107 protein-coding genes, 1 other RNA gene and 1 pseudogene (1 of these 109 only partly in view) are annotated in these 113169 nt (G+C 67.1%); 72 read left to right on the top strand and 37 right to left on the bottom strand.

All coding sequences use genetic code 11. From position 1 onward, the window contains the following. Positions 1-139: 139 nt before the first annotated feature. Together DFS13_RS10080 and DFS13_RS10075 are read right to left on the bottom strand one after the other, a co-directional pair. Positions 140-589 carry a membrane protein gene (locus DFS13_RS10080; protein WP_006485938.1) on the bottom strand — a complete coding sequence of 150 codons (450 nt, stop codon included), beginning with the start codon at positions 587-589 and terminating at the stop codon, positions 140-142. Positions 590-848: 259 nt separating this feature from the next. Next, positions 849-1139, bottom strand: a complete 291-nt coding sequence (locus tag DFS13_RS10075) for a PsiF family protein (protein ID WP_011549641.1) — start codon at positions 1137-1139, stop codon at positions 849-851. A 271-nt stretch (positions 1140-1410) separates the two neighbouring features. On the opposite strand from DFS13_RS10075, the gene DFS13_RS10070 reads away from it, so the two are divergent. After that, entirely contained in the window at positions 1411-2433 is a 1023-nt protein-coding gene (locus tag DFS13_RS10070) for an asparaginase (protein WP_006496375.1), read from the top strand. Between the two features lie 90 nt (positions 2434-2523). Here DFS13_RS10070 and lysM read toward each other — a convergent pair whose 3' ends face one another. The 4 genes from lysM to gcl all read right to left on the bottom strand — a co-directional run bounded on the left by lysM (position 2524) and on the right by gcl (position 7017). Beyond that, a complete protein-coding gene (gene lysM / locus DFS13_RS10065) occupies positions 2524-2994 on the bottom strand; it encodes a peptidoglycan-binding protein LysM (RefSeq protein WP_006478617.1) in 471 nt (156 codons plus the stop codon). Between the two features lie 459 nt (positions 2995-3453). Further along, positions 3454-4347: a 2-hydroxy-3-oxopropionate reductase gene (locus DFS13_RS10060; protein WP_006485940.1), complete on the bottom strand. Its 894-nt coding sequence runs from the start codon at positions 4345-4347 to the stop codon at positions 3454-3456. A gap of 41 nt (positions 4348-4388) precedes the next feature. Continuing rightward, a complete protein-coding gene (gene hyi / locus DFS13_RS10055) occupies positions 4389-5198 on the bottom strand; it encodes a hydroxypyruvate isomerase (protein WP_006485952.1) in 810 nt (269 codons plus the stop codon). Between the two features lie 43 nt (positions 5199-5241). Continuing rightward, a complete protein-coding gene (gene gcl, locus DFS13_RS10050; protein WP_006485953.1) occupies positions 5242-7017 on the bottom strand; it encodes a glyoxylate carboligase in 1776 nt (591 codons plus the stop codon). A gap of 171 nt (positions 7018-7188) precedes the next feature. Between gcl and DFS13_RS10045 the strand changes: the two genes are divergently transcribed. The 10 genes from DFS13_RS10045 to DFS13_RS10000 all read left to right on the top strand — a co-directional run bounded on the left by DFS13_RS10045 (position 7189) and on the right by DFS13_RS10000 (position 14809). After that, on the top strand, positions 7189-8100 hold the full coding sequence (locus DFS13_RS10045) for a LysR family transcriptional regulator (RefSeq protein WP_006496376.1): 912 nt from the start codon (positions 7189-7191) through the stop codon (positions 8098-8100). Between the two features lie 167 nt (positions 8101-8267). Then, entirely contained in the window at positions 8268-8909 is a 642-nt protein-coding gene (locus tag DFS13_RS10040; RefSeq protein WP_048985914.1) for an RNA polymerase sigma factor, read from the top strand. After that, on the top strand, positions 8899-9795 hold the full coding sequence (locus DFS13_RS10035; RefSeq protein WP_048985915.1) for an anti-sigma factor: 897 nt from the start codon (positions 8899-8901) through the stop codon (positions 9793-9795). The genes DFS13_RS10040 and DFS13_RS10035 overlap by 11 nt, the downstream gene beginning before the upstream one ends. A 230-nt stretch (positions 9796-10025) precedes the next feature. After that, entirely contained in the window at positions 10026-10400 is a 375-nt protein-coding gene (gene rpsF / locus DFS13_RS10030; RefSeq protein WP_006486255.1) for a 30S ribosomal protein S6, read from the top strand. 40 nt (positions 10401-10440) lie between these two features. Beyond that, positions 10441-10740, top strand: a complete 300-nt coding sequence (priB, locus tag DFS13_RS10025) for a primosomal replication protein N (protein ID WP_006486250.1) — start codon at positions 10441-10443, stop codon at positions 10738-10740. 4 nt (positions 10741-10744) lie between these two features. Continuing rightward, entirely contained in the window at positions 10745-11020 is a 276-nt protein-coding gene (rpsR, locus tag DFS13_RS10020) for a 30S ribosomal protein S18 (protein ID WP_006486248.1), read from the top strand. Positions 11021-11047: 27 nt separating this feature from the next. Next, on the top strand, positions 11048-11500 hold the full coding sequence (rplI, locus tag DFS13_RS10015) for a 50S ribosomal protein L9 (protein ID WP_006486256.1): 453 nt from the start codon (positions 11048-11050) through the stop codon (positions 11498-11500). 140 nt (positions 11501-11640) lie between these two features. Continuing rightward, positions 11641-13023, top strand: a complete 1383-nt coding sequence (locus DFS13_RS10010; protein WP_111441690.1) for a replicative DNA helicase — start codon at positions 11641-11643, stop codon at positions 13021-13023. A gap of 138 nt (positions 13024-13161) precedes the next feature. Next, on the top strand, positions 13162-13788 hold the full coding sequence (locus DFS13_RS10005) for a DUF47 domain-containing protein (RefSeq protein WP_006486252.1): 627 nt from the start codon (positions 13162-13164) through the stop codon (positions 13786-13788). 10 nt (positions 13789-13798) lie between these two features. Beyond that, the gene (locus tag DFS13_RS10000; protein WP_006486254.1) at positions 13799-14809 is read left to right on the top strand and encodes an inorganic phosphate transporter; all 1011 of its coding nucleotides are present in this window, start codon (positions 13799-13801) and stop codon (positions 14807-14809) included. Between the two features lie 149 nt (positions 14810-14958). On the opposite strand, the gene DFS13_RS09995 is transcribed toward DFS13_RS10000, so the two are convergent. Then, on the bottom strand, positions 14959-16038 hold the full coding sequence (locus tag DFS13_RS09995) for a C40 family peptidase (protein ID WP_111441689.1): 1080 nt from the start codon (positions 16036-16038) through the stop codon (positions 14959-14961). Between the two features lie 236 nt (positions 16039-16274). After that, the gene (locus DFS13_RS09990; protein ID WP_111441688.1) at positions 16275-18077 is read right to left on the bottom strand and encodes a PhoH family protein; all 1803 of its coding nucleotides are present in this window, start codon (positions 18075-18077) and stop codon (positions 16275-16277) included. Here DFS13_RS09990 and DFS13_RS40800 point away from each other — a divergent pair. After that, a pseudogene (locus DFS13_RS40800) lies at positions 17973-18214 on the top strand (hypothetical protein); the annotation flags it as partial. The gene DFS13_RS09990 and the pseudogene DFS13_RS40800 overlap by 105 nt on opposite strands. A 198-nt stretch (positions 18215-18412) precedes the next feature. Here DFS13_RS40800 and DFS13_RS09980 read toward each other — a convergent pair. From DFS13_RS09980 to DFS13_RS09940, 9 genes are all read right to left on the bottom strand, one after another. Then, positions 18413-18874: a peroxiredoxin gene (locus tag DFS13_RS09980; RefSeq protein ID WP_006482867.1), complete on the bottom strand. Its 462-nt coding sequence runs from the start codon at positions 18872-18874 to the stop codon at positions 18413-18415. A 110-nt stretch (positions 18875-18984) separates the two neighbouring features. Continuing rightward, a complete protein-coding gene (locus DFS13_RS09975; RefSeq protein WP_006482870.1) occupies positions 18985-19881 on the bottom strand; it encodes a polysaccharide deacetylase family protein in 897 nt (298 codons plus the stop codon). 13 nt (positions 19882-19894) lie between these two features. After that, positions 19895-20950 (bottom strand): bifunctional UDP-4-keto-pentose/UDP-xylose synthase, encoded by a 1056-nt coding sequence (locus tag DFS13_RS09970; RefSeq protein WP_006482864.1) that lies wholly within the window; start codon positions 20948-20950, stop codon positions 19895-19897. After that, complete coding sequence (locus tag DFS13_RS09965; protein WP_048985918.1) at positions 20947-21894, bottom strand: formyltransferase; 948 nt, start codon at positions 21892-21894, stop codon at positions 20947-20949. The genes DFS13_RS09970 and DFS13_RS09965 overlap by 4 nt, the downstream gene beginning before the upstream one ends. Then, positions 21891-22928, bottom strand: coding sequence for a glycosyltransferase (locus DFS13_RS09960; protein WP_034201635.1), 1038 nt, complete (start codon positions 22926-22928; stop codon positions 21891-21893). Before DFS13_RS09960 ends, DFS13_RS09965 begins: the two co-directional genes overlap by 4 nt. Before the next feature lie 6 nt (positions 22929-22934). Beyond that, on the bottom strand, positions 22935-24086 hold the full coding sequence (locus tag DFS13_RS09955) for a DegT/DnrJ/EryC1/StrS aminotransferase family protein (RefSeq protein WP_006482866.1): 1152 nt from the start codon (positions 24084-24086) through the stop codon (positions 22935-22937). 130 nt (positions 24087-24216) lie between these two features. After that, complete coding sequence (locus DFS13_RS09950; protein WP_011352303.1) at positions 24217-24588, bottom strand: EamA family transporter; 372 nt, start codon at positions 24586-24588, stop codon at positions 24217-24219. Positions 24589-24601: 13 nt separating this feature from the next. Next, the gene (locus DFS13_RS09945; RefSeq protein ID WP_111441687.1) at positions 24602-26278 is read right to left on the bottom strand and encodes a glycosyltransferase family 39 protein; all 1677 of its coding nucleotides are present in this window, start codon (positions 26276-26278) and stop codon (positions 24602-24604) included. 123 nt (positions 26279-26401) lie between these two features. After that, positions 26402-26776, bottom strand: coding sequence for an Mth938-like domain-containing protein (locus DFS13_RS09940; RefSeq protein ID WP_006482859.1), 375 nt, complete (start codon positions 26774-26776; stop codon positions 26402-26404). Between the two features lie 316 nt (positions 26777-27092). On the opposite strand from DFS13_RS09940, the gene DFS13_RS09935 reads away from it, so the two are divergent. From DFS13_RS09935 to DFS13_RS09910, 6 genes are all read left to right on the top strand, one after another. Further along, positions 27093-28331, top strand: coding sequence for a pyridoxal phosphate-dependent aminotransferase (locus DFS13_RS09935; RefSeq protein WP_111441686.1), 1239 nt, complete (start codon positions 27093-27095; stop codon positions 28329-28331). 53 nt (positions 28332-28384) lie between these two features. Continuing rightward, entirely contained in the window at positions 28385-29713 is a 1329-nt protein-coding gene (locus DFS13_RS09930; protein ID WP_006482858.1) for a homoserine dehydrogenase, read from the top strand. Between the two features lie 12 nt (positions 29714-29725). After that, positions 29726-31177, top strand: a complete 1452-nt coding sequence (gene thrC / locus DFS13_RS09925) for a threonine synthase (protein ID WP_006496388.1) — start codon at positions 29726-29728, stop codon at positions 31175-31177. 247 nt (positions 31178-31424) lie between these two features. Further along, positions 31425-32672: a gephyrin-like molybdotransferase Glp gene (gene glp / locus DFS13_RS09920; protein WP_077190651.1), complete on the top strand. Its 1248-nt coding sequence runs from the start codon at positions 31425-31427 to the stop codon at positions 32670-32672. A 19-nt stretch (positions 32673-32691) separates the two neighbouring features. Next, positions 32692-32949 (top strand): molybdopterin converting factor subunit 1, encoded by a 258-nt coding sequence (moaD, locus tag DFS13_RS09915; RefSeq protein ID WP_006482857.1) that lies wholly within the window; start codon positions 32692-32694, stop codon positions 32947-32949. A 10-nt stretch (positions 32950-32959) separates the two neighbouring features. Beyond that, a complete protein-coding gene (locus DFS13_RS09910) occupies positions 32960-33436 on the top strand; it encodes a molybdenum cofactor biosynthesis protein MoaE (protein WP_006482862.1) in 477 nt (158 codons plus the stop codon). 62 nt (positions 33437-33498) lie between these two features. On the opposite strand, the gene DFS13_RS09905 is transcribed toward DFS13_RS09910, so the two are convergent. After that, positions 33499-34059 carry a group III truncated hemoglobin gene (locus tag DFS13_RS09905; RefSeq protein WP_006496390.1) on the bottom strand — a complete coding sequence of 187 codons (561 nt, stop codon included), beginning with the start codon at positions 34057-34059 and terminating at the stop codon, positions 33499-33501. A gap of 253 nt (positions 34060-34312) precedes the next feature. On the opposite strand from DFS13_RS09905, the gene DFS13_RS09900 reads away from it, so the two are divergent. Together DFS13_RS09900 and clpB are read left to right on the top strand one after the other, a co-directional pair. Continuing rightward, entirely contained in the window at positions 34313-34831 is a 519-nt protein-coding gene (locus tag DFS13_RS09900) for an Rrf2 family transcriptional regulator (protein WP_006484059.1), read from the top strand. A gap of 145 nt (positions 34832-34976) precedes the next feature. Further along, positions 34977-37574: an ATP-dependent chaperone ClpB gene (clpB, locus tag DFS13_RS09895; protein ID WP_006496391.1), complete on the top strand. Its 2598-nt coding sequence runs from the start codon at positions 34977-34979 to the stop codon at positions 37572-37574. A 129-nt stretch (positions 37575-37703) separates the two neighbouring features. Here clpB and DFS13_RS09890 read toward each other — a convergent pair whose 3' ends face one another. Next, entirely contained in the window at positions 37704-38135 is a 432-nt protein-coding gene (locus DFS13_RS09890) for a YidB family protein (RefSeq protein WP_006484058.1), read from the bottom strand. Between the two features lie 88 nt (positions 38136-38223). After that, the gene (locus tag DFS13_RS09885) at positions 38224-38835 is read right to left on the bottom strand and encodes a helix-hairpin-helix domain-containing protein (RefSeq protein ID WP_006496393.1); all 612 of its coding nucleotides are present in this window, start codon (positions 38833-38835) and stop codon (positions 38224-38226) included. Between the two features lie 287 nt (positions 38836-39122). Here DFS13_RS09885 and DFS13_RS09880 point away from each other — a divergent pair, with 287 nt between their 5' ends. Next, complete coding sequence (locus tag DFS13_RS09880; protein ID WP_006484054.1) at positions 39123-39584, top strand: MerR family transcriptional regulator; 462 nt, start codon at positions 39123-39125, stop codon at positions 39582-39584. Then, on the top strand, positions 39568-40002 hold the full coding sequence (locus tag DFS13_RS09875) for a carboxymuconolactone decarboxylase family protein (RefSeq protein ID WP_060211297.1): 435 nt from the start codon (positions 39568-39570) through the stop codon (positions 40000-40002). The genes DFS13_RS09880 and DFS13_RS09875 overlap by 17 nt, the downstream gene beginning before the upstream one ends. Before the next feature lie 19 nt (positions 40003-40021). On the opposite strand, the gene DFS13_RS09870 is transcribed toward DFS13_RS09875, so the two are convergent. Beyond that, positions 40022-41941, bottom strand: coding sequence for a sigma-54-dependent Fis family transcriptional regulator (locus DFS13_RS09870; protein WP_034201642.1), 1920 nt, complete (start codon positions 41939-41941; stop codon positions 40022-40024). A gap of 536 nt (positions 41942-42477) precedes the next feature. Here DFS13_RS09870 and DFS13_RS09865 point away from each other — a divergent pair. From DFS13_RS09865 to lipA, 6 genes are all read left to right on the top strand, one after another. After that, positions 42478-43536 carry an ATP-NAD kinase family protein gene (locus DFS13_RS09865; RefSeq protein WP_006485073.1) on the top strand — a complete coding sequence of 353 codons (1059 nt, stop codon included), beginning with the start codon at positions 42478-42480 and terminating at the stop codon, positions 43534-43536. 59 nt (positions 43537-43595) lie between these two features. Next, positions 43596-44372 (top strand): SDR family NAD(P)-dependent oxidoreductase, encoded by a 777-nt coding sequence (locus tag DFS13_RS09860; RefSeq protein ID WP_006485075.1) that lies wholly within the window; start codon positions 43596-43598, stop codon positions 44370-44372. A gap of 77 nt (positions 44373-44449) precedes the next feature. Beyond that, entirely contained in the window at positions 44450-45433 is a 984-nt protein-coding gene (locus DFS13_RS09855) for a thiamine pyrophosphate-dependent dehydrogenase E1 component subunit alpha (RefSeq protein WP_006485077.1), read from the top strand. A 54-nt stretch (positions 45434-45487) separates the two neighbouring features. Further along, entirely contained in the window at positions 45488-46492 is a 1005-nt protein-coding gene (locus DFS13_RS09850) for an alpha-ketoacid dehydrogenase subunit beta (protein ID WP_006485069.1), read from the top strand. A 4-nt stretch (positions 46493-46496) separates the two neighbouring features. Then, positions 46497-47612 (top strand): acetoin dehydrogenase dihydrolipoyllysine-residue acetyltransferase subunit, encoded by a 1116-nt coding sequence (locus DFS13_RS09845; RefSeq protein ID WP_006485078.1) that lies wholly within the window; start codon positions 46497-46499, stop codon positions 47610-47612. 2 nt (positions 47613-47614) lie between these two features. Continuing rightward, complete coding sequence (gene lipA / locus DFS13_RS09840) at positions 47615-48580, top strand: lipoyl synthase (RefSeq protein WP_006485081.1); 966 nt, start codon at positions 47615-47617, stop codon at positions 48578-48580. Between the two features lie 4 nt (positions 48581-48584). Here lipA and DFS13_RS09835 read toward each other — a convergent pair whose 3' ends face one another. The 8 genes from DFS13_RS09835 to trxA all read right to left on the bottom strand — a co-directional run bounded on the left by DFS13_RS09835 (position 48585) and on the right by trxA (position 57177). Next, a complete protein-coding gene (locus DFS13_RS09835) occupies positions 48585-49940 on the bottom strand; it encodes an MATE family efflux transporter (protein ID WP_111441685.1) in 1356 nt (451 codons plus the stop codon). 2 nt (positions 49941-49942) lie between these two features. Then, a complete protein-coding gene (locus DFS13_RS09830) occupies positions 49943-51775 on the bottom strand; it encodes a glycosyltransferase family 39 protein (protein ID WP_006485070.1) in 1833 nt (610 codons plus the stop codon). A gap of 145 nt (positions 51776-51920) precedes the next feature. Then, positions 51921-52181, bottom strand: a complete 261-nt coding sequence (locus DFS13_RS09825) for a type B 50S ribosomal protein L31 (RefSeq protein WP_006485080.1) — start codon at positions 52179-52181, stop codon at positions 51921-51923. 156 nt (positions 52182-52337) lie between these two features. Then, positions 52338-53171 carry a zinc-dependent peptidase gene (locus tag DFS13_RS09820; RefSeq protein ID WP_111441684.1) on the bottom strand — a complete coding sequence of 278 codons (834 nt, stop codon included), beginning with the start codon at positions 53169-53171 and terminating at the stop codon, positions 52338-52340. Positions 53172-53209: 38 nt separating this feature from the next. Continuing rightward, complete coding sequence (locus DFS13_RS09815) at positions 53210-54766, bottom strand: MFS transporter (protein ID WP_048985926.1); 1557 nt, start codon at positions 54764-54766, stop codon at positions 53210-53212. Further along, positions 54763-55263, bottom strand: coding sequence for a MerR family transcriptional regulator (locus tag DFS13_RS09810; protein WP_006485074.1), 501 nt, complete (start codon positions 55261-55263; stop codon positions 54763-54765). The genes DFS13_RS09815 and DFS13_RS09810 overlap by 4 nt, the downstream gene beginning before the upstream one ends. A 129-nt stretch (positions 55264-55392) precedes the next feature. Continuing rightward, positions 55393-56655: a transcription termination factor Rho gene (gene rho / locus DFS13_RS09805; RefSeq protein ID WP_006478662.1), complete on the bottom strand. Its 1263-nt coding sequence runs from the start codon at positions 56653-56655 to the stop codon at positions 55393-55395. A gap of 195 nt (positions 56656-56850) precedes the next feature. After that, positions 56851-57177: a thioredoxin TrxA gene (gene trxA, locus DFS13_RS09800; RefSeq protein ID WP_006402348.1), complete on the bottom strand. Its 327-nt coding sequence runs from the start codon at positions 57175-57177 to the stop codon at positions 56851-56853. 392 nt (positions 57178-57569) lie between these two features. On the opposite strand from trxA, the gene ffs reads away from it, so the two are divergent. The 10 genes from ffs to DFS13_RS09750 all read left to right on the top strand — a co-directional run bounded on the left by ffs (position 57570) and on the right by DFS13_RS09750 (position 67136). Further along, positions 57570-57668: signal recognition particle sRNA small type (gene ffs, locus DFS13_RS09795), an RNA gene on the top strand. Positions 57669-57795: 127 nt separating this feature from the next. After that, positions 57796-60144, top strand: coding sequence for a DNA polymerase III subunit gamma/tau (locus DFS13_RS09790; RefSeq protein ID WP_111441683.1), 2349 nt, complete (start codon positions 57796-57798; stop codon positions 60142-60144). A gap of 95 nt (positions 60145-60239) precedes the next feature. Beyond that, positions 60240-60566 carry a YbaB/EbfC family nucleoid-associated protein gene (locus DFS13_RS09785; protein ID WP_006482124.1) on the top strand — a complete coding sequence of 109 codons (327 nt, stop codon included), beginning with the start codon at positions 60240-60242 and terminating at the stop codon, positions 60564-60566. A gap of 31 nt (positions 60567-60597) precedes the next feature. Next, a complete protein-coding gene (gene recR / locus DFS13_RS09780; protein WP_006478665.1) occupies positions 60598-61194 on the top strand; it encodes a recombination mediator RecR in 597 nt (198 codons plus the stop codon). A gap of 48 nt (positions 61195-61242) precedes the next feature. Beyond that, positions 61243-62448, top strand: a complete 1206-nt coding sequence (locus DFS13_RS09775) for a CaiB/BaiF CoA-transferase family protein (protein ID WP_006482127.1) — start codon at positions 61243-61245, stop codon at positions 62446-62448. 221 nt (positions 62449-62669) lie between these two features. Next, positions 62670-63431 (top strand): 5'/3'-nucleotidase SurE, encoded by a 762-nt coding sequence (surE, locus tag DFS13_RS09770; RefSeq protein ID WP_006482126.1) that lies wholly within the window; start codon positions 62670-62672, stop codon positions 63429-63431. After that, entirely contained in the window at positions 63428-64360 is a 933-nt protein-coding gene (locus DFS13_RS09765; protein ID WP_006482129.1) for a protein-L-isoaspartate(D-aspartate) O-methyltransferase, read from the top strand. Before surE ends, DFS13_RS09765 begins: the two co-directional genes overlap by 4 nt. Before the next feature lie 5 nt (positions 64361-64365). Then, a complete protein-coding gene (locus DFS13_RS09760) occupies positions 64366-65256 on the top strand; it encodes a peptidoglycan DD-metalloendopeptidase family protein (protein WP_034195698.1) in 891 nt (296 codons plus the stop codon). An 11-nt stretch (positions 65257-65267) separates the two neighbouring features. Further along, the gene (rpoS, locus tag DFS13_RS09755; protein WP_006484452.1) at positions 65268-66356 is read left to right on the top strand and encodes an RNA polymerase sigma factor RpoS; all 1089 of its coding nucleotides are present in this window, start codon (positions 65268-65270) and stop codon (positions 66354-66356) included. A 3-nt stretch (positions 66357-66359) separates the two neighbouring features. Next, on the top strand, positions 66360-67136 hold the full coding sequence (locus DFS13_RS09750; RefSeq protein ID WP_111441682.1) for a 3'-5' exonuclease: 777 nt from the start codon (positions 66360-66362) through the stop codon (positions 67134-67136). A 14-nt stretch (positions 67137-67150) separates the two neighbouring features. On the opposite strand, the gene DFS13_RS09745 is transcribed toward DFS13_RS09750, so the two are convergent. Continuing rightward, positions 67151-68005, bottom strand: coding sequence for an endonuclease/exonuclease/phosphatase family protein (locus DFS13_RS09745; RefSeq protein WP_111441681.1), 855 nt, complete (start codon positions 68003-68005; stop codon positions 67151-67153). 227 nt (positions 68006-68232) lie between these two features. Between DFS13_RS09745 and rlmD the strand changes: the two genes are divergently transcribed. Beyond that, positions 68233-69633, top strand: a complete 1401-nt coding sequence (rlmD, locus tag DFS13_RS09740) for a 23S rRNA (uracil(1939)-C(5))-methyltransferase RlmD (RefSeq protein WP_369718879.1) — start codon at positions 68233-68235, stop codon at positions 69631-69633. 63 nt (positions 69634-69696) lie between these two features. Here the strand turns inward: rlmD and DFS13_RS09735 are convergent, their stop codons facing one another. Then, the gene (locus DFS13_RS09735; RefSeq protein WP_006484459.1) at positions 69697-70395 is read right to left on the bottom strand and encodes a Bax inhibitor-1/YccA family protein; all 699 of its coding nucleotides are present in this window, start codon (positions 70393-70395) and stop codon (positions 69697-69699) included. Positions 70396-70644: 249 nt separating this feature from the next. Between DFS13_RS09735 and ndk the strand changes: the two genes are divergently transcribed. From ndk to DFS13_RS09645, 17 genes are all read left to right on the top strand, one after another. Next, on the top strand, positions 70645-71070 hold the full coding sequence (gene ndk, locus DFS13_RS09730; protein WP_006478674.1) for a nucleoside-diphosphate kinase: 426 nt from the start codon (positions 70645-70647) through the stop codon (positions 71068-71070). Positions 71071-71125: 55 nt separating this feature from the next. Next, positions 71126-72265: a 23S rRNA (adenine(2503)-C(2))-methyltransferase RlmN gene (gene rlmN / locus DFS13_RS09725; protein WP_006484457.1), complete on the top strand. Its 1140-nt coding sequence runs from the start codon at positions 71126-71128 to the stop codon at positions 72263-72265. 163 nt (positions 72266-72428) lie between these two features. Further along, the gene (locus DFS13_RS09720) at positions 72429-73445 is read left to right on the top strand and encodes a helix-turn-helix domain-containing protein (protein WP_034201647.1); all 1017 of its coding nucleotides are present in this window, start codon (positions 72429-72431) and stop codon (positions 73443-73445) included. A gap of 112 nt (positions 73446-73557) precedes the next feature. Then, positions 73558-74862: a flavodoxin-dependent (E)-4-hydroxy-3-methylbut-2-enyl-diphosphate synthase gene (gene ispG / locus DFS13_RS09715; RefSeq protein ID WP_006483314.1), complete on the top strand. Its 1305-nt coding sequence runs from the start codon at positions 73558-73560 to the stop codon at positions 74860-74862. Positions 74863-74882: 20 nt separating this feature from the next. Beyond that, positions 74883-76223, top strand: coding sequence for a histidine--tRNA ligase (hisS, locus tag DFS13_RS09710; protein ID WP_006483311.1), 1341 nt, complete (start codon positions 74883-74885; stop codon positions 76221-76223). A gap of 55 nt (positions 76224-76278) precedes the next feature. Next, positions 76279-76908, top strand: a complete 630-nt coding sequence (locus DFS13_RS09705; RefSeq protein ID WP_006478678.1) for a tetratricopeptide repeat protein — start codon at positions 76279-76281, stop codon at positions 76906-76908. A gap of 41 nt (positions 76909-76949) precedes the next feature. Next, positions 76950-78095, top strand: coding sequence for an outer membrane protein assembly factor BamB (gene bamB, locus DFS13_RS09700; protein WP_006483316.1), 1146 nt, complete (start codon positions 76950-76952; stop codon positions 78093-78095). Between the two features lie 246 nt (positions 78096-78341). Continuing rightward, on the top strand, positions 78342-79679 hold the full coding sequence (gene der / locus DFS13_RS09695; RefSeq protein ID WP_006493685.1) for a ribosome biogenesis GTPase Der: 1338 nt from the start codon (positions 78342-78344) through the stop codon (positions 79677-79679). A gap of 141 nt (positions 79680-79820) precedes the next feature. After that, on the top strand, positions 79821-80060 hold the full coding sequence (gene hfq, locus DFS13_RS09690; RefSeq protein ID WP_006399927.1) for an RNA chaperone Hfq: 240 nt from the start codon (positions 79821-79823) through the stop codon (positions 80058-80060). 72 nt (positions 80061-80132) lie between these two features. Further along, positions 80133-81305: a GTPase HflX gene (gene hflX, locus DFS13_RS09685; protein WP_006483315.1), complete on the top strand. Its 1173-nt coding sequence runs from the start codon at positions 80133-80135 to the stop codon at positions 81303-81305. 47 nt (positions 81306-81352) lie between these two features. Next, positions 81353-82699 carry an FtsH protease activity modulator HflK gene (gene hflK / locus DFS13_RS09680; protein ID WP_006493684.1) on the top strand — a complete coding sequence of 449 codons (1347 nt, stop codon included), beginning with the start codon at positions 81353-81355 and terminating at the stop codon, positions 82697-82699. Between the two features lie 15 nt (positions 82700-82714). Next, positions 82715-83614: a protease modulator HflC gene (gene hflC, locus DFS13_RS09675; protein WP_111441680.1), complete on the top strand. Its 900-nt coding sequence runs from the start codon at positions 82715-82717 to the stop codon at positions 83612-83614. Positions 83615-83650: 36 nt separating this feature from the next. Beyond that, positions 83651-83842 carry a DUF2065 domain-containing protein gene (locus tag DFS13_RS09670; protein WP_006478685.1) on the top strand — a complete coding sequence of 64 codons (192 nt, stop codon included), beginning with the start codon at positions 83651-83653 and terminating at the stop codon, positions 83840-83842. Between the two features lie 113 nt (positions 83843-83955). Then, positions 83956-85104, top strand: coding sequence for an ATP phosphoribosyltransferase regulatory subunit (locus tag DFS13_RS09665; protein ID WP_006496416.1), 1149 nt, complete (start codon positions 83956-83958; stop codon positions 85102-85104). 113 nt (positions 85105-85217) lie between these two features. Then, complete coding sequence (locus DFS13_RS09660; RefSeq protein ID WP_006496417.1) at positions 85218-86564, top strand: adenylosuccinate synthase; 1347 nt, start codon at positions 85218-85220, stop codon at positions 86562-86564. Positions 86565-86571: 7 nt separating this feature from the next. Continuing rightward, entirely contained in the window at positions 86572-87168 is a 597-nt protein-coding gene (locus tag DFS13_RS09655) for a phosphoribosyltransferase (protein WP_006485899.1), read from the top strand. A gap of 274 nt (positions 87169-87442) precedes the next feature. Continuing rightward, positions 87443-89359 (top strand): potassium transporter Kup, encoded by a 1917-nt coding sequence (locus tag DFS13_RS09645; RefSeq protein WP_006485906.1) that lies wholly within the window; start codon positions 87443-87445, stop codon positions 89357-89359. A 110-nt stretch (positions 89360-89469) separates the two neighbouring features. Here DFS13_RS09645 and DFS13_RS09640 read toward each other — a convergent pair whose 3' ends face one another. Beyond that, positions 89470-91794 (bottom strand): Tex family protein, encoded by a 2325-nt coding sequence (locus DFS13_RS09640; protein WP_006496418.1) that lies wholly within the window; start codon positions 91792-91794, stop codon positions 89470-89472. 164 nt (positions 91795-91958) lie between these two features. Here DFS13_RS09640 and DFS13_RS09635 point away from each other — a divergent pair, with 164 nt between their 5' ends. The 3 genes from DFS13_RS09635 (at position 91959) to DFS13_RS09625 (ending at position 95308) form a co-directional block, all read left to right on the top strand. Continuing rightward, positions 91959-92711 (top strand): hypothetical protein, encoded by a 753-nt coding sequence (locus DFS13_RS09635; RefSeq protein ID WP_006485898.1) that lies wholly within the window; start codon positions 91959-91961, stop codon positions 92709-92711. A 76-nt stretch (positions 92712-92787) separates the two neighbouring features. Continuing rightward, complete coding sequence (locus DFS13_RS09630; RefSeq protein WP_006478692.1) at positions 92788-93003, top strand: YdcH family protein; 216 nt, start codon at positions 92788-92790, stop codon at positions 93001-93003. Between the two features lie 55 nt (positions 93004-93058). After that, on the top strand, positions 93059-95308 hold the full coding sequence (locus tag DFS13_RS09625; RefSeq protein WP_060211291.1) for an ATP-dependent DNA helicase: 2250 nt from the start codon (positions 93059-93061) through the stop codon (positions 95306-95308). 121 nt (positions 95309-95429) lie between these two features. Here DFS13_RS09625 and DFS13_RS09620 read toward each other — a convergent pair whose 3' ends face one another. Next, the gene (locus tag DFS13_RS09620; protein ID WP_006484415.1) at positions 95430-96254 is read right to left on the bottom strand and encodes an outer membrane protein assembly factor BamD; all 825 of its coding nucleotides are present in this window, start codon (positions 96252-96254) and stop codon (positions 95430-95432) included. 41 nt (positions 96255-96295) lie between these two features. On the opposite strand from DFS13_RS09620, the gene DFS13_RS09615 reads away from it, so the two are divergent. The 8 genes from DFS13_RS09615 to DFS13_RS09580 all read left to right on the top strand — a co-directional run bounded on the left by DFS13_RS09615 (position 96296) and on the right by DFS13_RS09580 (position 104598). Then, complete coding sequence (locus tag DFS13_RS09615; protein WP_034178468.1) at positions 96296-97507, top strand: RluA family pseudouridine synthase; 1212 nt, start codon at positions 96296-96298, stop codon at positions 97505-97507. Between the two features lie 6 nt (positions 97508-97513). Beyond that, on the top strand, positions 97514-98353 hold the full coding sequence (pgeF, locus tag DFS13_RS09610; protein ID WP_111441717.1) for a peptidoglycan editing factor PgeF: 840 nt from the start codon (positions 97514-97516) through the stop codon (positions 98351-98353). Between the two features lie 360 nt (positions 98354-98713). Continuing rightward, entirely contained in the window at positions 98714-100579 is a 1866-nt protein-coding gene (gene phaC / locus DFS13_RS09605) for a class I poly(R)-hydroxyalkanoic acid synthase (protein ID WP_111441679.1), read from the top strand. A 99-nt stretch (positions 100580-100678) separates the two neighbouring features. Then, entirely contained in the window at positions 100679-101860 is a 1182-nt protein-coding gene (locus tag DFS13_RS09600) for an acetyl-CoA C-acetyltransferase (protein WP_062910590.1), read from the top strand. 121 nt (positions 101861-101981) lie between these two features. Continuing rightward, entirely contained in the window at positions 101982-102722 is a 741-nt protein-coding gene (locus DFS13_RS09595) for a 3-ketoacyl-ACP reductase (protein ID WP_006491801.1), read from the top strand. A 119-nt stretch (positions 102723-102841) separates the two neighbouring features. Beyond that, positions 102842-103408, top strand: coding sequence for a polyhydroxyalkanoate synthesis repressor PhaR (gene phaR, locus DFS13_RS09590; protein WP_006485265.1), 567 nt, complete (start codon positions 102842-102844; stop codon positions 103406-103408). A 406-nt stretch (positions 103409-103814) separates the two neighbouring features. Then, entirely contained in the window at positions 103815-103949 is a 135-nt protein-coding gene (locus DFS13_RS09585) for a hypothetical protein (RefSeq protein WP_006485266.1), read from the top strand. Positions 103950-103989: 40 nt separating this feature from the next. Next, entirely contained in the window at positions 103990-104598 is a 609-nt protein-coding gene (locus DFS13_RS09580; protein WP_227743220.1) for a dihydrofolate reductase family protein, read from the top strand. Positions 104599-104682: 84 nt separating this feature from the next. Here DFS13_RS09580 and DFS13_RS09575 read toward each other — a convergent pair whose 3' ends face one another. Both DFS13_RS09575 and DFS13_RS09570 read right to left on the bottom strand, forming a co-directional pair. Then, positions 104683-104937, bottom strand: a complete 255-nt coding sequence (locus tag DFS13_RS09575) for a hypothetical protein (RefSeq protein WP_012328614.1) — start codon at positions 104935-104937, stop codon at positions 104683-104685. Positions 104938-105081: 144 nt separating this feature from the next. Next, positions 105082-105342: a transporter suffix domain-containing protein gene (locus DFS13_RS09570; RefSeq protein ID WP_006485271.1), complete on the bottom strand. Its 261-nt coding sequence runs from the start codon at positions 105340-105342 to the stop codon at positions 105082-105084. 564 nt (positions 105343-105906) lie between these two features. On the opposite strand from DFS13_RS09570, the gene rimO reads away from it, so the two are divergent. The 4 genes from rimO to DFS13_RS09550 all read left to right on the top strand — a co-directional run bounded on the left by rimO (position 105907) and on the right by DFS13_RS09550 (position 110151). Then, positions 105907-107268, top strand: coding sequence for a 30S ribosomal protein S12 methylthiotransferase RimO (gene rimO / locus DFS13_RS09565; RefSeq protein WP_006497181.1), 1362 nt, complete (start codon positions 105907-105909; stop codon positions 107266-107268). 3 nt (positions 107269-107271) lie between these two features. Then, complete coding sequence (locus DFS13_RS09560; RefSeq protein WP_006485268.1) at positions 107272-108198, top strand: sugar kinase; 927 nt, start codon at positions 107272-107274, stop codon at positions 108196-108198. Between the two features lie 118 nt (positions 108199-108316). Then, positions 108317-108856, top strand: coding sequence for a hypothetical protein (locus DFS13_RS09555; protein WP_111441678.1), 540 nt, complete (start codon positions 108317-108319; stop codon positions 108854-108856). Between the two features lie 113 nt (positions 108857-108969). Further along, the gene (locus DFS13_RS09550) at positions 108970-110151 is read left to right on the top strand and encodes a cystathionine beta-lyase (RefSeq protein ID WP_006497182.1); all 1182 of its coding nucleotides are present in this window, start codon (positions 108970-108972) and stop codon (positions 110149-110151) included. Between the two features lie 87 nt (positions 110152-110238). Here the strand turns inward: DFS13_RS09550 and serB are convergent, their stop codons facing one another. After that, positions 110239-111084, bottom strand: a complete 846-nt coding sequence (serB, locus tag DFS13_RS09545) for a phosphoserine phosphatase SerB (protein ID WP_012492650.1) — start codon at positions 111082-111084, stop codon at positions 110239-110241. Between the two features lie 166 nt (positions 111085-111250). Continuing rightward, positions 111251-112189, bottom strand: coding sequence for a LysR family transcriptional regulator (locus tag DFS13_RS09540; RefSeq protein ID WP_006485262.1), 939 nt, complete (start codon positions 112187-112189; stop codon positions 111251-111253). Positions 112190-112313: 124 nt separating this feature from the next. On the opposite strand from DFS13_RS09540, the gene DFS13_RS09535 reads away from it, so the two are divergent. Next, positions 112314-113169, top strand: the 5' portion of a protein-coding gene (locus tag DFS13_RS09535) for a zinc-binding alcohol dehydrogenase family protein (RefSeq protein WP_034201719.1). Its footprint extends 161 nt past the window's final position; only the first 856 of its 1017 coding nucleotides appear in the window; its start codon is at positions 112314-112316; its stop codon lies off the right edge, out of view.

Raw genomic sequence — 113169 nt, 5'->3', positions numbered from 1 at the left:
GTCAAATCGCGCGAGGGTGTCGCGGCGCGCCAACGGACGGAGCGGCGCCCGAGCGCCAGGCGCGCTTCGCGCGGGGGCGGCATGCGGGGAACGCAGTGGTCGAGCGGGGGGGCGGCGGCGCCCGCGGCGCGTATCGGGGTCAGTGCGTGACAGGCGGAACGGGCGGCTTGATCGGCGGGCGGCGCAGCGCGCGGCGGATCAGCGCGATCACGACGCCGCAGGCGAACAGGAACGCGGCCGGGACGACCCAGTAGCCGACGAACGCATGCCACAGGTAGCCGGCGAGCGTATTGCGGCGCACCACGTATTCGTCGCGGGCCGCCTGCTGGCGCGGCGCGTTGGCGGCGAGCACGTCGGCCGGGCAGCCGGCCGCGCGCGCGTCGTCAGGATCCCCGTGGCACTTCGCGGCGGCGCCGGCGGCCTGCTGCGCATCGGTGAGCTGCCAGGTGGTCAGCGCGAGCTGCAGGTCCGCCTTGTTATAGGCCATTTCCTCGCGGATCTCGCGCACGGCGATGATCGCGACGGGCACCGCCCAGAACACGATCACGATCAGCCAGCGGCGGAACCAGCGGTGTTGTCTCCATGCCATCCAAAGCCTCCGTTTGACGCGCGTGCGCGTCCGTCTCGAGGGCGGCCCGATGGCGCTTCTTGGTCTTGGGTGGGCCGCGTTGCAGCCATCATAGAAGAAAACGCGGCGAATTGCCGCACCATGTGGCGGCGTCGTGACGGCGGGCCGGAAAAACGGGGCGGGAAAGGCCGAATGGCGCACGTCGATGCGCGTGCAACGAAAACGAAAATGCCGCGCCCGCCGAAGCGGGACGCGGCATTCGGGACGGGAGCGCCGGGACTCAGGCGGCCGGCTGGTTGCTCAGGCAGCTCTTCATGAACGCCTTGCGATCGTCACCCTTCTTGCCGGTGGCCTGCGTGTTGCATGCCTTCATCTTCTCCTGCTGCGTCATTGCCTTTGCGGGCTTCGCCGACAGGCAGTCCTTCATGAACGCCTTGCGTTCGTCGCCCGTCTTGCCGGCTGCCTGCGTGTTACAGGCCTTCATCTTGTCCTGCTGGCTGTTCGCCGCGAATGCGGGGGAAGCCAGCATGCCGCCGAGAAGCACTGCGGCTACGAGCGATTGGATTTTCATTTCGACACTCCCATGGGGTGAATTGCGCGTGATCGACGCCGTCACGAAGCACGACGCGATGAGGACAGGGCCACATCGCACCACGCGTTCCGATTATGGCAAATCAATGTGAAAACACCAAAACGGCACTTCCTATAACGTTGCGGACGCCACGGCCGTTGACGGCGCGTGCGGCGCGGGGATCGGGACAAACCATGACGCGCGCCGGCAACGGCCGGCTGCCGCGCCGGAACCCGCCGGCTCGCGGCCGCGAGCCATTACAATCGCGGCCATGAATACACCGAACACCGCATCCCCTTCGTCCGCGCCGGCGCTGCCGCGCATCGCCGTCCTCGCCACCGGCGGCACGATCGCCGGCGCCGCGCCCGACGCGGCCAGCACGGCCGGCTACCAGGCCGGCGCGCTCGGCGTCAGTTTCCTGGTCGACGCCGTGCCGGCGCTCGCGTCCGTCGCGCGCATCGACGCGGAGCAGGTCGCCAGCATCGACAGCAAGGATCTCGCGCTGCCGCTGTGGAACACGCTCGCCGCGCGGATCGACGCGCTGATGGCCGACCCGGCGATCGACGGCATCGTGATCACCCACGGCACCGATACGCTCGAGGAGACCGCGTATGCGCTGCATCTGGTCGTGAAAGGCGACAAGCCGGTCGTGCTGACGGCCGCGATGCGGCCGGCAACCGCGCTGTCGTCCGACGGCCCGCTGAACCTGCTGAACGCGGTGACGGTGGCCGCCCATCCGGCCGCGCACGGGCAGGGCGTGCTGGTCGCGTTCAACAACCGGATCCACGGCGCGCGCGACGTCGTCAAGACGAGCACTTATGCGGTCGACGCGTTCCAGTCGCCGGAGCTCGGTGCGCTCGGCTGGGTGCAGGACGGCCGCGTCGAATTCGCGCGCCGCGTCACGCGTACCCGCGACACGCAACTGGCGATCGCGGCGAGCTGGCCGCTGGTCGAAGTCGTCGCGAGCTATGCGGGCGTGACGCGCACGGCCGTCGACGCGCTCGTCGCGGCCGGCGTGCGCGGCCTCGTCGTCGCGGGTACCGGCAATGGCTCGATCCATGCGACGCTGCAGGCGGCGCTCGCCGATGCGGTGAACGCGGGCGTGGCGGTGGTCCGCGCGTCGCGCGTGGGTTCGGGGCACGTGATGCGCAACGGCGCCGCGAGCGACGATGCGCTCGGTTTCGTGAGCGCGGGCTCGCTGCACCCGTTCAAGGCGCGCGTGCTGCTGATGCTCGCGCTCGCGAACGGCATCCACGATCGCAACGCCCTGCAGCGCGCGTTCGATACGCTGTGACCGACGGTCGCCGCGCGGACGTCGCGCAGCGTGCATAAAAAAATGGCAGGCCAATGGCCTGCCATTTTTGCGTCAGTGCTGCGCGAACGCTCAGGACTGCGGCGGAATCACGAGCTTTTGGCCCGGGTAGATCCGGTCCGGGCTCGACAGCATCGGCTTGTTCGCCTCGAAGATCACCGGGTACTTGTTCGCGTCGCCATACACTTCCTTGGCGATCGCCGACAGCGTGTCGCCCGGCTTCACGTCGTGGTACTGCACTTCCGGATCGTCCGGCTGCAGATCGTCGTCGTTGACGCCCGCGACACCCTGCACGTTGCCGGCCGCGACCTTGACCTTCGCCTTCGTGTCGAGATCGGCGACGCTGCCCGACAGCGTGACGGTGCGCGATGCGCCGTCGAACGCGACGGTCAGGTTCGACGTGTCGAGGCCTTGCGAGCTGATGTAGTTCTTGATGGCATCGGCCGCGGTCTGGTTCGCGGCATTCGGATCTTCCGCTGCCTGTGCATCGGCGTGACCCAGCAGTTTTTCACCCGCCTCCTTGATAAACGAAAGAAGACCCATCGTTGCACTCCTTAGGTGGTTGAAAAGAAAACGCGCCGTGAAGTGGCGAAAAAAACACCGCGCTGGGGGCGGGCCCGGAAGGGCGCGCAAGCGCGGCGGTTTTCTCGAAAGGCGTGGCGAAAGTGTAGGCGTTCAACGCGACGATTGCATGAAAAATCGCACGCTCGAACGTAAAGAAATGTAATACGCGAAATCCGACAGGCGGACACCCGACGACGACGTCTGACCGACCAAGGCTTCCCCGGCGCCGCCGGGTGCCGCTGCGGACCCCACCACGCCGCTCTCAGCCCAGAGCGGCGTTTTTCGCCCCGTCCCGCATGCCGTTGGCGATGCAGGGCGGGGCGCCCCACCGTGATGCGCGCGTGCGGCGCGCATCGATGCGACCGGCCGCGGCCGAGTCACGTGTATCCGTCGCACGCCTGCGCCATCGCAGCACAAACGCGCGTTGCGGCATCCGCGTTACGCGGCCGGCGTCTGGCCGATCTCGAAGTTCGACATGATTTCGAGCGCGCGCACGAGTGCCGAGTGATCCCATGCCTTGCCGCCGTGCGACGCGCACACGCTGAACAGCTGCTGCGCGCTCGCGGTGTGCGGCAGCGCGAGGCCGAGCTTGCGCGCGCCGTCGAGCGCGAGGTTCAGGTCCTTCTGGTGCAGCTCGATGCGGAAGCCCGGATCGAACGTGCGCTTGGTCATGCGCGCACCGTGCACTTCGAGGATGCGCGACGCGGCGAAGCCGCCCATCAGCGCCTGGCGCACGCGCTCCGGATCGGCGCCCGAACGGGCGGCGAACAGCAGCGCCTCGCCGACCGCCTCGATGTTCAGCGCGACGATGATCTGGTTCGCGACCTTGCAGGTCTGGCCCGCGCCGTTGTCGCCGACGAGCGTGATGTTCTTGCCCATCTTCTCGAACAGCGGCTTCGCACGCTCGAATGCCTTCTCCGGTCCGCCGACCATGATCGTCAGCGTCGCTTCGCGTGCGCCGACTTCGCCGCCGGACACCGGCGCGTCGAGGTAGTCGCAGCCGAGCGCGTTGATCTGCTTCGCGAATGCCTGCGTGTCGAGCGGCGAGATCGAGCTCATGTCGATCACGAGCTTGCCGGCCGTCAGGCCCTTCGCGACGCCGTCGTCGGCGAACAGCACGTTACGTACGTCCGGCGTGTCCGGCACCATCGAGATGATGATGTCGGCGTGCTGCGCGACTTCGGTCGAGTTCGCGACGACCTTCGCGCTGCCGCGCAGGTCGTCCGGGATCGGGAACGCGCCGTTCACGACGAGTTGATGATCGCCCTTGAGCAGGTTGCGCGCCATGTGCGCGCCCATGATGCCGAGGCCGATGAAACCGATGGTTGCCATGTGAAAGTCTCCTATAGGGCTGAAAACGGAAAGGGCGCGACTCAGGCGGCGCGACGCGCCGAGGCCGGTGCGCAGCCGGCTACGCTTTGCAGCCAGCCGAGGCCTTCCGTCGTGGTGGTACGGGGCTTGTATTCGCAGCCGACGTAGCCGGCATAGCCGAGCCGGTCGAGCAGCGCGAACAGGAACGCATAGTTGATCTCGCCGGTGCCCGGCTCGTTGCGGCCCGGGTTGTCCGCGAGCTGGACGTGGCCGATCGATGCGAGGTTGCGTTCGATCGTCGCGGCCAGTTCGCCTTCCATGCGTTGCATGTGATAGATGTCGTACTGCAGGAACAGGTTGTCCGAGCCGACCGCGCGGATCACGTCGAGCCCTTCCGACGAGCGGTTCAGCGCGAAGCCCGGGATGTCGAAGCTGTTGCACGGCTCGACGAGCAGGCGGATGCCTTCGCGCTTGAGCGCGTCGGCCGCGAAGCGCAGGTTGTCGACGATCGTGACGAACGTCTTGTCGCGCGCCGTGCTCGCCGACGGGATGCCGACGAGGCAGTTCAGCTGCGGCACCTTCAGCGCCTTCGCATACTCGATCGCACGGCCGACGCCTTCCTGGAATTCGCCGACGCGATCGGGCAGGCACGCGATGCCGCGCTCGCCCTGATCCCAGTTTCCGGCGGGCAGGTTGTGGAGCACGAGGCGCAGACGGTTGGTCTCGAGCCGTTCGGCGAGTTCCTCTTTCGCATACGGGTACGGGAACAGGAACTCGACGGCGTCGAAGCCCGCGTCCGCGGCCGCCTTGAAGCGGTCGAGGAACGGCACTTCGTTGAACAGCATGGTCAGGTTTGCAGCAAACTTCGGCATGAGCTAAGCCTCTTCGGTCGGTCAGTCAAAAAAGTCTTGCGGTTCAGTCGAGCATCGAGATCGCGGTCGGGGCATGCTCGGCCTTTTCGGCGAGATCCTCGAATTCGTTGATCGCATCGATTTCGGTGCCCATCGAGATGTTCGTCACGCGCTCGAGGATCACTTCGACGACCACCGGCACGCTGAACTCTTCCGCGAGCGTCTGCGCCTGGCGCAGCGCCGGCTCGATCTCTTCCGGCTTGAACACGCGCAGCGCCTTGCAGCCGAGGCCTTCCGCGACGGCCACGTGGTCGACGCCATAACCGTTCAGTTCCGGCGCGTTCACGTTGTCGAACGCGAGCTGCACGCAGTAGTCCATGTCGAACGCGCGCTGCGCCTGGCGGATCAGCCCGAGGTACGAGTTGTTCACGACGACGTGCACGTACGGCAGCTTGAATTGCGCGCCGGCCGCCAGTTCCTCGATCATGAACTGGAAGTCGTAGTCGCCGGACAGCGCGACGATCGGGCGGCTCGGATCGGCCGCACGCACGCCGAGCGCGGCGGGGATCGTCCAGCCGAGCGGGCCGGCCTGGCCGCAGTTGATCCAGTTGCGTGCCTTGAACACGTGCAGGAACTGCGCGGCGGCGATCTGCGACAGGCCGATCGTGCTGACGTAGCAGGTATCGCGGCCGAACACCTTGTTCATCTCTTCGTACACGCGCTGCGGCTTGACCGGCACGTTGTCGAAGTGCGTCTTGCGCTGCAGCGTGCGCTTGCGTTCCTGGCAGTCGGCGACCCACGCGCTGCGGTCCTTCAGCTTGCCGGCGGCCTTCCATTCCTGCGCGACCGCGACGAACAGCTCGAGTGCCGCCTTCGCGTCGGACACGATGCCGAGATCCGGGCCGAACACGCGGCCGATCTGCGTCGGTTCGATGTCGACGTGCACGAACTTGCGGCCCTTCGTGTAGACCTCGACGCTGCCCGTGTGGCGGTTCGCCCAGCGGTTGCCGATGCCGAGCACGAAATCCGATGCGAGCATGGTCGCGTTGCCGTAGCGGTGCGACGTCTGCAGGCCGACCATGCCGGCCATCAGCGGGTGGTCGTCGGCAATCGCGCCCCACGACATCAGCGTCGGGATCACCGGCACGCCGACCGTTTCGGCGAACTGCACGAGCAGGTCTTCGGCCGCCGCGTTGAGCACGCCGCCGCCCGACACGATCAGCGGCTTGTCCGCGTCGTTGAGCATCGTGAGCGCCTTCTCGATCTGCGCACGGGTGGCCGCGGGCTTGTAGACCGGCAGCGGTTCGTACGTGTCGATGTCGAATTCGATTTCGGCGAGCTGCACGTCGATCGGCAGGTCGACCAGCACCGGGCCCGGACGGCCCGACCGCATCAGGTGGAATGCCTGCTGGAACACGCGCGGCACGAGCGCCGGTTCGCGCACGGTGACGGCCCACTTCGTGACCGGCTTCGCGATCGATTCGATGTCGACGGCCTGGAAGTCTTCCTTGTAGAGACGCGCGCGCGGTGCCTGGCCGGTGATCGCGAGGATCGGAATCGAATCGGCGGACGCGGAGTAGAGGCCGGTGATCATGTCGGTGCCGGCGGGGCCCGACGTGCCGATGCACACGCCGATGTTGCCCGGTGCCGCACGCGTGAAGCCTTCGGCCATGTGCGACGCGCCTTCGACGTGGCGCGCCAGCACGTGGCTGATGCCGCCCGACTTGCGCATGGCCGAGTAGAACGGGTTGATCGCTGCGCCCGGCACGCCGAACGCGGTCTGGATGCCTTCCTTCTCGAGCACGAGTACGGCTGCGTCGACGGCTCTCATCTTGGCCATGAATGTCTCCTTGGATAGTGGAATCTTGCGAATCGGTCTGTTGAGGACACTTTAGGGATGCAGGAAAGGTTTGATAAGATCAGCCGAAGTCGCTTATTTCGAAACTAAAAGTATGGAATGACGGCCGGACGGGGCTTCCCGCCGGTGTCGGAACGGAGACGGAGACGGGAGATGGATCGCTTCAAGCAGATCGAGACGTTCGTGCGGGTCGCGGACGCGGGCAGCCTCGCGGCGGCGGCGCTCGAGGAGGGCGTGTCGCCGGTGGTGCTCGGGCGGCGCATCGACGCGCTGGAGAAACGCCTCGGCGTGAAGCTGATGTACCGCTCGACGCGGCGGCTGGTCGTCAGCGAGGAGGGCGCCGCGTTCCTCGAGCGCTGCCGCGGGCTGCTGTCCGAATGGGATCAGGCCGAGAACGAGCTGGCCGCCGGCCGGCGCGCGGTCAGCGGGCACCTGATCGTGTCGGCGCCGGCCGCGTTCGGGCGCAAGCACGTCGCGCCGCACGCGCCCGGCTTCCTGGCCGACAAGCCGGAGATGCAGCTGTCGTTCAACCTGACCGACCGCGTCGTCGATCTCGTGCGCGAAGGCTACGACCTGTCGATCCGGATCGGCGGCGCGGTCGATCCGAACTTCGTCGCGGTGAAGCTCGCGTCGAACCGGCGCGTCGTGTGCGGCACGCCCGACTATTTCCGCAAGCACGGGCGGCCGAAGTCGCTTGACGACCTGCTGAAGCACAACTGCCTGGCGTTCAACCTGCAGGGCGGGCAGAACCGCGGCTGGTACTTCCAGCGTCACGGCAAGATCGCGACGATGCGCGTGACCGGCAATCTCGACTGCAACGACGGCGAGCTGCTGCACCGCTGGGTGGCCGAGGGGCTCGGGCTCGGCTGGCGTTCGACGTGGGAAATCGCCGCGCAGCTCGAAACGGGCGAGCTCGAGACCGTACTCGACGAATACGCGCTGCCCGACTACGACATCCTCGCGGTCTACCCGCAGCAGCGCTACGTGCCGGCGCGCGTGCGCTATTTCATCGACTATCTGCGCGCCGCGTACGCGCGCCCCGGTTACTGGAGTACCACGCCATAACGGGCGGCCGGCTGGGCCGTCCGGCGATTTTTTACGCTTCATGCGCACGGCGCGGGAATAAACTCGACGCAGCAGCGGTAAGGTCATCGAGCGCGCACGTTGCCGGTCTGTCCGGGTGCCGTGCGCGGAACGGGCGCGGCGTCGGCCGCCGGGACCAGGGAGGCCATGTGGGGCAAGCCGGACAGGCGGTCGATGACCGGGCGGCGGACGATGCGCGCGCGCGCGGCGAGCGGTTTCGCGCGCTCGTGCTGCCGCATCTCGACGCCGCGTACAACCTCGCGCGCTGGCTGAGCGGCAGCGCCGGCGATGCGGACGACGTCGTGCAGGACGCGTGCATGCGCGCGCTGCGCTTCGTCGATTCGTGTCGCGGCGACAACGCGCGGCCGTGGCTGCTGACGATCGTGCGCCACACCTGGTACACCGAGTGGCGGCGGCGCACGAAGGCGCACGAGGTCGCGCTGCCCGACACGCTCGACGACGCCGACGTCCCGGACGACTGGCAGCCGGCGACGGAGGACCCGCTCGCGCACCTGCTGCGCGGCGAGAACGTGCGGCTCGTGAATGCGGCGCTCGCGAAGCTGCCGCCCGAATACCGCGAGGTGCTCGTGCTGCGCGAGATGGAGGACCTGAGCTACCGCGAGATCGCGGCGATCGTGGACGTGCCGGTCGGCACGGTGATGTCGCGGCTCGCGCGCGGCCGGCGCAAGCTCGCCGCGCTGCTGGGCGGCGCGCCCGCGCCGGCGACCGAAGGCCGGCCGGGCCGTGCGCCGGCGGGCGGAACCGCATCGGAGGCTATCGATGGACTGTAACGAAGCGCGAGCGTTGCTGGACGCGGACGTCGACCGCGAGCTGTCGGCGCCCGATGCGTTGCGGGTCCAGCAGCATGTCGACGGGTGCGATGCGTGCCGCCGCGAACGCGCGCGGATCGTCACGCTGGTGCAGGCCGTGCGGCAGGCCGATTATCACCGCGCGCCGGACGCGCTGCGCGCAAGCCTCCTCGCGAGCCTGCCGGCAGCGGCCGACGCGCGTGCCGATGCGCCGTCGCGGGCCGAGCCGCGGCCGGAGTCCCCGCCACCGCCGCCCCGGCGGCCGCGCGGGCGCGACTGGTTCGCGTGGCTGACCGGGCGGGGCGGGGCGGCACGCCCGGTATCGACCGGCACCGGCCCGCGCGTGGCCGCGCTGCCGGGCCTCGGCTGGGGCGTCGCGTTGCTGATGGCGCTCGCGGCGGCGGGCGGAATGGCATGGTCGGGCCGCCACGCCGACACCGCCCGTACGGTCGACGAACTGGTCGCGAGCCACGTGCGGGCCGACCTGTCGGCGCGCGACATCGACGTGATCTCGACCGACCGGCACACGGTCAAGCCGTGGTTCAACGGCCGGCTCGACTATGCGCCGCCGGTCGAGGATCTCGCGGCGAGCGGCTTCGCGCTGGTCGGCGGCCGGCTCGACTACGTCGGGCGGCGCCGCGTCGCGGTGCTCGTCTACCGCCACCGGCAGCACGTGGTCGACGTTTACGTGCAGCCGGCCGGGGAGCGGCCGGCGGCCCCGTACGCGACCGTGTCGCAGGGCTATGCGCTCGACCGCTGGAACGCGGCCGGGATGACGTGGTGGGCCGTGACCGACGCCGAGCCGTCGGCGCTGGCGGCGTTCCGGACGGCGCTCGACGCGCGACTTGCCGGCACGCATAACGAGTGACCGTTGCGCCGCGCGGCCGGCGCGCTTGCGCTCCGACCCCGACTGCAGAAGGGCCGAGCGGCGGCCGCTTGCCCGACATACGCGCTCAAGTCTTTGAAAATACGGCCGAATCCGTCCGCGCATCGTCGATTGGCCTTGCATGCGTCCCGTAACCGGGTTAGAATCTTCGGCTTCTCACTTGCCACACCGGTTCAGACGCCCGGGTGGCTTTAATCCACAAGGAGTGTGTAATGCGTCATTACGAAATCGTATTCATCGTGCACCCCGATCAAAGCGAGCAAGTGCCCGCGATGATCGAGCGTTACAAGTCCACGATCACGTCGCACGGCGGCCAGATCCACCGTGTCGAAGACTGGGGCCGTCGCCAACTGGCCTACATGATCGAGAAACTCGCGAAGGCTCACTACGTCTGCATGAACATCGAGTGCGACCAGACGACGCTCGACGAACTCGAACACGCGTTCAAGTTCAACGACGCCGTGCTGCGCCACCTCATCGTCAAGATGAAGAAGGCCGAAACCGGCCCGTCGCCGATGATGAAGGAAGTTCAGCGCGAAGAAGCCAAGAAGGCGGCTGCAGCTCAGCCGGCCGAAGCGCAGGCTTAAGTTCGTCACTCATTAAGCCATCAAGGAGCGCGCCACTCACGTGAACAGGTTGCAATTGACGGCGAGCGTCGTCGAACGCGCACCGGTGCGATATACGCCGGCCGGTGTTCCGATCGCAAGCGCCACGTTGCATCACCGCACGGAAGTCGTCGAAGCAGGCATTCCCCGTCAGGTCGAAATGACGATCGAGGCGGTGGCGGCCGGTGAGGCGAGCGGCAAGCTGGAAAGCCGTGAAATGGGCGTCGAAACGCTGTTCACGGGCTTCCTGGCCAAGAAAAGCCGCAACGCGAGAACCTTGGTGTTTCACATCACAGCATTGCAGGACATTGGAAAGGACTGAAATCATGCCCCGCCCGACTGGTAAGAAATTCGACAAGCGTCGTCAGCAACAAAACCCGCTCTTCAAGCGCAAGAAGTTCTGCCGTTTCACGGCTGCAGGCGTCGAGCAGATCGACTACAAGGACACGGAAACGCTGAAGGACTTCATCGGCGAAAACGGCAAGATCACGCCGGCTCGTCTGACGGGTACGAAGGCGCACTATCAGCGTCAGCTGGATACGGCCATCAAGCGTGCGCGTTTCCTCGCGCTGCTGCCGTACACCGATCAGCACAAGGCGTAATCAGGCGACGCAATAAGGAGAATTCGAATGCAAATCATTCTGTTGGAAAAAGTCGCCAATCTGGGTAACCTCGGCGATATCGTCAAGGTCAAGGACGGTTACGCTCGCAACTTCCTGATCCCGAACCGCAAGGCTCGCCGTGCAACGAAGGAAGCGATCGCCGAATTCGAAGTGCGCCGCGCTGAACTCGAAAAGATCGCCGCTGAAAAGCTGGCCGCATCGCAGGCAGTCGGCGAGAAGCTGAACGGCCAGTCGTTCGAAATCACGCAGAAGTCGGGCGTGGACGGCCGTCTGTTCGGCTCGGTCACGAACGGCGACGTCGCGGAACTGCTGAAGAAGGCAGGCTACGAAGTCGAGAAGCTGCAAGTGCGCATGCCGGAAGGCCCGCTGAAGATGATCGGCGAGCACAACGTCCAGGTCGCGCTGCACACGGACGTCGTCGTCGACGTCACGATCAACGTGATCGGCGACCACGCGTAAGCGTATGCAAGCTTGCCGGGCGGCTTCCGCCGTCCGGACAAGGGCAGGCGCCCGGGCAACCGGGGCCTGCCTTTTTTATTGCCCGATCGCGGGCAAGCGGTGGTAGCGCTGCCGCCATCTATTCGCGATAATCCCAACCCATGAACGCGCCGCAAGATCCCCAAATCGAATCGCTGAAAGTCCCGCCGCATTCGGTCGAAGCCGAACAGTCGGTGCTCGGCGGCCTGTTGCTCGACAACGCGGCATGGGACCGGATTGCCGACTTCCTGTCGCAGAGCGACTTCTACCGCTACGACCACCGGATCATCTACGAGCACATCGGCCGTCTGATCGCGTCGACGCGCCCGGCCGACGTCGTGACCGTGTACGAAGCGCTGACCACGTCCGGCAAGGCCGACGATGTCGGCGGGCTCGCATACCTGAACGCGCTCGCGCAGAATACGCCGAGCGCGGCGAACATCCGTCGCTATGCGGAAATCGTGCGTGACCGCGCGGTGCTGCGCCGGCTCGTGTCGGTCGCCGACGAGATCTCGGCCGACGCGTTCAATCCGCAGGGCAAGGAAGTCCGCCAACTGCTCGACGAAGCCGAATCGAAGGTGTTCTCGATCGCCGAGGAGGGCGCGCGCGGCAACCAGGGCTTCCTCGAGATCGGCCCGCTGCTCACGCAGGTGGTCGAGCGCATCGACACGCTGTACCACACCGCGAACCCGAGCGACGTCACCGGCACGCCGACCGGCTTCGTCGACCTCGACCGGATGACGTCCGGGATGCACGGCGGTGAACTGATCATCGTCGCGGGGCGCCCGTCGATGGGTAAGACCGCGTTCTCGATGAACATCGGCGAATACGTCGCGGTCGAGTACGGGTTGCCGGTCGCGGTGTTCTCGATGGAAATGCCGGGCACCCAACTCGTGATGCGTATGCTCGGCTCGATCGGCCGGCTCGACCAGCACCGGATGCGTACGGGCCGCCTGACGGACGAGGACTGGCCGAAACTGACGCACGCGGTGCAGAAGATGAGCGAGGCGCAGCTCTTCATCGACGAGACGGGCGGCCTGAATCCGATGGAATTGCGCTCCCGCGCGCGGCGTCTGGCGCGGCAATGCGGCAAGCTCGGCCTGATCATCGTCGACTACCTGCAGCTGATGTCGGGTTCGTCGCAGGGCGAGAACCGGGCAACCGAAATTTCGGAAATTTCGCGATCGCTGAAGAGCCTCGCGAAGGAGCTCGACGTGCCGGTGATCGCGCTGTCGCAGCTGAACCGCGGCCTCGAACAGCGCCCCAACAAGCGTCCGGTGATGTCGGATTTGCGCGAATCGGGCGCAATCGAACAGGATGCGGACGTGATCCTGTTCATTTACCGCGATGAGGTCTACAATCCCGACAGCCCTGACAAGGGGACGGCCGAAATCATCATCGGCAAGCAGCGTAACGGCCCGATCGGGCCCGTTCGGCTCACGTTCCTGGGGCAATACACGAAGTTCGACAATTTTGCCGGGGCGCAGACCTTCTACGGCGAGTAAAGCCGGTTGTAAACACCTATTTCGCCAAATGTTGTATCCAATCCCGGCGTGCGCATATGCGCACGTCGCGTCGCGACCGGAACCGGTACAATGTCGCCCGTTTTCGTGACAGTAGTTTGACAATCTCTCAGGAATCCCATGTTCGGTCGATTCATGCCCACCGAGGGCAAGTTCTTTGAACTCTTCAACTCGCACGCGAAGCACATCGTTTCCGGTGGCCGCGAGCTCGAACTGCTGATCGACAATCTCGCCGACGCCGAGATTCACAAGCAAAACGTGCAAATCGCCGAGAAGGCCGCCGACAAGCTCACGCACGAGGCGATCGATCTGCTGCACAAGACCTTCATCACGCCGCTCGATCGCGACGAGATCCACAAGCTGATCACGACGATGGACGACATCCTCGACCTGATGGAAGACGTCGCGACGGCCGTATCGCTGTACGACGTGCAGTCCGTCACGTCCGAGGCGAGCCAGCTCGCGCACATCGTCACCCAGTCGGCGCAGCACGTGCAGCAGGCCGTCGGATTGCTGTCCGACATGAAACAGTCGGCGCAGATCCTCAAGCAATGCGAGGAAATCGACCGCTGGGAATCGGAAGCCGACCGCGTGCTGCGTGCGGCGATGTCGAAGCTGTTCCGCGAGGAAGACGACGTGAAGACGCTCATCAAGCTGAAGGCGATCTACGAGCTGCTCGAAGAGATCACCGACAAGTGCGAGGACGTCGCGAACATCATCGAAGGCATCGTGCTGGAAAACGCCTGAGCGGACCACGATGCATTCGATACAACTCGCCCTATGGATGGTCGCGACGCTGGTGCTCGTCGCGCTCGTATTCGACTTCATGAACGGCTTTCACGACGCGGCGAACTCGATCGCCACCGTCGTGTCGACCGGGGTGCTGAAGCCCCAGCAGGCCGTGGTGTTCGCGGCCGCGTTCAACGTGATCGCGTACTTCATCTTCCACCTGAAAGTCGCGCAGACCGTCGGTAAAGGCACGATCGATCCCGAAATCGTCGACCACTACGTCGTGTTCGGCGCGCTGGTCGGCGCGATCGGCTGGAACGTGATCACGTGGTACTACGGGATTCCGTCGAGCTCGTCGCACGCGCTGATCGGCGGTCTCGTCGGTGCGGCGCTCGCGAAATCGGGCTGGAGTTCGCTGAACGTCGACGGGCTGCTGAAGACGATCGCGTTCATCTTCATTTCGCCGCTGCTCGGTTTCATCCTCGGTTCGCTGTTCATGCTCGGCGTGTCGTGGCTGTATTTCCGTACCGCGCCCAGCAAGGTCGACCGGCGCTTCCGCCGGCTGCAACTGCTGTCCGCCGGCCTGTACAGCCTGGGCCACGGCGGCAACGATGCACAGAAGACGATCGGCATCATCTGGATGCTGCTGATCGCGAGCGGCTACGCGTCGGCCACCGCCGATGCGCCGCCGGCATGGGTGATCGGCGCGTGCTACCTGTCGATGGGCCTCGGCACGCTGTTCGGCGGCTGGCGCATCGTGCGGACGATGGGCCAGAAGATCACGAAGCTCAAGCCGGTCGGCGGCTTCTGCGCGGAAAGCGGCGGTGCGATCACGCTGTTCGTCGCGTCGTTCCTCGGCATTCCCGTGTCGACCACGCACACGATTACCGGCGCGATCGTCGGTGTCGGCGCGACGCAGAAGTTGTCGGCCGTGCGCTGGGGCGTCGCCGGCAATATCGTGTGGGCGTGGGTGCTGACGCTGCCGGCGGCCGCGCTGTTCGCGGCCGGCGGGTGGTGGCTCGGGCACCAGATCTTCTGATCGTCGACGCTTTCCGGTTGACACGAAATGCGCCGCAAGCCGAAAGGCTGCGGCGCATTTTCTTTTGGGGGCGCGGGAGAGGGGGGCGGCGAGGCGGTGGCGGGTGGCAAATGCCGCCCACGTCGTGACGGTCGGGGTCGAGCAACGGGTCAGTAACTGCCGGTCGCAAACCGCGCGATCGGATCGTCCGCGGTACTGGTGCGCGGGCTGACGGGTGCGGATTGCGTCGACGCACGCAATACCTGCACGGGCGTGGGCTCGATACTGCGTGTCGGCGTCGACGCGGTGGCGGGCGGCGGCTCGGCATCGAAGGCGGCGGCCTGGGCGGCCGTCAGTGCGGTCGTCGGAATCTGCGTACCGACCTCGGCCGGGGCGGCCGGTGCTGCATTGGCCGTCATCGCCGGCGCGGCGCCATTCGCCGACGTCGCTTGCTGTTGCGCCGCCTGCATCCGCGGGGGCGGCGGTTCGTACGGATCGGCGGCCGTTGCCGGCGGTGCCGCTGCGGCCGTCGTCACGACCGGCGTGGTCGGAATGGCCTGCGCCTGCGTCACGCTTGCTTGCGACGGTGCATACGTCGGCTGCCGCGGCGCGGCGGCGGCCGTCATGACCACCGGAGCGGCCGCGGTCGGGTTGCGCGGCTCGTCGCGCTTGGCCTCGTAGGTCGGCGCATCGAACGGCGTCGGGGCCGAGCGCGGCGGCGCGACGCGGCGAATGCCGTCGAAACGCTTGGCCCAGTACGGGTTCGTCAGGTAGTCGAGCCGCACGGTGCCGCCCGTCGACGGTGCGTTGACGAAGCGCAGCTTGCCGACGTAGATGCCGACGTGCGAATGCGGCCGCCCGGTCGTATTGAAGAAAATCAGGTCGCCCGGCGCGATCTGGTCGGGTTCGATCGACACGCCGCGGCCGCTCATGTCGGCGGTCGTTCGCGGCAGGTTGACATCGGCCGCGCGGCCGATCACGTAGCGCACGAGCCCGCTGCAGTCGAAGCCGCTCGTCGGCGTGTTGCCGCCCCAGCGATACGGGACGCCGACGAGGCTCATCGCCTGGATCGAGATTTCTTCCTGGCCGACGCTGTGGTCGACGAATTTCGGGAAATTGGCCGGCGCCGGGAAGGCGCGCGGCGTCGTGATCTTCATCCCCGAAGCGGAGCGCGATGCCGACTGCGGCGGCACGCTGGAGCAGGCCGCAAGCAGGGAGACGACGGCGACGGGAACCCAGATTCGAAGCATGGCAAGGCGGGCGAGCGCGGCGCGCTCGCGAATCGTATGACAACAGACAGACCCGATGGTAGACGCTCCGGCAGGGCTTAAGCAACCATTCTTGATAATTTACTTGAAGTTTCGCGCGTAAACTGCGTTGTTGCGTGACGAAGCGTTATCTTTGTCTTCGACCCCAAATAAAAACGGCGCTCCGGAAACGGAGCGCCGCGTGGCGTCGAAAGCCGGCCGCTCGGCCGGCCTGCGCGTTACAGAATGTCCGACGCGTAATCGGCGAGCCGCGAGCGTTCGCCGCGCGCGAGGGTCACGTGGCCGCTGTGGCCCCAGCCCTTGAAGCGGTCGACGACGTAGGTCAGGCCCGAGCTGCCTTCGGTCAGGTAAGGCGTGTCGATCTGTGCGATGTTGCCGAGGCACACGATCTTCGTGCCGGGGCCCGCGCGCGTGACGAGCGTCTTCATCTGCTTCGGCGTCAGGTTCTGCGCCTCGTCGATGATCAGGTACTTGTCGACGAACGTGCGGCCGCGCATGAAGTTCATGCTCTTCACCTTCAGGCGCGATCGGATCAGCTCCTGCGTCGCGGCACGGCCCCATTCGCCGGCGGCATCGTCGGTCTTCTGCAGCACTTCGAGGTTGTCGTCGAATGCGCCCATCCACGGCTGCATCTTCTCTTCCTCGGTGCCGGGCAGGAAACCGATGTCCTCGCCGACGGGCACGGTCGCGCGCGTCACGATGATCTCGTTGTAGCGCTTGTCGTCGAGTACCTGCGCGAGGCCGGCCGCGAGCGCGACGAGCGTCTTGCCGGTGCCGGCCTGGCCGAGCAGCGTGACGAAGTCGATCTCGGGGTTCATCAGCAGGTTCAGCGCGAAGTTCTGCTCGCGGTTGCGCGCGGTGATGCCCCACACGTTGTTCTTGTGGTGGCTGTAGTCGCGCAGCGTCTGCAGCAGCGCCGTCTTGCCGTTCAGCTCGCGGACGATCGCGTGGAACGTCGGCTCGCCGTTCTGCGGCTCGAGATAGACGAACTCGTTGACGAGCATCGACGCGACGAGCGGGCCGGTCACGCGGTAGTACGTGGTGCCCGTCTTCGTGTCCTGCCAGCTCTCCATGCCCTTCGCGTGCTTGGTCCAGAAGTCCTGTGGCAGTTCGCGCACGCCGGTGTAGAGGAGATCCTTGTCCTCGAGCACCTGGTCGTTGAAGTAGTCTTCCGCGGGCAGGCCGAGCGCATGCGCCTTGATCCGCATGTTGATGTCTTTCGACACCAGCACGACCTGGCGGTCGGGCCGGTCGCGCTGCAGCGCGCGCACAACGCCGAGGATCTGGTTGTCGGCCTTGCCCTCGGGCAAGCCTTCGACCGGCGCGATGTCGGCGAGCTTCGTCTGGAAGTACAGGCGGCCGAGCGCCTCGCGGCTGCCGAGGCGCGACAGCGGGATGCCGTCCGAGATCGGGCCGCCGTCGGCGACGAGCGCGTCGAGCGTGCGGCTGACCTGACGGGCGTTACGCGCGACTTCGGACATCCCCTTCTTGTGGTTGTCGAGTTCCTCGAGCGTCATCATCGGCAGATAGACGTCGTGTTCCTCGAAACGGAAGAGGCTGCTCGGGTCGTGCATCAGCACGTTGGTGTCGAGCACGAACAGTTTCTGCTGTTCGACTTCGGCGGGCTTGCGGCTGCGCGACTTCGTCGCGGCGCCGGCATCACGCGCGGGCGCGGCGGCCGGTTTCCCGGCGGCCGGCTTGTCGTTGCGTGCAACGACCGGTGCCGCGGGTGTCGCAGGCGCCTGCAGCGGCTGCAGCAGCGCGGCCGTCTGTCGGGTCTTGCGGCCGCGCGCGGGCGCGCTCGCGGCATCGGGCGCCGAAGACGCGACGGCACGCAGCGGCGCGGCCGTGTTCGCGGCTTCGATCATCGGTTGGGCCACGCTGGCCGGACCATAGTCACCGGCTGTGGATGCGTCCCCTTCGGCGGATTTCTTCGCGGCTTTCGCGGGCCGCGCTTTCGCCTTGTATTCGTCGGGCGGCAGCAGGCTGCCGAGCTTGCTGGGGGGAGTAGGCAAAGGCATGGTGTCCCTCGGGAGGAATCGTGTCGCATGGCGTGCGCCGCTGATCGCATCCTGCGTGACGTAGACGCATGCAGTTTGCGCGCGGTGGCGCACAGGAATTTCGTCTAGCCGGTTCGCCTAAGTGTCGATCAGCTCCTCGATGCGGTAAGGGCCGGACCGGGGAGGGCCGGCGCGCGTTCCATAAAAAAAGCCGCTGCCCCGTCGACAGGGACATGCGGCTCGGCTGATGCCGTCGTGATGCGCGTCAGGTGCCGGGAAGCATTGCAACGGGCACCGGCGCAGCTACGAGAAATATGGGGCGAACTGGCATTCATTGCGGCCCAATATAACGCGCCTCAAAGCGCTTGTACAGCCTTTAGCACGTCGTCCACGTGACCCGGCACCTTGATGCCGCGCCATGCCTGGCGAAGCACGCCGTCGGCGTCGAGCAGGAACGTCGAACGCTCGATTCCGCGCACTTCCTTGCCATACATTTTCTTCATCTTGATGACATCGAACAACGCGCACAGCGCTTCGTCGGCATCGGAGATCAGCGGGAACGGCAGTTCGAGCTTGGCCTTGAAATTGTCGTGCGAGCGCAGGCTGTCGCGCGACACGCCGATGACTTCCGCACCGGCCTTCTTGAACTTCGGATAGAGATCGCGGAACTGCAGCCCTTCGGTCGTGCAGCCCGGCGTGTTGTCCTTCGGATAGAAGTACAGCACGAGCTTCTTGCCCTTCAGGTCGGACAGCGAAATGTCGCCGCCCGTGGCCGGTGCGGTGAAATCGGGAACTTGACGGTCAACTTCGACAGACACGTGTTTCTCCTGTTGTTATGGAAGGGCGCCGCTGCGGCGGCGCGGTTCGGCGGGGCGTCGCGGCAGCGCGCCGCGGGGGCGGAGCGGCGACGCCGGCTCGCGTGCGAACTTCAGTCGGGCTGGACGATCAGTTCGCCGGAGCGGCCGGGGATTTCGCCCCACGTGACAGGGTACGATGGCAGCGAGTCGCGGTCCAGCGCCGCGTGGTAGTCGCCCATCGTCGCAAACGTGTGGCCTTGCGCACGCCAGCCGGCGAGCAGCTGTTCGAACACGGGCGCGAGTTTCTGCCCTTCCAGTTCCGCATGCAGCGTGAACACCTGGTCGTGCGGATTGGTTTCGGTGAACTTGAGGATGTGCGCGGCGACGTTGTGCGTGTCGACGCCGTCGATGCCGAGCACTTCGTCGAGCGTGGGCAGCGTGGTCGGCATCTGCACGTGCGACAGCGTGCGGCCGCCGACGACGGGCAGGTACGGCGAATGGCCGCGACCGTCGGACGCGTAGCGCATCCCCCATGCATCGATCTGCTCGAACGCGGCATCGTTCATCTGCCAGCCGGCCGCGCCGTGCGTGACGGGCGGCGCGCCGAAGATCTCGCCGAAGCGCGCGTGACTCTTCTGCATTTCACGCGCGGTCCAGTCGCGATCGCGGACGCGCACGTTGTCCTGCCAGTACACGTGATCCCACGTGTGGATCCCGCATTCGAAGCCGGCCTCGTGAATCGCGCGCATGTCGGCGATCGCACGGCGGCCGATGTCCGGGCCGGGCAGCAGCACGCCGTACATCAGCTGCTTCACGCCGTAGTGCTCGACCACCGACGTGCGCGACACCTTCTTCAGGAAGCCCGGGCGGAACACGCGCCGCAACGCCCAGCCGGTGTGATCCGGCCCGAGGCTGAAGAGGAAGGTCGCGCGCGCATTGAAGCGGTCGAAGATGCGCGCGAGGTTCGGCACGCCTTCGCGCGTGCCGCGCAGCGTGTCGACGTCGATCTTGAGGACGATACGAGCCAAGCGAACGTCCCGGTCAGCCTTGCTGTTCGACGAGCGCGCGCGCGTCGGCGACGTGGCCGCGATACGCTTCGAAGATGTTGCGCAGCGCGTCGTCGAACGTCGCCTGCGGCGCCCAGCCGAGCTCCTGCATCGTGTTGTCGATCTTCGGCACGCGGTTCTGCACGTCCTGGTAGCCGTTGCCGTAGTAGGCGCCGGACGTCGTTTCGACGAGCTTCACCTGCTTGGCCGAATCGGCGTACTCGGGGAATTCCGCGGCCAGTTCGAGCATCTTGTGCGCGAGTTCGCGAACCGAGAAGTTGTTCTTCGGATTCCCGATGTTGTAGATCTTGCCCGACGCGACGCCGTCCTTGTTCTCGATGATCTTCATCAGCGCGCTGATGCCGTCGCCGATATCGGTGAACGCGCGCTTCTGCGAGCCGCCGTCGACGAGGCTGATGTTCTCGCCGCGCACAATGTGGCCGAGGAACTGCGTGACCACGCGCGAGCTGCCTTCCTTCGGCGTGTAGATCGAGTCGAGGCCCGGGCCGATCCAGTTGAACGGGCGGAACAGCGTGAAGTTCAGGCCTTCCATCCCGTAGCCCCAGATCACGCGGTCCATCAGCTGCTTCGAGCACGCGTAGATCCAGCGCGGCTTGTTGATCGGGCCGTAGGTGAGCGCCGACGCGTCCGGGTCGAACTGCTCGTCCGAGCACATCCCGTAGACCTCGGAGGTTGACGGGAACACGAGGTGCTTGCCGTACTTGACGGCCGAGCGGACGATCGGCAGGTTCGCCTCGAAGTCGAGCTCGAACACGCGCAGCGGCTGCTGGACGTAGGTGGCCGGCGTGGCGATCGCGACGAGCGGCAGGATCACGTCGCACTTCTTCACGTGATACTCGACCCACTCCTTGTTGATCGTGATGTCGCCTTCGAAGAAATGCATCCGCTCGTGGTTGACGAGGTCGCCCAGCCGGTCGGTCTGCATGTCCATGCCGAACACTTCCCAATCGGTGGTTTCAAGAATGCGCTTCGACAGGTGATGGCCGATGAAGCCGTTCACACCCAGGATCAGGACTTTTTTTGCTTTCATGAATGACGGGAAGAATGAATGAACTGCGCGAATTCCGCGGGCGTCACGACGGTTTCGCTGCCGTCGCGCTGCTGCCGGAGCTCGAGAATGGATAGGGCGCGGCTGTCGCCGCAGACGCCGAATAGCGCATTATCGCTTACGTGCAGGCCGGGCGGCAAATCTGCCGCGGCGGCCGCTGCCGCGCTGCCGGGCGCCGCGAGGCGCGCGCGCGCGATCACGAAGCGGGCGCCGTCGATGTCCGTGAATGCGCCCGGATACGGGGGCGCGACCGCGCGCACCAGGTTGTAGACCTGCGCGGCCGGCTTTGACCAGTCGACGCGGCCGTCCTCGGGCTTGCGCCCGCCGTAGTAGCTGCCGGTCGCGAGATCGTTCGGCAGGTGCGACGCCTCGCCCGCGAGCAGCGCGGGCAGCACGCGCCACAGCGTCTGCTCGGCGGCCACCGTGACCTTGTCGAACACCTGCGCGGCCGTGTCGTCCGGCAGGATCGGCACCGCGGTCTGGCCGATGATCGCGCCCGCGTCCGGCTTGGCGGCCATCTCGTGCAGCGTCGCGCCGGTTTCGGTCTCGCCGTTCAGCACGGCCCAGTTGGTCGGTACCCGACCCCGGTATTTCGGCAGCAGCGAACCGTGCATGTTGTACGCGCCGCGCGGCGCGATCGCGAGCAGGTCCACCGGCAGCATGTGGCGGTAGTAGAACGAGAAGATGAAATCGGGCTGCGCGTCGGCCACCGCGCGGCGCAGCGCCGGATCGGTCGGGTCGGCCGGCGTGACGACCGGAATGCCGTGCTCGGCCGCGACGGACGCGACGCTGCCGAACCAGATGTTCTCGTTCGGATTGTCCTCGTGCGTGACGACCAGCGCGACGTCGACGCCGCGCGCGAGCAGCACCTGCAGGCACCGCACGCCGACGTTGTGATATGCGAAGACGACCGCGCGCGGCTTCATTGCGCGGCTCCCGGGCGGTTCGCGGCGGCCGGCACCGGCGGCATGCCGTCGTGCTGCTCGAGCACGGCCTGGATCAGGTAGCGGGGACGCGCGCGCACCTGCTGGTAGATGCGGCCGACGTATTCGCCGAGCAGGCCGAGCGCGAAGATGATCACGCCGAGCAGGAAGAACGTGATCGCGAACAGCGTGAACACGCCTTGCACTTCCGCGCCGACGATGAAGCGGCGCACGAGCAGCAGCACGAACAGCGCGGCGGAGCCGAGCGACAGGATCACGCCGATGAACGACAGCCACTGCAGCGGCACGACCGAGAAGCCCGTCACGAGGTCGAAGTTCAGCCGGATCAGGCTGTACAGCGAGTACTTCGATTCGCCCGCGAAGCGTTCCTCGTGCGCGACCTCGATTTCGGTCGGGTTCTGCGCGAACGTGTACGCGAGCGCGGGGATGAACGTGTTGACTTCGCCGCACACGTTGATCGTGTCGATGATGCGGCGGCTGTACGCGCGCAGCATGCAGCCCTGGTCGGTCATCTTGATGCGCGTGATGCGCTCGCGCAGCCGGTTCATCATCTGCGACGCCTTGCGCCGCCACAGGCTGTCCTGGCGCTGCTTGCGGATCGAGCCGACGTAGTCGTAGCCCTCGCGCATCTTCGCGATCAGCTTGCCGATTTCCTCGGGCGGGTTCTGCAGGTCCGCGTCGAGCGTGATGACGATCTCGCCGCGCGACTGCGCGAAGCCCGCGAGGATCGCCATGTGCTGGCCGTAGTTGCCGTTGAGCAGCACGACGCGCGTCGTGTCGGGCCGGACGTGGAACTGATCGGCGAGCATCGCGGCCGAGCGGTCGCGGCTGCCGTCGTTGATCAGGATCACTTCGTACGACGTGTCGAGGGCGTCGAGCGCCGGATACAGCCGCGCGAACAGCGCGGCGAGACCGTCTTCCTCGTTGTACACGGGGATGATGACCGAGACTTCGGGCCGGCCGGTGTCAAGATGCGCGGCGCCCGGATGTCCAGCGCGTGCTTCAAGGTGACTCATGTACGCTTATTTTCCGTATTGTTCGCAAATCTGATTGACGGCGTCGACCACGCGACGCACGTCGCCTTCCGTCATCTGCGTAAACAGCGGCAGCGTGACGGTCGACGCGCCGTACCGTTCGGCGTGGGGGAACATGCCCTCCTTGAAACCGCGCGCACGGTACAGCGTGAAAAGATGGATCGCCGGGTAGTGGATGCCCGTGCCGATGCCGCGTTCCTTCATCTGCGCCATGAATTCGGCGCGCGTGATCGTCAGCCGCTCGAGCGGCAGCGTGACCAGGAACATGTGCCAGTTGCCGTTCTCGAATTCGGCGACGGGCAGGCCGACGCCGAGCTTCGCGGCCGCGCCGCCGTCGAACGCGGCGAAATACGCGCGCGCGAGTGCGCGGCGCTGCGCGGTGAAGCGCTCGAGGTGCGGCAGCTGGCCGAGGCCGACGCGCGCGGCGACGTCGGTCAGGTTGTACTTGCCGCCGAGCACGTCGCAGTCCATTCCGTCGAAGCCGGTGCGCGTGATGCCCTGCAGCCGGTACTTCTGCGCGAGCACCGCTTCGTCCTCGTTGTTCAGCACGAGCGCGCCGCCTTCGATCGTCGTCAGGTTCTTGTTCGCGTGGAAGCTGAACGACACGAGGTCGCCGATCGCGCCGATGCGCTTGCCGTGCCACGTCGAGCCGAACGCCTGCGCGGCATCCTCGATCACGCGCAGCTTGTGCGCGCGGGCGATCGCGTACAGGCGGTCCATGTCGACCGGCAGGCCGGACAGGAACACGGGGATGATCGCCTTCGTGCGCGGCGTGATCGCCTGCTCGAGCTTGTCGAGGTCGATGTTGCGCGTGACGGGATCGATGTCCGCGAACACGGGCGTCGCGCCCGTTTCGATGATCACGTTGCTGGTCGAGACCCACGACGCCGGCGTCGTGATCACCTCGTCGCCGGGGCCGACGCCCGCGATGCGCAGGCCGATCTCGAGCGTGCAGGTGCCCGAATTGAATACGCGGACCGGACGGCCGCCGCAGTACTCGGACAGCGCCGCCTCGAATTTCTGGCACTGCGGGCCGGTGGTGATCCAGCCCGAGCGCAGCACCTCGACGACGCCCTGGATGGTTTCCTCGTCGATCTCGGGGCGGGTGAACGGCAGAAACGGGGCGGTAGTCTGGCTCATGAACGCGTTTGGCCTGTAATGGCGTGTAATAAAAGGGTCGGGCGATCCGCCCGAAACCGGCATTAAACACCGGTTGGCGGATTCGTACCGTGATTTTTTGTAGGCGGACGCTTAACGCCGCGGGCCGTGCTCAGCTGCGCGCGAGCACGAGCACACCGATCAGGATGATGCCGATGCCGACGAGCCGCTGGACCGACAGCACCTCGCCGAACAGGTACCACGCCGCGAACGCGTTGACGACGTACCCGAGCGACAGCATCGGGTACGCGATCGACACGTCGACCCGCGACAGCCCGACGATCCACACGACGACGCTCAGCACGTAGCAGCCGAGGCCGCCGATGATCGGCAACTGGGTCGCGATCTTCAGGCCGACCGGGATGATGTTCGCACGGCTGAATTCGAAGTGTCCAACGGCGTTGACGCCGGCTTTCAGCAGAAGTTGCGCACAGGCGTTGAGCATCACGCCGGTGATGATGCAGACGAACGAAACGGGGTTCATGCGGGAGGCGTCCTTACGATTGCGGTTTCTCGACGATCACGCGCCGGTTGTCGCGCGCGATCACGCGCATCGGCACGCCTTCCTTGACCAGCGCGTCGTACTGGCCGGGCGGCATGATCGCGAGCGCGTGGGTTTCCTGCTTCCAGCGCGTGATCCATTCGCCGACGGTCGGAATCCACTTGTTCGGCTCGACCGAGATCCCGAACGCGAGCTCGTCCTGGCGCTGCACCATGATCGTCGTGTGACCCATGTAGAACGGGAACGTGTGGTCGAGCATTTCGATCGAGTAGAACGGCGTGTCGGGCGGCAGCTTCGCCAGTTCGGCGCGCACGGCCGGCGCGAGCAGCGCGCCCGAGCTGTAGCGGCCGAACTCGTCGTGCCCGGTGCCGCCGATCGTGCCGAACACGAGCCATGCGGCGCCGAACGTGGCGAGCGCGGCGGCCACGCCCGCGCGACGGTTCAGCCACGCGGCCGCGAGCGTCAGCGCGGCCGCGACCGCGAGGCCGGCGTACAGCCACATCTGGAACGCCCGGTACAGCGCGTTCGGCGTGCGGGCGTCGCCCTGGTACGCGAGGAAGACGATCCCGAACGCCGCGGCGACGAAAAACACGAGGTAGCCGAGCAGGTGGCGACGGAAGCGGTCGGCCGTCATCAGCGGCAGGTACGCGCCGATGATCAGCGCGAGCGCCGGTGCGACCGGCAGCACGTACGAGATCAGCTTCGAATGCGACGCGCTGAAGAACAGGAAGATGAACGCGCCCCAGATCAGCAGCACGAGCATCGGCGCGAAGCCGTTCGGCTGGCGCGGCATCCGCACCGCATGGCGGATGCTCTGCCACGCGACCGACAGCCACGGCAGGAAGCCGACCAGCAGCACGGGCACGAAGTAGTACAGCGGACCCGGGCGGTTCTGTTCCGGGGTCAGGTACCGGCGGAACTGCTGGACGATGAAGAAGAAGTTGAAGAACTCGGGGTTGCGCTGCTGGACGAGCACGAACCACGGCGTGACGATCGCGAAGAAGATCACGAGGCCGCTGACCAGGTACAGGCGCTTCCACAGCGCCCAGTCGCGCGCGACCAGCGTGTACAGCACGAGCACGGCGCCGGGCAGGATCAGGCCGACGAGGCCCTTTGACAGCACCGCGAACGCCATCGCGGCCCAGCACGCCCACATCCAGCCGCGCACCGCGGCCGGGCGCAGCCCGGGCCGCTGCGCGAGCAGCAGCGAGCAGAGCGACAGCGCCATCCAGAACGCGAGCCCCATGTCGAGCGCGTTGAAGTGGCCCATCAGGTTCCAGTACGGCGAGCTGGCCAGCACGACGGCGGCGAGGAAGCCCGACAGCGGGTTGAACAGGCGCGCGCCGGTGTAGCCGACGAGCAGCACGCCGGCGAAGCTGGCCACGGCGGTATAGAGGCGCGCCTGCCATGCGCCGATGCCGAACCACGCGAACGTCAGCGCGTTCAGCCAGGTCTGCAGCGGCGGCTTCTCGAAGTACTTGTAACCGTTGTAGCGCGGCGTGATCCAGTCGCCGGTGACGAACATCTCGCGCGCCATTTCCGCGTAGCGGCCTTCGTCGCTCGGGATCAGGTGGCGCAGCCCGAGCGGCGCGAACCAGACGATCGCGAGCGCGACGAGCAGGAGGACGAGCGTGATGCGATTGAGCGGTAGCCTCGACGGCGTATCGTTCATGGGTTTTCAGCCTGTTGGTTGTTGTGACGGGCCGCCGGCGGGTGGCGCCGGGGGCGGGCGGCCTGGCCGGGCCGATCGGGGGATCGACCCGCTGCGCCGGCCCGAGTTTTACCGCATCGGGGATTAACGTTCAATTAAGAGCGCGGCGGCGACTTTGCGGCCCTCGGCCATCAGGATGTTGTAGGTGCGGCAGGCGGCCTGGAAATCCATCGTTTCGACGCCGATCCGCTGCGCGGTGAGCGCCGCGACGAGCCGCGGGTGCGGGAAGCGCAGCCGCGCGCCGCTGCCGAAGATCACGAGTTCGGGCGTCGGCTCGAGCAGCATCGCGAAATGCTCGGGCGCGAGCGCGTCGAACGACGACACGGGCCAGGCCTGGACCGGCGCGCCGGGCAGCACGATGACGCTGGTTTCGTGGCGTTCGAGATTGACGTCGACATAATCGGGGCCGTAGCCGGTGACGGTGTTGAGCGCGCCGCTCGCGTCCTGGTGCAGTTTCAAATCGGTATTCCGCGGTTCCGTAGGGGAATGGATTGGCCGGGCCGTGCGGGCCCGGCTGGCCGGTTTCGCGCGCCCGGGCACGCGGGGACGCCTGACGGCGCGGGCCCGGCGCGGCTATGGTGCATTGCGAAAGTCGGCCAAAATCCGCTAAATTATAACTTTTTGGTCGCCCCCGGGCGCCACTTGCGTCGTGCGTCGCCACAAGCCGCGTCCGACCGCCGCTTTTTCCCAGTCTAGACAGCGCGCACAGACCGGCCGCTTTCCAGTTTTGATCCCGTCCCCCCGGCCGCAAGGCCAACCCAGGAACCGTGTCGTCGTGAAACCGATTCAGAAGTCGAACAAGCTGCTCAACGTCTGCTACGACATCCGTGGCCCGGTGCTCGAGCACGCGAAGCGCCTCGAGGAAGAAGGCCACCGCATCATCAAGCTGAACATCGGCAACCTCGCGCCGTTCGGTTTCGACGCGCCCGACGAGATCATCCAGGACATGATCCGCAACCTGCCGGCGTCGTCCGGCTATTCGGATTCGAAGGGCGTGTTCTCGGCGCGCAAGGCCGTGATGCACTACACGCAGGAAAAGGGCGTCGTCGGCGTCGGCCTCGACGACATCTACATCGGCAACGGCGCGTCCGAGCTGATCGTGATGGCGACCCAGGCGCTCCTGAACGACGGCGACGAAGTGCTGCTGCCCGCGCCCGACTACCCGCTGTGGACGGCGGCCGTGAGCCTGTCGGGCGGCACGCCGGTCCACTACGTGTGCGACGAGCAGAACGCGTGGATGCCCGATCTCGACGACATCCGCCGCAAGATCACGCCGAACACGAAGGCGATCGTCGTGATCAACCCGAACAATCCGACCGGCGCGCTTTATTCCGACGAATTGCTGCTGGAGCTGCTCGAGATCGCGCGCCAGCACGGGCTGATCGTGTTCGCCGACGAGGTCTACGACAAGATCGTCTACGACGGCCTCGAGCACACGGCGCTCGGTGCGCTGTCGGAGGACGTGATCACCGTCACGTTCAACAGCCTGTCGAAGAGCTATCGCTCGTGCGGCTACCGCGCGGGCTGGATGGCCGTGTCGGGCCTCGGCGGCGACAACCGCCAGCGCGCGAAGGATTACCTCGAGGGGCTCGGCATCCTGTCGTCGATGCGCCTGTGCGCGAACGTGCCCGGCCAGTTCGCGATCCAGACGGCGCTCGGCGGCTATCAGAGCATCAACGAGCTGATCGTGCCGAGCGGGCGCCTGTACAAGCAGCGCGAACTCGCGTATGACATGCTGACGTCGATCCCGGGCGTGACCTGCGTGAAACCGCAGGCCGCGCTGTACATGTTCCCGCGCCTCGACCCGAAGCTCTATCCGATCCAGAACGACCAGCAGTTCATTCTCGACCTGTTGCTCGAGGAGCGCGTGCTGCTCGTCCAGGGCACGGGTTTCAACTGGACGACGCCCGACCACTTCCGCGTGGTCTTCCTGCCGAACCTCGACGACCTGACCGATTCGATCAACCGGATCGCACGCTTCCTCGACGGCTACCGCAAGCGCCATTCGGTCTGAGCGGGCAGGACCACACGGAACTCACTACTTCTTACTCATCGATCACACGCAGCATGGAACCGATCAAAGTTGGCCTGTTGGGCTTCGGCACGGTGGGCAGCGGCACCTTCACGGTGCTGCGCCGCAACCAGGAAGAAATCAAGCGACGCGCGGGGCGCGGCATCGAGGTGGCGCGCATTGCCGTGCGCAACCCGGCCAAGGCGCAGGCTGCGCTCGGCGGTGACGCCGCCGCCGCGCAGATCACCGACGATTTCAACGCGGTCGTCGACGATCCGTCGATCGCGATCATCGCCGAGATGATCGGCGGCACGGGCATCGCGCGCGAGCTCGTGCTGCGCGCGATCGCGAACGGCAAGCACGTCGTGACGGCGAACAAGGCGCTGCTCGCGGTGCACGGCACCGAGATCTTCGAAGCCGCGCGCGAGAAGGGCGTGATGGTCGCGTTCGAGGCGGCCGTCGCCGGCGGCATCCCGATCATCAAGGCGCTGCGCGAAGGCCTGACCGCGAACCGCATCCAGTACATCGCCGGCATCATCAACGGCACGACCAACTACATCCTGTCGGAAATGCGCGACCGCGGGCTCGACTTCGCGACCGCGCTGAAGGCCGCGCAGGAGCTCGGCTACGCGGAAGCCGATCCGACCTTCGACATCGAAGGCGTCGACGCCGCACACAAGGCGACGATCATGAGCGCGATCGCGTTCGGCGTGCCGGTGCAGTTCGACCGCGCGTACGTCGAGGGCATCAGCAAGCTCGACGCGACCGACATCCGCTACGCGGAGGAGCTCGGCTACCGGATCAAGCTGCTCGGCATCACGCGCCGCGCCGAAAACGGCATCGAGCTGCGCGTGCACCCGACGCTGATTCCGGAAAAGCGCCTGCTCGCGAACGTCGAGGGCGCGATGAACGCGGTCGTCGTGCACGGCGACGCAGTCGGCACGACGCTGTACTACGGCAAGGGCGCGGGCGCGGAGCCGACCGCGTCGGCCGTCGTCGCGGATCTCGTCGACGTCACGCGCCTGCACACGGCCGACCCCGAGCATCGCGTGCCGCATCTCGCGTTCCAGCCGGACAGCCTGTCGAACACGCCGATCTTGCCGATCGAGGAAGTGACGAGCGGCTACTACCTGCGCCTGCGCGTCGCCGACCAGACCGGCGTGCTCGCCGCGATTACGCGCATCCTCGCCGAATCGGGCATCTCGATCGACGCGCTGCTGCAGAAGGAATCGGAGCAGATCGACGGCGCGAACGGCGAGACCGACATCATCCTGATCACGCACGAGACGGTCGAGAAGAACGTCAACGCGGCGATCGCGCAGATCGAGAGCCTGGCGACGGTGGTCTCGAAGGTCACGAAGCTGCGCATGGAAGCGCTGAACTGAGCCGAGGACGACATGAACTACATTTCCACGCGCGGCGCCGGCATCGGCGAGCGCCATACGTTCTCCGACATCCTGCTCGGCGGTCTCGCGAAGGACGGCGGGCTCTACCTGCCTGCCGAGTATCCGAAGGTGTCGGCCGACGAGCTCGCGCGCTGGCGTACGCTGTCGTACGCGGATCTCGCGTTCGAGATCCTGTCGAAGTTCTGCGACGACGTGCCGGCCGACGACCTGCGCGCGATCACGCGCCGCACGTACACGGCCGCCGTGTACAGCAACACGCGCCACGGCGAGAACGCGTCCGACATCACGCCGCTGAAGACGCTCGGCACCGAGCACGGCGCGGCGCTGTCGCTGCTCGAACTGTCGAACGGCCCGACGCTCGCGTTCAAGGACATGGCGATGCAGCTGCTCGGCAACCTGTTCGAGTACACGCTCGCGAAGCACGGTGAAGCGCTGAACATCCTCGGCGCGACGTCGGGCGACACCGGCAGCGCGGCCGAGTACGCGATGCGCGGCAAGGCCGGCGTGCGCGTGTTCATGCTGTCGCCGCACAAGAAGATGAGCGCGTTCCAGACGGCGCAGATGTTCAGCCTGCAGGATCCGAACATCTTCAACCTCGCGGTCGAAGGCGTGTTCGACGATTGCCAGGACATCGTGAAGGCCGTGTCGAACGATCATGCATTCAAGGCGCAGCAGAGGATCGGCACCGTCAACTCGATCAACTGGGCGCGTGTCGTCGCGCAGGTCGTCTACTACTTCAAGGGCTATTTCGCGGCGACGCAGTCCAACGACGAGCGCGTGTCGTTCACGGTGCCGTCGGGCAACTTCGGCAACGTCTGCGCGGGTCACATCGCGCGGATGATGGGGCTGCCGATCGCGAAGCTGGTGGTCGCGACCAACGAAAACGACGTGCTCGACGAGTTCTTCCGCACGGGCGCGTATCGCGTGCGCAGCGCCGAGAACACCTATCACACGAGCAGCCCGAGCATGGACATCTCGAAGGCGTCGAACTTCGAGCGCTTCGTGTTCGACCTGCTCGGCCGCGATCCGGCCCGCGTGATGCAGCTGTTCCGCGACGTCGAGGAGAAGGGCGGCTTCGATCTCGCGGCGAGCGGCGATTTCGCGCGCGTCGCCGAATTCGGTTTCGTGTCGGGCCGCAGCAGCCACACCGACCGCATCGCGACGATCCGCGACGTGTTCTCGCGCTACGACACGATGATCGACACGCATACGGCCGACGGCGTGAAGGTCGCGCGCGAGCACCTGGAGGCCGGCGTGCCGATGGTCGTGCTCGAGACGGCGCAGCCGATCAAGTTCGGCGAGACGATCCGCGAAGCGCTCGACCGCGAAGCCGAGCGGCCGGCCGCATTCGACGGGCTCGAGGCGCTGCCGCAGCGCTTCGAGGTCGTGAAGGCCGACGCGCAGCAGGTGAAGGACTTCATCGCCGCCCATACGGGCGCATGACGCACGGCCGGGCCCGCAGGCCCGGCGGCGCAGGACGGCCGGAACGCCGATTCGTCGAACGGATCGGGGTTCCGGCCGTTTCGTTTGGTTCGCGGGCTCGGCATCCGGGCATCGTTCTCCGCGCGAAACAAGTGCCAGACCCACGCGTTCGCGCCGATCACAGTCTTCGCATGCTCGCCATATCGCGCGTGCGCGTGACGGCGTCGCTACAATGACGGTTTGATTCCAACGATCCCCGATTCCATCGATGTCGAACCCGAATCCCGCGGCGCCGCGCGCGCCGATGCTGTCGACCGCCGAGGCGCTCGCCGCGCTGCTCGATGCCGCGAAGCCGCTGTCCGGCGCCGAAACCGTCGCCACGCTCGACGCGCTCGGCCGCGTGCTGGCGGCCGACGTCAGCTCGCCGCTCGACGTGCCGCCGATGCACACGAGCGCGATGGACGGCTATGCGGTGCGCGTCGCCGACCTGCTGCACGGCGATCGGCGGTTGCCGGTGTCGCAGCGCATTCCGGCTGGCCATCCGGCGCAACCGCTCGCGGCCGGCACGGCCGCGCGGATCTTCACCGGCGCGACGGTGCCGCCCGGCGCCGACGCGGTCGTGATGCAGGAGCAGGCGTCGGCCGACGGCGACGCGGTCGAGATCCTGCACACGCCGAAGGCCGGTGAATGGATCACCGCGCAGGGCGCGGACATCCGCCAGGGGGCGGTGATCCTGCCGGCCGGCACGCGGCTCACGCCGCAGGCGCTGGGCCTCGCCGCATCGGTCGGCTGCGCGCAGCTGTCGGTCGCGCGGCGGATTCGCGTGGCGGTGTTCTTCACCGGCGACGAACTGACGATGCCCGGCGAGCCGCTGAAACCCGGCGCGATCTACAACTCGAACCGCTTCACGCTGCGCGGGCTGCTGGAGCGGCTGGGCTGTCACGTGACCGACTACGGCATCGTGCCCGACTCGCTGGCCGCGACCCGCGACACGCTGCGGGAGGCCGCCCGCGATCACGACGTGATCCTGACGAGCGGCGGCGTGTCGGTCGGCGACGAGGATCACGTGAAGCCGGCCGTCGAGGCGGAAGGGCGGCTCGCGCTGTGGCAGATCGCGATGAAGCCCGGCAAGCCGCTCGCGTATGGTGCCGTGCGCCGCGGCGACGAGCGCGCCGACGCGCATTTCATCGGGCTGCCCGGCAACCCGGTCTCGAGCTTCGTCACGTTCCTGCTGTTCGTGCGACCGTTCCTGCTGCGCCTGTCCGGCATGCGCGACGTCGCGCCGCGCGCGTTGTCGCTGCGTGCCGATTTTTCGCAGAGCAAGGGCGACCGGCGCAACGAATTCCTGCGTGCGCGCGTGAATGCGGCCGGCGGCCTCGACCTGTTCCCGAACCAGAGCTCGGCCGTGCTCACGTCGACGGTCTGGGGCGACGGCCTGATCGACAATCCGCCGCAGCATGCGATCAGCGCCGGCGAGACCGTGCGTTTCATTCCGTTTTCCGAACTGCTGTCGTAACGCGACGGCTTCCCGAACCATGAAGATTCAGCTGAAATTTTTTGCAAGCGTGCGCGAAGCGCTGGGCGTCGCCGATGAAGAAGCCACCGTACCGGACGGCGTGACGACCGTCGGCGACGTGCGGGCGTGGCTGCGCGTGCGCGGCGGCGCGTGGGCCGACACGCTCGCCGAAGGGCGCGCGTTGCGCATGGCGTGCAACCACGAGATGACCGATCCCGACACGCGGCTCACCGAAGGCTGCGAGGTCGCGTTCTTTCCGCCGGTGACGGGCGGTTGAGGGCCGGGCGATGGCAACGGTACGAGTCCAGACCGACGATTTCGATCTGAATGCCGAAGTGGCGGCATTGCGGGCGCGCAACCCGAAGATCGGTGCGGTCGCGTGCTTCGTCGGCACGGTGCGCGACCTGAACGAAGGCGAGTCGGTCGCCGCGATGGAGCTCGAGCACTATCCCGGAATGACCGAGAAGGCGCTCGAGAAGATCGCGGCCGAGGCCGGCCGGCGCTGGCCGGGCATCGACGTCGCGATCGTGCATCGCGTCGGCAGGCTGTTGCCGCTCGACCAGATCGTGATGGTCGCGACGGTCGCGTCGCACCGCGGCGATGCGTTTGCATCGTGCGAATTCGTGATGGATTACCTGAAGACCGAAGCGCCGTTCTGGAAGAAGGAAACGACGCCCGACGGCGAGCGCTGGGTCGATGCGCGCAGCACCGACGACGCCGCGCTCGCGCGCTGGGGCGTCGAGTCGGGCAACACGCGGCGCTGAGCGCGGCGCGCGAACGATGCGGCGATGTGCCGCATGCGCGCGAGCGCCGCGGGTGACGGGCGTTACGCGTCCGGGTCGACGCTGCGCCCGATGATCTTGGTCGGAAACGGCTCGCCGCGGGCCCGCGACGGCAACGCGTGCGGATCGTCGCCCGCGTCGCGACGGCGCGGCGCGATCGCGTCGAGCAGCGCCTGCTGCTCGGGCGGAATCTGGTAATCCCAGCCGAACCGGCTCAACTGCAGGCTCTGCGCGATCCGCAGCGCGGGCTCCATGAAACGGAGCGCCGCCGGCGGCGCGTAGCGCGCTTCGACGGTTTTCAGGAACAGCGACAGCCAGCGGCTGAAGTGGGCCGGCTCGATCCCGTCGAGCGGCTGGTGCGCCTGCTGCACGTTGCCGCGATAGCCCTTGGTGCCGAGCACGAGGCTCGACCAGAACGTCACCATCTTCGGCAGATGATCGTCCCAGCGGCCGGCCAGCTTCGCGTCGAACACGGGTCCGAGCAGCGGATCGGCGCGCACGCGGTCGTAGAACGCGTAGACGAGATCGCGGATGTTGTCTTCGGTCGGCTCGGCGTCGCGGGGGCGGGCCGGTGCGGATTCGGGCGAGGCGGGCAGGGCAGTCATGACGAAAATGGCCGGTGGATCGGGGCAGCGACGGCGCGGCGGCACGGGTGACGAGCAGGACGCCGGCCGGATTTTGACGCAAAATAGCGTCCAATAACCCCTGGAAAACGTGTAGATGTCACGCATCTTATTGCGCGCACGCGATCCCGGCAACCCGGGGCCGCGCAACGGCACCATCGATCGGCCCCTGCACGCATCGCGATCGGCTCGGTTCAGGTAATCGGGGCACGATCGATCTTTTCCGTATTCGCTCATGAGACTCACCGACTACACCGACTATTCGCTGCGCGTGATGCTGTACCTGGCCGTGCGCGGCGAGGGGCTCGCGACGATCCAGGAGATCTCGGACGCCTACGGCATCTCGAAGAACCATCTGATGAAAGTGGTGCAGCAGCTCGGCGAGCTGGGCTGGGTCGACACCGTTCGCGGCCGCAACGGCGGGCTGCGGCTGTTCGCCGATTCGCTGCAACTGACGGTCGGCCAGGTCGTGCGGGCGACCGAAAACGACTTCGCGCTGGTCGGTTGCTTTTCGCCCGACGACAGCGAGTCGCGCGGCTGCGTGATCGAGCCGCAGTGCCGGCTGAAGGGCGTGCTCGCGGCCGCGCGCGATGCCTTCTTCGCGGAGCTCGATCGTCACACGATCGGCGAACTGGCCGAGCCTGCGTCGCCGCTCGTGGCGCTGCTCGGCATTCGCCCGGTCGCGCTCGTGCGTGCGGCGCCGGAGCCGGACGAGGTGTCGGCGGCCGCCGAGCCGTCGTCCAAGGCCCACTGACACGCGGGCGCCGCCCATCCCGTCACGCCGCCGGCCGTTTTCAGGCGATCCGGCATTTTTTGCGCTGAATCAACCCGAATTTCGCTTGAAAGCCGCATAACCATCCTCATCTTGGTGTTAATCGAAAATTGGAGGTCTCGACTAAATGAGAATCGACAAGCTCACCACCAAGTTCCAGGAAGCACTCGCGGACGCGCAAAGTCTCGCGGCAGGCCGCGACAATCAATACATCGAACCCGTTCACGTCCTCGCGGCGCTAGTCGCGCAACAGGACGGCTCGGCCCGCTCGCTGATGTCGCGTGCGGGCGTGCACGTGCAGGCGCTGCAAGGCGCGCTGAACGAAGCCATCTCGCGCCTGCCGCAGGTGACGGGTACGGGCGGCGACATCCAGATCGGCCGTGAGTTGGCCGGGCTGCTGAACCAGGCCGACAAGGAAGCGCAGAAGCTCAACGACACGTTCATCGCGAGCGAGATGTTCCTGCTCGCGGTGTCGGACGACAAGGGCGACGCCGGCAAGCTCGCGCGTCAGCACGGCCTCACGCGCAAGGCGCTGGAAGCCGCGATCGCCGCGGTGCGCGGCGGCTCGCAGGTGCACAGCCAGGATGCGGAAAGCCAGCGCGAGGCGCTGAAGAAATACACGGTCGACCTGACCGAGCGCGCCCGCGCGGGCAAGCTCGATCCGGTGATCGGCCGCGACGACGAAATCCGCCGCTCGATCCAGATCCTGCAGCGCCGCACCAAGAACAACCCGGTGCTGATCGGCGAGCCGGGCGTCGGCAAGACGGCGATCGTCGAAGGGCTCGCGCAGCGGATCGTCAACGGCGAAGTGCCCGAGACGCTGAAGGGCAAGCGCGTGCTGTCGCTCGACATGGCCGCGCTGCTCGCCGGCGCGAAGTATCGCGGCGAGTTCGAGGAGCGCCTGAAGGCGGTGCTCAACGACATCGCGAAGGACGAAGGCCAGACGATCGTCTTCATCGACGAGATCCACACGATGGTCGGCGCGGGCAAGGCCGAAGGCGCGATGGACGCGGGCAACATGCTGAAGCCGGCGCTGTCGCGCGGCGAGCTGCACTGCATCGGCGCGACCACGCTCGACGAATACCGCAAGTACATCGAGAAGGACGCCGCGCTCGAGCGCCGCTTCCAGAAGGTGCTCGTCGACGAGCCGAGCGTCGAGGCGACGATCGCGATCCTGCGCGGGCTGCAGGAGAAGTACGAACTGCACCACGGCGTCGACATCACCGACCCGGCGATCGTCGCCGCGGCCGAGCTGTCGCACCGCTACATCACCGACCGCTTCCTGCCCGACAAGGCGATCGACCTGATCGACGAAGCCGCTTCGAAGATCAAGATGGAAATCGATTCGAAGCCCGAAGAGATGGACAAGCTCGACCGTCGTCTGATCCAGCTGAAGATCGAGCGCGAAGCCGTGAAGAAGGAGCAGGACGAAGCGTCGCAGAAGCGCCTGCAGCTGATCGAGGAAGAGATCGAACGCCTCGGCCGCGAATATGCGGACCTGGAAGAGATCTGGACCGCCGAGAAGGCCGCGGTGCAGGGCAGCGCGCAGCTCAAGGAAGAGATCGAGAAGGTGCGGGCGGACATCGCGCGCCTGCAGCGTGAAGGCAAGCTCGAGAAGGTCGCCGAGCTGCAGTACGGCAAGCTGCCGCAGCTCGAGTCGCAACTGAAGCAGGTCACGCAGGCCGAAGAGCAGGAGCAGCACAACCCGACGCGCCCGCGCCTGCTGCGCACGCAGGTCGGCGCCGAGGAAATCGCGGAAGTCGTGTCGCGTTCGACCGGGATTCCCGTGTCGCGGATGATGCAGGGCGAACGCGAGAAGCTGCTGCACATCGAGGAAAAGCTGCATGAGCGCGTGGTCGGCCAGGACGAGGCGATCAGCGCGGTGGCCGATGCGATCCGTCGGTCGCGCGCGGGTCTCGCCGATCCGAACCGTCCGTACGGCTCGTTCCTGTTCCTCGGCCCGACGGGGGTCGGCAAGACCGAGCTGTGCAAGGCGCTGGCGTCGTTCCTGTTCGATTCGGAAGAGCACTTGATCCGCATCGACATGAGCGAGTTCATGGAGAAGCACAGCGTCGCGCGGCTGATCGGCGCGCCGCCCGGCTATGTCGGCTACGAGGAAGGCGGCTACCTGACGGAAGCCGTGCGCCGCAAGCCGTACAGCGTGATCCTGCTCGACGAGATCGAAAAGGCGCATCCGGACGTGTTCAACGTGCTGCTGCAGGTGCTCGACGACGGCCGCATGACGGACGGGCAGGGGCGCACGGTCGACTTCAAGAACACGGTCATCGTGATGACGTCGAACCTCGGCTCGCAGGTGATCCAGGCCATGACCGGCTCGCCGCAGGACGAGATCAAGGACGCCGTGTGGCTCGAGGTGAAGCAGCATTTCCGCCCCGAGTTCCTGAACCGGATCGACGACGTCGTCGTGTTCCATGCGCTCGACCGCAGCAACATCGAGTCGATCGCGAAGATCCAGCTGGCGCGCCTGCACGACCGGCTCGCGAAGCTGGACATGGCGCTCGACGTGTCGCCCGCTGCGCTCGAACAGATCGCGAAGGTCGGCTACGATCCGGTGTTCGGTGCGCGGCCGCTGAAGCGCGCGATCCAGCAGGAGATCGAGAACCCGGTCGCGAAGCTGATCCTCGCCGGCCGCTTCGGTCCGAAGGACGTGATCCCGGTCGACGTCAACGACGGCCAGTTCGTGTTCGACCGCGTCGTGCACTGATCGCCTGCCATCGGCAGCGTGCCCGGTTCGCGCCGGGCGCGCAAAAACAAACACCCCGCCTCGGCGGGGTGTTTGCATATGGAGCGACCGAAACCGCTGCGCGGGATGTCGGCGCGCTGCGCGGCGGGCTTACGCCTGCTTGTTGCCGCCGAACATGCCGGCGAGCTGCGTGAGCGTGCCGAGCACGTTCGACGTGTCGACCTGGCCGCCGGCCGGCACTTCGCCGTTCGGCGTCGCGCCGTTGACGACGTGCGGCAGCACCTGCGCGAGGATCGACGACGCCTGCGACGGATCGATGCCGACCTTGCTCGCGAGCGAGCCGACGACGTCCGAGCCGAGCACGTTCTGCAGCGTATCGGCCGAGATCGGCTGGTTTTCGCCGGTGCCGACCCACGAACCGATGATCTCGCCGGCGCCACCGGCCTTGAACTTCTCGATCAGCCCGTTCAGGCCGCCCGGCTGGTTGTTGATGAATTCGAGCGCGGTCGTGATCAGCGCGCTTTGGGAGTTGCCGCCGGCCTGGCCGCCGATCAGACCGCCAACGATGTCGAGGAGACCCATGGTTCTTCACCTTCACTGAAAAGGGCGCCGTGACGACGGCGCCCGTTGAACGAATGCCGCGCGCACGCCGTCGCGCGCGCGGCGCACATCAGGCGCCCGACGCCGCGGCGGCGGAGGCTGCCTTGTCCTTCTTGCTCTTCTTCTTCGAACCCTTCGTCGCCTTCGTGGACGACGCGGCCGCCGGTGCGCTGGCACCCGCGTCGGCGGATGCCGCCGCCGCCGCTGCCGCTTTTTCCTTCTTCGACGCACGCTTGGTCTTGGCCGGCTTGGCGGCCGCTTCCGGTGCGCTTGCCGTCGGCGCCGGCGCCGCGGTCGTCGTGCCGGCCGTCGCGGTCGTGGACGTCGACGCGGTGCCTGCCGACGTCGTGGTCGACGTGGTCGCGGACGTCGTCGCGGCCGGCTTCGACAGCTTCACGCCCTTCGGCGGCGTCGATGCGCCGCCGATCGTCAGGCCGTTTTCCTCGAGATGCCCGACCGACTTCGTGCCGAGGCCCTTCACGCGGTTCGCGAGATCGTCGGCGTCCTTGAACGGGCCGTTCTTGGTGCGTTCGTCGATGATCGCCTTCGACTTCACGGGCCCGAGCCCCTTCACGGATTCGAGCGCGGCCTGGTCAGCCGTGTTGACTTCGACGGCCGCGGCAAGGCCGGCGGCGAGCGACAGCGATAGCGCGACGAACAGCATCAGCAGCTTTTTCAGCATGGCAAAGGCTCCCTGGTTCTGACGGATGAATGGCTGTTGCAACGGATGACGACGCGCGAGGTGGCCGGGCGTCGCCGTTAAGCATAGGACAAATGCGTGCCCTTTTTAAGACAGGCTGACCGAATCTTGCTGAAGGCTTGCGGTGCTGTAAAGGCCGAAACCGGTGCCGGGGGCCGATTTTGACCATTCTTTACGGTGTCCGAGGGTGTGTCCCGGGAGAACGTCGCGCTGGCCGTCAGACAGGGCTTGACTTAGAGTGAACTCTAACTCCTAACCTCGTTCCTGCCATGTCGAAAACCGTATCCCAACCCTCCGCCGCCGGTCCGCTGACGATCGGGCAAGTCGCCGAACTGACGGGCGTGTCGACGCATACGTTGCGGTATTACGAGCAGGCCGGGCTGCTGCGCGCGATCTCGCGCACGGCGGCCGGGCACCGGCTCTATGCGCCGGCCGACCTTGACTGGCTGGCTTTCGTGATGCGCCTGAAGGCGACCGGCATGCCGATCGCGCAGATGCAGGCGTTCGCGGTGCTGCGCGAGCAGGGCGAGTCGACGTTCGGCGCGCGGCGCGACTTGCTGGTCGCGCATCGCGACGCGGTGCGCGCGCATATCGCGGAGCTGCAGGCGAGCCTCGACGCGATCGGCGACAAGATCGCGTACTACGAGGCGCAGGAACGGGAAATGGAACGACGGGCGAATCCTTCTCACTCTTTACCGGAACAGGACGGACACGATGGAACGACTCGTTGAGGATCGCTACACGCGCGGCTGGAACAAGCTGAAGGAAATCGACGGCGAAGTGGGCGAGCGCGTGATCGCGGCGCTTGCGCCGATCGCACCGGACTTCGGACGGCTGCTGGTCGAATTCAGCTTCGGCGACATCTACAGCCGGCCGCAGCTCGACCTGAAGGCGCGCGAAATCGCGACGATCGCGGCGCTGGCCGCGCTCGGCAACGCACAGCCGCAACTGAAGGTGCATATCGAGGCCGCGCTGAACGTCGGCTGCACGCGCGACGAGATCGTCGAGGTGTTCATGCAGATGGCCGTGTATGCGGGGATGCCGGCCGCGCTCAACGCGCTGTTCGCCGCGCACGAGGTGTTCACGCGGCGCGACGCAGCGGCCGGCGTGGCGGACGACGCGAACGAAGCGGCCGGGCAGCCCGCATGACGGCGCGTGCGCCGGTGCGTCACGCGCGGTGCGGCGCGACGATCCGGTGCTTCGCGATGCGCCGGTACAGCGTCGCGCGCGAGATGCCGAGCGCCCGGGCGGCCGCGTCGGGCCGCCAGCGATGCGCGGTGAGCGCGGCGACGATGCGGCTGCGTTCATCGTCGGGCAGCGCGCCCGCCGGCGCGCCGCCGAGTTGCGCGGCGAGGTCGGCCGGCAGGTCGCGCCGCGTCACGCGCGCGGCGTCGCACACCGCGCACGCATAGCGCAGCACGTTGCGCAGTTGCCGCACGTTGCCCGGCCATGGGTAGGCGGCGAGCTGTTCGGCGAGCGTCGCGTCGAGCGTGAGCACGTGGCCGGTCGCCTGCGCTTCCTCGGCGAACACGGCGGCGATCACGTCGCGCACGTCCGCGCGTTCGCGCAGCGGCGGCAGGTCGAACGTCGCGCCGCTCAACCGGTAGTACAGATCCTCGCGGAACGTGCCGTCGGCCACCATCCGCGCGAGATCGCGGTGCGTCGCGCAGATCACGTCGAGATCAACGCGCACGGGCGTATCGCTGCCGAGCGGCACGACCTCGCCGTCGGCCAGCACGCGCAACAGGCGCGTCTGCAGCGCGAGCGGCATGTCGCCGATTTCATCGAGAAACAGCGTGCCGCCGTCGGCGAGCGCGATCTTGCCGCGCGCGCCGTGCTTGCGTGCGCCGGTGAATGCGCCGGCCGCGTAACCGAACAGTTCGCTCTCGATCAGCGCTTCGGGCAGCGCGCCGCAGTTGACGGCGACGAACGGCCGCGCGCGCCGCGCGCCGGCGTCATGGATCGCGCGCGCGAATACTTCCTTGCCGGCGCCGGTCTCGCCGAGCACGAGAATCGGCAGCCGCTTGCTCGCGACGCGCAGCGCGAGTTCGGCCTGTTGCGCGATGCGCGGGTCGCTGCTGTGCAGGAACGGCGTCAGCGCGCCGACGTGACGCGGCGCGGCGCTGCCCGGGCGGCGCGATGCCGCGCCGGGCTCGCGGCCGGTGCGCCGTAGCGGCGCACGCAGCCGCGCGTAGAGCGGCGCGCCGGTCGCGCGCAGCCGCAGCGCGACGATCGCATCGAGCCGCGCGGCGTCGCGCAGCGGCATCTCGGTCGCGTCGAAGATCTCGTCGATATGACGCGGCTCGCGCAGCGCCGGCAGCGCGTCGCGCGCGTGCCGGTTCGCGGCGACGATGTTGCCGCATTCGTCGAACGCGATCAGCCACTCCGGTTGCGCCTCGACGTAGTGACGATTCGGATGCCCGAACAATATCCAGTGCTGCGCGGTGCTGTGCACGAAGTAGCCGTCCTCGATCAACGCCGCGCTCTGCCGCACGAGCTGGTAGACGAGGCGCTGGCTGTCGCGGCCGTCGGGCGAATGCACGGCCGACGCGTCGAGCACGCCGATCAGTTCGCCGCCCGGCGAGAAGATCGGCGCCGCGCTGCACGTGAGCGTCGTGAACGCCGCGCGAAAGTGATCGGTCTTGTGCACGGTGATCGGCGCGAGATCGGTCAGCACGCTCGCGACGCCGCAGGTTCCTTCCTCGCTTTCCGACCAGCACGAGCCGATGTGCAGCCCCGCGTGACGGAAGTCGTTGCGGCGTTCGCGGTCGATCCGGTAGTCGATCGTCACGCCGTGCGCGTCGGTCAGCATCACGCAGTAGTCGGCGACGCGGATCATGTCGTGCAGCCGCGTCAGGCACTGGCCCGACGCGCGCAGGAAGGCTTCCTCCTTGTCGCGCACTTCGCGCAGTTCGGCCGCGGTCAGCACGCGCGGGCCGATCGACGAAGCGGGGTCGAGACGGTAGCGCTCCAGCGATCGTTGCCACGACGACACGAGGCGCGCGGAATCGGCCGGCGCGGGCAGGCGCCCGGCGAGCGCGCCGAGGACACGGTCGGCGTGCTGGGCCTGGGGGACGGCGTAGGGCATGGTCGGCTCCGGTTCCGTACGGCGGGAATGTCGCTGTTCTTGTAGCACATCCGTTCCGGCAGATCACATTGCATCGCAGCACGCGGCGCGCGTGAGACGGTCGTCTCACCGGTATCGCGCCATGTCTCGCGCAGTTGAGACGGCCGCGTGCGCGGCGTGCGGCGCTGGTCCGGCCACGCATCGCCTGCGTGACGCCGCGCAAATGCAGGGGTTTGCGGGCGGAACGCCGGGCTTGCGCGGGGGCCGCGACGATCGCGTCGACGTATCGACGACGTGAGACGCACCGATGAATTCGCCGCGCGCGGCGTCGTCCCGGCCGCCCATCCGGAACACGCACTCACCCGCCACGCCAGCGTGCACGCGGGTTTCACGGCTATCGCACGCACGATGGCACGCCGCTTGCAGAGATCACGGGCAAGCCGGCGCGATCGTGTCGGCGACGACGATCCGCCGCCCGTCGATGGCAGCGGACGAAACAGGTGGAGCCGACGCACGCGCCAATGCGCCGGCCCCGCCGACTGGATGGAGACAAACCCGTGACGACGCCCGTTACCGTCGGTGTGATCGCGAACCCCGCATCGGGGCGCGACATCCGCCGCCTCACGACGCATGCATCCGTGTTCCCGACCGCGGAGAAGGCGAACATGATCGTGCGCCTCCTGGCCGGCCTTGGCGCGATGGGCGTCGAGCGCGTGCTGACGCTGCGCGACCGCACGGGCATCGCGACGCTGCTGCTGCGCGCGATCGACACGCATCGCGCGGTCGCGCCGCACGAGCGCTGGCCCGAGGTCGAATTCGTCGACCTGCCGATCACCGATACCGTCGCCGACACGCAAGCCGGCGCGGCCTATCTGCACCGGATGGAAGTGTCGCTGATCGTCGTGCTCGGCGGCGACGGCACCCATCGCGCGGTGGCCGCGCATTGCGGCGCGACGCCGCTCGTCGCGCTGTCCACCGGCACCAACAACGCGTTTCCCGAACATCGCGAGGCGACCGTCGCCGGCGTCGCGGCCGGGCTTGCTGCAACCGGTGCCGTGCCGGCCGAGGTCGCGTTCGTGCGCAACAAGCGGCTCGTCGTGCGCTGCGTCGCGGGCGCGCAGCCGGGGCGCGAGGAGATCGCGCTCGTCGACGTGTGCGCCGCGCGGCAACGCTTCATCGGCGCACGCGCGATTTCCGGCTCCGACGACATCGATTCGCTCTACCTGACGTTCGCGGAACCGGACGGCATCGGCCTGTCCGCGCTCGGCGGCGCATGGGCGCCGCTTGAACGCAGCGCGCCGCACGGGCTCGCGATGCGCTTCGCGGAAGCTGGCAAGACGGCCGGCACGCCGCTCGTCGCGCCGATCGCGCCGGGGCGCGTCGACCGCGTCGTGATGCGCAGTTGCGAGCGGCTCGAACCGGGTTCGTGGCACGCGATTCCGTTCGAGCGCGGCACGCTCGCGTTCGACGGCGAGCGCGAGATCGAGGTCGCGCGCGGCGATCGCTACGAGATTGCGCTCGACTGGCGCGGACCGTTGACGGTCGACGTCGGCCGCACGCTGCGCTACGCGTCGTCGCGGCAACTGCTGCGCGACGCCGGTGCATGGCACGACTGACGCTTCGCGGTACGCAACGGCATTTCGCCATCCATCACGATCAACAAGGAGACATCGCCATGACAGCCCCTCTCGAAGGACAGGTCGCCATCGTCACCGGCGGCGCGCGCGGCATCGGCCGTGGCATCGCGCTGACGCTCGCCGGCGCCGGCGCCAACATCCTGCTGGCCGACCTGCTCGACGACGCGCTCGACGCCACCGCGCGCGAGGTGCGTGCGCTCGGCCGCCGCGCGGCGATCGCGAAGGTCGACGTCACGCAGGCCGCGCAGGTCGACGCGATGGTCGCGCAGGCGCTCGCCGACCTCGGCGGGCTCGACATCCTCGTGAACTGCGCGGGCGTGATCAGCATTCATCCGGTCGCCGAGCTGACCGAGCGCGACTGGGATTTCGTGATGAACGTGAACGCGAAGGGCACGTTCCTCGGCTGCCGGGCGGCGCTTGCCCACCTGAAGGCGCAGGGGCGTGGCCGGATCATCAACGTCGCGTCGATCGCGGGCAAGGAAGGCTTTCCGAATCTCGCGCATTACAGCGCATCGAAATTCGCGGTCGTCGGCTTCACCAACGCGCTGGCGAAGGAACTCGCGCGCGACGGCGTGACCGTCAACGCGATCTGCCCCGGCATCGTCCGTACCTACATGTGGGACCGGCTGTCCGACGAATGGAAGACCGACGGCGAATCGGTCGAGCAGTCGTGGCAGCGGCACCAGTTGACGCTGATTCCGCAGGGCCGCGCGCAGACGCCGGAGGACATGGGCCGGCTCGCGCTGTTCTTCGCGACGATGGACAACGTGACGGGCCAGGCCGTGAACGTCGACGGCGGCTTCACGTTCCACTGACGGCCGCAGGCCGTGCAATCCGCCGCCACGGCATGGCCGGGGCGGCATTCGCAGTCAGACCCACCCAGGAGACACACATGACCGCTTCGACACAGCTCAGCAGGGACACGCTGCTGGACGCCTATCGGCTGATGCGCACGATCCGCGAATTCGAGGAGCGCCTGCACGTCGAATTCGCGACCGGCGAGATACCCGGCTTCGTTCACCTGTATGCGGGCGAGGAGGCGTCCGCCGTCGGCACGATGCTGCATCTCGGCCTCGACGACTACGTGGCCACCACGCACCGCGGCCACGGCCATTGCATCGCGAAGGGCGTCGACGTGCACGGGATGATGGCCGAGATCTACGGCAAGAAGACCGGCGTCTGCCACGGCAAGGGCGGCTCGATGCATATCGCCGACCTGTCGATGGGGATGCTCGGTGCGAACGGCATCGTCGGCGCGGGCGGCCCGCTCGTGTGCGGCGCGGCGCTCGCGGCCAAGCACAAGAAGACGGGCGGCGTCGGCGTGTGCTTCTTCGGCGACGGCGCGTCGAACCAGGGCGTGATCTTCGAATCGATGAACCTCGCGTCGGTGTGGCGGCTGCCCGCGATCTTCGTCGCCGAAAACAACGGCTATGCGGAAGCGACGTCGTCGAGCTGGTCGGTCGCGACCGACAACATCGCCGATCGCGCGAACGGGTTCGGGATGCCGGGCGTGATCGTCGACGGCTTCGACTTCTTCGCGGTGCACGAGGCGCTCGGCGAGGCCGTCGAGCGTGCGCGCAACGGCGGCGGCCCGACGCTCGTCGAGGTGAAGTTCACGCGCTATTTCGGCCACTTCGAGGGCGATGCGCAAACCTACCGGGCGCCGGGCGAAGTGCAGAAGCTGCGCGACGAGAAGGATTGCCTGAAGCATTTCGAAACGCGCGTCGTGCGCGCCGAAGCGCTGACGACCGACGACTTGCGCGCGGTCGACGCACAGGTGAAGGCGCTGATCGACGACGCGGTCGCGCAGGCGAAGGCGGCGCCGCTGCCGGATGCCGCCGACCTGCTGGCCGACGTCTACGTGTCGTATCCGTGAGCGCGGCCTGACCCAGCAGCCGGCACGGCGAACCGAACATTCCAGGAGACAGACATGGCAAGGAAGATCACTTATTCGCAGGCGATCAACGAGGCGCTCGCGCAGGAAATGGCGCGCGACGACAGCGTGATCGTGATGGGCGAGGACAACGCGGGCGGCGCGGGCGCGCCGGGCGAAGACGACGCATGGGGCGGCGTGCTCGGCGTGACGAAGGGGCTGTTCCACAAGTTTCCGGGCCGCGTGCTCGATACGCCGCTGTCGGAGGGCGGCTACATCGGTGCGGCGGTCGGCGCGGCCGCGTGCGGGATGCGGCCCGTCGCGGAACTGATGTTCATCGATTTCATGGGTGTGTGCTTCGACCAGATCTTCAACCAGGCCGCGAAATTCCGCTACATGTTCGGCGGCAAGGCCGTGACGCCGGTCGTGATCCGCGCGATGTACGGCGCCGGCCTGCGCGCGGCCGCGCAGCACTCGCAGATGCTCACGTCGTTGTTCACGCACATTCCGGGGCTGAAGGTCGTGTGCCCGTCGACGCCGTACGACGCGAAGGGGCTCCTGATCCAGGCGATCCGCGACAACGATCCCGTGATCTTCCTCGAACACAAGCTGCTCTACACGCGCGAGGGCGACGTCCCGGAGGAATCCTATGCGATTCCGTTCGGCGAGGCGAACGTGATGCGCGACGGCGACGACGCGACGATCGTCACGTACGGCCGGATGGTGCATCTCGCGATGGACGCGGCCGCCAAGCTCGCGAAGGACGGCATCCAGTGCGAGGTGATCGACCTGCGCACGACGTCGCCGCTCGACGAGGAAACGATCCTCGACAGCGCCGAGCGTACCGGGCGCGTGGTGGTCGTCGACGAAGCGAATCCGCGCTGCTCGATCGCGACCGACATCGCCGCGCTCGTCGCGCAGCGCGCGTTCCGGTCGCTGAAGGCGCCGATCGAGCTCGTCACCGCGCCGCATACGCCCGCGCCGTTCGCCGGCGTGCTGGAAGACCTGTATATCCCGTCCGCCGATGCGATTGCGCAGGCGGTCCTGAAGACGAGGAGCTGACACGATGTCGATTCACATGATCACGATGCCCAAGTGGGGGCTGTCGATGGAGCAGGGGCAGGTCAACGGCTGGCTGAAGGCAGTCGGCGAGCGCGTGACGAAGGGCGACGAGGTGCTCGACGTCGAGACCGACAAGATCTCGTCGGGCGTCGAATGCGCGTTCGACGGCACGCTGCGCCGGCAGGTCGCGCAGGAGGGCGAGACGCTGCCGGTCGGCGCGCTGCTCGGTGTGGTCGCGGCGGCCGATGCAAGCGATGCCGACATCGACGCGGCGATCGCCGACTTCCAGCGCGATTTCGTGCCGAGCGCGGCGTCCGACGAGGCGGCCGGCCCGCAGCCCGAGAAGGCGCAGATCGGCGGACGCACGATCCGCTTCCTGAAGCTGGGCGACGGTTCGGGCACGCCGGCCGTGCTGATCCACGGCTTCGGCGGCGACCTGAACAACTGGCTGTTCAATCACGCGGAGCTCGCCGCGCACCGGCCGGTGTGGGCGCTCGATCTGCCGGGCCACGGCGAATCGGGCAAGGCGGTCGAGAACGGCAGCCTCGACGAACTGGCCGACGCGGTGCTCGCGCTGCTCGATGCGCAGCACATCGAGCGCGCGCACCTGATCGGCCATTCGATGGGCGGCGCGGTCGCGATGACGGTGGCCGAGCGCGCGCCGCAATGCGTCGCGTCGCTCACGCTGATCGCGAGCGCGGGGCTCGGCACCGACATCAATCGCGCGTACATCGACGGCTTCGTTGCCGGCAACAGCCGCAACACGCTGAAGCCGCACCTCGGCGCGCTGTTCGCGGACCACGCGCTGGTCACGCGGCAGCTCGTCGAGGATCTCGTCAAGTACAAGCGGCTCGAAGGCGTGCAGGCCGCACTGGAGAAGATCGCGGATGCCGCGTTCGACGGCGCCGCACAGCGGCGCGTGTTCCGCGACCGGCTCGCGACGCTTGCACCGCGCACGCTGGTGATCTGGGGCGAGCGCGACGAGGTGATTCCCGCGCAGCATGCGCAGGGTTTACCGGACGGCGTGCGTGCCGAGGTGATCGCCGGCAGCGGGCACATGGTGCAGATGGAGGCGGCCGCCGACGTGAACCGCCTGATCGTCGCGTTCCTCGGAGACTGACGATGGCCGCCGCGCTCGAACGACCCAGCCTCACGGCGCTCGGCCAGCCCGGCGCCAGAAGTCGCGACAAGCTCGCGCGCATTCCGGTGCGCGTCGAGCCCGCGGCCGGCACGGCACTGCCGAAGCCGCCGTGGCTGCGCGCGCGGCCGATGATGAGCGCGGCGGTGGCCGACATGGCCGCCGTGCTGCGCGAGCATCGGCTGCATTCCGTCTGCGAGGAGGCAATGTGTCCGAACATCGGCGAATGCTTCGCGCAGCGCACCGCGACCTTCATGATCATGGGCGGGCTGTGTACGCGGCGTTGCCCGTTCTGCGATGTCGCGCACGGCCGTCCCGAACCGCTCGATCCCGACGAGCCGGCGCGGCTGGCCGACGCGGCCGCGGCGCTCGGGTTGCGCTACGTCGTGATCACGTCGGTCGACCGCGACGATCTGCGCGACGGCGGCGCCGCGCATTTCGCCGCGTGCATCGCGGCGGTGCGCGCGAGCGTGCCGGGCATCGGGGTCGAGGTGCTGACGCCGGACTTTCGCGGCCGCGCGGCCCGCGCGCTCGACGCGCTGTCGTCGGCGTGGCCCGACGTGTTCAACCACAACATCGAGACGGTGCCGTCGCTGTACCGGGCGGCGCGGCCGGGCGCCGACTATCGCGGCTCGCTCGAGCTGCTCGCGCAGGCGAAGGCCGCGCGGCCGACGCTCGTGACGAAATCGGGGTTGATGCTCGGGCTGGGCGAGCGCGACGACGAGGTGCGCGACACGCTGCGCGACCTGCGCGCGCACGAGGTCGACGTGCTGACGCTCGGCCAGTATCTCGCGCCGTCCGCGCATCATTTGCCGGTGCGGCGCTACGTGAGCCCGGAGGCGTTCGCCGCGTGGCACGACGAGGCGCTTGCGCTCGGTTTCAGGGAAGTCGTCGCCGGCCCGCTCGTGCGCTCGTCATATCACGCGGCCGACGTGCTGGAGGACGCGTAGCGCATCACGCAGCCGCGGTGGCGTGCGCGCGACCGATGCGGCGCAGGTACAGCACGAGCCCCGCGCCCGCCAGCATCAGGCTGACCGTGTTCGCGAACCAGAAGCCGCGCGCGCCGGTCAGCCATGCGGGTGCGATGCCGCCGACGTCGAAGCCGAGCACGTAGCCGCCGCTGAGTCCGACGCCCCACAGCGCGACCGCATAGATCACGGTCGGCACGACCGCCACCTTGTACGCGCGCAGCACGAACGCCGACGTGACCTGCAGCGCATCGAACACGTGATAGCACGCGACGATCGCGACGAGCGGCATCGCGGCCGCGGCGACGGCGGGGTTCGGCGTGTAGCCGCCGATGATGAGCGGGCGCAGCGCGAACACGAGCAGGCCGTAGGCGGCCGCCACGCCGCACGCGAAGATCACGCTGTGCCGGCCGAGCAGCCGGGCTTCCTCGGCGCGTCCGGCGCCGAGCGCGCGCGCGACCAGCGTCGACGCCGCCACGCCGATCGACAGCGGCGTCATGTACAGCACGGCGCCGATGTTGCCGGCGATCTGGTGGCCGGCGAGCGTCGTCGTGCCGAACTGCGCGATGAACAGCGCCATGCACGTGTACGACGTGACCTCGATCAGGTACGACAGGCCCATCGGCACGCCGAGCTTCAGGATCGCCTTCTGGCGTTCCCAGAGGGGCCAGCAGAAGCGCGAGAAGATCGCGAGCGGCGCGAACACGTCGAGCTTCGCGAGCAGCGTGTAGCCGATCAGCGCGAGCGCCCAGTTGATCAGCGTGCTGGCCAGCCCGCAGCCGGGGCCACCGAGCGCCGGTACGCCGAAGCCGCCGAAGATGAACCACACGTTCAGTGGGAACTTGAGCAGCAGCGCGCCGATCTGCAGGATCATCGCGAGCCGCGGCTTGCCGGCCGCGTTGGTCAGCGCGTTGTAGATGCGGAATACGAGGCTGGCGGGCAGCCCGTACGACAGGATGCGCAGGTAGTCGACGGTGCGGTCGTGCAGCGCGGCGGGCGCATGCGCGACGCGCAGCAGCGGCTCGGGAAAATGCAGCAGCAGGAAGCCGGGAATCGCGAGCAGCAGCGCGAGCCACAGCGCCTGGCGCACTTCCTCGCCGATCTCCGCATAACGCCGCGCGCCGTACAGTTGCCCGGTGATCGGCTGCAGCGCGGACAGGATGCCCGTCAGGCCGATGTAGATCGATACGTAGATCGACGAGCCGAGCCCGAGCGCGGCGAGATCGACGGCCGAGTAGCGGCCGACCATCGCGGTGTCGATCACGCCGAACGCGATGATCGCGAGCTGGCCGACCAGCACCGGCCACGCGAGACCGACGATCCGGCGGATGTCGCCGAGCATCGTCAATCGGCCGTCGGGCGGCGCGGCGGACGCCGCTTGACGGGCGCTTTCGGCCGTTCGATGCGCTCGTACAGGCGGAAGCGCTCGTCGCGGTCGGCGACGCGCCGGCCTTCCCAGACGAGACGCCACACGTATTGCGACATCGCGCTCGGCTCGCCGAAGTCGGCGCGGTCCTGGCGCAGGATCACGTCGCAGTCGCCGGAGAAATCGAAGTGCATGTCGCCGAAGTACGCGAAGGTCGCGATCTGCGCGTCGCCGAGCCGCACGGGCGAGATGCACTCGTAGTCGGACGGCAGGTGCACGGCGATCTGTTGCGCGACATCGCGATAGGTCCGGCCGTAGTTGACGATCGGCAGCCACAGCGTCATCAGCAGCACCCACATCAACGTGGTGCCCGCGCTCGACAGCACGACGCTGCGCCACAGCACCTTCGGCTGGCGCGACACACGCCAGCGCACGAGGAAGCACCAGCACACGGTGACGATCACCGCGCAGATGAACGACAGGATCTTGAAATGCGGCTCGTAGCCGGGCACGAGGCGCGCGAGGTTGCGCGCGAGCGGATGCGGGAAGCCGGTGAGCGACGCGAGCCACACGAGCCACACGAAGGTGCCGAGGATCGTGAAGCTCAGCACCGCGAACCAGTCGATCGCGTTGATCGCGCCGCGCTTGAGGGTCGGCAGCGCGAACGTCGCGAGCACCGCGAGCGGCGGCAGCAGCAGCATGTACATGCGGTTCGACTGCTGGCTTTGCAGGATCACGAGCGCGACGAGCGGCACGGCGACCGACAGCGGAATCGCGATGTGCGCGCGACGGCGCATGCCGGCCCAGCTCCACCACGCCCAGATCGCGAGCGGCCACGCGGGCCACGTGAACAGCGGCAGGTTTTTCGCCGCATAGCCGAGCACGGCCGTCGGCGGGCCCGAAAAGCGCATCAGGCTGCCGTGGATCCACTGGTTGAAGAACCACGCGGCGTCGTCGGGCGCCGCGACGATGGCGGCGAGCGGCCACAGCGCGAAGATCGCGGCCGCGAGCGGCACGCCGAGCAGCGGCAGGTGCAGGTTGCGCATCTCGGGCGTGACGAGCCACAGCGCGGCCGTGCCCGCGAGCAGCGCGACGACCAGCACCGGGTTGCCGGACAGCGCGACGAGGCCGATCGCGAGGCCCCACCACAGGGCGCCCTGCAGCGGCTTGTCGATGCCGCGCACGATCCCGTACACGAGCATCGCGATCCACGCGAACTGCGCAAGCTGCGGCGTCGTTTCGTGCCCGCGTTCCGCGAGGCCGAAGCAGGCGACGAGCACCAGCAGCGCACCGTCCGCGAGCGTGCGGCCGTAGTCGCGCGGCTCCGGCTCGCCGCCGAACGCGTACTTGAACGGTTGGACCTCGGCGCGCCGGCCGAGCAGGTAGGCCGCATACCAGACGAACGCGCATGCGACGCAGAACAGCACGCCGGTCGCGACGCGCGACGCGTTGCTCGCGTCGACCCACGGGCCGAGGCCGCGGATCGACAGCGCGCCGAGCCAGTAGCCGAGCGGCCCGTCGGTCGTGATGAACTTGCCGACCAGGTTCGGCAGCAGCCAGTCGTGCCAGCCGCCCTTGGCCATCGTCCACATCACGCCGAAGCCTGCCGCGTCCTCGTTTTTCCACGGGTCGCGGCCGAACAGGCCGAACGCCGCGTAGACGAGGCAGAGCGTGAGCAGCAGCCAGCGCGGCAGCGCACGCGTGGCGGAGGCGGTGAGACGGACGACAGGCTTCATGCAGATGAGCGATTTGTTATGGGCGGGCGGCCAGCGCGGTTGCGCGCGGTCGAGCCGGTTTCGAGCATCCGGCATTGTAGTCGCGCCCGCTGTTGTGCGTCAGGTCGTTGCCCGGGCGCCGGGCGGCGCATCGTCGGGCGAGCAGAGACAAAAAAGGGCAGCCTGGGCTGCCCTTTTGTGCGATACCGGTACGTTGCAACCACCGGATACGGTGCGAAGCTTACTTCGCCTTGCCGTTGGCGCGTACGCCGAACTTGTTCTTGAACTTCTCGACACGGCCTGCCGTGTCCATGATCTTTTGCTGACCCGTGTAGAACGAGTGCGATTCCGACGACACTTCGATCTTGGCGAGCGGGTAGGTCTTGCCGTCGAGTTCGATGTTTTCGCGCGTCTGGATCGTCGAGCGCGTGATGAACTTGAAGCCGTTCGACATGTCTTGGAAGACGACTTCGCGGTAGTCCGGGTGAATGCCAGGTTTCATGATTTTCCTTGGTGATAGCGGTAGCCAACCCGCCGCTTGCCGTGTCGAGCCGCCCCGATGGAGCGATTCGGCTGACGTCAAGCCCGGCGCGAGCCACTTGCCTAAGGTCGAAAAACGGCGATTATGCCAGAAAATCAGACGGTTGACGAATAATTTTCACGGCGCGTCGAGCGCGCCGGTGCCGGCCGGATCCTGTCGGTAGTAGCGCGCGAGGAGCCGGTACAGCTCCGGAAATTCGGACTCGAACGCTTTCGGTCGCACGAACAGCGCCTCGCTGCATACCGCGAAGAATTCCGACGGGTGATCGGCCGCATAGGGATCGATCAGTGAATCCCGCTCGAAGCGCGCCCATGCGCGATCCGGCACCGCGTCGACGCGCGCGCAGAACTGGTCGTACGCATGTTCGAACACGTCGGCCCACGCCTGCGCGTCGAGGTGCGGCGCATGCCAGCGGCGAAACAGGGGCGGATAGCCGTCGGCCGCGCCGTTGACCATGTCGATCTTGTGCGCGAACTCGTGGATCACGACGTTGTACGCGTCCCGGCCGTCCGTCATCTGCGCGTCTTCCCACGACAGGATCACCGGGCCGCCTTCCCAGGCCTCGCCGCTCGCATCCTGCTCGACTTCGTGGACGACGCCGTCCTCGTCCTGCACGGTCTTGCGGATCACGAATTCGCCCGGGTACACGACGACGCCGACCCAGCCGTCGTACAGCGACAGGTCCAGATTCAGCACCGGCAGGCAGGCCTGCGCGGCGATCGCGACGATCATCGCGTCGGTCAGCTCGAGCCCTTGCGCGGTCGAAAACGATTTTTTCGCGACGAACAGGCTCGTCAGTTCGCGCAGCCGGCCGAGCGCGTCGGGCGGCAGGGCGGCGAGGAACGGCAGGCGTTCGACGGTTTCCTGCCACAGCGGATCGGGAATCGGATGGCTGCGCAGCGCGCGGTCGCGGCGGCGGTCGTCGAACCAGCGGGTCAGTTTCGAAAGCATGGAGGCTGCGGACGAAAATCCAAAGCCTGTCTTTTAACTCAATCGATCTGTTTTTGCCATGCCGCGAAGAGGCCGCCGACGAGCGCCACGCCCGCGAGGAAGTAAAAGCCGTCGAGCGACGCGAGGAACGACGCCTGTTGCGCGACCATTCGCGCGATCGACGCGATCGCGAGGCCATGCGCGTCGTTCAGCGCGTGGCCGGCTGCCGCGTAACTGCGCGTCAGCGCGTCGACGGTCTGCTGGAACAGCGGGTCGAACAGGTTCGCGCGCTCGACGAGCCGCGTCTGGTGCACGGCGACGCGATGCTGCTCGACGATGATCACCGACGACGTCGCGAACGAGATCGTCAGTTGCCGCACGATGTTCTTCAGCCGGTAGCCGTGCGTGTATTCGTCGATCGCGAAGATCCGGAACGTGAGGTTCGCGACCGGCAGCACGATGAACAGCAGCAGCAATCCGCGCAGCAGCAGCGGGACGATCAGCGCGGCTTCGCCGACCTGCGGCGTCATCCGCGTCATCCACAGCGCGGCCGTGACGGCGATCGCGAACCCGGGCACGACGAACCACTTCTTGTGCGGGACGAATTTCGCGTAGCGCAGGTACGCGAACAGCGCGGTGGCGGAGATCAGCGACATCGTGCCGACCAGGCGCCCGGCATTCTCGACCGGATAGCCGAGCCCGCCCTCGAGAAATCGCGACGTCAGGTAACTGAAGCCCGTCGTCTCGTAGTAATAGAACATGTAGAGCAGCAGCCCGACCTGAAAAGTGCGCTCGCGGAACGCATGCAGCCGCACGAGCGGCGTCGGATGGTTCCACTGGTGATACGCGAACCACGCGAGCGCGCCGAGCCCGGCAAACGTCAGCATGATCAGCATCGGCGAGCCGCTGTAGAGCTGGTAATGCACCTGCTGCAGCACGATCTGCAGCGCCCCTTGCGCGAGCGCGAACACGACGTACGGCCAGAAGTGTCCGGAGCCGCGTTCGTCGTCCGGCGTGCGGCCCGAATCGGGCAGCGTGAGCAACGCGAGGATGGCGAACGCGATGCCGGCCGGCGCCGTGCACGCGAACAGGGCGCGCCACGTCGAATGCGCGACCAGCAGCCCGCCGACGATCGGCGCGAGCGCGCTGCCGAGCAGGATCATGATCAGGAACGCGCGTGTCGCGGGCGGCCGCTCCTGCGGCTTGAAGCTGATCTGGATCAGGATCCGGCACGCGCCCATCATCGGGCCGATGAAATAGCCCTGGAAGCCGCGCGCGAACGCGAGCTCCAGCGACGTGTCGGCCAGCGCCGCCGCGATCGCGCCGAGCGAGAACATCAGCATGCAGCCCGCGACGTAGCGGCGATGGCCGAGCCGGTCGACCCACCATTGCTGCTGCAGGATGCCGAGCACGGCCGTGACCGCGTAGGCGCTCGACGACCACACGAGTTCGTCGGGCGACGCATTGATGCCGCCCGCGATGTAGCTCGCGAAGAACGAGAAGACGGCGTTGTCGAAGTAGTCGATGCCGGTGACGAGCGCGAGCGCCCATGGAAACAGGTCCGCGCGCAGGTTCGCGCGGCTCCATAGCGGCGGCCGGCCCGGCACGGCGTTCATTCGCGGTCCTTGCGGGCGCGCCGCGCGCCGATTTCGGCCCGCCGCTGCGCGATCAGTTCATCGGCGTTTTCGCCGGCGAGGCGCCGCTCGACGTAGTCGATGTCGTGCTGCAACTCCTTGCGCAGCGCGACGGCTTCCTTCAGTTCGCGCTGGACGGCCGCGATCCGCCGGTCGAGCGTGTCGATCTGCTCGGCGAGGCCGGCGCGGATGTCGCGCAGCGACGCATCCGAATAGCGGCGCCGGCCGTCGCCCGTTTCTTCCAGCGGACGCTTCAGCATTTCGGTGATGCCGTGCAGCGAGAAGCCCAGCGCGCGCAGCCGCAGGATGCGCGCGAAACGCTCGAGGTCGGCTTCGTCGTAGAGACGGTAGCGGCCTTCGCTGCGCGACGGCGTGACGAGGCCGCGCTCTTCGTAATATTTGAGCGTGCGCGGCGTGACGCCGAGCCGCGACGCGGCGTCGCTGACGGTCAATAGCGGGGTGGAGGCGTCGGTCGGCATCGGGTATCGGGGATTCGGCGGGACAATGACGCGATTATAGATCAACCTGTACGTTCACGTTCAGGTTGGGGCCGAAAAAACGGCCGCCGGGCAGGATGCGCGGGCGGCCGTGTCGCGGGGCGGGGGCGATCAGCCGCCGCGGCGCATCAGGTCGAAGAACTCGGAGTTGCTCTTCGTCTGGCGGATCTTGTCGAGCAGGAATTCCATTGCCTCGACTTCGTCCATGTCGTGGATGAACTTGCGCAGCACCCAGATCTTCTGAAGGATCTCGGGCTTGATCAGCATTTCCTCGCGACGCGTGCCCGACTTGTTCAGGTTGATCGACGGATACACGCGCTTTTCCGCGAGACGGCGCTCGAGGTGCACTTCCATGTTGCCGGTGCCCTTGAACTCTTCGTAGATCACGTCGTCCATGCGGCTGCCGGTTTCGATCAGCGCGGTGCCGATGATCGTCAGCGAACCGCCTTCCTCGATGTTGCGCGCCGCGCCGAAGAAGCGCTTCGGACGCTGCAGCGCGTTCGCGTCGACACCGCCCGTCAGCACCTTGCCCGATGCCGGGATCACGGTGTTGTACGCACGCGCGAGACGCGTGATCGAGTCGAGCAGAATCACGACGTCGTGCTTCATTTCGACGAGGCGCTTGGCCTTCTCGATCACCATTTCGGCGACCTGCACGTGGCGCGTGGCCGGTTCGTCGAACGTCGACGCGATCACTTCGCCGGCGACCGAGCGCTGCATTTCGGTCACTTCTTCCGGGCGCTCGTCGATCAGCAGCACGAACAGGATCACGTCCGGGTGGTTCTGCTTGATCGCATGCGCGATGTGCTGGAGCATCACGGTCTTGCCGGACTTCGGCGACGCGACGAGCAGGCCGCGCTGGCCCTTGCCGATCGGCGCGATCATGTCGATGATGCGGCCCGTGACGTTTTCCTCGCCGCGCATTTCGCGTTCGAGCGACAGCGGCTTGTTCGGGTGCAGCGGCGTGAGGTTCTCGAACATGATCTTGTGTTTCGAGGCCTCGGGCGGCTGCCCGTTGACTTTGTCGACCTTCACCAGCGCGAAGTAGCGCTCGCCGTCCTTCGGCGTGCGGACTTCACCTTCGATGGTGTCGCCGGTGTGCAGGTTGAAGCGGCGGATCTGCGACGGGCTGATGTAGATGTCGTCGGTGCTCGCGAGGTACGACATTTCCGGCGAGCGCAGGAAGCCGAAGCCGTCCGGCAGCACTTCGAGCGTACCGTCGCCGAAGATCGTCTCTCCCGTCTTGGCGCGCTTTTTGAGAATGGCAAACATCAACTCCTGCTTGCGCAGGCGGTTCGCGTTTTCGATCTCCAGGCCGTTGGCCATTTCGATCAGTTCGGACACGTGCAGAGACTTGAGCTCGGATAAATGCATACGGAGAACCCGCCAGGGAGGAGAAGCGACGAAAGAAAATAAGGGAGGAGGGCGAGCGGAGGCGCTCAGAGACTTAAATGCGTCTTGTCGACGTTTTTTAATTCTAGCATAGGCCGATTCGCGCTTGAGCGAGCGATCGGCGGCTTGACGACGGACGTGTTGCCGACTGACAACACGTCCGTGGAACTGCCGGTATTACAGGTGGCTGTCCAGGAAGGCGGTGAGCTGCGACTTCGACAGCGCGCCGACCTTCTGCGCGGCGGCCGCGCCGTTCTTGAACAGGATCAGCGTCGGGATGCCGCGCACGCCGAACTTCGCGGGCGTGGCCTGGTTGTCGTCGACGTTGATCTTCGCGATCTGCAGCTTGTCGCCGTAGTCCTTCGCGACTTCGTCGAGGATCGGGGCGATCATCTTGCACGGGCCGCACCATTCGGCCCAGAAATCGACGAGTACGGGCTTGTCGGACTTGACGACGTCCTGTTCGAACGATGCGTCGCTGATGTGTTTGATCTGTTCGCTCATTGGGTCAATACCTCTTACGGTTCGGGGACTGCCTGCTTGCGCGTTGCGGCGTACCGGCCGCCGTAGGCTGCCGGCCGCTGCGGCAGGTCACTCCGCCTTCCGGAAGGGAGGGGGCGTAAGCGCTGCATGCCGCGGCTCGCGGGTCGTTCGGGCGTCATATTAGCCTAAATTGCTATCTGCTGCGGGCGGCGATAGTAGCCGCTACGCGAGTAGGGGTACGACGCGACGTTCGACCGTCGTGCCACGCAGGTGGAGGCCGGTCCGCAAATTACAAGGGGAGTGGGCCGCATGCGGTGCGCGCGAACGGGCGATGCGCGGGTTTGCCCGGCGATATTCGCTTTGATGCGAACAAACGGTCGCATTCGTCCGGAAGCGGTGATAGAATATGCCGTGACGGGCCTCCTCGCATGGTGGGGCGGTGAACCTGGTCAGGTCGGGAACGAAGCAGCCACAATCGTTTTCCGCCAGTGCCGAGGGTTGGGCTCGTCACCTTCCTTCTCGCCCCGTTCGCAGGGCGTTTTTTATTTCTGCGTCACACTCCGTTCGACCTCCACCTTGCCCGTGTTCCGCACCGCTTCGCGTGTCGGCGCGACGCAGCGTTACTGATACAATTTCCCGATGACCTATCAAGTTCTCGCACGCAAGTGGCGTCCGAAGGATTTCGCTTCGCTCGTCGGCCAGGAGCACGTCGTCAGGGCGCTCACGCACGCGCTCGACGGCGGGCGTCTCCATCACGCCTATCTGTTTACCGGAACCCGCGGTGTCGGCAAGACGACGCTGTCGCGGATCTTCGCGAAGGCGCTCAACTGTGAAACCGGCGTCACGTCGCAGCCGTGCGGCGTGTGTCGCGCGTGTCGCGAGATCGACGAGGGTCGTTTCGTCGATTACGTCGAGATGGACGCGGCGAGCAACCGCGGCGTCGACGAAATGGCCGCGCTGCTCGAGCGCGCGGTGTACGCGCCCGTCGATGCGCGCTTCAAGGTCTACATGATCGACGAAGTGCACATGCTGACGAATCACGCGTTCAACGCGATGCTGAAGACGCTGGAAGAGCCGCCGCCGCACGTCAAGTTCATCCTCGCGACGACCGATCCGCAGAAAATCCCCGTCACCGTGCTGTCGCGCTGTCTGCAGTTCAACCTGAAGCAGATGCCGGCCGGGCACATCGTGTCGCATCTCGAGCGGATCCTCGGCGAAGAACGGATCACGTTCGAGCCGCAGGCGCTGCGCCTGCTCGCGCGGGCCGCGCAGGGCAGCATGCGCGACGCGCTGTCGCTGACCGACCAGGCGATCGCCTATTCGGCGAACGAGGTGACCGAGTCGGCGGTGTCGGGCATGCTCGGCGCGCTCGACCAGACCTACATGGTGCGCCTGCTCGACGCGCTCGCGGCCGGCAACGGCCCGGAAATCCTCGCGATTGCCGACGAGATGTCGCTGCGCAGCCTGTCGTTCTCGACCGCGCTGCAGGATCTCGCGAGCCTGCTGCACCGGATCGCGTGGGCGCAGTTCGCGCCGGGCTCGGTGCTCGACGAATGGCCGGAAGCGGCCGACCTGCGCCGGTTTGCTGAGACGCTGAGCCCCGAGCAGGTGCAGTTGTTCTATCAGATCGCGACGGTCGGGCGCGCCGAACTCGGCCTGGCGCCGGACGAATACGCCGGTTTCACGATGACGCTGCTGCGGATGCTCGCGTTCGAGCCGGCCGTCGGCGCCGGCAGCGCGCCGGGCGGTCAGCCGTCCGTGCCGCCGCGTGCGGTGCCGGCCCCGCGTGCTACGGCGGCACCGGCCGCTGCCGCGGCGAAGCCGGTATCGGCCGCGCCGGCAAGCGCAGCGCGCCCGCCAGCCGCGACGCCGGCTGCGCCGGTCGCCCGTTCGGCGCCGGTGCAATCGAGCGATGAAGCCGAACGGCCGGCCGCCAAGCCGGCTGCCGTTCAGTCACCGGCAGAAGCAGCGCCGGAACCGGTCGCGGCTGACGTGCAAGCTGTCGAGCCGCCTCAGCCGGAAACGAAGGCAGCGCCCGCCGGCGACACGCCGCCTCCCGCGCGCAAGGCACCCGAGCCGCCCGCCGTTGCCGTCGTGCAGCGAAACGATGAACCGGCGCCGCAGGCCGAACCGGCGCCGCGCGTCGCATCGCCCGAGCCGGCCGCCGCACGGCCGGCGGCGCGCGCGGGCGGTGCCGCCGCCGCACTCGACGTGCTGCGCAATGCGGGGATGCGCGTGTCGTCGGACCGCGGGCGCGCAGGCGCTGCCGCCAAGCCGGCTGCTGAAAAGCCGGTCGCGCCGCGTCCGGCCGTCCAGGTGCCGACGCCGCGTGCTGCCGCCCGTGCGCCGCAAGCAGCCGATTCGCGCCAGCCGTCGCCGCCGTGGGAAGACATCCCGCCCGACGACTACGTGCCGCTCAGCGCCGACGAAATGTTCGGCGGGTCCGACGACGGCTTCGTGCCGGTGTTCGACAGCGGTCCCGACGACGTGCGCGTGACGCCGAAGCCGGCGGACGCGCGTCCGGCCGCGCCGATCGACACGCGTCCGCTGCCGCCCGCGATCGCGCTCGATCCGATCGGTTTCGACGGCGAATGGCCGGCGCTGGCCGCGCGGTTGCCGCTGAAGGGTGTCGCGTACCAGCTCGCGTTCAACAGCGAGCTGACGGCCGTCGATGCAACTGCATTGAAATTGTCCGTGCCGGTGCCGCAGTATGCGGACGCCGCACAGGTGGCGAAGCTGAAGGCCGCACTGGCCGATGCGCTCGGCAAGCCGGTCGAGGTGACCGTCGAGGTCGGGCCCGCGCGGCGCACTGCGGCGGCGCTCGATGCGGCCGCGCGCGCGGCGCGCCAGCGCGAAGCCGAACAGGAGATTCACGGCGATCCGTTCGTCCAGCAGCTCGTGCGCGAGTTCGGTGCACGCATCGTCGAAGGGTCGGTGCGCCCGCTCGCCGATTCGGCGCCGGACGGCGCGCCGCCGACGCTGCATTGAACTGAGCGCCCCGCGACAGGCACAATCACGCCCCGCACACATTGGCCGGCACGCGCCGCGTGCCGGTTTTCACACGATCAAGAAGGAGTATTCCCATGTTGAAAGGCAACCTCGCCGGACTGATGAAGCAAGCGCAGCAAATGCAGGAAAACATGAAGAAGATGCAGGAGCAGCTTGCGCTCATCGAAGTCGAAGGGCAGTCGGGCGCCGGCCTCGTCAAGGTGACGATGACGTGCCGCAACGAAGTGCGCCGCGTGTCGATCGACCCGAGCCTGCTCGCGGACGACAAGGACATGCTCGAGGATCTCGTCGCCGCTGCGTTCAACGACGCGGTGCGCAAGGCCGAAGCCACGTCGCAGGAAAAGATGAGCGGCATGACCTCGGGCCTGCCGCTGCCCCCGGGCTTCAAGCTGCCGTTCTGAGCGCGGCGTCCTTGCCACTGTTTGCCGCCGTATGAAACAGCCGTCCGCCCTGTCCGCCCTCGTCGAAGCGTTGCGCGTGCTGCCCGGCGTCGGGCCGAAATCCGCGCAGCGCATGGCGGTTCACCTGATGCAGCACGACCGTGAGGGCGCGGAGCGGCTCGGCCGGTCGCTGCTGTTCGCGACCGAGCACCTGCAGCACTGCGAGAAGTGCAACACGTTCACCGAAGCGCAGATCTGCGAGGTCTGCAGCGACGAGGAGCGTGATCCGACGCTGCTGTGCGTCGTCGAGACGCCTGCCGACCAGATCATGCTCGAGCAGACGATGACCTACCGCGGGTTGTATTTCGTGCTGATGGGGCGACTGAGCCCGCTCGACGGGATCGGCCCGAAGGAAATCCATTTCGACCGCCTCGTGCGGCGCGCGTCCGACGGCGTCGTCAAGGAAGTCGTGCTCGCGACCAACTTCACGAACGAAGGCGAAGCCACCGCCCACTACCTCGGCCAGACGCTCAAGGCGCGCGGGCTGGCGGTCACGCGCCTCGCGCGCGGCGTGCCGGTGGGCGGCGAGCTCGAGTACGTCGACGCGGGCACCATCGCCCGCGCGATGCTCGACCGCCGCACGATGTAAGCCGGGCGCCGCCTGCGGGCGGCGCCGTTCCTCATGCCAGGGAGACACATGAGCACCAGCCAGGGCCCGCTCGCGGGCGTCAAAGTGCTCGAATTCGGAACGCTGATCGCGGGGCCGTTCGCGTCGCGGCTGTTCGCCGAATTCGGCGCGGAAGTGATCAAGATCGAGGATCCGAACGGCGGCGACCCGCTGCGCAAGTGGCGCAAGCTCCATCCGGAGCAGGGCGGCACGTCGCTGTGGTGGTCCGTGCAGGCGCGCAACAAGAAATCGGTCACGCTGAACCTGAAGGCCGACGCCGGCAAGGCGATCGCGCGGCAGCTCGCGAGCGAGGCCGACATCGTGATCGAGAACTTCCGCCCGGGCCTGCTCGAAAAGCTCGGGCTCGGCTACGACGTGCTGTCGGCCGACAATCCGGGCCTCGTGATGGTGCGCCTGTCCGGCTACGGGCAGACGGGCCCGTACCGCGACCGGCCCGGCTTCGGCGCGATCGCCGAATCGATGGGCGGGCTGCGCCACATCACCGGCTATCCGGATCTGCCGCCGCCGCGCATCGGCATCTCGATCGGCGACTCGATCGCCGCGCTGCACGGCGTGATCGGCGCGCTGATGGCGCTCCATCACCGCAAGGTCAACGGCGGCGCGGGGCAGGTGGTCGACGTTGCACTGTATGAAGCCGTCTTCAACATGATGGAAAGCGTGGTGCCCGAGTACGGCGTGTACGGGATGGTGCGCGAGCGCACTGGCGCGTCGCTGCCGGGTATCGTGCCGTCGAATACGTATGCATGCCGCGACGGCAGCATCGTGATCGGCGGCAACAGCGATCCGATCTTCAAGCGGCTGATGAAGGCGATCGAGCGCGACGACCTCGCCGACGATCCCGCGCTCGCGCAAAACGACGGGCGCGTGCCGCGCACGCAGGAAATCGACGACGCGATCGCCGCGTGGCTCGCGCCGCGCACGATCGAAGAGGCGCTTGCCGTGCTGAATGCGGCCGACGTGCCGGCCGGGCGCATCTACAGCGCCGCCGACATGTTCACCGATCCGCAGTTCGTCGCGCGCCAGATGATCCAGCGTTTCAAGCTGGCCGACGGCACCGACATTCCGCTGCCGAACATCACGCCGAAGCTGTCGGACACGCCGGGCGAAACGCGCTGGCTCGGGCCCGAGCTCGGCGAGCACACCGACGAGGTGCTGCGCGGCCTCGGCTACGACGCGCAGGCGATTGCCGCGCTGCGCGAGGCGGGCGCGATCTGAGTGCCCCGCGGCCTAGCGCCTTGCGCCGGGCCGCCCGACGGACGCCTTTTCCGACGAGTCGTTCGTCGGGGCGAAAAACCCCGGCGACCCGGTGTTTTCCCCGGCGCATGGAATGCCGCCGCACGATGCGGCGGCGCATCGTGCGCCCATGCGTCTACCCACCCGTCCGCGGCCGCCGGACTGTCGCTCTCGCGCCATCTTTCCTCGGTTACAATCGCCGGATGCGAATCCTACTCAGCAACGACGACGGCTATCTCGCCCCCGGTCTCGCCGCGCTCAGCGAAGCGCTGCAGCCGCTGGCCGAGCTCACGGTGATCGCGCCCGAGCAGAACTGCAGCGGCGCGTCGAACTCCCTCACGTTGTCGCGGCCGCTGTCGGTGCAGCGCGCAGCGGGTACGGGTTTCTTCTACGTGAACGGCACGCCGACCGATTCGGTGCACGTCGCGCTGACGGGGATGGCCGATGAGAGGCCCGACATCGTCGTATCCGGCATCAACAACGGCCAGAACATGGGCGAAGACACGCTCTATTCGGGGACAGTTGCAGCCGCCACCGAGGGCATCATGTTCGGTGTGCCGGCGATTGCGTTCTCGCTGGTCGACAAGGGCTGGGCCCAGCTGCCGGACGCCGCGCGCGTCGCCGCGGAAATCGTCGCGCATTACCTCGCGCACCCGCTGCCGGGCAACCCGCTGTTGAACGTCAATATTCCGAACCTGCCGTACGACGAGCTGAAGGGCTGGAAGGTTACGCGCCTCGGCAAGCGTCATCCGTCGCAGCCGGTGATCCGCCAGACCGACCCGCGCGGCGAGCCGATCTACTGGATCGGTGCCGCGGGCGACGCGCTGGACGCCAGCGAGGGCACCGATTTTCACGCCGTCGCAAACGGTTTCGTGTCGATCACGCCGCTGCAGCTCGATCTCACGCATACGCAGATGCTGCCCGCGACGCGCGAATGGGTGCGCGCCGGAGGGCGGGCTTCATGAGCGGCGAGCGCGCGAAGCGGTTCCCGCTCGCGCTCGAAGATCTCAAGCGAGCGCCACGCAAGTCGGACGGTCGGGCCGGTGAACGCCAGGCGGCGGGCGCGGTGCCGAAGGCCGCCGACAAACCCGCAGCCGTGCTGAAACCGGTTGCGGTGAAGCCGGCCGCCGTGCGGGCGCCGCTGCCGGGTATCGGCGCCGCGAAACCGGCGACCGCACCGAAGCCGACCGTGCTCAAGCCAGCGCTGCCGAAGCCGGCTGCGCCCACGATTGCGCCGGCCGGCGCGTTCGCCCTCACGTCGGAACGTGTGCGCGAGCGGATGGTCGAACGCCTGCGCGCGAATGGCGTGACCGATACGCGCGTGCTGGACGCGATGGCCGCGGTGCCGCGCCACCTGTTCGTGGATCCGGGGCTCGCGACGCAGGCCTACGAGGATTCGGCGCTGCCGATCGGTCATCAGCAAACCATTTCAAAGCCGTCGGTCGTCGCGCGCATGATCGAGCTCGCGATGGCCGGCCGCACACTCGAGCGCGTGCTCGAGATCGGCACGGGCTGCGGCTATCAGGCCGCCGTGCTGAGCCACGTGGCACGCGACGTGTATTCGATTGAACGCATCAAGCCGCTGTATGAGCGCGCGAAGCTGAACCTGCGGCCGCTGCGCGTGCCGAACATCCGTCTGCACTATGGCGACGGGCGTGTCGGCCTGCCGTCCGCGGCCCCGTTCGACGCGATCGTGATCGCGGCGGCGGGGCTCGACGTGCCGCAGGCGCTGCTCGAGCAGCTCGCGATCGGCGGGCGGCTCGTCGCGCCGGTCGGCGCGCAGAGCGGGCAGCACCAGGTGCTCACGCTCGTCGAGCGCGTCGCGCACGCGCAATGGCGAGAGTCCCGGCTTGATCGCGTTTTCTTTGTCCCTTTAAAATCCGGAGTGATTTGAAACCGATGAGTATGTTGCGCGCGATGCAAAACAACCGATCCCGGGAACCGCTCACGCTCGCCCAGCGCGCGATCTGTGTGGCTGCGTTCTCCACGCTACTGGCCGCCTGTGCGACGCGGCTCGACAACGCGCCCGTCGTCGACCGCTCCGGGTCGCTCGGCACGACCGCCACCGCGCAGCCCGCGGTGCCGCTCGGCCCGCCGCCGCCTGGCTTCTATCGTGTGAAGCCGGGCGACACGCTGTACCGGATTGCGCTCGAGAACGGGCAGAACTATCGCGACATCGCGTCGTGGAACAACCTGGCGAACCCGAACCAGATCGAAGTCGACCAGCTGCTGCGCGTGGCGCCGCCGGGCGGCGCCGCGGTCGCGGGTGCGCCGGCCGCCGCGCCGATCGTCGGTGGCGCGGTCGCGACGGCACCGCTGAGCAGCGGCCCGGCCGCGCCGGCTGCCGGCACGTCGTCGGCGCTGGCCGCCACGCCGCCGGCGGCGGCAACCGGATCGAGCGATACGGCCGCGGCGCCGAGCGGCCCCGTGACGTTCGCGTGGCCCGCGCGCGGCCCCGTGCTGAACGGGTTCGACGACGCGAAGAACAAGGGTGTCAATATCGGCGGGACGGCCGGCGAGGCCGTGAAGGCGGCGGCGGACGGCCGAGTCGTTTACTCCGGCAACGGTCTGCGTGGTTACGGCAACCTCATTATCATCAAGCACGATGCAACTTACCTCACGGCGTATGCACACAATCGCGCTTTGATGGTAAAAGAGGGGGACGCGGTAACGAAGGGGCAGAAGATCGCCGAGATGGGTAACAGCGATGCCGACCGCGTGATGCTGCATTTCGAGGTTCGCCGGCAGGGTAAGCCTGTCGATCCGCTGAAGTATTTGCCGCCTCAATAACCGAGACGACCATGCCGAAATCGAAGCGCCACGAGCCGCAAGCCGAGTCTGAGAAGATCAGTCGTGCCACGCAAGCATCGGTGGGGCGAGTGGGTGCTTCGACGGACGACGAAGACGACGTCGCGGAAAACGAACGTGATCTCGAGGCACGCGACGCCGAGGCCGAAGGTGGCGACGACGAGCGCGAAGGCCGTCAGGAAGCCGCGCCCGACGTCGACGATTTCCGCACGCTGCTGCAGGCCGAACTCACGGCCGACACGATCCAGCATTACCTGAACCGCATCAGCGTGAAGCCGCTGCTGACCGTCGAGGAAGAGCAGCGCTATTCGCGTCTTGCGAAGGCCGGCGAATTCGAGGCGCGGCAGGTGATGATCGAGCGCAACCTGCGTCTCGTCGTCAGTATCGCGAAGGGGTACCTGAACCGCGGCGTGCCGCTGCTCGACCTGATCGAGGAAGGCAACCTCGGCCTGATGCACGCGATCGAGAAATTCGACCCGACGCGCGGTTTTCGCTTCTCGACCTACGCGACGTGGTGGATCCGGCAGAGCATCGAGCGGGCGATCATGAACCAGGCCCGCACGGTGCGCCTGCCCGTGCACGTGATCCGCGAACTGAACCAGGTGCTGCGCGCGAAGCGCCACCTCGAAAAGAATTCGATGTCGACGGGCGAGGCGGCCGAACGCCGTGAAGCCAGCATCGACGACATCGCCTATCTCACCGGCAAGACCGCCGAGGAAGTCACCGATATCCTCGCGCTCAACGAACACACGGCGTCGCTCGACGCGCCGCTCGACCTCGATCCCGCGAGCAGCCTGCTCGACCTGCTGCCCGACGACCAGAGCCAGTCGCCCGACGCCGAGGTGCAGCACCGCGAGCTCGAAACGCTGACGCGCGCGTGGCTGTCGCGGCTGTCCGACAAGCACCGGCACGTGATCGAGCGCCGCTTCGGCCTGAACCACATCGAACCGGCGACGCTCGAGGAGCTCGCCGACGAGATGGGGCTCACGCGCGAGCGCGTGCGGCAGATCCAGCAGGAAGCGCTGGTGCGCCTCAAGCGGTTCTTTGCCTCCAACGGCGTGCGCAAGGACGCCGTTCTGTAACTGATGACTCCGATTCTCGTTTTTGACATCGAGACGATTCCCGATGTCGACGGCATTCGCCGTCTGGAAGACCTGCCCGCGACGCTCAACGATGCCGCGGTGGCCGAGCATGCATTCGCCGCACGCCGCGAGAAGACCGGCAGTGATTTCCTGCCGCATCACCTGCAGCGGATCGCGGCGATTTCGTGCGTGTTCCGCGACAACAACGGTTTTCGCGTGCGCTCGCTCGGCACGCCGCAGGACAACGAAGCCACGCTGATCCAGTCGTTCTACCGCGTAATCGAGAAATACACGCCGCAGCTCGTGTCGTGGAACGGCGGTGGCTTCGATCTGCCGGTGCTCCATTACCGCGCGCTCGTGCACGGCATTCCCGCCACCCGCTACTGGGATCTCGGCGAGGACGACCGCGAGTTCAAGTGGAACAACTACATCTCGCGCTATCACTCGCGGCATACCGACCTGATGGACGTGCTCGCGATGTATCAGGCGCGCGCCAATGCGCCGCTCGACGCGCTCGCGAAGCTGTGCGGCTTTCCGGGCAAGCTCGGGATGGATGGCAGCCAGGTATGGCCGGCGTTCCAGGACGGGCGAATCGAGGAAATCCGCAACTACTGCGAAACCGACGTCGTCAATACCTACCTGCTGTATTGCCGGTTCCAGTTGATGCGCGGCGGCCTGACGCCGAGCGAGTACGCGGACGAGATCCTGCTCGTGAAGAACGCGCTTGCGCTGGAACCGGCGCCACACTGGGTCGAATACCTGGCCGGCTTCGACGCGTAGCGCGGCCAGCCCGATCAGCCGAGGTCGAGCAGCACCGGCTGGTGATCGGACGCGCGCACGTTACCGTCGATCTCGCAGCGGGTGACGCGCGGCAACAGCGTGTCGGTCACGAACACGAAATCGCATGCGAGCGGCCCGTCCGACCATTGCACCGTATCGTAGACGCCGGCCGTCGGCGGCGGCGTGCGGCCGGGATGCCGCGCAACCCACGCGTCGATGAAATCCGGCGTGTCGGCAAGCGGCGCCAGGAAGCGCCGGTATGCGTCGCTGCCGAATGCACTGTTGAAATCGCCGCAGACGATCGCATCGCGTGGCTGTCCGGTCGCGCTGAACGGCCCCTCGGCGGTTTCGGCGCGGGCCGGGTGGGTCGCGTGCGCACAGGCCTCGCGATGCCGGTCGCGCAGCGCGTCGACCTGCGCGAGCCGCTGGCGCGCCGAGTAATACTCCAGATGCGTGGTGACCACGCGCAACGGCCCGAACGGCGCCTGCAACTCGATGTCGAGCGCGACGCGCGGCATCGACGGCGCGCCGGCGTCGGCCGGCCACGGCAGCGACTGGCGCAGCACGCGCCCGACCGGCAGCCTTGTCGCGATGGCGTTGCCGAACTGGCGGCGCGGTGCGCCCGGCCGGATGGCCGGCAGGTCGGCGCCGATCGCGTCGACGACCGTATAGCCGGGCAGCAGCGCGGCGAGTTCGGCGAACTGGTCGGGGCCCGGCCGGCCCGGCAGTGCGTCGAAGCCGCGCGTGACTTCCTGCAGGCACAGCACGTCGAAATCGCCGAGCCCGCGAATGGCCGCGACGGTGCGAGGAAGATCGACGACGCCGTCCGCGTCCCGACCCCATTGGATGTTCCAGTCGATCAATCGCATGGTCGAATCTCCTGTCGGGCGAAATGTGGGGCCTTGGGCCTCGGGCGTTGCCCCGGCTGATTTGCGGCCGGGCATTGCCGCAGGCGCATCCCGCAGCCGCATTGCGTGGCCGCCCGGGCGCGCTACGGGCTGTCCGTGCGCAAGTTCGACGCCTGCCTCATCCAAAGCGCGCGACGGAGGCTTTCGTCGTCTACAATCTCGCCTTCTTCAACGTTTGTCAGGAAAAGCTGGTGTCCGAAGCCGTCCCCACTTCTGCGCGCAAATCGAAAAATGCGCCCGTCGCGCCCGGGCCCGCCCCGGTTCTCGAGATCGAATCGCTCGACATGGAAGCGCGCGGTGTCGGCCGCACGGTGACCGAGGACGGCGGGCCGGGCAAGGTGATCTTCGTCGAAGGCGCGCTGCCGGGCGAGCGCGTGACTTATTCGAGCTACCGCCGCAAGCCGAGCTACGAGCAGGCGACGGTCGTCGACATTCTGCGCCCGAGCGTATTGCGCACGCAGCCGAAGTGCAAATTCTTCGGCACCTGCGGCGGCTGCTCGATGCAGCATCTCGACATGCGCGCGCAGGTGGCGGTCAAGCAACGCGTGCTCGAAGACAACCTGTGGCATCTGGCGAAGCTGCGCGCGGAAACGATGTTTGCGCCGATCCACGGCCCGTCGTGGGGCTACCGCTACCGGGCGCGCCTGACCGTGCGCAACGTCGCGAAGAAGGGCGGCGTGCTGGTCGGGTTCCACGAGAAGAAGAGCAGCTACGTCGCCGACATGACGAGCTGCGAAGTGCTGCCGCCGCACGTGTCGGCGATGCTCGTGCCGCTGCGCCGGCTCGTCGAGGGACTGTCGATTCGCGACCGGATGCCGCAGATCGAACTCGCGGTCGGCTCGACCGTCACCGCGCTCGTGCTGCGCGTGCTGGAGCCGATCAATGCGGACGACGAAGCGCTGCTGCGCGCGTTCGCGGACGAGCACAACGTGCAGTTCTGGTTGCAGCCGAAGGGGCCGGACACGGTGACGCCGTTCTATCCGCTCGACGTGTCGCTCGACTACACGCTGCCGGAATTCGGCATCCGCATGCCGTTCAAGCCGACCGACTTCACGCAGGTCAATCACCAGATCAACCGCGTGCTGGTGGGCCGCGCGCTGCGCCTGCTCGCGCCGTCGCGCGACGATCGCGTGCTCGACCTGTTCTGCGGGATCGGCAACTTCACGCTGCCGCTCGCGCGGCTGTCGCGCGAAGTGATGGGCATCGAGGGCAGCGATACGCTGACCACGCGCGCGCTGGCGAACGCACGCGAGAACGGGGTCGACGGCCATACGACGTTCGCGTGCCGGAACCTGTTCGAAGTGACCGGCGACGACCTCCGCGCGCTCGGCGCATTCGACAAGTTCCTGATCGACCCGCCGCGCGAAGGCGCGCTCGCGGTGTCGAAGGCGCTGGCCGAGATCGCGCAGAGCGGCGAAGGTCCGCTGCCGAAGCGCATCGTGTACGTGTCGTGCAACCCGTCGACGCTCGCGCGCGATGCAGGCCTGCTCGTGCACGAGGCCGGCTACCGGCTGAAGGGCGCCGGTGTCGTGAACATGTTCCCGAATACGTCGCACGTCGAATCGATCGCGCTGTTCGAGCGCGATTGAGCCGGGCGGCGGACGTAAAAAAACCGGCCCGCGGGCCGGTTTTTTCGTGGTGCGCAGCGAACGTCAGTTGCGGTTGCCGCCGAAGATGCCGAGCAGCGCGAGCAGGTTCGTGAACACGTTGTACAGGTCGAGGTAGATCGCGAGCGTGGCCGAGATGTAGTTCGTCTCGCCGCCGTTCACGACGCGCTGGACGTCGAACAGCATGTACGCCGAGAAAATCGCGATCGCGAGCACCGATACGGTGAGCATCAGCGCCGGCAGTTGCAGGAAGATGTTCGCGACCGACGCGAGCAGGATCACGATCACGCCCATGAACAGCCACTTGCCGAGCCCGGAGAAGTCGCGCTTGCTGACGGTGGCGATCGTCGCCATCGTGGCGAAGATGATGCCGGTGCCGCCGAACGCGAGCATGATCAGCGACGGGCCGTTCGAGAAGCCGAGGATGAAGCTCAGCAGCCGCGACAGCATCAGGCCCATGAAGAACGTGAAGCCCAGCAGCACGAACACGCCGGCCGCGCTGTTTTTCGTCCGCTCGATCGCGAACATGAAGCCGAACGCGATCGCGAAGAACGCGAGCAGGCTCATCATCGGGCTCGTGGCCGCGAACAGCGAGAAGCCCGTCGCGACGCCGACCCAGGCGCCCAGCACGGTCGGCACCATCGACAGCGCGAGCAGCCAGTACGTGTTCCGCAGCACGCGGTTGCGAACCTCGGCGGTGCTGACGGAACCGCCGCGGCCGAAATTGTACGGATAGTCGTTCATGGTTTCTCCTAACATTGAACGCGTGGGCGTCCGGGGCCGGTTCGGCGCGCGCGATGTGCGGCGCAGCAAACCGGGGCAGCTATGGCTAAGATACGTTCCGTGCCGGGAGGTTTCAATGGCCCGGCGGCACAAAACATATGGATTCTGAACCTTTCATTCGTGTAAGGGTTCAATCGCAATGATACACGGGATCGTGCTACAATAGCGGATTCATTTGAACCTGTAACTTCTTAATTTTTTGGAGTTTTTATGGCAATCGAGCGCACCCTGTCGATCATCAAGCCGGATGCGGTGGCAAAGAACGTGATCGGCCAGATCTACAGCCGTTTCGAAGGCGCCGGCCTGAAGATCGTCGCATCGCGCATGGCACACCTGTCGCGTGCTGACGCAGAGAAGTTCTATGCAGTTCACGCAGCGCGTCCGTTCTTCAAGGACCTCGTCGACTTCATGATCTCGGGCCCGGTGATGATCCAGGTTCTGGAAGGTGAAGGCGCGATCCTGAAGAACCGCGACCTGATGGGCGCAACGGATCCGAAGAAGGCGGAAAAGGGCACGATCCGCGCCGACTTCGCCGACAGCATCGACGCGAACGCCGTCCACGGCTCGGACGCTGCGGAAACGGCAGCGGTCGAAATCGCGTTCTTCTTCCCGGAAATGAACGTTTACTCGCGTTAAGCCCTGGCTGACAGCAAGTAGGCAGGATTCAGCGCACGCGGCAAGGCAGCACATCATGACGAGCGAAACTTCCGTCAATCTTCTCGACTTCGATGCCGAGGGTCTTGTCGCGTACTGCGGCAGCCTGGGCGAGAAGCCGTTCCGCGCCAAGCAATTGCAGCGCTGGATCCACCAGTACAACGCCGGCGATTTCGACGGCATGACCGATCTCGCGAAGTCCCTGAGGGAAAAACTCAAGGGCCGCGCGTCGATCGTGATGCCGGAGATCGCCAGCGATCACGTTTCCACCGACGGCACGCGCAAGTGGCTGATCGACGTCGGAAACGGCAATGCGGTCGAAACCGTGTTCATCCCGGAAGAGACGCGCGGCACGCTGTGCGTGTCGTCGCAGGCCGGGTGCGCGGTGAACTGCCGCTTCTGTTCGACGGGCAAGCAGGGTTTCTCCCGCAACCTGTCGACAGCTGAAATCATCGGCCAGCTCCGGATGGCCGAATTTGCATTGCGCGCGTCGCTGGGCCGCGCGCCCGGCCCGAACGGCAAGGCCGAACGGGTCGTCACCAACGTGGTGATGATGGGCATGGGCGAGCCGCTCCTGAATTACAGCGCGGTCGTCCCCGCGATGCGACTGATGCTCGACGACAACGCGTACGGCCTGTCGCGCCGCCGCGTCACGCTGTCGACGTCCGGCGTGGTGCCGATGATGGACCGCCTCGGCGCCGAGTTGCCGGTCGCGCTGGCCGTTTCGCTGCACGCGCCGAACGATGCGCTGCGCGACGAGCTGGTGCCGCTCAACAAGAAGTATCCGCTTCGCGAGCTGATGGCCGCGTGTCAGCGTTATCTGAAGGTCGCGCCGCGCGACTTCATCACTTTCGAATACTGCATGCTCGACGGCGTCAACGACACCGAAGCGCATGCGCGCGAACTGCTGGCCGTCACGCGCGACGTGCCGTGCAAGTTCAACCTGATCCCGTTCAATCCGTTTCCGGAATCGGGCCTCATCCGCTCGAAGCCGGAGCAGATCAAGCGCTTCGCGCAGGTTCTCATCGACGCGGGTGTCGTCACGACCGTGCGCAAGACGCGCGGCGACGACATCGACGCCGCGTGCGGGCAGTTGGCCGGCGCGGTGAAGGATCGCACGCGCCTCGCGGAACGAACGGGCGCAGCAGGAAAAATCATCGAAGTTCGGGCAGTTTGACGGGGGCACCTGGCCGGGGTGCCCGAACCCTTTGGCGGTGCAACACGCGAATAGCGATCGGTCGCGGCGCCTCGGCGCCGCGCAGGGTATGAACAGTTGCGGGTGCCGGCCGGCGGGAGTCGGCGGCGGCCGCCAGTGAAGAAGAATCGACGCGAGGACAAGGATGAGTGAGCCGCAGCCGTCTAACGGCGCAGAGACGAATGCCGCGAAGCCGGCACCGGCGGGACTGGAATCGCTGGCGGCGGTCGGCAGCCGGCTGGCGCAGCTTCGGGAGACGAAGGGCTGGTCGGTCGACGACGTGTCGGCGCGACTCAAGGTCGCACCGCAAAAGCTCCGGGCGCTCGAGGCCGGCGACATCAGCCATTTGCCCGGCGTGACGTTCGCGCTCGGGGTCGTGCGCAGCTATGCGAAGATGCTCGGCGTCGATCCGGAACCGTTCGCGCAGGCGCTGCGCCGCGAGCGCGGGGTGCCGGAAGTCGACCTGTCGATGCCGGCGTCGTCGGGCACGGATCTGCCGCGCGGCCGCGTGTCGATTCCGCTCGGCGGCTCGTCGCGTCACCATCCGTGGCTGTGGGGAACGGGGATCGTCATCGTCGCGGTGGTCGCCGTACTGATGTGGCACACTGGCGGCGATTCGTCGAGCCTGCTTGCACGCTTCAAGGGCGGCGACGCCGAGCATGCGTCGGCCGCGAGCGCGGCGACGGCATCGTCGGCTGCTGAAGAAGCGGCCACGAACGCCGCGTCGGGCGCGGTGGCGAATGCGGTTCCGGCCCCGGCTGCTGCATCGGCTGCCCCGGCGCAGGCGATCGCGTCGGCTGTTCCGGCGCCCGCGGCGCCGGTCGCGACGGCCGCTGCGTCGCAGCCCGTGGCGGCCACGGCGGCGGCAAGCACGGCCGCGCCGGCCCAGCCGGCCAGCGTCGTGGTGGCGGCCGGTCAGTCGATGGTCGAACTGAAGGTCAAGCAGGATTGCTGGTTCAGCGTGCGCGACAAGAACGGCAAGGAGTTGTTCTCGGCGCTGGTGCGCGCCGGCGAAACGAAGCAGGTGGCCGGTGACGGGCCGTTCAAGGTCACGATCGGCAACAAGGCCGGCCTCGACGCGGTTGCGTTCGACGGAAAACCGGTCGATCCGGCAAAATATTCGGCAGCGCGGGGTAACGTGGCGCGGTTCACGTTGCCCTGACGTCAAGCGCCGTGGCGAAGGCCTGTCGTCGATCTCGGCAGGCCGTGAGGGCACGGCGCTTTTTCAATTCATGCGCCGCGTCGCGGCGCATTCCGCGTAAATGGATCTATCGATGCAATCCGAAGCTCAATCCCCACGCAGCAGTCAGATTTGTTCAACCGAGCCGGTGTTCGGCGGGCATCAGCCGCGCCGCGTATCGCATGCGGTGGATGTCCGCTGGGGCGGGCAACTCGTGACGATCGGCGGCGACGCGCCGGTGCGCGTGCAGTCGATGACGAATACCGACACGGCCGACGCGATCGGCACGGCGATCCAGATCAAGGAACTCGCGAATGCGGGCTCCGAACTGGTGCGCATCACGGTCAACACGCCCGAAGCCGCGGCCGCCGTGCCGGCGATTCGCGAGCAGCTCGACCGGATGGGCGTGACCGTGCCGCTCGTCGGCGATTTCCACTACAACGGCCACCTGCTGCTGCGCGACTACCCGGGCTGCGCGGAATCGCTGTCGAAGTACCGGATCAACCCCGGCAACGTCGGTCAGGGCGCGAAGCGCGACACGCAGTTCGCGCAGATGATCGAGGCCGCGGCGAAGTACGACAAGCCGGTGCGGATCGGCGTGAACTGGGGCAGTCTCGACCAGGACCTGCTCGCGCGCATGATGGACGAGAACGGCGCGCGGGCGCAGCCGTGGGACGCGCAGAGCGTGATGTACGAGGCGCTGATCCAGTCGGCGATCGGCTCGGCCGAACGCGCGGTGGAGCTCGGCCTGGGCCGTGACCGCATCGTGCTGTCGTGCAAGGTCAGCGGCGTGCAGGACCTGATCGCCGTGTACCGCGAACTCGGCCGCCGCTGCGGCTTCGCGCTGCACCTCGGACTGACCGAGGCCGGCATGGGTTCGAAGGGCATCGTCGCGTCGACGGCCGCGCTCGGCGTGCTGCTGCAGGAAGGGATCGGCGACACGATCCGCATCTCGCTGACGCCGGAACCGGGCGCGTCGCGCACGGGCGAAGTGATCGTCGGCCAGGAAATCCTCCAGACGATGGGCCTGCGCTCGTTCGCGCCGATGGTGATCGCGTGCCCGGGCTGCGGCCGTACGACGAGCACGCTGTTCCAGGAACTCGCGATGCAGATCCAGACCTACCTGCGCGAGCAGATGCCGGTCTGGCGCAAGGAATATCCGGGCGTCGAGAAGATGAACGTCGCGGTGATGGGCTGCATCGTCAACGGCCCGGGCGAATCGAAGCACGCGAACATCGGCATCAGCCTGCCGGGTTCGGGCGAGAACCCGGCCGCACCCGTCTTCATCGACGGCGAGAAGGTCAAGACGCTGCGCGGCGAGCGGATCGCCGAGGAATTCCAGCAGATCGTCAGCGACTACGTCGCACGCAATTACGGCCGCACCGAGGCCCTGAACTAATTCGTCCACACACACGAACGATGACTGAACAGAAACGCAAGATCGAGAAGCTCACCGGCGTCAAGGGCATGAACGACATCCTTCCGCAGGATGCCGGCCTGTGGGAATTCTTCGAAGCTACCGTGAAATCGCTGCTGCGCGCGTACGGCTACCAGAACATCCGCACGCCGATCGTCGAACATACGCAGCTCTTCACGCGCGGCATCGGCGAAGTCACCGACATCGTCGAGAAGGAGATGTACAGCTTCACCGACGCGCTGAACGGCGAGAACCTGACGATGCGCCCGGAAAACACCGCGGCCGTCGTGCGTGCGTCGATCGAGCACAACATGCTGTACGACGGCCCGAAGCGCCTGTGGTACATCGGCCCGATGTTCCGTCACGAGCGTCCGCAGCGCGGCCGCTATCGGCAGTTCCACCAGGTCGGCGTCGAGGCGCTCGGCTTCGCGGGTCCCGATGCGGATGCCGAGATCATCATGATGTGCCAGCGCCTGTGGGACGACCTCGGCCTGACCGGCATCAAGCTCGAGATCAACTCGCTCGGCCTCGCCGAAGAGCGCGCCGCGCACCGCGTCGAACTGATCAAGTACCTCGAGCAGTTCGCCGACGTGCTCGACGAGGACGCGAAGCGTCGCCTGTATACGAACCCGCTGCGCGTGCTCGACACGAAGAATCCGGCACTGCAGGACATCGCGCAGAACGCACCGAAGCTGATCGACTTCCTCGGCGACGAATCGCGCGCGCACTTCGAAGGGCTGCAGCGCCTACTGCTCGCGAACAACATTCCGTTCAAGATCAACCCGCGTCTCGTGCGCGGGCTCGATTACTACAACCTGACCGTGTTCGAGTGGGTGACCGACAAGCTCGGCGCGCAGGGCACGGTCGCGGCCGGCGGCCGCTACGATCCGCTGATCGAGCAGCTCGGCGGCAAGCCGACCGCCGCGTGCGGCTGGGCGATGGGCATCGAGCGCATCCTCGAGCTGCTGAAGGAAGAGGATCTCGCGCCCGAGCAGGAAGGCGTCGACGTGTACGTCGTGCACCAGGGCGAAACCGCGCGCGAACAGGCGTTCATCGCGGCCGAGCGTCTGCGCGACACGGGCCTCGACGTGATCTTCCACTGCAGCGCCGACGGCGCGCCGGCGAGCTTCAAGTCGCAGATGAAGCGGGCCGACGCAAGCGGCGCCGCGTTCGCGGTGATCTTCGGCGAAGAAGAGGTCGCGAACGGCACGGTGGGCGTGAAAGCGTTGCGCGGCGCGGGTGCGGAAGGGGAAAAGAACGTTCAGCAGACCGTACCGGTCGAAAGCTTGACCGAATTCCTAATCAATGCGATGGTTGCATCCGCCGAAGACGGCGACGACTGATCGCGCTGGCATCCGCTCGACAAGAAAAGCCTGAACAGGAAGGAATCGCTCGCCGATGAGTTATCACGACGAACAAGAATCGATTGAAAGTCTGAAGGCGTGGTGGGCCCGCTGGGGCAACCTCACCACGTGGATCGTGCTCGCGGCGCTCGTCGTCGCGGCCGGTTTCAACGGCTGGAACTACTGGCAGCGCCGTCAGGCTGCCGAGGCGTCCGGGCTGTACGAGCAGGTCCAGAAGGCTGCCGCCGCGAACGACAAGGCAACGATGGCCCGCGCGGCTGCCGACATGGAAGACAAGTTCGGCAGTACGCCGTATGCGCAGATGACGGCGCTCGCGGCCGCGAAGACGCTGTATGCGGCCGGCGACGCGGCCGGCGCGAAGGCACAGCTGCAATGGGCCGTCGATCACGCCAAGGACGACGAGTACAAGCAGATCGCGAAGCTGCGTCTCGCGTCGCTGCTGCTCGACGAGAAGGCGTACGACGCGGGCCTCGCGCTGCTGTCGGGTACGCCGGTCGATGCATTCAAGGGCCTCGTGGCCGATCGGCGCGGCGATCTGCTTGCCGCGCAAGGCAAGACCGACGACGCGCGCGCCGCTTACAAGCTCGCGCTCGACGGCCTGTCGAAGGACGACCAGTCCGCGCGCCAGCTCGTGCAGTTCAAGCTGGACGCGCTCGGCGGCTGAATTCCGGTCCCCTCAACCTCTTAACTCTGCTTCGCTAACCGATGAATTTGCTGAAACGTTACGCTGTGCCCGTTGCCTGCGCGGCGGCTGTCCTCGCTTTGGCGGCTTGCTCGTCGTCGAAGGACGCGCGCCGCGTGCCGACGCCGCTCACCGAGTTCAAGCCCGTCATGGACGTGCAACAGGTCTGGAAGGCGAGCGTCGGCAAGGGCGGGCGCTACCTGTTCTCGCCGGTGGCCGTGGGCGACGCCGTCTATGCGGCGGGCGAAAACGGTTCGGTCGAGAAGATCGACGCGAAGACGGGCCAGACGCTGTGGCGCTCGAAGGTCGGTTCGGACCTGTCGGCCGGGGTCGGCAGCGACGGCAACCTGACCGCGGTCGGTGCGTTGAAGGGCGGCGTGTTCGTGCTGGGCCCGGACGGCAAGCAGCTGTGGAAGACCAGCGTGCAGGGCGAGATCTTCTCGCCGCCGCTCGTCGGCAACGGCCTCGTGGTCGTCCGCACGATCGACGGCCAGGTGATCGCGTTCAACGCGCAGACGGGCGAGCAGAAGTGGAACTACCGCAATCGTGCGGTGCCGCTGAACCTGCGCGTGTCGGCGGGCATGACGTTTGCGGGCGACGCGGCCGTGCTCGCGGGCTTCCCGGGCGGTGGTCTCGTCGCGATCAACCTGCAGACGGGCGAGCCGTTCTGGCAGACCCCGGTGTCGTTCCCGAAGGGCGTGACCGAGGTCGAGCGCATCAACGACGTCAGCGGTCCGCCGACGCTCGTGGGCGCGGAAACCTGCGCAGTGACGTTCCAGGGTCAGCTCGGTTGCTTCGATGCGAACTCGGGCCGGCCACTGTGGGAAAAGCCGTTCTCGAGCCGCAGCGGCCTCGCGCAGGACGATTCGGTGGTCGCCGGCGGCGACGACTGGTCGGTCGTCACCGCGTACGACGCGGCCACGGGCAACCAGCTCTGGCGCAACGACAAGCTGAAGAGCCGTGACGTCGGCGTGCCGTACCTGCTCGGGCACGCGGTCGTGATGGGCGATTACAAGGGCTTCGTGCACTTCCTGTCGCGCGAGGATGGCAGCTTCATCGCGCGGATGAAGACCGACGGCAGCGCGATCACGGCGGCGCCGGTCCTCGCGGGCAATACGCTCGTCGTGCAGACGAAGGACGGTGGCCTGTACGGGTTCCGTCCGCGCTGACGCGCACGAAACAGGCGTGGCCGTGGCGCGGCGGGCAGGTCCCGCGCGCCGCGGCCGCGCGACTTGAAGGCGGCCGGCGTTCCCGGCCGCTCGGTATTTGAAAGGCAGTTCGAGACGAAAGACGACGGCGCGCGCGCGCGCCGGGCGCGCGCATCCGGCGCGGCGCGAATTCGTGATATTTTCATTCAGCGCAGCCGCCCGCAGCAGCGGGCCTCCCGCTGCTGCGCTTCACCGTAGAAAACACAGATGAAACCGGTCATTGCCCTCGTTGGGCGCCCCAATGTGGGGAAATCCACGCTGTTCAACCGGCTCACGCGCTCGCGCGATGCGCTGGTCGCCGACTTGCCGGGCCTGACGCGCGACCGCCATTACGGCGAAGGGCGCGTCGGCGAACGGCCTTACCTGGTCGTCGATACGGGCGGCTTCGAACCCGTCGCGAAGGACGGCATCCTGCACGAAATGGCGCGCCAGACGCGGCAGGCCGTCGAGGAGGCCGACGTCGTCGTGTTCATCGTCGACGGCCGTAACGGACTCGCGCCGCAGGACAAGTCGATCGCCGACTACCTGCGCAAGACCGGCCGGCCGATCTTCCTGGTCGTCAACAAGGCCGAGGGGATGAAGTACACGGCGGTCGCGACCGACTTCTACGAGCTCGGGCTCGGCGATCCGCGCGCGATCTCGGCCGCGCATGGCGACGGCGTGACCGACATGATCAACGAGGCGCTCGAAGTCGCGTACGCCGGCCAGCCCGAGGAAGCGGAGGAGGATGATCCGTCGCGCGGCATCAAGATCGCGATCGTCGGCCGTCCGAACGTCGGCAAGTCGACGCTCGTCAACGCGCTGATCGGCGAAGACCGTGTGATCGCGTTCGACATGCCGGGCACGACGCGCGATTCGATCTACGTCGACTTCGAGCGTAACGGCAAGAAATACACGCTGATCGACACGGCCGGCCTGCGGCGCCGCGGCAAGGTGTTCGAGGCGATCGAGAAGTTCTCGGTCGTGAAGACGCTGCAGTCGATCTCCGACGCGAACGTCGTCATTCTTCTGTTGGATGCGCAGCAGGACATTTCCGACCAGGACGCGCACATCGCCGGCTTCGTCGTCGAGCAGGGCCGCGCGCTCGTGATTGGCGTGAACAAGTGGGACGGCCTCGACGACCACGCGCGCGACCGCGCGAAAGCGGATTTGACCCGCAAGCTGAAATTCCTCGACTTCGCGAAATCGCATTTCATTTCGGCCGCGAAGAAGACGGGTATCGGCGCGCTGATGCGCTCGGTCGACGATGCCTACGCGGCCGCGATGTCGAAGCTGCCGACGCCGAAGCTCACCCGCGCGCTGATCGAGGCGGTCGAATTCCAGCAGCCGCGCCGTCGCGGCCCGGTGCGTCCGAAGCTGCGCTACGCACACCAGGGCGGCCAGAATCCGCCGATCATCGTGATCCACGGCAACGCGCTCGACGCGGTGACGGAAACCTACAAGCGCTACCTCGAAAACCGGTTCCGCGAAACTTTCTCGCTGACCGGGACTCCATTGCGCATAGAGTTCCGTTCGTCGAACAACCCGTACGCGGACAAGGGCTGAAGCACGTCCCGCAAGGGCTAGGCCGCATGGCCTACGCCCGGGCGGGGCAGGCAAAATCAGCTATAGTGTAGCGATTGGCGCCGGATCTCTTTTTCTTCGCCGCCAATCCAGATCAACCTGCAAAAAAAGATGGAGTACGCCATGAGCAACAAAGGGCAATTGTTACAAGACCCGTTTTTGAACGCACTGCGCAAAGAGCACGTTCCCGTTTCGATTTACCTCGTCAACGGCATCAAGCTTCAAGGGAACATTGAATCGTTCGACCAGTACGTCGTGTTGCTCCGTAATACGGTGACCCAGATGGTTTACAAGCACGCCATCTCGACGGTCGTGCCGGCGCGCCCGGTGAATTTCCACCCGGACGCGGAAGCCTCGTCCTAACCTATCGCAGCGGCCGGCATCCGGTCGCCGCGAGCGACCGATGCCAGCCGCCTTATCTTGACACCCGATAATTTGATCAACGCAGCGCTCGTCGGCATCGATTTCGGCAAGACCGATTTCGAAGCCAGTCTCGAAGAACTCAGTCTTCTCGCCTCCAGTGCGGGGGCCCGTCCCGCCGTCACCCTCACGGGTCGACGCGCCAGTCCCGATGCCAAGATGTTCATCGGCAGCGGCAAAGCCGAAGAATTGCGGCTTGCCTGCGACGCGCACAACGTCGAAATCGTCATCTTCAACCACGCCTTGGCGCCCGCCCAGCAACGCAATCTGGAGCAGGCGCTTAACAGGCGCGTGGTCGATCGCACGAGCCTCATCCTCGACATCTTCGCGCAGCGTGCCCGCAGCCACGAAGGCAAGCTGCAGGTCGAGCTCGCGCAGCTTCAATACCTGTCGACCCGGCTGATTCGCGCGTGGACCCACCTGGAGCGGCAAAAGGGCGGTATCGGCCTGCGCGGCCCGGGTGAAACCCAGCTCGAAACCGACCGCCGGCTGATCGGCGAACGCATCAAGATGCTGAAGTCGCGGCTCGACCGGCTGCGTCGCCAGCACAGCACGCAGCGCCGGCAGCGCGCGCGCAGCGGCACGATGTCGGTGTCGCTCGTCGGCTATACGAACGCGGGCAAGTCGACGCTGTTCAATGCGCTGACGAAAGCGCAGGCCTACGCGGCCGACCAGCTGTTCGCGACGCTCGATACGACGTCGCGGCGCGTGTACCTCGGCGACGAGGTCGGGCAGATCGTCGTGTCCGATACGGTCGGGTTCATCCGCGAGCTGCCTCACCAGCTCGTCGCGGCGTTTCGCGCGACCCTCGAGGAAACGATCCATGCGGATCTGCTGCTGCATGTGGTCGATGCGTCGAGCGCGGTCCGGCTCGAGCAGATCGAGCAGGTCAACGGCGTGCTGCACGAGATCGGCGCGGACACGATCCGGCAGGTGCTGGTCTTCAACAAGATCGACGCCGTGCCCGAGCTGGCGGCCCGCGGCGACGCGGTCGAGCGGGACGAGTATGGTAATATTTCGCGCGTCTTTTTGAGCGCGCGCACCGGTCAGGGTCTCGATACGTTGCGTGCCGCCATCGCCGAAATCGCCTCCGCGGAACACCTTTCCAGCGCGACGTTACCCGACGCGCTCGATGGCACGTCCGCTGAACCGCACGAAGACCACACGATTTCCGAACACGGGCGCTAACCGGTCCCGGCCGGTTCGCCGGCGTCTAATCTGGTGAACAAACTCTGGTGAACGAATACAACGAGCGGAGTACCTGGCGGCGGATGCGCGCCTTGCTGTCGATCAACGATCCCCGCTGGGGACGCGGCGAAGGCAATGGCAAGGACGGATCCCGCCCCCGCGCGAACGAATCGAAGCGTCCGCAAGGCGGCGACGGCGACGGTCCGCCCGATCTCGACGAGATGTGGCGCAACTTCAACCGGCGCCTGAGCGGCCTGTTCGGCGGCAAGGGCGGCAACGGCTTCCGTCCCGACAACGGCCGGGCCGCACGGGTCGGCGTCGGCATCGTGATCGGCGTGCTGGTCGCGGTGTATGCGGGCAGCGGGCTGTTCGTCGTGCAGGAAGGCCAGACGGGCGTCGTGCTGCAGCTCGGCAAGCTGTCGGGCACGGTCGGCCAGGGCGTGCACTGGCGCGCGCCGTATCCGTTCGCGTCGCACGAGATCGTCGACACGTCGCAGGTCCGTTCGATCGAGATCGGCCGCAACAACGTCGTGCGTCTCGCGAACGTGAAAGAAGCCGCGATGCTGACGCGCGATGCCGACATCGTCGACGTGCGCTTCATCGTCCAGTACCGGATTCGTTCCGCCACCGATTACCTGTTCCGCAGCGTCGATCCCGAGCGCAGCGTGTCGCAGGCCGCGCAGGCCGCGGTGCGCGCGATCGTCGGCACGCGCAGCGCGGCCGACATGCTGAACCAGGACCGCGATGCGCTGCGCGAGCAGCTGTCCACCGCGATCCAGCGCGATCTCGACCGCTACCAGTCGGGGCTCGAGGTCACGGCCGTCACGATGCAGAGCGTCGCGGCGCCCGACCAGACCCAGGCCGCGTACGCCGAAGTCGCGAAGGCGCGCGACGAGCGCGAGGCCGCGAAGCGCGCCGCGCAGGCGTATGCGAGCGACCTGCTGCCGAAGGCGCAGGGCGATGCGGCGAAGCTCGTCGACGAAGCGAAGGCGTATGCCGACCGCGTGGTCACCGAAGCCGAAGGCGACGCGGACCGCTTCAAGCAGGTCTACGCGCAGTACTCGAAGGCGCCGGCGGTCATCCGCGAGCGGATGTACCTCGAGACGATGCAGGAAATCTATTCGAATGCGACGAAGGTATTCGTCGGCAACAAGGGCGGCAACAGCGTCGTGTATCTGCCGCTCGACAAGCTCGTCGAGCAGGGGCGGCAAAACGCCGCGGCGTCGACCGGCGCATCCGCCGCCGATGCGGCGTCCGCACCGGCGGCAACCGTGCCGTCGGCAGCCGCTGCCGCGCCGGCGAGCGCCGCACCGGCCGCCACCGCGTCGGGCGTCGACGTGCTGCGATCGCGCGAAGCGTTTCGCAGCCGGTCGCGTGAAGACGATACGAAGTAACGGGGAGCGCAGAACATGAACCGAATCATTGCGCTCGTCGTCGCAATCGTGATCGTCGCCTTCGCGGCATCATCGACGGTCCTCACCGTCGATCCGCGCCATGCGGCCGTGTTGTCGGGCCGCGACGGCACGCAGCCCGAGCTTGCGGGCCCCGGCGTCCACTTCAAGCTGCCGCCGCCGCTGCAGACGGCCACGCTGATCGACACGCGCCTGCAGTCGCTCGAGTCGTCCGATCCGCTGCAACTGGCAACCGAAGACAAGCACGACCTGCTCGTCGCGTATGCGGTGAAGTACCGGATCAGTGATCCGATGAAATATTTCACGGCGACGGGCGGCGACCCGGCGGCGGCGGCCGAACGGCTGTCCGGCGCGCTGAAGAGCGCGCTCGGCGACGCATTCGGCAAGCGCGCGCTCGACGATGCCCTCGGCGGTCAACGCGCGATCGCCGATGCGGCGCGCGATGCGGCGAAGGCGAGTGCGACCGGTTTCGGCGTCGACGTGGTCGACGTCCAGCTGACGCGCGTCGACCTGCCGGCCGCGCAGACGGATGCCGTCTATCAACGGATGATCGGTGCGTTGCGCGATCAGGCGGCGCAAGTGCGCGCGCAAGGCGCGGCCGACGTCGAGCAGATCAAGGCCGACGCCGAACGCGAGCAGCAGGCCGTGCTCGCGAACGCGTACAAGTCCGCGCAGACGATCAAGGGCGAGGGCGATGCGAAGGCCGCGACGATCGCCGCCGATGCGTTCGGCCGCGATCCGCAGTTCTATCAGTTCTACGCGAGCCTGCAGGCCTACCGGAATACGTTCAAGCGCAACGACATCATCGTCGTCGATCCCGACAGCGAGTTCTTCCGCTTCATGCGCAGCCCGACGGGCGGCGCCGCACCGGCGGCGCCTGCTCCCCGCAAACATTGACCTTGGGGCGCCGCGTCGAGCGGCGCCGTCGCTCGCATGGACCTGGCTGGCTCGTTGTTGCTCGCAGTAGCGCTGATGCTGATCATCGAGGGGGCGTTCCCCTTCGTGTTTCCCGTCGCCTGGCGCGACACGTTTCGTAGAATAGCCGAGCGGCCGCCGCATCATATCCGGATCGGCGGGCTGATCGTGATGGTGCTCGGGCTCGTGCTGCTGCTGCTCGCGACCTGACCGGAGCCCCGATCCGGACGGCGCATCCGCCGTTCGTTCCGCCCGATTTCGAAGTTCCGATTCAACTCGCGGCGCGCGTGTCGCGCGCCGTTTCCCGTCGTAGGACCGTACCGATGTCGACCTGGTTACTTCCCGAGAATATCGCCGACGTGCTGCCGTCGGAAGCGCGCAAGATCGAGGAGCTGCGCCGCAGGCTGCTCGACCGCTTCCGTTCGTACGGCTACGAAATGGTGATGCCGCCGCTGCTCGAGTATCTCGAGTCGCTGCTGACGAGCGGGGGCGCCGATCTGCGCCTGCGCACCTTCAAGCTGGTCGACCAGTTGTCGGGCCGGACGCTCGGCCTGCGCGCGGACATCACGCCGCAGGTCGCGCGGATCGACGCGCACCTGTTGAACCGTCAGGGCGTGACGCGCCTCTGCTATGCGGGCCACGTGATGCATACGCGTCCGCGCGGGCTGCACGCGACGCGCGAACAGATCCAGATCGGCGCGGAAATCTACGGCCACGCCGGGCTGGAAGCCGATCTCGAGATCCAGCAGCTGATGCTCGACGCGCTGCATCTCGCGGGCCTGTCGCGGATCCGCCTCGACCTCGGTCACGCGGGCGTGCTCGCGGCGCTGCTGGCGCGCGACGCGCAGGCCGCGGAGCGCGGCGAGTCGCTGTACGACGCGCTGTCGGGCAAGGACGTGCCGCTGCTGAACGAGCTGACCGACGATCTCGGCGCCGATACGCGCGCCGCGCTGCGTGCGCTGCCGAACCTTTACGGCGACGCGAGCGTGCTCGCCGAGGCGCGCACGCGCCTGCCGGTGCTGCCCGAAATCACGCGGGCGCTCGACGATCTCGCGCAGCTTGCGTCGCAGGCGAAGGGCGTCGAAGTCGCGATCGATCTCGCCGATTTGCGCGGTTACGCGTATCACAGCGGCGCGATGTTCAGCGCGTACATCGACGGCGTGCCGAACGCGATCGCGCGCGGCGGTCGTTACGACCACGTGGGGCAGGCCTATGGCCGGGCCCGCCCGGCAACCGGCTTTTCGCTCGACCTGCGCGAGCTCGCGCGGATTTCGCCGGTCGAGGCGCGCGGCACCGCGATTCTCGCGCCGTGGGCGCAGGACGACGCGCTCGGCGCGGCGGTCGCGGCGCTGCGCGATGCGGGCGAGGTCGTGATCCAGGCGCTGCCGGGCCACGACCACGTGCTCGACGAATTCGCCTGCGATCGTTCGCTCGTCGAGCGCAACGGCGCATGGGTGGTCGAACCCCGATAAACAGGCGTTCGCGGGCTGCGCTTCGGCGTGCATATCGTTGAAGCGAAACGGAAAAATTCGGAATCGCCCGCGAACATAGGTAGAATACGTTTTTAACCAGCTAACGAATCAACATGTCTGCCAGCGCAGTGAACGTGACTCCCGGGCGCAATGTCGTCGTCGTGGGAACGCAATGGGGTGATGAAGGCAAGGGCAAGATCGTCGACTGGCTGACGGACCACGCTCAAGGCGTCGTGCGTTTCCAGGGCGGTCACAACGCCGGCCACACCCTCATCATCGGCGGCAAGAAAACGATCTTGCGCCTCATTCCGTCGGGCATCATGCGTGAAGGCGTCGCCTGCTACATCGGCAACGGCGTCGTTCTGTCCCCCGAAGCACTGTTCAAGGAAATCGGCGAGCTCGAAGAGGCCGGCGTGAACGTACGCGACCGTCTGTTCATCTCCGAAGCCACGACGCTGATCCTGCCGTACCACATCGCGATCGACCAGGCGCGCGAAGCGCGCAAGGGCGCGGGCAAGATCGGCACGACGGGCCGCGGCATCGGCCCCGCGTACGAAGACAAGGTCGGCCGCCGCGCGCTGCGCGTGCAGGACCTGTTCGACGCGAAGACCTTCGCCGATCGCCTGCGCGAAAATCTCGATTACCACAACTTCGTGCTGACCCAGTATCTGGGCGGTGCGGCCGTCGACTTCCAGGCCACGCTCGACACGATGCTCGGCTATGCCGACCGCCTGAAGCCGATGGTGGCCGACGTGTCGCGCCGCCTGTACGACGCGAACAACGCGGGCCAGAACCTGCTGTTCGAAGGCGCGCAAGGCACGCTGCTCGACATCGACCACGGCACCTATCCGTTCGTCACGTCGAGCAACTGCGTCGCGGGTGCGGCGTCGGCGGGTGCGGGCGTCGGTCCGCAGAAGCTCAACTACATCCTCGGCATCACGAAGGCGTATTGCACGCGCGTCGGCTCGGGCCCGTTCCCGAGCGAGCTGTACGATGCGGACAACCCGCAGCGCCAGGACCAGGTCGGCGTCACGCTTGCGAACGTCGGCAAGGAATTCGGTTCGGTCACCGGCCGTCCGCGCCGCACCGGCTGGCTCGACGCCGCTGCGCTGCGCCGTTCGATCCAGATCAACGGCGTGTCGGGCCTGTGCATGACGAAGCTCGACGTGCTCGACGGCCTCGACGAAGTCAAGCTGTGCGTCGGCTACAAGGTCGACGGCAAGGACGTGGACATCCTGCCGCGTGGCGCGGTCGACGTCGCGCGTTGCGAGCCCGTGTACGAAACGTTCTCCGGCTGGAAGGAAAGCACGGTCGGCATCAAGACGTGGGACGCGCTGCCGGTGAATGCACAGGCATACCTGTCCCGTGTCCAGGAAGTGGCTGGCGTGCCGGTCGACATGGTGTCGACGGGCCCGGACCGCGACGAAACGATCCTGCTCCGCCATCCGTTCAAGGTGTAATTCCCAGATGACGCAGCAAATCACGATGACGGCGGCAGACTTGATGACCGATCCGCGCAACGACGACAAGAACCTGTGGGTAGGCTGGGACGAGTATCACCGGCTGATCGAGCTGCTCGCGCTCCAGGTGCACGCCTCGGGCTGGAAGTTCGACCAGATCCTGTGCCTCGCGCGCGGCGGCCTGCGCGTCGGCGACCAGCTGTCGCGCATCTACGACGTGCCGCTCGCGATCCTCGCGACGAGCTCGTACCGGGAAGCAGCCGGCACCGAGCAGGGCGAGCTCGACATCGCGCAGTACATCACGATGACGCGCGGCAACCTGGCGGGCAACGTCCTGCTGGTCGACGATCTCGTCGATTCCGGCGTCACGCTCGCACGCGTGCAGGAGCACCTGAAGGAACGCTATCCGTCCGTGACGGCCGTGCGTTCGGCCGTGCTCTGGTACAAGGGGTGCTCGAAGGTCAAGCCCGACTATCACACGCAGTTCCTGCCGACGAATCCGTGGATTCATCAGCCGTTCGAGGAGTGGGACACGGTTCGTCCGCACAACCTCGAGGCGTGGATCAAGCGCGGTCGCGCACAGCGCGACGGTTCGGGCGCGTAAGCGTCCGGCCGATCGAAGGAAAGCCTTGTACGGCGCCGCTTGCGGCGCCGTTTTTCATTGGCGCGCGGGTGGCGCCGGGCGGCGTGTGCGGCGGACCCGATAGGCAGGCGGCGCGGCCCCGGCTATGATGGCAGCCCTGCCACAGGTCGCGCCGGATTGCATGCGCGGCGTGGATCACGTGGTTCCACGGCAACACGGCAGGACGGCGTTTCACGGGGGCGCGAGTAGAATAGCGCTCGTTTTGTCCGACCCGGACCCGATTATTACGCTTCATATGAACGACACGACTCACGCGACCGACGCCGCACACGCGCCGCATTCGACGCAACAACACTCGATGCGGGCGCTAGCGATAGCAGCCATCGGCGTCGTGTTCGGCGACATCGGCACCAGCCCGCTGTATTCGCTCAAGGAGGCGTTCAGCCCCGCGCACGGCATTCCGCTGACCGAAGGCTCGATTCTCGGCGTGATCTCGCTGCTGTTCTGGGCGATCATCCTGGTGGTCGGCGTCAAGTACCTGCTGTTCGTGATGCGGGCGGACAACAACGGCGAGGGCGGCGTGCTCGCGCTGATGGCGCTGTCGCTGCGCCCGCTCGACTCCAAGACCCGGGTCGCGGGCGCGCTGATGGCGCTCGGGATATTCGGCGCCTGCATGTTCTACGGGGACGCGGTGATCACGCCGGCGATTTCCGTGATGTCGGCCGTCGAAGGTCTCGAGATCGCGACGCCGCACCTGTCCCATCTCGTGTTGCCGATCACGATCGTGATCCTGATCGCGCTGTTCTGGATCCAGCGGCACGGTACCGCGCTGGTCGGCAAGCTGTTCGGCCCGATCATGGTGCTGTGGTTCGTCGTGATCGCGGCGCTCGGCGTGTACCACATCGTTCGCGTGCCGGGCATCATCGCGGCAATCAATCCGTATTACGCGGCATCGTTCATGGCCGACCACCTGCTGCAGGCCTACGTCGTGCTCGGCTCGGTCGTGCTGGTGCTGACCGGCGCGGAAGCGCTCTACGCGGACATGGGCCACTTCGGTGCCAAGCCGATCCGGTACGCCGCGTACGGGCTCGTGATGCCGTCGCTCGTGCTGAACTACTTCGGGCAGGGCGCGCTGCTGATCCAGAACCCGAAAGCGATCGAAAACCCGTTCTTCCTGCTGGCGCCCGAATGGGGGCTGCTGCCGCTCGTCGTGCTGTCGACGGTCGCGACCGTGATCGCGTCCCAGGCCGTGATCTCGGGCGCTTATTCGCTGACTTCGCAGGCGATCCAGCTCGGCTACGTGCCGCGCATGAAGGTGCTGCATACGTCCGAGCTCGCGATCGGCCAGATCTACGTGCCGGTCGTGAACTGGCTGCTGCTGGCCGTGATCCTCTGTATCGTCGTCGGCTTCAAGAGCTCGGACAATCTCGCGGCCGCGTACGGCATCGCGGTGACGGCGACGATGGTGATCACGACCGTGCTCGCGTGTGTCGTGATGGTGAAGGTGTGGAACTGGAACCGGCTGCTGGTCGGCGCGATCATCGCGGTGTTCCTCGCGATCGACCTCGGCTTTTTCGGCGCGAACCTGCTGAAGGTCGCGCAGGGCGGCTGGCTGCCGCTCGGTATCGGCGCGTTGCTGTTCTTCCTGCTGATGACCTGGTACAAGGGGCGTCATATCGTCAAGGAGCGCACGGCGGCCGACGGTATTCCGCTGGAGCCGTTCCTGCAGGGCCTGCTCGCGCATCCGCCGCATCGCGTGTCGGGCACCGCGATCTACCTGACCGGCAACGACAAGCTCGTGCCCGTCAGCCTGCTGCACAACCTGAAGCACAACAAGGTGCTGCACGAACGGACCATTTTCCTGACGTTCGTCACGCGCGACATTCCGTACGTGCGCGACGACAAGCGCCAGAGCGCGCGCGATGCGGGCGGCGGGCTGTACATCGTCAAGGCCGAGTACGGTTTCAACGAGACGCCGGACGTGAAGGCCGTGCTCGAGGAATTCGGCCGCACGCACGACATGACGTTCGAGCTGATGGACACGTCGTTCTTCCTCGCGCGCGAAACGGTCGTGCCGACGCATCTGCCGGGGATGTCGATCTGGCGCGAGCGGGTGTTCGCATGGATGCACCAGAACGCCGCGAAGCCGACCGATTTCTTCGCGATTCCGGCGAACCGCGTCGTCGAGCTCGGGACGAAGATCGAGATCTGACGGGCCCGGCGCGCGGGCCGTCCGGCCGCGCGTCACAGGTACCCGGACAATGAAAAAGCCCGCCTTTCGGCGGGCTTTTTCGTACGGCGACGGCGGGTCTATTCGCTTGTTCAGCGCTTGAGCTTCGCGAACGCCGCGGCCATCGCGCCGGCCGGCTCCGGCTCGCGCGAACGCTGCGGGCGGGCGGCGCCGCGCCCTGCGTTGCCGCGATCCTGGCCGCCGCGCGACGACATGCCGGGCGCTGCCGCGTCGTCGTCGAGGCGCATCGTCAGCGCAATGCGCTGGCGCTTCACGTCGACGTCGAGCACCTTCACCTTGACGACCTGGCCGGCCTTCACGACCTCGTGCGGGTCCTTGATGAATTTCGTCGACATCGCGGACACGTGGACGAGGCCGTCCTGGTGCACGCCGATATCCACGAACGCGCCGAACGCGGCGACGTTCGTCACGACGCCTTCCAGCGTCATGCCCGGTACGAGATCCGAGACCTTCTCGACGCCTTCGCGGAACGTGGCCGTCTTGAATTCCGGACGCGGATCGCGACCCGGCTTTTCCAGTTCGGCCAGGATGTCGCGCACGGTCGGCAGGCCGAAACGTTCGTCAACAAATTCCGTCGGCGACAGGCCGGACAGCGCTTCGCGGTTGCCGAGCACGTCGTCGATGCGCTTGTTGATCTTCGCGAGTATCCGTTCGACGACCGGATACGCTTCCGGGTGCACCGACGAGCGGTCGAGCGGGTTCTCGCCGCCGTTGATGCGCAGGAAGCCGGCGGCCTGCTCGAAGGTCTTGTCGCCGAGGCGCGGCACCTTGCGCAGGTGCTCGCGCGACGGGAACGGGCCGTTCGCATCGCGATAGTCGACGATGTTGCGCGCGAGCGTCGCGTTCAGGCCCGACACACGGGCGAGCAGCGGGGCCGACGCGGTGTTCGCGTCGACGCCGACCGCATTCACGCAATCCTCGACGACCGCGTCGAGCGAGCGGGCGAGTTCGCGCTGGTTCACGTCGTGCTGGTACTGACCGACGCCGATCGCCTTCGGCTCGATCTTCACGAGTTCGGCAAGCGGGTCCTGCAGGCGGCGGGCGATCGACACGGCGCCGCGCAGCGATACGTCGAGTTCCGGGAATTCCTTCGCGGCGAGCTCGGACGCCGAGTAGACCGACGCGCCGGCTTCCGACACGACGATCTTCTGCAGGCGCAGCTCCGGATGTTTCGCGATCAGTTCGCTCGCGAGCTTGTCGGTTTCACGCGACGCGGTGCCGTTGCCGATGCTGATCAGTTCGGCCTGCGTCTGCGCGGCGATGCGCGCGAGTTTCGCGATCGAACCGTCCCAGTCGCGGCGCGGTTCGTGCGGGTAGATCGTGTCGGTCGCGAGCACCTTGCCGGTGCGGTCGACGACCGCGACCTTCACGCCGGTGCGCAGGCCCGGATCGAGGCCGATCACGGCCTTCGGGCCGGCCGGCGCGGCCAGCAGCAGGTCGTTCAGGTTGCGCGCGAACACGCGGATCGCTTCGGTTTCGGCCGTTTCGCGCAACTGCGTGAGCAGTTCGTTCTCGATATGCGGCTGCACCTTCACGCGCCAGCACCAGCGGCAGACGTCGGACAGCCATTTGTCGGCCGGGCGATTCTGGTTCGCGATGCCGAAATGGCGCGCGATCATCGCCTCGCCGGGATGCGGCACTTGCGCGTCGAGCTCTTCGCCCAGACCGAGCTTGATCGTCAGCACGCCGGCGTTGCGGCCGCGGAACAGCGCGAGCGCGCGGTGCGACGGCACGGTCTTGATGGTTTCCGCGTAGTCGTAATAGTCGCGGAATTTCTCGCCTTCCTCGTTTTCCTTGCCCTCGACGACGGCCGACGACACGACGCCCTGGTTGTGCAGGTAGTCGCGCAGCTTGCCGAGCAGCTCCGCCGTCTCGCCGAACTGTTCGGACAGAATGTCGCGCGCGCCGTCGAGCGCGGCCTTCACGTCGGCGACGCCCTTGTCGGCGTCGACGTACGCGGCCGCCTCGGCCTGCGGGTCGAGCAGCGGGTTCGCGAGCAGCGCCTGCGCGAGCGGTTCGAGGCCGGCTTCGCGGGCGATCTGCGCACGCGTGCGGCGCTTCGGCTTGTACGGCAGATAAAGGTCTTCGAGCACCTGCTTGCTGTCGGCCGCGTCGATCGCGGCACGCAGCTCGTCGGTCAGCTTGCCTTGTTCGTCGATGCTCGACAGGATCGCGGCGCGGCGATCCTCGAGCTCGCGCAGGTACAGGAGGCGTTCCTCGAGCTGGCGCAGCTGCGTGTCGTCCAGGTTGCCGGTCACTTCCTTGCGGTACCGGGCAATGAACGGAACGGTCGAGCCTTCGTCGAGGAGTTGCACGGCCGCCGCGACCTGGCGCGGCTGGACGGACAGTTCGGTGGCGATGCGCTGTACGATCTTGAGTGCTACGGTTTCCGTCATGTCGTGGATGGTCTGTCTGCCTGCTGAAATCGCGGCGCGGGCCGGCAGGCCCGGAGCGGCGGGCTGCCCGGCGGGCCCGACGGGCCAGAGGCCGCGGATGAATGAAGCGGGGCATTTTGCCATAAATGGCGGAGCGTCCAGCCGGGGGTGATAGAATTTGACACATGTCCCGCAGCTTTCCTACGACGTTGCCAACTTCCCGCATTTCTCTCGTCGCGCTCGGCGCAGCGCTCGCCGCGGCTTTGTCTGCCGGGCCTTCCGGCGCATTCGCGCAGGCCGCTGACGCCAGCGCGCCGGACGCCGTCGCGTCCGCGCCCGTTGCCGCCTCCGCCGTCCCGGATTTCGACGCCCGTCAAAAAGTGCTCAATCAACGCTCCGCGGAAAACGATTATCGTTATGCGGTGGCGGAGCACGATTGTTACAGCAAGTTCTTCGTCAATCACTGTCTCGGCAAGGCGCGCGACCAGATGCGCGAGGAACGGGCGAGCATTCGCCAGGAGCAGCTCGCGCTCAACGACGAGCAGCGTGCGGTGCGCGCGCAGCAGCGCGACCAGCAGCAGGCGCTGAAGCAGGCCCGGAACGCGGCGGAAGCGCCGCAGCGGGCGGCGAACGAAGCGGCGAACGCGGCTGCATTCCGCGACAAGCAGGAGCAGAATGCACTGAAACAGGCGCAGCGCGGCGCGGAAGGACCGCAACGCGCGGCGAGCAAGCAGGCATACGACCAGAAGCAGGCGGATTTCCAGCGCAAGCTCGACCAGGCGCACCAGCAGGCGGCGCAGAAGGCGCAGGAACGGGCGGACAACGCCACGCGCTACGAGCAGAAGCAGAAGGAAGCCGCGCAGCACAAGGCCGATGTCGAGCGGCGTCAGCAGGAAGCGGCCGAGAAGGCCAAGCAGCAACAGCAGCAGGGGCAGTAACGTGTTGAATTGATCGGGATCAGTCTCGGGCGCGTCGGCACGCCGGCCGTCGCGCTGCTTCGATGAGGAGGCAACTATGCAAAACCGTCACACGGAACAGCAGCAGGAATTGCACAACCGTTTGGCTGCATTGCAGGAGCAGCACCAGCAGCTCGCTCGGGAGATCGAGCTGAAGGAAGGACACTCCGACATCGACGACATCACGCTGCACCGGCTGAAGAAGGAAAAGCTGGCGGCCAAGGACAAAATCATTTTGCTGCAATCGCAGCTCGAACCGGATAAGCGCGCCTGAGCGCGGCCTGGCAAGCGCCGGCGCCGCCCGGGCGCTGGACACAGGAACGCTTGCCTTGAATTCACCGCTTGAAGCCACCCCCGATGCCCGGCGTGACACGACGTCCGCCGGGCGCGTTCGTGCGCCCGAAGGCACTTTCGAGCTGAGCCGCAAGCGTGTCGACGAGCTCGACACGATCTTCGGCGAAGGCGGGTTGCTGGCGCGCGCGCTCGACGGCTATCGGCCGCGTACGTCGCAGATCGAGATGGCGCGCGCGGTCGCGTCCGCGATGGAAGCGTCCGCGCGCCGGATGCCCGAACCCGAGATCTTCGAAACCCGCAAGCGGCCGGCACGCCGTCTCGGCGACGGCGACAAAACGGCCGGGCCGGCGGCGGACGATGCCGCGGCAGCCGAACCGGACAACGACGCGGGCGACAACACGCTGATCGTCGAAGCCGGCACGGGTACCGGCAAGACCTACGCGTATCTGGTGCCCGCGATGCTGTGGGGCGGCAAGGTGATCGTGTCGACCGGCACGAAGCACCTGCAGGACCAGCTGTTCCAGCGCGACATCCCGACCGTGCGCAACGCGCTCGCGGTGCCGGTGTCGGTCGCGATGCTCAAGGGCCGCGCCAACTATCTGTGCCACTACTACCTGCAACGCACGGCCGACAACGGCCGGCTGCCGTCGCGGCAGGACACGGCCTATCTGCAGGAAATCGTCCGCTTCGCGAAGATCACGAAGAGCGGCGACAAGGCCGAACTCGCAAGCGTGCCGGAAAACGCGCCCGTGTGGTCGATGGTCACGTCGACGCGCGACAACTGCCTCGGCCAGGAATGCCCGCACTACAAGGAATGCTTCGTGATGCAGGCGCGGCGCGAGGCCCAGCAGGCCGACATCGTCGTCGTCAACCATCACCTGTTCTTCGCGGACATCATGCTGCGCGACACGGGGATGGCCGAGCTGCTGCCGAACGCGAACACGATCATCTTCGACGAAGCGCATCAGCTGCCGGAGACGGCGACGCTGTTCTTCGGCGAGACGCTGTCGACGACGCAGATCCTCGAGCTCGCGCGCGACACGGTGGCCGAAGGCCTGAGCCATGCACGCGACGCGGTCGAGTGGGTGAAGCTCGGCGGCGATCTCGAGCGCGCGGCGCGCGACTTGCGTCTCGCGTTCGCGAACGACCAGATCGTGCGCATGTCGCTCGCGCAGCTCGGCGACGATCACCCGATGTTCGGTGCGCTCGATGCGCTCGACGCTGCGCTCGATGCGCTCGCGTCGGCACTCGCGAGCCAGGCCGAGCGTGCGGAATCGCTCGGCGCGTGTCTGCGGCGCGCCCGCGAGCTGCAGGACCTGCTGGCCGGCTGGGTCGCGCCCGGCGCGGCGGAAGCGGCCGCGCGGGCCGATGCGGCCGTGGCTGGCGACAACGCGGCCACTGACGGCGATCCGAACGAGAAGGTGCGCTGGGTCGAGGTGTTCGCGCATACCGTGCAACTGCACGAAACGCCGCTGTCGGTCGCGCCGATTTTCGCGAAGCAGCGTGCGGGTGTGCCGCGTGCGTGGGTGTTCACGTCGGCCACGTTGTCGGTGCGCGGCGATTTCACGCACTACGCGGCGCAGATGGGCCTCAGCTCGCGTCGTTCGATGACGCTCGCCAGCCCGTTCGATTACCAGTCGCAGGGGTTGCTGTACGTGCCGCGCAACCTGCCGCAGCCCTCTTCGCCGGCGTTTACCGATGCCGTCTTCGATGCCGCGTTGCCGGCGATCGAGGCGTCCGGCGGTGGCGTGTTCATGCTGTGCACGACGCTGCGCGCGGTCGACCGGATCGCCTCGAAGCTGCGCGACGTGATCGAGGCGCGCGGCTGGAACACGCCGCTGCTCGTGCAGGGCGACGCAAGCCGTACCGAGCTGCTCGACCGCTTCCGCGCGTACGGCAATGCGATCCTGGTCGGTAGCCAGAGTTTCTGGGAGGGCGTCGACGTGCGCGGCGATGCGTTGTCGCTGGTCGTGATCGACAAGCTGCCGTTCGCGCCGCCGGACGATCCGGTGCTGGCCGCGCGGCTCGATGCGTTGACGAAGAAGGGGCTGAGCCCGTTCGCGGTGCATCAGTTGCCGCAGGCCGTGATCACGCTGAAGCAGGGTGCGGGCCGGCTGATTCGTGCGGAGACGGATCGCGGTGTGCTGATGATCTGCGACACGCGACTCGTCGACAAGCCGTACGGGCGCCGGATCTGGCAAAGCCTGCCGCCGTTCAAGCGCACGCGAGAGATTGCGGTCGTGCAGGATTTCTTCGACGAGCACCGCTCGGACAAGCGCGCTTGATCGCGCGCGCGGCGCTTGTCGCTTGATTGTCCCGGTGCCGCTTGCATGCGGCGCCAATAAAAAACCCGGCTCGATGGCCGGGTTTTTTGTGTGCACAACGGATGTTACATCGCGCCGTGCTTCAGAACTGCCACCACGACTTCTTCGCACCGGGGCGCGAATGGCCCGTCACATACGGGCTGTCGGGGAACGTGCCCGCGAGCACGCGCTTGGTGTCCTCGGCGAGTTCCGGCTGGTTCAGCTTGCCGTACGACAGGATCATGATGTGCAGCGCATCCTCGATCGCCGGCGCGCCCTTGTAGTCCTTGATCGCGAGCTGGGCGCGGTTGATGGCCGCGACATACGCGCCACGACGGTAGTAGTAGTCGGCCGCGTGCACTTCGTGCGACGCGAGCGCGTTGACGATGTAGCGCATCCGTGCGGCCGCGTCGGGCGCGTACTTGCTCTTCGGGAAGCGATCGACGACGACCTTGAACGCATCGTACGATTCGCGCAGCGCCTGCGGATCGCGTTCGCTCATGTCCTGGCCGGAGAAGCGCCCGAACAGGCCGAGATCGTCGTTGAAGTGGATCATCCCCTTCAGGTAGTACGCGTACGGGATATCCGGATGATCCGGGTGGAGCTGGATGAAGCGGTCGACGGCCTGGTCGGCGGCTGCCGGTTCGTTGTCCTTCCAGTTGCAGTACGCGACGTTGATCTGCGCCTGCTGTGCGAAATGGCCGAACGGATCGCGGCCTTGCAGCGATTCGAAATATTTCGCGCACTTGCCCCAGTCGCCGCCGGACAGTGCGTCCTGGGCCTCTGAGTATAATTTGTTGTTCGACCAGGTAGCCGTCTCGTCCTGCTTCTGCGGCAAGCCGTGGCAGCCGGCGATGAGGGCCGCGGCCGCTACCGCCGCAGCCCGGGCGGCGACGGTTCTGGCCGTGCGTTTGGTCGAATTCATCATGCTCGCATGTCCTAGCTTCAAGTCTCGGTGACCCAGTCTAAATGACCCGTTCAAGTTCGCAGAATGCCCAGCCGGGCACACCAAATCGCGAAGATTATAGCCCAAGCGATCGGCCCGCCGACGCTGCCTCGGGGGATTCCCTCGATGACGATCTGGCCGGCGACGCGATGCAGCCGCCCGTCGTGCCGTCCGTGGCGGGCGATGACGCGCCGCGTATCGTCGAAGTGCCGCTGTCGCTCGCCGGCGAACGGCTCGACAAGGCGCTTGCCCAACTGTTCCCCGAATTCTCGCGCAGCCGCCTGCAGAGCTGGATCGAGGCGCAGCGGGTGCTCGTCGACGGCGCGCCGGCGAAGATCCGTCAGCCGGTGCCGCTCGGCGCGAAGATCGCGCTCGTGCCCGATCTGCTGCCCGAGCAGCTCGCGTTCACGCCGGAGCCCGTGCCGCTCGACGTGATTTACGAGGACGACGCGCTCGTCGTCATCAACAAGCCGGCCGGCCTCGTCGTGCATCCGGCCGCCGGCAACTGGAGCGGCACGATCCTCAACGGCCTCCTGCATCGCTACGGCGACGCGGCGGCCGGCCTGCCGCGCGCGGGGATCGTCCACCGGCTCGACAAGGAAACCTCCGGCCTGATGGTGGTCGCCCGCACGCTGGCCGCGCAGACGGACCTCGTGCGCCAGTTGCAGGCCCGCACGGTGAAGCGCCGCTATTTCGCGCTGGTGTGGGGCACGATGCCCGAGGCGGGCACGATCGACGCGCCGATCGGCCGCGATCCGCGCGAGCGCACGCGCATGGCCGTCGTCACCGGCGCGTCGGGCAAGCCCGCGCGCACGCATTTCCGCACGGTTGACACATGCCTGTGGCAACGTCAGCCGGTTTCGGCGATTCAGTGCGATCTCGAAACCGGCCGTACGCACCAGATCCGCGTGCATTGCGCGCATGCCGGACATCCGCTGCTCGGCGATCCGGTCTACGGGCGCGCGCGCGGCAAGCGCTCGGTCACGCCGCTGCCGGACGGGTTCGCGCGACAGGCGCTGCATGCGTGGCGGCTCGGCCTCGTGCATCCGGTCACGGGCAAGGCGATGCAGTGGCGCTGCCCGCTGCCGGACGACATGAACGCACTGGTCGCCGCGCTCGGCTTCGGGCAGGGCGACGAGGAATTCGACGACGACGACGGTGTCTACGACGATGACGATTTCGGCGGCGAGTATCACGACGACGAGCCGTATCTGGACGACGATGAGGAGGAGTGAGTGCCGATGACGAACCTGGCGCCGTTGACGTGGCAGGACTGCGTGCGGCCCGACTGGCAGGTGTCGCCGCGCGTGCGCGCGCTGATCACGACCCGCGACGGCGGTGTGAGCGAAGGCCCGTACGGGCGCTGGCAGGACGGCGCCGCGCTGCCGGGCGGGATGAATCTCGGCCTGCATACCGGTGACGATCCCGACCATGTCGCCGCCAACCGCGCGCGCGTGCTGGCCCTCGCTGGCCAGTCGGGCGCCGCATGGCTCGAGCAGGTTCACGGCGCGCAGATCGTGCAGGCGGACGCGGTGATCGCCGCCGCGCCTGGTGCCACGGCGCCGGTGCAGGCCGACGCAAGCGTGACCGATCAGGCAGGCGCCGTCTGCGTGGTGATGGTGGCCGATTGCCTGCCCGTGCTGCTGTGCGACGCGCAGGGCCGCGCGGTCGGCGCCGCGCATGCGGGCTGGCGCGGGCTCGCGGCCGGCATCGTCGAGCAGACGGCGGCGCGCGTCGCGGCGCTTGCGGGCGGCGCGACGGACGCGCTGCATGCGTATCTCGGTCCGGCGATCGGGCCGAAGGCGTTCGAGGTCGGCGCCGATGTGCGCGACGCGTTTCTCGACACGGCTCCGCAGTCGGAGCATGATGAAACCCGTCATGCGTTCGTCGCGATCGACGGCGCGCCCGGCAAGTTCCTGGCCGATCTCTATGCGCTCGCGCGCCTGCGACTCGCGCGTGCGGGTGTGGCGCACGTGAGCGGCGGGACGGCGTGCACGGTCGCCGAGCGCGCGCGCTTCTATTCGTACCGGCGCGACCGCGTGACGGGGCGCATGGCCGCGGCAATCTGGTTGGCCGATTGATTGCATGCGCATGCGCGCCGGCTTTGTTGCGCCGCGAAATCGAGTTATCTCGATATTGAGGCGGCAATACGGCGTTGCATGCGCGACTGAATGAAAAATCCCGACGTCAAGCTAAACAAAATGTTTTATGTTTTGCCGGAACCCTTGTCCCGTCTGTTGTGCGCGGATTATCTCCGTGCCGAAATGTTCAGTGGTTTGACGGGGCGCTTCACATGGGGAAAACGATAATGATAAAAATACCGCACTGCGGCAGAATCTGGAGACGCCTCTCCAGAGCATGACGGCCCGGCTCGCAGCCGGCACGCCGCGCGCGAGCAGGATTTCACGATTGACGCTCACGAATCACCGGTAAGGCAGGTAATGACAGCATCGAAAAATTCGTCGACGTCCGCGCATGCGGGCACTTCCGCGGGCAGCACCGGTTTCGATCCGGCCGCCCAGCCGATGCAGCAGATGTTCGAGTCGTGGTTGAACGCGTGGCGCGGTTTTGCAGATCCGGCGCGCGCCGCGACGGCATCGGCCTCCGTCAATCCGTTCGCGACATTCCAGTTCCCGACGTCGTTTCCGTTCCAGATGCCGTCGATGCCCGACCTCGGCGCGATGGCGTCGCCGTTCGCGGGGCTGAAGCTGCCGGTTGCCGCGATTCCGCCCGAACGGCTCCAGGCATTGCAGGCCGACTACGCACGCGATTGCATGACGCTGATGCAGCAGGCGGCCGCCGCGAAGCTCGAGTCGCCGGAGCTGAAGGACCGCCGCTTCAGCGGCGACGCGTGGAAGGCGTCTCCCGCGCATGCGTTCGCGGCCGCCTGGTATCTGCTCAACGCGCGCTATCTGCAGGAGCTGGCCGACGCGCTTCAGACCGATCCGAAGACGCGTGAGCGCATCCGTTTCACGGTCCAGCAATGGACGGCCGCCGCCGCGCCGAGCAACTTCCTCGCACTCAATCCCGACGCACAGAAATCGATCCTCGAGACGCAGGGCGAAAGCCTGCGGCAGGGGATGATGAACCTGCTCGGCGACCTGCAGCGCGGCAAGATTTCGCAGACCGACGAATCGCAGTTCGTGGTCGGCAAGAACCTCGGATGTACCGAAGGCTCGGTCGTGTACGAGAACGACCTGATCCAGCTGATCCAGTACACGCCGAAGACGGACAAGGTGTTCGAGCGGCCGTTGCTGATCGTCCCGCCGTGCATCAACAAGTTCTACATCCTCGACCTGCAGCCGGAGAATTCGCTCGTCGCGCACGCGCTGTCGAACGGTCATCAGGTATTCCTCGTGTCGTGGCGCAACGCGGATGCATCGGTCGCGCACAAGACGTGGGACGACTACATGAACGAAGGGCTGCTCGCGGCGATCGACGCGGTGCAGCAGATCAGCGGCCGCGAGCAGATCAACACGCTCGGCTTCTGCGTCGGCGGCACGATGCTCGCGACCGCGCTCGCGGTGCTCGCCGCGCGTGGCGAACATCCGGCCGCGTCGATGACGCTGCTCACCGCGATGCTCGACTTCACCGATACGGGCATCCTCGACGTGTTCGTCGACGAGGCGCACGTGCAGATGCGCGAGCAGACCATCGGCGGCAAGAACGGTGCGCAGCCGGGGCTGATGCGCGGCGTCGAGTTCGCGAACACGTTCTCGTTCTTGCGGCCGAACGATCTCGTGTGGAACTACGTCGTCGACAACTACCTGAAGGGCCGCACGCCCGCGCCGTTCGACCTGCTGTACTGGAACAGCGATTCGACGAGCCTGCCGGGCCCGATGTACGCGTGGTATCTGCGCCATACCTATCTGGAAAACAAGCTGCGCGAGCCGGGTGCGCTGACCGTGTGCGGCGAATCGGTCGACCTGTCGCTGATCGACGTGCCGACCTTCATCTACGGTTCGCGCGAGGATCACATCGTGCCGTGGCAGACGGCCTACGCATCGACGTCGATCCTGTCGGGCCCGCTGAAGTTCGTGCTCGGCGCGTCGGGACACATCGCGGGCGTGATCAATCCGCCGGCGAAGAAGAAACGCAGCTACTGGGTCAACGAGGGCGACCTGCCCGAATCCGCGGACGACTGGTTTGCCGCGGCGACCGAGCAGCCGGGAAGCTGGTGGACGACGTGGGTCGAGTGGCTCGACGCGTACGGCGGTCGCAAGGTCGCGCCGCCGGCCCAGCCGGGTTCCGCGCAATTCCCGGTGATCGAGCCGGCGCCCGGGCGCTACGTGTTGCAGCGCGATTGACGAAAACCGGACAGCGGCGCACGCTGTCCGGTGCACCGCAGTTTTTTTAACAGGGCCGGTAACGACGCGCCGTGTCGTGCGGGCCTGGAGGAAAGGGAAATGACGGATGTAGTGATCGTATCGGCCGCGCGGACCGCGGTCGGCAAATTCGGCGGCTCGCTGGCGAAGATTGCGGCGCCCGAACTGGGCGCGACGGTGATCCGCGCAGTGCTGGAGCGTGCGGGCGTGAAGCCCGAGCAGGTCAGCGAAGTGATCATGGGCCAGGTGCTGACGGCCGGCTCCGGGCAGAACCCGGCGCGGCAGTCGCTGATCAAGGCGGGGCTGCCGAACGCCGTGCCGGGGATGACGATCAACAAGGTGTGCGGCTCGGGCCTGAAGGCCGTGATGCTGGCGGCGAACGCGATCGTCGCGGGCGACGCGGAGATCGTGATCGCGGGTGGCCAGGAGAACATGAGCGCGTCGCCGCACGTGCTGCCGGGCTCGCGTGACGGGTTCCGGATGGGCGACGCGAAGCTGGTCGACACGATGATCGTCGACGGGCTGTGGGACGTGTACAACCAGTACCACATGGGGATCACGGCGGAGAACGTCGCGAAGGAATACGGGATCACGCGCGAAGAGCAGGACGCGTTCGCGGCGCTGTCGCAGAACAAGGCGGAAGCCGCGCAGAAGGCCGGGCGTTTCAACGACGAGATCGTGCCGGTGTCGATTCCGCAACGCAAGGGCGAGCCGCTGCAGTTCGCGACGGACGAGTTCGTGCGTCACGGCGTGACGGCGGAGTCGCTGGCGGGGCTGAAGCCGGCGTTCGCGAAGGACGGCTCGGTGACGGCGGCGAACGCGTCGGGGCTGAACGATGGGGCGGCCGCGGTGCTGGTGATGTCGGCGCAGAAGGCAGCCGCCTTGGGCCTGACGCCGCTGGCGCGGATCAAGGCGTATGCGAACGCGGGCGTGGACCCGAGCGTGATGGGCATGGGCCCGGTGCCGGCATCGCGCCGTGCGCTGGAGCGCGCGGGCTGGACGCCGGGCGACCTGGACCTGATGGAAATCAACGAGGCGTTCGCGGCGCAGGCGCTGGCGGTGCACAAGCAGATGGGCTGGGACACGTCGAAGGTGAACGTGAACGGCGGAGCGATCGCGATCGGCCACCCGATCGGTGCGTCGGGCTGCCGGATCCTGGTGACGCTGCTGCACGAAATGGTCAAGCGCGATGCGAAGCGCGGGCTGGCGTCGCTGTGCATCGGCGGCGGGATGGGCGTCGCGCTCGCGGTCGAGCGTCCGTAACCGGCCGTTCGTCACCGGCGTACCGAATCCGTGCGCCGGCCGATTGCGGCTTCGGCCGGCGTCACGTGAAGTCAGAGGGGGCCTCCGGCAGCTCTCGAAACCAAAAAATGGAGTGAGATTTATGTCTCAGCGAATTGCGTACGTAACGGGCGGGATGGGCGGCATCGGCACCAGCATCTGCCAGCGTCTGTCGAAAGACGGCTTCAAGGTGGTCGCAGGTTGTGGCCCGAACTCGCCGCGCCGGGTGAAATGGCTCGAGGACCAGAAGGCGCTCGGGTACGACTTCATCGCGTCGGAAGGCAACGTCGGCGACTGGGACTCGACCAAGGAAGCGTTCGACAAGGTCAAGGCCGAAGTCGGCGAGATCGACGTGCTGGTCAACAACGCGGGCATCACGCGCGACGTCGTGTTCCGCAAGATGACGCATGAAGACTGGACCGCCGTGATCGACACCAACCTGACGAGCCTGTTCAACGTCACGAAGCAGGTGATCGACGGGATGGTCGAACGTGGCTGGGGCCGCATCATCAACATTTCGTCGGTGAACGGCCAGAAGGGGCAATTCGGCCAGACGAACTACTCGACCGCGAAGGCCGGCATTCACGGCTTCACGATGTCGCTCGCGCAGGAAGTCGCGACGAAGGGCGTGACGGTCAACACCGTGTCGCCGGGCTACATCGGCACCGACATGGTGAAGGCGATCCGCCCCGACGTGCTCGAGAAGATCGTTGCGACGATCCCGGTGCGGCGTCTCGGCGGCCCCGAGGAAATCGGCTCGATCGTCGCGTGGCTCGCGTCGAACGATTCCGGCTTCGCGACGGGCGCCGACTTCTCGCTGAATGGCGGCCTGCACATGGGCTGAGCGTCCTGGCTGCGCGGGCCGGGTGGCCGCGCAGCCGGGCGTTTTCCGAAGGCCCCCGCCTCCCGGATTCGGGCGGCGGGGATTCGTCACTTGCGCTACGCTGCACTCAAAGGCGTTACATGACTACTACAAAGAAGACGGCCGAACGGCTCATCAAGAAGTACCCGAACCGCCGGCTCTACGATACCGAGACAAGCACGTACATTACGCTGACCGACGTGAAGCAGCTCGTGCTCGAGCAGGAGGATTTCAAGGTCGTCGATGCGAAATCCAACGAAGACCTGACGCGCAGCATTCTCCTGCAGATCATCCTCGAAGAGGAAAGCGGTGGCGTGCCGATGTTCTCGTCGTCGATGCTGTCGCAGATCATCCGTTTCTACGGTCATGCGATGCAGGGCATGATGGGCACGTACCTGGAAAAGAACATCCAGGCATTCATCGACATCCAGAACAAGCTCGCGGATCAATCGAAGAACCTCTACGAAGGTAACGCGATGAATCCGGAAGTCTGGTCGCAGTTCATGAACATGCAGGCGCCGATGATGCAAGGGATGATGACGAGCTACATCGAGCAGTCGAAGAACATGTTCGTGCAGATGCAGGAACAGATGCAGAACCAGGCGAAGTCGATGTTCAGCACGTTCCCGTTCAAGCAGCCGGGCGCATCGGAGCCCGAAAAGAAGTAACGGTTTCGCGGCAGGCCGGCCGCGGCGGCGCGAGCCGTCGGACGTCGGCGCCGCGAAGCAGGGCGGCCGCTCGCGGTCGTGCATTCGGGCACGACGATGCGCGGCTGCCGCCTGCGGAAAAAATCGCCGACGGTCGTCCAGGATCGTCGGCATCGAATGCCCGTGCTTCGTCTGCGCGGGCATCGCCGTTGTCCAGTCGATCGAGATCCAGTCCATACGAACGAAAGCCGGGACGCGCCGCGCCTGATGGTGTGGGCTCGTGCTCGCCTGTCGTACCATAAGCGGCGCTGCACGGCGAGGCGCGAAACGCGCGAGCGGTTCCCGCGCACGGCGAGCGGTACGATGCCGCGCCGATGCGGGGCGGGCGACACTCGCGCCGTTGTCCGCGAGGTCGGCGCTTCGTCCGATGACGAGCGACGGCGTGCCGCTCAATGGCTTTCTGCCCGGCGTCGCAGGCGTGTATGCGGTGGTCGCGCACCCCGGCGTGATTCTGGCGCCGTGGCTCGGTCGCTTGGCGGCGAAGGCGACCATGGAAGCGTGATCCGGCCGGCGATCGAGCCGAGCGACGCCGCTCTGTCGACGTGGCGCAAGCAGCGGCAGGGTACGCGGATCGCCGCTATACTCGCCATCCTTGCATTCATGAAAGGATGCTTCGTATGCGCCCTCGCGTCAGTGTGTTTCTCGCGCTCAGTCTCGATGGATTCATCGCCGGCGACAATGGCGATCTGTCATGGCTGGAGCCGTTTTCATCGGATTCGCCGGATGACACCGGTTACACGGCGCTCATGAACGACATCGACGTGATCGTGATGGGGCGCAATACGTACGACACGGTGATCAACTTCGACCCGTGGCCGTATGCCGGCAAGCGGATGGTCGTCATGACGCGCCGCGAACTGGCGTCGCGCCACGGCGAAGAACCGTTCGACGGCACGCTTGCGGCGCTGCTCGAGCAGCTGGCGAAGCAAGGCCATCGTCACGTTTATCTGGACGGCGGCTTGACTGTGCGAGAAGGCCTCAAGGCCGGCGTCGTCGATCGCATCACGCTGAGCTGGGTGCCGATCGTGCTCGGCACGGGGATTCCGCTGTTCGGTGCTGACCTGCCGCAAACGGTGTTGCGGCTCGACGATACGAAGCGGTTGCCGAGCGGGCTGATGCAGGCCATGTATGTGCCCGTCACGCAGGAGTGACGCGTATGGCGGTGACGCATGCAGCGCCGCGGCCGGCGTTGCATGCGCGTTGGCTTTGACTGGCGTGACGCGTTTCGTCGTGACTCAGTGCGCCGGGCCGAAATCCTGATCGTCGTCCGACGGCGGCAGGTCGAGCACGAGCTTGACGGCGCTGTAGTTGGCCTTCAGCGAGAACACGCGGCCGATCACCAGAAACGTCTGCCGGGAGTTTTCGAGTTCGACGAAGTCGCCCGGTTGCGGGACATGGGCGCCCTGATCGTAGGAAAAGCTGGTGCTGGTCTGTTCGCCGATGGCTTCTGCGGCGTGTTCGGTGAATTCGATCGTGAGGTGGGTAGTCATGCGAGCCCCGTTGGGTCGATTGAAGAGAGCGGATGCCGCGATTTTCGCATAGCGGCTTCGCGAGTCCATGCCGATTCTCGTGCGATGGGCTTGACCGACCGCGTGGCATGTCTTCCCAGACCGCCGGCCGCCGGCGACAGAGCGTTACTTCCCGATGCCACTCGCGTTTTTCCTGCAGAAGCGCCGAGTCACCCATCCTTTTATTTGGGCCCAGTATTCCTTTCCCAGCAGCGCGACGGCGGCCACGAACACGATCTCGCCGATCACGACCAGCGCCGGGATCACGAACGCCTTGTTCGGGATGGACGTAAACGGAAGGATCGGCACCGCGATCCAGTACAACAGCACGACGCCCAGTAGGGCCAGGCCGGTTTTCTTTCTGATGTTCGATTTCGATTGGGGCATCGCATGTCCTTCTGACGGGGATCGAGCAGGGTTTGTTTGCGCGGGCGTTGCGCGACCGGAAGTCCCGCCGGGCGGTCATCTCGCTGCTGGCAGATGCTTTGGTTCGCTGCGCGAATATTAATAAACGGAGTAGTTCGTCTCATTATGAGGCGCGATGCCGCGCGGCGTCAATCTCGATCGCCGGACGGGCGGAAACATGCGCGTCCGACGCACAGGAGTCTGGACGGGAAGCGGCAGGCTTGGCCAAGAAGGCGGCGCGGCGGCATATCGTTGTCGCGGGCTGCCGGCGTACATCGGGTGTGGCTCGGTATGGACCGTGCTCGGGCGGCGCAACGAAAAACCGCACCTTGGCCCTGTTTTTTTGCAGCGCAGCTTCGAAACCGCATGGCGATACCCATTGCCGAGCAGAAGGCGCCCGCATGTGTCGATCGCACCGCCCGGCACCGCCGATGTGGCGCTTCAGCCAATCCGGCACGCGACGATCTTTCCCGGTCGCTCATTTTGCCTCGCCACCCCTAAATCCCTGTAAACTCACGCTTTTGCTGCCACGCCCCCACACTCCAGATGTCCCAATCCCCCAAAGTAGGGTTCGTATCCCTCGGCTGCCCGAAAGCGCTCGTCGATTCCGAACAAATCATCACGCAACTGCGCGCCGAAGGTTATGAAATCTCCGGCACCTACGACGGCGCCGACCTCGTCGTCGTGAACACCTGCGGCTTCATCGACGAAGCCGTGCAGGAAAGCCTCGACGCGATCGGCGAAGCGCTGACCGAGAACGGCAAGGTGATCGTCACCGGCTGCCTCGGCGCGAAGTCGAGCGCGAGCGGCTCGAACCTGATCGAGGAAGTCCACCCGAAGGTGCTCGCGGTCACCGGCCCGCACGCGGTGGGCGAAGTGATGCAGGCCGTGCATTCGCACCTGCCGAAGCCGCACGATCCGTTCGTCGACCTCGTCCCTGCGGCCGGCATCAAGCTCACGCCGCGTCACTACGCATACCTGAAGATCTCCGAAGGCTGCAATCACCGTTGCACGTTCTGCATCATCCCGTCGATGCGCGGCGACCTCGTGTCGCGCCCGGTCGCCGAAGTGATGCTGGAAGCCGAGAACCTGTTCAAGTCGGGCGTGAAGGAACTGCTCGTGATCTCGCAGGACACGAGCGCGTACGGCGTCGACGTGAAGTACCGCACGGGCTTCTGGAACGGCAAGCCGATCAAGACGCGCATGACCGACCTGGTCGCCGCGCTCGGCGAACTCGCCGCGCAGTACGGTGCTTGGGTGCGTCTGCACTACGTGTATCCGTATCCGAGCGTCGACGAAGTGATTCCGCTGATGGCGGAAGGTCCGTTCAAGGGCCACGTACTGCCGTATCTCGACGTGCCGTTCCAGCACGCGCACCCCGAAGTGCTGAAGCGCATGAAGCGTCCCGCGAACGCGGAGAAGGTGCTCGAGCGCGTGCAGAAATGGCGCGAGATCTGCCCGGACCTGACGATCCGCAGCACGTTCATCGCGGGTTTCCCCGGCGAGACGGAAGAACAGTTCGAGACGCTGCTCGACTTCGTCCGCGAAGCGGAACTCGATCGCGTCGGCTGTTTCGCGTATTCGCCGGTCGAAGGCGCGACCGCGAACGACCTGGACGGCGCGCTGCCGGACGAGGTTCGCGAGGAACGCCGTGCACGCTTCATGGAAGTCGCCGAGGAAGTGTCGGCGAACCGCATGCAGCGCAAGGTCGGCAAGACGCTCAAGGTGCTGATCGACGAAGTCGGCGAGGAAGGCGGCATCGGCCGTACGGCAGCCGATGCGCCGGAGATCGACGGTGTCGTCTACGTCGAGCCGGCGGCGAAGGCATCGAAGCGCTACAAGGTCGGCGATTTCGTGTCCGTGAAGATCACGGGCGCCGACGGCCACGATCTGTGGGGCGAGGTGTAAGCGATGGCCGCGGTATTTCCGGAGATCCTCGCGCTCGGCGAGGCGATGATCGAATTCAACCAGTCGCAGCCGGGACGCCCTGAATTCCTGCAGGGCTTCGGCGGCGACACGTCGAACTTCTGCATCGCGGCGGCGCGCCAGGGTGCATCGACGGGCTTCGTGTCGGCGATCGGCGACGATCCGTTCGGCCGCCTGCTCGCCGACATGTGGGCGTCGGAGCAGGTCGACACGACGTACGTGCGAATCGACCGCGCGGCACCGACCGGCGTGTATTTCGTCACGCACGGCGCCGACGGCCACCAGTTCGACTATCTGCGCGCGGGATCGGCTGCGAGCCGCTATGCGACAGGCGACTTGCCGCTCGACGCGCTGGCGGCCGCGAAGGCCGTGCACCTGTCGGGGATCAGTCTTGCGATCAGCACGGCCGCGTGCGATGCGGCGTTCGCGGCGATCGACCATGCGCGTCGCCACGGCGCGAAGGTCAGCTTCGACACGAACCTGCGCCTGAAGCTGTGGCCGCTGCCGCGCGCTCGCGCGGTGATGCGCGAGGCGCTGCGCCAGACCGACATCTGCCTGCCGAGTTGGGACGACGTCACGGCGCTCACGGGCGCGAACGATCGCGACGCGATCGTCGACGCGATGCTCGAACACGGGCCGCAGGTCGTCGCGCTGAAACTCGGCAAGGAAGGCGCGTATGTCGCGACGCCGAACGAGCGGCGCGTCGTGCCGGGCTTCGCGGTCGAGGCCGTCGACGCGACTGGTGCGGGCGACTGCTTCGGCGGCGCATTCGTCGCGCGGATCGTCGCGGGCGACGATCCGTTCGCGGCCGCGCGTTATGCGAACGCGGCGGCGGCGCTGTCGACGACCGGTTACGGCGCGGTCGCGCCGATTCCGCGTCGCGATGCGGTGGAACGCCTGATGCAGGGCTGACGCGACACGCGCAGGCCGGCGCATTCGCCGCGCAGGCTTGCGCGGTCACGCAGGAACCGGGTCTCGACCCGGTGCCGTCCGCGATGTCGGGCGAATCTGAAGCAAGGAGCAACACAACGTGGGTCGATATTCGGAATGGCAACGGGCGCTCGTCGCCGGCGCGCTGGTCGCAGGTATCGCGATGCCGGGGAGCGTCGCCGCGCAGGCAGTCGCGCCGGGCGTGCAGCAGGATGAACCGGCGCCGGCGCGGCCGCTGAAACCGAATCCCGAGTTCGCCCGCCTGCCGCGCTACGAAGGCACGCTCGGCGACCGGCCGATCGTCGTGCATCTCGGCCCGAAGACGGACGAGGAAGGCGTGCACGGCGAATATCAGTTCGCCGACACGGGCGAGGTCGTGCTGCTCGCGGGCGACCGCGACGGCGATACGCTGGAGATCGAGGAATCGAACGACGGCACCAACATCACCGGCGTGTGGATCGGCCGCTTCGACGCGACGGGCGACCTGAAGGCCGACCGGATGAACTCGGACGAATCGGACCCGCAGCCGGTCGTGCTGCGCCTGGCGCCGGGCAAGCGCGCGGCGCTGCAGGTGCGCGACGGTCGCATGCACGAAATCGAGACGGTAGGCGGCGTCGTCAACCTGCGTACCGACGACTGAGCACGCGCTGGCTCGGTGTGCGCGGCGCGCATTGTACCGGGCCAAGCGCGCCGATTTTGGCTACTCTAACGACATATTCCGCAACCGAACGGCCTCGTGCCCGGCTCCCCGTCATGACTGCATCCACTCCCAAGCGCGCGCTGCAAACCCGCATCGTTCAACCCGACGACGTCATTCCGGAAGGCTTCCGTTCGTTCGTGCCGCCGGTTGCGCGCGCGTCGACGGTCGTGTTCCCCGATCTCGCGACGATGCGCGCGCTGGTCTGGCACAACGATAACCAGTGGCGCTACGGGCTGCACGCGACGCCGACGTCGCTCGCGCTCGCGCAGCGGCTCGCCGAGATCGAGGGCGGCACGCACGCGCTGCTGCAGCCGTCGGGCCTCGCGGCGATCATGAACGTCTACTTCGGGATCGTGAAAGCGGGCGACGACGTGCTGATTCCGCATAACGTGTACGGCCCGAACGCCGATTTCGGCAACTGGCTCGCGAAGGACTTCGGCATCACCGCGCGCTTCTACGATCCGCTGATCGGCGCCGGCATTGCCGAGCTGATCCAGCCGAACACGCGGCTGATCTGGATCGAGGCGCCCGGCTCGGTGACGATGGAAGTGCCCGACGTGCAGGCGATCACGGCGGCCGCCCAGGCGCGCGGCATCGTCACCGCGATCGACAACACCTTTTCGGCGGGCCTCGCGTTCAAGCCGTTCGAGCACGGCGTGGACATTTCGGTGCAGGCGCTGACCAAGTACCAGTCGGGCGGCAGCGACGTGCTGATGGGGGCGACGATCACCGCGAACGCGGAGCTGCATGCGAAGCTGAAGCTCGCACGGATGCGCTGCGGGATCGGCGTGTCGGTCGACGATTGCTCGCTCGTGCTGCGCAGCCTGCCGAGCATGCAGGTGCGCTTCGACGCGCACAGCAAGAGCGCGCTCGCGCTCGCGCAATGGCTGAAGGCGCGGCCGGAGATTGCGACGGTGCTGCATCCGCAGATCGCCGACTGCCCGGGGCACGCGTCGTTCATGCGCGATTTCACGGGCGCGGGCGGGCTGTTCTCGGTGGTGTTCGACGAACGCTACAGCGCGGAGCAGGTCGACCGTTTCGTCGAGTCGCTCGAGCTGTTCGCGATCGGCTGGAGCTGGGGCGGCGCGTGCAGCCTCGCGATGCCTTACGACGTCGCGTCGATGCGTCCGGACTGGCCGCATCGCGGCACGCTGGTGCGTTTCTACGTCGGTCTGGAAGACGAAGGCGATCTGCGCGCGGACATCGAGCGTGCGATGCAGGCCGCACTGGGTTGATCGCAGGGCGGCCACGTCCGGCACAAAAACGAAACGCCGGCGCGATGCTCTGTCGCGCCGGCGTTTTTCATTGACGATGCCGCGAAATCAGAACAGTCGCAGCAGCCCGTCGAGGCCGACATGGTCGAACGCGACCGTCGCCGCATCGCGCACGACGGGCTTCGCGTGGAATGCGACCGACAGCCCGGCTTCGGCCATCATCTTCAGGTCGTTCGAGCCGTCGCCCATCGCGATCGCGCGGTGCGGTTCGAGGCCGAGCGACGCGCACGTCTCGCGCAGCAGGCGGGCTTTCACGTCGGCGTTGACGATCTCGCCGAGCACCTTGCCGGTGAGCTTGCCGTCGACGATCTCGAGCGTGTTCGCATGTGCGTAGTCGAGACCGAGGCGGGCCTTCAGCCGCTCGGTGAAGAACGTGAAGCCGCCCGACACGAGCAGCGTCTTCATGCCGGCGGCCTTCACGCCGGCCAGCATCGTCTCGGCGCCCGGTGACAGTTGCAGCCGTTCTTCGTACACGCGCTCGAGCGCGTGCGCGTCGAGCCCGGCCAGCAGCGCGACGCGGCGCGTGAGGCTTTCGTTGAAGTCGCGGATCTCGCCGCGCATCGACGCTTCGGTGATCTCCGCGACCTGCGTTTTCAGCCCGCAGAAATCGGCGATTTCGTCGATGCATTCGATCGTGATCAGCGTCGAATCCATGTCCATCACGGCGAGCCCGAAATCGCCGAGCGTGCGGCCGGCCTCGACGAAGCCGAAGTCGAGCGCATGCGTGCCGCAGTACGCGTCGATGTCGAGGCGCTGCGCCGGGCTCGCGTTTTCGATGCGCAGCGCGTGATCGTCGGTCTGCACGATGCGGGTGCCGCGCGACAGCGCGAGCAGCGGTTTGTGATGGGCGTCCGACAGCGGCGCAAGACTCTGGATGACGAGATTGTGGGTCATGACGAGTGGTTGGGAGACGAATGAATGACGTGCGCGGCCCACGGGCGGCCGCCTGCGAGCGCGGGCCCGGTGCGGCGGCGGGCCATTGCGTCGCGAACGCGCCATTGTAGCCGGTTGGCCGCGCATGGCGGCCGGGGCCGGCACGAAACCGTGCGCGGCAGCGGGGTCACCCGTTCGCGCGATCCCAGTACGGCGGATCGCCGAAATGCTCGGCCAGGAACGCGATGAACGCGAGCGTTTTCAGCGGCACGTGCGCGCGGCTCGGATAGACGGCCCAGATCGCGACGTCTTCCGCGAACGGATAGTCGTCGAGCACGCTGACGAGCGCGCCGCTCGCGAGCAGCGGGCCGACGTCCCAGGTCGACTTGATCGCGATCCCGAAGCCGTCGACGAGCGCTTCACGGATCGCCTCGCCGTTGCTCGCCACCAGCCGGCCGCCGACCCGCACCGTGAGCGGCCCCTGCGGCGTCGCGAACGACCAGTCGCGCTGGTCGCCGAGGATCACGCACTCGTGCTGCGTCAGGTCGGCCGGATGGCGCGGCGTGCCGCGTTCGGCGAGATAGGCGGGCGAGCAGCACAGCACGCGGCGGTTCGTGGCGAGCTTGCGCGCGACGAGCGTCGAATCCTTCAGCGCGCCGAGGCGGATCGCGACGTCGTAGCCGTCGTCGACCAGGTCGACGATCTCGTCGGACAGCCGCAGATCGAGCGACACGGACGGGTAGCGGCGCAGGAACGCCGGAATCACCGGCGCGACGTGCTGGCGGCCGAACGACGACGACATCGACACCTTCAAGCGCCCGTACGGCTCGCTGCGGCCGCGGCCCACCGACGCGCGTGCGGCGTCGGCGGCCGCCAGCAGCGCGTCGGCGCGCGCCATGAAGACTTCGCCGTCCTGCGTGAGGCTGATGCGGCGCGTGGTGCGGTGCAGCAGCCGGGCGCCGAGCTGGCGTTCGAGCTGCGCGATGCGTGCGCTGGCAACGGCGGCCGACACGCCGAATTCGCGCCCGGCCGCGCTGACGTTCGACAGCAGCGCCGCGCGGACGAACAGCGCGACATCGAGCAGGTCGAGCGGCTTGTCGGGCGCCGGAATCGGATCGGACGTCATTATTCTGAAGTTCCTGAAAATGTTTCAGGAAATATAGCGGTTTTCTCGAAGGATCGGGTTGCCTACGATGGCACGCATGGAGGTTGCGCCGCAGCCTGCCGGATTCCCTGAAAGGAGTATCGAGATGAAAGCCGTTGGACTCACCCGTTATCTGCCGATCGACGACCCGCAAGCGTTGCTCGACGTCGAACTGCCACAACCCGTGCCGGGCCCGCGCGATCTGCTCGTGAAGGTCGAGGCGATTTCCGTGAACCCGGTCGACACCAAGGTGCGGGCGCCGAAGCCGCAGGTCGAGGAGACGCCGCGCGTGCTCGGCTGGGACGCGGCCGGCACGGTCGTCGCGGTCGGCGCCGACGTCACGCTGTTCCGGCCCGGCGACGAAGTGTTCTACGCGGGCAGCATCACGCGGCCCGGCGCGAACAGCGAATTCCACGCGGTCGACGAACGGATCGCCGCGCTGAAGCCGCGCACGCTCGATTTCGCGGCGGCGGCCGCGCTGCCGCTCACCGCGCTCACCGCGTGGGAAGCGCTGTTCGACCGGTTGCGCGTGTCGCCGCAGGGCGCGGACGCCGGCAAGTCGGTGCTGATCATCGGCGGCGCGGGCGGCGTGGGCTCGATCGCGATCCAGCTCGCGAAGACGCTCGGCAAGCTGCACGTGATCGCGACTGCGTCGCGGCCGGCGTCGGCCGACTGGGTGCGCTCGCTCGGTGCCGATGCGGTGGTCGACCATTTCGGCGACCTGCCGGCGCAGTTGCGCGAGGCCGGCCATCCGAGCGTCGACTACGTGCTGATCTTCAACGATACCGACCATCATTTCCCGGCCGCGGCGGAAGTCATTCGGCCGCAGGGCGGCATCTGCACGATCGTCGAGAACGGGAAGCCCGTGCCGGTCGAATTGCTGAAGGCGAAGAGCGCCGCGTTTCACTGGGAATTCATGTTCACGCGGGCGATGTTCGAGACGCCGGACATGATCGAGCAGC

This window comes from Burkholderia sp. 28_3 (genome assembly GCF_003253915.1).
Classification (GTDB): Bacteria; Pseudomonadota; Gammaproteobacteria; order Burkholderiales; family Burkholderiaceae; genus Burkholderia; species Burkholderia cenocepacia.
Note: the sequence above shows the minus strand (reverse complement) of the source record. Positions and strands in the feature narration are given on the sequence as shown.

Coding starts and splice junctions, on each gene's coding strand:
- DFS13_RS10080 (WP_006485938.1), bottom strand. CDS start 589: ATGGCATGGAGACAACACCGCTGGTTCCGCCGCTGGCTGATCGTGATC.
- DFS13_RS10075 (WP_011549641.1), bottom strand. CDS start 1,139: ATGAAAATCCAATCGCTCGTAGCCGCAGTGCTTCTCGGCGGCATGCTG.
- DFS13_RS10070 (WP_006496375.1), top strand. CDS start 1,411: ATGAATACACCGAACACCGCATCCCCTTCGTCCGCGCCGGCGCTGCCG.
- lysM (WP_006478617.1), bottom strand. CDS start 2,994: ATGGGTCTTCTTTCGTTTATCAAGGAGGCGGGTGAAAAACTGCTGGGT.
- DFS13_RS10060 (WP_006485940.1), bottom strand. CDS start 4,347: ATGGCAACCATCGGTTTCATCGGCCTCGGCATCATGGGCGCGCACATG.
- hyi (WP_006485952.1), bottom strand. CDS start 5,198: ATGCCGAAGTTTGCTGCAAACCTGACCATGCTGTTCAACGAAGTGCCG.
- gcl (WP_006485953.1), bottom strand. CDS start 7,017: ATGGCCAAGATGAGAGCCGTCGACGCAGCCGTACTCGTGCTCGAGAAG.
- DFS13_RS10045 (WP_006496376.1), top strand. CDS start 7,189: ATGGATCGCTTCAAGCAGATCGAGACGTTCGTGCGGGTCGCGGACGCG.
- DFS13_RS10035 (WP_048985915.1), top strand. CDS start 8,899: ATGGACTGTAACGAAGCGCGAGCGTTGCTGGACGCGGACGTCGACCGC.
- rpsF (WP_006486255.1), top strand. CDS start 10,026: ATGCGTCATTACGAAATCGTATTCATCGTGCACCCCGATCAAAGCGAG.
- rpsR (WP_006486248.1), top strand. CDS start 10,745: ATGCCCCGCCCGACTGGTAAGAAATTCGACAAGCGTCGTCAGCAACAA.
- rplI (WP_006486256.1), top strand. CDS start 11,048: ATGCAAATCATTCTGTTGGAAAAAGTCGCCAATCTGGGTAACCTCGGC.
- DFS13_RS10010 (WP_111441690.1), top strand. CDS start 11,641: ATGAACGCGCCGCAAGATCCCCAAATCGAATCGCTGAAAGTCCCGCCG.
- DFS13_RS10005 (WP_006486252.1), top strand. CDS start 13,162: ATGTTCGGTCGATTCATGCCCACCGAGGGCAAGTTCTTTGAACTCTTC.
- DFS13_RS10000 (WP_006486254.1), top strand. CDS start 13,799: ATGCATTCGATACAACTCGCCCTATGGATGGTCGCGACGCTGGTGCTC.
- DFS13_RS09995 (WP_111441689.1), bottom strand. CDS start 16,038: ATGCTTCGAATCTGGGTTCCCGTCGCCGTCGTCTCCCTGCTTGCGGCC.
- DFS13_RS09990 (WP_111441688.1), bottom strand. CDS start 18,077: ATGCCTTTGCCTACTCCCCCCAGCAAGCTCGGCAGCCTGCTGCCGCCC.
- DFS13_RS09970 (WP_006482864.1), bottom strand. CDS start 20,950: ATGAAAGCAAAAAAAGTCCTGATCCTGGGTGTGAACGGCTTCATCGGC.
- DFS13_RS09965 (WP_048985918.1), bottom strand. CDS start 21,894: ATGAAGCCGCGCGCGGTCGTCTTCGCATATCACAACGTCGGCGTGCGG.
- DFS13_RS09960 (WP_034201635.1), bottom strand. CDS start 22,928: ATGAGTCACCTTGAAGCACGCGCTGGACATCCGGGCGCCGCGCATCTT.
- DFS13_RS09955 (WP_006482866.1), bottom strand. CDS start 24,086: ATGAGCCAGACTACCGCCCCGTTTCTGCCGTTCACCCGCCCCGAGATC.
- DFS13_RS09950 (WP_011352303.1), bottom strand. CDS start 24,588: ATGAACCCCGTTTCGTTCGTCTGCATCATCACCGGCGTGATGCTCAAC.
- DFS13_RS09945 (WP_111441687.1), bottom strand. CDS start 26,278: ATGAACGATACGCCGTCGAGGCTACCGCTCAATCGCATCACGCTCGTC.
- DFS13_RS09930 (WP_006482858.1), top strand. CDS start 28,385: ATGGAACCGATCAAAGTTGGCCTGTTGGGCTTCGGCACGGTGGGCAGC.
- thrC (WP_006496388.1), top strand. CDS start 29,726: ATGAACTACATTTCCACGCGCGGCGCCGGCATCGGCGAGCGCCATACG.
- glp (WP_077190651.1), top strand. CDS start 31,425: ATGTCGAACCCGAATCCCGCGGCGCCGCGCGCGCCGATGCTGTCGACC.
- moaD (WP_006482857.1), top strand. CDS start 32,692: ATGAAGATTCAGCTGAAATTTTTTGCAAGCGTGCGCGAAGCGCTGGGC.
- DFS13_RS09910 (WP_006482862.1), top strand. CDS start 32,960: ATGGCAACGGTACGAGTCCAGACCGACGATTTCGATCTGAATGCCGAA.
- DFS13_RS09905 (WP_006496390.1), bottom strand. CDS start 34,059: ATGACTGCCCTGCCCGCCTCGCCCGAATCCGCACCGGCCCGCCCCCGC.
- DFS13_RS09900 (WP_006484059.1), top strand. CDS start 34,313: ATGAGACTCACCGACTACACCGACTATTCGCTGCGCGTGATGCTGTAC.
- clpB (WP_006496391.1), top strand. CDS start 34,977: ATGAGAATCGACAAGCTCACCACCAAGTTCCAGGAAGCACTCGCGGAC.
- DFS13_RS09890 (WP_006484058.1), bottom strand. CDS start 38,135: ATGGGTCTCCTCGACATCGTTGGCGGTCTGATCGGCGGCCAGGCCGGC.
- DFS13_RS09885 (WP_006496393.1), bottom strand. CDS start 38,835: ATGCTGAAAAAGCTGCTGATGCTGTTCGTCGCGCTATCGCTGTCGCTC.
- DFS13_RS09880 (WP_006484054.1), top strand. CDS start 39,123: ATGTCGAAAACCGTATCCCAACCCTCCGCCGCCGGTCCGCTGACGATC.
- DFS13_RS09875 (WP_060211297.1), top strand. CDS start 39,568: ATGGAACGACTCGTTGAGGATCGCTACACGCGCGGCTGGAACAAGCTG.
- DFS13_RS09870 (WP_034201642.1), bottom strand. CDS start 41,941: ATGCCCTACGCCGTCCCCCAGGCCCAGCACGCCGACCGTGTCCTCGGC.
- DFS13_RS09860 (WP_006485075.1), top strand. CDS start 43,596: ATGACAGCCCCTCTCGAAGGACAGGTCGCCATCGTCACCGGCGGCGCG.
- DFS13_RS09855 (WP_006485077.1), top strand. CDS start 44,450: ATGACCGCTTCGACACAGCTCAGCAGGGACACGCTGCTGGACGCCTAT.
- DFS13_RS09850 (WP_006485069.1), top strand. CDS start 45,488: ATGGCAAGGAAGATCACTTATTCGCAGGCGATCAACGAGGCGCTCGCG.
- DFS13_RS09845 (WP_006485078.1), top strand. CDS start 46,497: ATGTCGATTCACATGATCACGATGCCCAAGTGGGGGCTGTCGATGGAG.
- lipA (WP_006485081.1), top strand. CDS start 47,615: ATGGCCGCCGCGCTCGAACGACCCAGCCTCACGGCGCTCGGCCAGCCC.
- DFS13_RS09835 (WP_111441685.1), bottom strand. CDS start 49,940: ATGCTCGGCGACATCCGCCGGATCGTCGGTCTCGCGTGGCCGGTGCTG.
- DFS13_RS09830 (WP_006485070.1), bottom strand. CDS start 51,775: ATGCCGGATGCTCGAAACCGGCTCGACCGCGCGCAACCGCGCTGGCCG.
- DFS13_RS09825 (WP_006485080.1), bottom strand. CDS start 52,181: ATGAAACCTGGCATTCACCCGGACTACCGCGAAGTCGTCTTCCAAGAC.
- DFS13_RS09820 (WP_111441684.1), bottom strand. CDS start 53,171: ATGCTTTCGAAACTGACCCGCTGGTTCGACGACCGCCGCCGCGACCGC.
- DFS13_RS09815 (WP_048985926.1), bottom strand. CDS start 54,766: ATGAACGCCGTGCCGGGCCGGCCGCCGCTATGGAGCCGCGCGAACCTG.
- DFS13_RS09810 (WP_006485074.1), bottom strand. CDS start 55,263: ATGCCGACCGACGCCTCCACCCCGCTATTGACCGTCAGCGACGCCGCG.
- rho (WP_006478662.1), bottom strand. CDS start 56,655: ATGCATTTATCCGAGCTCAAGTCTCTGCACGTGTCCGAACTGATCGAA.
- trxA (WP_006402348.1), bottom strand. CDS start 57,177: ATGAGCGAACAGATCAAACACATCAGCGACGCATCGTTCGAACAGGAC.
- DFS13_RS09790 (WP_111441683.1), top strand. CDS start 57,796: ATGACCTATCAAGTTCTCGCACGCAAGTGGCGTCCGAAGGATTTCGCT.
- DFS13_RS09785 (WP_006482124.1), top strand. CDS start 60,240: ATGTTGAAAGGCAACCTCGCCGGACTGATGAAGCAAGCGCAGCAAATG.
- recR (WP_006478665.1), top strand. CDS start 60,598: ATGAAACAGCCGTCCGCCCTGTCCGCCCTCGTCGAAGCGTTGCGCGTG.
- DFS13_RS09775 (WP_006482127.1), top strand. CDS start 61,243: ATGAGCACCAGCCAGGGCCCGCTCGCGGGCGTCAAAGTGCTCGAATTC.
- surE (WP_006482126.1), top strand. CDS start 62,670: ATGCGAATCCTACTCAGCAACGACGACGGCTATCTCGCCCCCGGTCTC.
- DFS13_RS09765 (WP_006482129.1), top strand. CDS start 63,428: ATGAGCGGCGAGCGCGCGAAGCGGTTCCCGCTCGCGCTCGAAGATCTC.
- DFS13_RS09760 (WP_034195698.1), top strand. CDS start 64,366: ATGAGTATGTTGCGCGCGATGCAAAACAACCGATCCCGGGAACCGCTC.
- rpoS (WP_006484452.1), top strand. CDS start 65,268: ATGCCGAAATCGAAGCGCCACGAGCCGCAAGCCGAGTCTGAGAAGATC.
- DFS13_RS09750 (WP_111441682.1), top strand. CDS start 66,360: ATGACTCCGATTCTCGTTTTTGACATCGAGACGATTCCCGATGTCGAC.
- DFS13_RS09745 (WP_111441681.1), bottom strand. CDS start 68,005: ATGCGATTGATCGACTGGAACATCCAATGGGGTCGGGACGCGGACGGC.
- DFS13_RS09735 (WP_006484459.1), bottom strand. CDS start 70,395: ATGAACGACTATCCGTACAATTTCGGCCGCGGCGGTTCCGTCAGCACC.
- ndk (WP_006478674.1), top strand. CDS start 70,645: ATGGCAATCGAGCGCACCCTGTCGATCATCAAGCCGGATGCGGTGGCA.
- rlmN (WP_006484457.1), top strand. CDS start 71,126: ATGACGAGCGAAACTTCCGTCAATCTTCTCGACTTCGATGCCGAGGGT.
- DFS13_RS09720 (WP_034201647.1), top strand. CDS start 72,429: ATGAGTGAGCCGCAGCCGTCTAACGGCGCAGAGACGAATGCCGCGAAG.
- ispG (WP_006483314.1), top strand. CDS start 73,558: ATGCAATCCGAAGCTCAATCCCCACGCAGCAGTCAGATTTGTTCAACC.
- hisS (WP_006483311.1), top strand. CDS start 74,883: ATGACTGAACAGAAACGCAAGATCGAGAAGCTCACCGGCGTCAAGGGC.
- DFS13_RS09705 (WP_006478678.1), top strand. CDS start 76,279: ATGAGTTATCACGACGAACAAGAATCGATTGAAAGTCTGAAGGCGTGG.
- bamB (WP_006483316.1), top strand. CDS start 76,950: ATGAATTTGCTGAAACGTTACGCTGTGCCCGTTGCCTGCGCGGCGGCT.
- der (WP_006493685.1), top strand. CDS start 78,342: ATGAAACCGGTCATTGCCCTCGTTGGGCGCCCCAATGTGGGGAAATCC.
- hfq (WP_006399927.1), top strand. CDS start 79,821: ATGAGCAACAAAGGGCAATTGTTACAAGACCCGTTTTTGAACGCACTG.
- hflC (WP_111441680.1), top strand. CDS start 82,715: ATGAACCGAATCATTGCGCTCGTCGTCGCAATCGTGATCGTCGCCTTC.
- DFS13_RS09670 (WP_006478685.1), top strand. CDS start 83,651: ATGGACCTGGCTGGCTCGTTGTTGCTCGCAGTAGCGCTGATGCTGATC.
- DFS13_RS09665 (WP_006496416.1), top strand. CDS start 83,956: ATGTCGACCTGGTTACTTCCCGAGAATATCGCCGACGTGCTGCCGTCG.
- DFS13_RS09660 (WP_006496417.1), top strand. CDS start 85,218: ATGTCTGCCAGCGCAGTGAACGTGACTCCCGGGCGCAATGTCGTCGTC.
- DFS13_RS09655 (WP_006485899.1), top strand. CDS start 86,572: ATGACGCAGCAAATCACGATGACGGCGGCAGACTTGATGACCGATCCG.
- DFS13_RS09645 (WP_006485906.1), top strand. CDS start 87,443: ATGAACGACACGACTCACGCGACCGACGCCGCACACGCGCCGCATTCG.
- DFS13_RS09640 (WP_006496418.1), bottom strand. CDS start 91,794: ATGACGGAAACCGTAGCACTCAAGATCGTACAGCGCATCGCCACCGAA.
- DFS13_RS09635 (WP_006485898.1), top strand. CDS start 91,959: ATGTCCCGCAGCTTTCCTACGACGTTGCCAACTTCCCGCATTTCTCTC.
- DFS13_RS09630 (WP_006478692.1), top strand. CDS start 92,788: ATGCAAAACCGTCACACGGAACAGCAGCAGGAATTGCACAACCGTTTG.
- DFS13_RS09620 (WP_006484415.1), bottom strand. CDS start 96,254: ATGATGAATTCGACCAAACGCACGGCCAGAACCGTCGCCGCCCGGGCT.
- DFS13_RS09615 (WP_034178468.1), top strand. CDS start 96,296: ATGACCCGTTCAAGTTCGCAGAATGCCCAGCCGGGCACACCAAATCGC.
- pgeF (WP_111441717.1), top strand. CDS start 97,514: ATGACGAACCTGGCGCCGTTGACGTGGCAGGACTGCGTGCGGCCCGAC.
- phaC (WP_111441679.1), top strand. CDS start 98,714: ATGACAGCATCGAAAAATTCGTCGACGTCCGCGCATGCGGGCACTTCC.
- DFS13_RS09600 (WP_062910590.1), top strand. CDS start 100,679: ATGACGGATGTAGTGATCGTATCGGCCGCGCGGACCGCGGTCGGCAAA.
- DFS13_RS09595 (WP_006491801.1), top strand. CDS start 101,982: ATGTCTCAGCGAATTGCGTACGTAACGGGCGGGATGGGCGGCATCGGC.
- phaR (WP_006485265.1), top strand. CDS start 102,842: ATGACTACTACAAAGAAGACGGCCGAACGGCTCATCAAGAAGTACCCG.
- DFS13_RS09585 (WP_006485266.1), top strand. CDS start 103,815: ATGACGAGCGACGGCGTGCCGCTCAATGGCTTTCTGCCCGGCGTCGCA.
- DFS13_RS09575 (WP_012328614.1), bottom strand. CDS start 104,937: ATGACTACCCACCTCACGATCGAATTCACCGAACACGCCGCAGAAGCC.
- DFS13_RS09570 (WP_006485271.1), bottom strand. CDS start 105,342: ATGCCCCAATCGAAATCGAACATCAGAAAGAAAACCGGCCTGGCCCTA.
- rimO (WP_006497181.1), top strand. CDS start 105,907: ATGTCCCAATCCCCCAAAGTAGGGTTCGTATCCCTCGGCTGCCCGAAA.
- DFS13_RS09560 (WP_006485268.1), top strand. CDS start 107,272: ATGGCCGCGGTATTTCCGGAGATCCTCGCGCTCGGCGAGGCGATGATC.
- DFS13_RS09550 (WP_006497182.1), top strand. CDS start 108,970: ATGACTGCATCCACTCCCAAGCGCGCGCTGCAAACCCGCATCGTTCAA.
- serB (WP_012492650.1), bottom strand. CDS start 111,084: ATGACCCACAATCTCGTCATCCAGAGTCTTGCGCCGCTGTCGGACGCC.
- DFS13_RS09540 (WP_006485262.1), bottom strand. CDS start 112,189: ATGACGTCCGATCCGATTCCGGCGCCCGACAAGCCGCTCGACCTGCTC.